The sequence below is a fragment of the Marinomonas sp. FW-1 genome (assembly GCF_005222245.1).
Taxonomy (GTDB): Bacteria; Pseudomonadota; Gammaproteobacteria; order Pseudomonadales; family Marinomonadaceae; genus Marinomonas; species Marinomonas alcarazii.
In genome coordinates this window covers 1,614,805-1,730,147 of record NZ_CP025987.1, presented here as the reverse complement: position 1 = coordinate 1,730,147, position 115,343 = coordinate 1,614,805, and the positions used below count along the sequence as shown (strand labels likewise).

78 protein-coding genes, 16 tRNA genes and 1 pseudogene (2 of these 95 only partly in view) are annotated in these 115,343 nt (G+C 45.3%); 29 read left to right on the top strand and 66 right to left on the bottom strand.

All coding sequences use genetic code 11. The features are described 5' to 3' along the window. The 3 genes from C1X04_RS08050 to C1X04_RS08040 form a co-directional block, all read left to right on the top strand. Nucleotides 1-2,043, top strand: partial view of a GNAT family N-acetyltransferase gene (locus tag C1X04_RS08050; RefSeq protein ID WP_137169613.1) — the 3' portion only. The gene continues 465 nt to the left of window position 1, outside the view; only the last 2,043 of its 2,508 coding nucleotides appear in the window; its start codon lies off the left edge, out of view; it ends in the stop codon at nucleotides 2,041-2,043. 331 nt (nucleotides 2,044-2,374) lie between these two features. Then, nucleotides 2,375-3,346 (top strand): transposase, encoded by a 972-nt coding sequence (locus tag C1X04_RS08045; protein WP_137169612.1) that lies wholly within the window; start codon nucleotides 2,375-2,377, stop codon nucleotides 3,344-3,346. Nucleotides 3,347-3,611: 265 nt separating this feature from the next. Then, entirely contained in the window at nucleotides 3,612-3,890 is a 279-nt protein-coding gene (locus tag C1X04_RS08040) for a hypothetical protein (RefSeq protein WP_137169611.1), read from the top strand. A gap of 476 nt (nucleotides 3,891-4,366) precedes the next feature. On the opposite strand, the gene C1X04_RS08035 is transcribed toward C1X04_RS08040, so the two are convergent. Continuing rightward, nucleotides 4,367-4,960 carry a hypothetical protein gene (locus tag C1X04_RS08035; RefSeq protein WP_137169610.1) on the bottom strand — a complete coding sequence of 198 codons (594 nt, stop codon included), beginning with the start codon at nucleotides 4,958-4,960 and terminating at the stop codon, nucleotides 4,367-4,369. A gap of 675 nt (nucleotides 4,961-5,635) precedes the next feature. On the opposite strand from C1X04_RS08035, the gene C1X04_RS08030 reads away from it, so the two are divergent. Both C1X04_RS08030 and C1X04_RS08025 read left to right on the top strand, forming a co-directional pair. Then, nucleotides 5,636-6,421 (top strand): hypothetical protein, encoded by a 786-nt coding sequence (locus C1X04_RS08030; RefSeq protein WP_137169609.1) that lies wholly within the window; start codon nucleotides 5,636-5,638, stop codon nucleotides 6,419-6,421. A 19-nt stretch (nucleotides 6,422-6,440) separates the two neighbouring features. Beyond that, entirely contained in the window at nucleotides 6,441-6,884 is a 444-nt protein-coding gene (locus tag C1X04_RS08025; RefSeq protein ID WP_137169608.1) for a hypothetical protein, read from the top strand. Between the two features lie 66 nt (nucleotides 6,885-6,950). Here the strand turns inward: C1X04_RS08025 and C1X04_RS08020 are convergent, their stop codons facing one another. Continuing rightward, the gene (locus tag C1X04_RS08020; RefSeq protein WP_137169607.1) at nucleotides 6,951-7,328 is read right to left on the bottom strand and encodes a hypothetical protein; all 378 of its coding nucleotides are present in this window, start codon (nucleotides 7,326-7,328) and stop codon (nucleotides 6,951-6,953) included. A gap of 153 nt (nucleotides 7,329-7,481) precedes the next feature. Between C1X04_RS08020 and dusA the strand changes: the two genes are divergently transcribed. The 4 genes from dusA (at nucleotide 7,482) to C1X04_RS08000 (ending at nucleotide 11,377) form a co-directional block, all read left to right on the top strand. After that, a complete protein-coding gene (dusA, locus tag C1X04_RS08015) occupies nucleotides 7,482-8,507 on the top strand; it encodes a tRNA dihydrouridine(20/20a) synthase DusA (protein WP_110572065.1) in 1,026 nt (341 codons plus the stop codon). A 5-nt stretch (nucleotides 8,508-8,512) separates the two neighbouring features. Then, complete coding sequence (gene tal, locus C1X04_RS08010) at nucleotides 8,513-9,463, top strand: transaldolase (protein WP_137169606.1); 951 nt, start codon at nucleotides 8,513-8,515, stop codon at nucleotides 9,461-9,463. Nucleotides 9,464-9,536: 73 nt separating this feature from the next. Then, complete coding sequence (locus C1X04_RS08005) at nucleotides 9,537-10,058, top strand: sugar O-acetyltransferase (protein ID WP_110572061.1); 522 nt, start codon at nucleotides 9,537-9,539, stop codon at nucleotides 10,056-10,058. A gap of 203 nt (nucleotides 10,059-10,261) precedes the next feature. Continuing rightward, nucleotides 10,262-11,377, top strand: a complete 1,116-nt coding sequence (locus C1X04_RS08000; protein WP_137169605.1) for a PQQ-dependent sugar dehydrogenase — start codon at nucleotides 10,262-10,264, stop codon at nucleotides 11,375-11,377. A gap of 10 nt (nucleotides 11,378-11,387) precedes the next feature. Here C1X04_RS08000 and C1X04_RS07995 read toward each other — a convergent pair whose 3' ends face one another. The 4 genes from C1X04_RS07995 to hrpA form a co-directional block, all read right to left on the bottom strand. Further along, nucleotides 11,388-13,703, bottom strand: coding sequence for an EAL domain-containing protein (locus C1X04_RS07995; RefSeq protein ID WP_137169604.1), 2,316 nt, complete (start codon nucleotides 13,701-13,703; stop codon nucleotides 11,388-11,390). After that, nucleotides 13,690-14,760: a PotD/PotF family extracellular solute-binding protein gene (locus C1X04_RS07990; protein WP_110572055.1), complete on the bottom strand. Its 1,071-nt coding sequence runs from the start codon at nucleotides 14,758-14,760 to the stop codon at nucleotides 13,690-13,692. The genes C1X04_RS07995 and C1X04_RS07990 overlap by 14 nt, the downstream gene beginning before the upstream one ends. Nucleotides 14,761-14,877: 117 nt before the next feature. Then, nucleotides 14,878-15,771: a VacJ family lipoprotein gene (locus tag C1X04_RS07985; RefSeq protein ID WP_110572053.1), complete on the bottom strand. Its 894-nt coding sequence runs from the start codon at nucleotides 15,769-15,771 to the stop codon at nucleotides 14,878-14,880. Nucleotides 15,772-15,827: 56 nt separating this feature from the next. Then, nucleotides 15,828-19,847 carry an ATP-dependent RNA helicase HrpA gene (gene hrpA / locus C1X04_RS07980; protein ID WP_254682360.1) on the bottom strand — a complete coding sequence of 1,340 codons (4,020 nt, stop codon included), beginning with the start codon at nucleotides 19,845-19,847 and terminating at the stop codon, nucleotides 15,828-15,830. Nucleotides 19,848-19,886: 39 nt separating this feature from the next. Here hrpA and cysK point away from each other — a divergent pair, with 39 nt between their 5' ends. Then, complete coding sequence (cysK, locus tag C1X04_RS07975; RefSeq protein WP_110572051.1) at nucleotides 19,887-20,852, top strand: cysteine synthase A; 966 nt, start codon at nucleotides 19,887-19,889, stop codon at nucleotides 20,850-20,852. A gap of 127 nt (nucleotides 20,853-20,979) precedes the next feature. Here the strand turns inward: cysK and C1X04_RS07970 are convergent, their stop codons facing one another. The 13 genes from C1X04_RS07970 to C1X04_RS07910 all read right to left on the bottom strand — a co-directional run bounded on the left by C1X04_RS07970 (nucleotide 20,980) and on the right by C1X04_RS07910 (nucleotide 33,435). After that, entirely contained in the window at nucleotides 20,980-21,228 is a 249-nt protein-coding gene (locus tag C1X04_RS07970) for a hypothetical protein (RefSeq protein ID WP_110572049.1), read from the bottom strand. Between the two features lie 77 nt (nucleotides 21,229-21,305). Then, entirely contained in the window at nucleotides 21,306-22,274 is a 969-nt protein-coding gene (locus C1X04_RS07965; RefSeq protein WP_137169603.1) for a diguanylate cyclase, read from the bottom strand. A 240-nt stretch (nucleotides 22,275-22,514) separates the two neighbouring features. After that, a complete protein-coding gene (locus C1X04_RS07960; protein WP_137169602.1) occupies nucleotides 22,515-23,306 on the bottom strand; it encodes a class II glutamine amidotransferase in 792 nt (263 codons plus the stop codon). Beyond that, nucleotides 23,299-25,167 carry a VWA domain-containing protein gene (locus tag C1X04_RS07955; RefSeq protein WP_137169601.1) on the bottom strand — a complete coding sequence of 623 codons (1,869 nt, stop codon included), beginning with the start codon at nucleotides 25,165-25,167 and terminating at the stop codon, nucleotides 23,299-23,301. The genes C1X04_RS07960 and C1X04_RS07955 overlap by 8 nt, the downstream gene beginning before the upstream one ends. Nucleotides 25,168-25,223: 56 nt before the next feature. Next, nucleotides 25,224-25,703, bottom strand: a complete 480-nt coding sequence (locus C1X04_RS07950) for a YcgN family cysteine cluster protein (RefSeq protein ID WP_110572041.1) — start codon at nucleotides 25,701-25,703, stop codon at nucleotides 25,224-25,226. Nucleotides 25,704-25,720: 17 nt separating this feature from the next. Then, nucleotides 25,721-26,014, bottom strand: a complete 294-nt coding sequence (locus C1X04_RS07945) for a YcgL domain-containing protein (protein ID WP_110572039.1) — start codon at nucleotides 26,012-26,014, stop codon at nucleotides 25,721-25,723. 28 nt (nucleotides 26,015-26,042) lie between these two features. Beyond that, entirely contained in the window at nucleotides 26,043-27,200 is a 1,158-nt protein-coding gene (gene rnd / locus C1X04_RS07940; RefSeq protein WP_110572037.1) for a ribonuclease D, read from the bottom strand. 1 nt (nucleotide 27,201) lies between these two features. Beyond that, nucleotides 27,202-27,795, bottom strand: coding sequence for a recombination mediator RecR (gene recR, locus C1X04_RS07935; protein WP_110572035.1), 594 nt, complete (start codon nucleotides 27,793-27,795; stop codon nucleotides 27,202-27,204). Between the two features lie 9 nt (nucleotides 27,796-27,804). Continuing rightward, the gene (locus tag C1X04_RS07930) at nucleotides 27,805-28,131 is read right to left on the bottom strand and encodes a YbaB/EbfC family nucleoid-associated protein (RefSeq protein ID WP_110572033.1); all 327 of its coding nucleotides are present in this window, start codon (nucleotides 28,129-28,131) and stop codon (nucleotides 27,805-27,807) included. Nucleotides 28,132-28,149: 18 nt separating this feature from the next. Further along, the gene (dnaX, locus tag C1X04_RS07925) at nucleotides 28,150-30,264 is read right to left on the bottom strand and encodes a DNA polymerase III subunit gamma/tau (protein WP_110572031.1); all 2,115 of its coding nucleotides are present in this window, start codon (nucleotides 30,262-30,264) and stop codon (nucleotides 28,150-28,152) included. Between the two features lie 192 nt (nucleotides 30,265-30,456). Next, nucleotides 30,457-31,524: a hypothetical protein gene (locus C1X04_RS07920; protein WP_110572029.1), complete on the bottom strand. Its 1,068-nt coding sequence runs from the start codon at nucleotides 31,522-31,524 to the stop codon at nucleotides 30,457-30,459. Between the two features lie 162 nt (nucleotides 31,525-31,686). After that, complete coding sequence (locus tag C1X04_RS07915) at nucleotides 31,687-32,676, bottom strand: rhodanese-related sulfurtransferase (protein WP_137169600.1); 990 nt, start codon at nucleotides 32,674-32,676, stop codon at nucleotides 31,687-31,689. A gap of 66 nt (nucleotides 32,677-32,742) precedes the next feature. Beyond that, on the bottom strand, nucleotides 32,743-33,435 hold the full coding sequence (locus tag C1X04_RS07910; RefSeq protein WP_110572025.1) for a 2OG-Fe(II) oxygenase: 693 nt from the start codon (nucleotides 33,433-33,435) through the stop codon (nucleotides 32,743-32,745). Nucleotides 33,436-33,539: 104 nt separating this feature from the next. Between C1X04_RS07910 and C1X04_RS07905 the strand changes: the two genes are divergently transcribed. Continuing rightward, entirely contained in the window at nucleotides 33,540-35,297 is a 1,758-nt protein-coding gene (locus C1X04_RS07905; RefSeq protein ID WP_110572023.1) for a DEAD/DEAH box helicase, read from the top strand. Here the strand turns inward: C1X04_RS07905 and C1X04_RS07900 are convergent. Beyond that, nucleotides 35,294-35,890: a TetR/AcrR family transcriptional regulator gene (locus C1X04_RS07900; RefSeq protein ID WP_110572021.1), complete on the bottom strand. Its 597-nt coding sequence runs from the start codon at nucleotides 35,888-35,890 to the stop codon at nucleotides 35,294-35,296. The genes C1X04_RS07905 and C1X04_RS07900 overlap by 4 nt on opposite strands. Before the next feature lie 70 nt (nucleotides 35,891-35,960). Further along, entirely contained in the window at nucleotides 35,961-36,722 is a 762-nt protein-coding gene (locus C1X04_RS07895) for a DUF1499 domain-containing protein (protein WP_137169599.1), read from the bottom strand. A 243-nt stretch (nucleotides 36,723-36,965) separates the two neighbouring features. Here C1X04_RS07895 and C1X04_RS07890 point away from each other — a divergent pair, with 243 nt between their 5' ends. Continuing rightward, nucleotides 36,966-37,676 (top strand): tRNA-uridine aminocarboxypropyltransferase, encoded by a 711-nt coding sequence (locus C1X04_RS07890; protein WP_110572018.1) that lies wholly within the window; start codon nucleotides 36,966-36,968, stop codon nucleotides 37,674-37,676. Between the two features lie 49 nt (nucleotides 37,677-37,725). Here C1X04_RS07890 and C1X04_RS07885 read toward each other — a convergent pair whose 3' ends face one another. After that, nucleotides 37,726-38,208 carry a DUF2947 family protein gene (locus C1X04_RS07885; protein WP_137169598.1) on the bottom strand — a complete coding sequence of 161 codons (483 nt, stop codon included), beginning with the start codon at nucleotides 38,206-38,208 and terminating at the stop codon, nucleotides 37,726-37,728. 143 nt (nucleotides 38,209-38,351) lie between these two features. On the opposite strand from C1X04_RS07885, the gene C1X04_RS07880 reads away from it, so the two are divergent. Further along, the gene (locus C1X04_RS07880) at nucleotides 38,352-38,543 is read left to right on the top strand and encodes a hypothetical protein (RefSeq protein WP_110572014.1); all 192 of its coding nucleotides are present in this window, start codon (nucleotides 38,352-38,354) and stop codon (nucleotides 38,541-38,543) included. Between the two features lie 149 nt (nucleotides 38,544-38,692). Further along, the gene (locus C1X04_RS07875; RefSeq protein ID WP_110572012.1) at nucleotides 38,693-39,337 is read left to right on the top strand and encodes an HAD family phosphatase; all 645 of its coding nucleotides are present in this window, start codon (nucleotides 38,693-38,695) and stop codon (nucleotides 39,335-39,337) included. 35 nt (nucleotides 39,338-39,372) lie between these two features. On the opposite strand, the gene C1X04_RS07870 is transcribed toward C1X04_RS07875, so the two are convergent. Continuing rightward, nucleotides 39,373-40,401, bottom strand: a complete 1,029-nt coding sequence (locus C1X04_RS07870; RefSeq protein ID WP_110572010.1) for a nucleoid-associated protein — start codon at nucleotides 40,399-40,401, stop codon at nucleotides 39,373-39,375. 87 nt (nucleotides 40,402-40,488) lie between these two features. Between C1X04_RS07870 and C1X04_RS07865 the strand changes: the two genes are divergently transcribed. The 5 genes from C1X04_RS07865 (at nucleotide 40,489) to acnA (ending at nucleotide 46,173) form a co-directional block, all read left to right on the top strand. Beyond that, nucleotides 40,489-40,806 (top strand): hypothetical protein, encoded by a 318-nt coding sequence (locus C1X04_RS07865; protein ID WP_110572008.1) that lies wholly within the window; start codon nucleotides 40,489-40,491, stop codon nucleotides 40,804-40,806. Nucleotides 40,807-40,901: 95 nt separating this feature from the next. Then, on the top strand, nucleotides 40,902-41,324 hold the full coding sequence (locus C1X04_RS07860) for a VOC family protein (RefSeq protein ID WP_110572006.1): 423 nt from the start codon (nucleotides 40,902-40,904) through the stop codon (nucleotides 41,322-41,324). 120 nt (nucleotides 41,325-41,444) lie between these two features. Beyond that, nucleotides 41,445-42,071 (top strand): OmpA family protein, encoded by a 627-nt coding sequence (locus C1X04_RS07855; RefSeq protein WP_110572004.1) that lies wholly within the window; start codon nucleotides 41,445-41,447, stop codon nucleotides 42,069-42,071. Between the two features lie 253 nt (nucleotides 42,072-42,324). Beyond that, entirely contained in the window at nucleotides 42,325-43,185 is an 861-nt protein-coding gene (locus C1X04_RS07850; protein ID WP_137169597.1) for an NAD(P)-dependent oxidoreductase, read from the top strand. 240 nt (nucleotides 43,186-43,425) lie between these two features. Then, a complete protein-coding gene (gene acnA, locus C1X04_RS07845) occupies nucleotides 43,426-46,173 on the top strand; it encodes an aconitate hydratase AcnA (protein ID WP_137169596.1) in 2,748 nt (915 codons plus the stop codon). A gap of 104 nt (nucleotides 46,174-46,277) precedes the next feature. On the opposite strand, the gene C1X04_RS07840 is transcribed toward acnA, so the two are convergent. Beyond that, a complete protein-coding gene (locus tag C1X04_RS07840) occupies nucleotides 46,278-47,456 on the bottom strand; it encodes an NAD(P)/FAD-dependent oxidoreductase (RefSeq protein ID WP_137169595.1) in 1,179 nt (392 codons plus the stop codon). 346 nt (nucleotides 47,457-47,802) lie between these two features. On the opposite strand from C1X04_RS07840, the gene C1X04_RS07835 reads away from it, so the two are divergent. The 6 genes from C1X04_RS07835 (at nucleotide 47,803) to C1X04_RS07810 (ending at nucleotide 55,779) form a co-directional block, all read left to right on the top strand. Then, nucleotides 47,803-48,387, top strand: a complete 585-nt coding sequence (locus C1X04_RS07835) for a hypothetical protein (protein ID WP_110571990.1) — start codon at nucleotides 47,803-47,805, stop codon at nucleotides 48,385-48,387. 98 nt (nucleotides 48,388-48,485) lie between these two features. Then, nucleotides 48,486-49,781: an imelysin family protein gene (locus C1X04_RS07830; protein ID WP_110571988.1), complete on the top strand. Its 1,296-nt coding sequence runs from the start codon at nucleotides 48,486-48,488 to the stop codon at nucleotides 49,779-49,781. A 67-nt stretch (nucleotides 49,782-49,848) separates the two neighbouring features. Continuing rightward, nucleotides 49,849-51,228: a di-heme oxidoredictase family protein gene (locus C1X04_RS07825; protein ID WP_137169594.1), complete on the top strand. Its 1,380-nt coding sequence runs from the start codon at nucleotides 49,849-49,851 to the stop codon at nucleotides 51,226-51,228. Further along, nucleotides 51,228-52,292 carry an imelysin family protein gene (locus C1X04_RS07820; RefSeq protein WP_137169593.1) on the top strand — a complete coding sequence of 355 codons (1,065 nt, stop codon included), beginning with the start codon at nucleotides 51,228-51,230 and terminating at the stop codon, nucleotides 52,290-52,292. Before C1X04_RS07825 ends, C1X04_RS07820 begins: the two co-directional genes overlap by 1 nt. Nucleotides 52,293-52,352: 60 nt before the next feature. Continuing rightward, nucleotides 52,353-53,417: a DUF1513 domain-containing protein gene (locus tag C1X04_RS07815; protein WP_254682359.1), complete on the top strand. Its 1,065-nt coding sequence runs from the start codon at nucleotides 52,353-52,355 to the stop codon at nucleotides 53,415-53,417. Nucleotides 53,418-53,928: 511 nt separating this feature from the next. Then, entirely contained in the window at nucleotides 53,929-55,779 is a 1,851-nt protein-coding gene (locus C1X04_RS07810) for a GGDEF domain-containing phosphodiesterase (protein WP_254682358.1), read from the top strand. A 112-nt stretch (nucleotides 55,780-55,891) separates the two neighbouring features. On the opposite strand, the gene C1X04_RS07805 is transcribed toward C1X04_RS07810, so the two are convergent. The 14 genes from C1X04_RS07805 to C1X04_RS07740 all read right to left on the bottom strand — a co-directional run bounded on the left by C1X04_RS07805 (nucleotide 55,892) and on the right by C1X04_RS07740 (nucleotide 97,495). After that, on the bottom strand, nucleotides 55,892-57,223 hold the full coding sequence (locus tag C1X04_RS07805) for an OmpP1/FadL family transporter (protein WP_137169590.1): 1,332 nt from the start codon (nucleotides 57,221-57,223) through the stop codon (nucleotides 55,892-55,894). A 768-nt stretch (nucleotides 57,224-57,991) separates the two neighbouring features. Next, nucleotides 57,992-58,714 (bottom strand): 4'-phosphopantetheinyl transferase, encoded by a 723-nt coding sequence (locus tag C1X04_RS07800; protein ID WP_137169589.1) that lies wholly within the window; start codon nucleotides 58,712-58,714, stop codon nucleotides 57,992-57,994. Beyond that, nucleotides 58,714-59,643 carry an ABC transporter substrate-binding protein gene (locus C1X04_RS07795; RefSeq protein ID WP_254682357.1) on the bottom strand — a complete coding sequence of 310 codons (930 nt, stop codon included), beginning with the start codon at nucleotides 59,641-59,643 and terminating at the stop codon, nucleotides 58,714-58,716. The genes C1X04_RS07800 and C1X04_RS07795 overlap by 1 nt, the downstream gene beginning before the upstream one ends. Before the next feature lie 50 nt (nucleotides 59,644-59,693). After that, on the bottom strand, nucleotides 59,694-60,746 hold the full coding sequence (locus C1X04_RS07790; RefSeq protein ID WP_110571971.1) for an iron ABC transporter permease: 1,053 nt from the start codon (nucleotides 60,744-60,746) through the stop codon (nucleotides 59,694-59,696). Then, nucleotides 60,746-61,768: an iron ABC transporter permease gene (locus tag C1X04_RS07785; protein WP_110571969.1), complete on the bottom strand. Its 1,023-nt coding sequence runs from the start codon at nucleotides 61,766-61,768 to the stop codon at nucleotides 60,746-60,748. The genes C1X04_RS07790 and C1X04_RS07785 overlap by 1 nt, the downstream gene beginning before the upstream one ends. Before the next feature lie 2 nt (nucleotides 61,769-61,770). Beyond that, entirely contained in the window at nucleotides 61,771-62,592 is an 822-nt protein-coding gene (locus C1X04_RS07780; RefSeq protein ID WP_137169587.1) for an ABC transporter ATP-binding protein, read from the bottom strand. Nucleotides 62,593-62,691: 99 nt separating this feature from the next. Beyond that, the gene (locus tag C1X04_RS07775; protein WP_110571965.1) at nucleotides 62,692-65,025 is read right to left on the bottom strand and encodes a TonB-dependent siderophore receptor; all 2,334 of its coding nucleotides are present in this window, start codon (nucleotides 65,023-65,025) and stop codon (nucleotides 62,692-62,694) included. Nucleotides 65,026-65,150: 125 nt separating this feature from the next. Further along, a complete protein-coding gene (locus tag C1X04_RS07770; RefSeq protein WP_137169586.1) occupies nucleotides 65,151-66,830 on the bottom strand; it encodes a cyclic peptide export ABC transporter in 1,680 nt (559 codons plus the stop codon). Nucleotides 66,831-66,839: 9 nt separating this feature from the next. Further along, nucleotides 66,840-70,595, bottom strand: a complete 3,756-nt coding sequence (locus tag C1X04_RS07765; protein WP_137169585.1) for a non-ribosomal peptide synthetase — start codon at nucleotides 70,593-70,595, stop codon at nucleotides 66,840-66,842. After that, nucleotides 70,595-79,849, bottom strand: coding sequence for a non-ribosomal peptide synthetase (locus tag C1X04_RS07760; protein WP_137169584.1), 9,255 nt, complete (start codon nucleotides 79,847-79,849; stop codon nucleotides 70,595-70,597). The genes C1X04_RS07765 and C1X04_RS07760 overlap by 1 nt, the downstream gene beginning before the upstream one ends. Before the next feature lie 9 nt (nucleotides 79,850-79,858). Then, nucleotides 79,859-89,524 (bottom strand): non-ribosomal peptide synthetase, encoded by a 9,666-nt coding sequence (locus C1X04_RS07755; protein WP_137169583.1) that lies wholly within the window; start codon nucleotides 89,522-89,524, stop codon nucleotides 79,859-79,861. 11 nt (nucleotides 89,525-89,535) lie between these two features. Further along, nucleotides 89,536-94,470, bottom strand: coding sequence for a non-ribosomal peptide synthetase (locus tag C1X04_RS07750; protein ID WP_137169582.1), 4,935 nt, complete (start codon nucleotides 94,468-94,470; stop codon nucleotides 89,536-89,538). Continuing rightward, complete coding sequence (locus C1X04_RS07745) at nucleotides 94,470-96,485, bottom strand: AMP-binding protein (RefSeq protein WP_110571953.1); 2,016 nt, start codon at nucleotides 96,483-96,485, stop codon at nucleotides 94,470-94,472. The genes C1X04_RS07750 and C1X04_RS07745 overlap by 1 nt, the downstream gene beginning before the upstream one ends. 11 nt (nucleotides 96,486-96,496) lie before the next feature. Next, entirely contained in the window at nucleotides 96,497-97,495 is a 999-nt protein-coding gene (locus C1X04_RS07740; RefSeq protein ID WP_110571951.1) for a TauD/TfdA family dioxygenase, read from the bottom strand. A 183-nt stretch (nucleotides 97,496-97,678) separates the two neighbouring features. Between C1X04_RS07740 and C1X04_RS07735 the strand changes: the two genes are divergently transcribed. Together C1X04_RS07735 and C1X04_RS07730 are read left to right on the top strand one after the other, a co-directional pair. Next, on the top strand, nucleotides 97,679-97,912 hold the full coding sequence (locus tag C1X04_RS07735) for an MbtH family NRPS accessory protein (RefSeq protein ID WP_110571949.1): 234 nt from the start codon (nucleotides 97,679-97,681) through the stop codon (nucleotides 97,910-97,912). 27 nt (nucleotides 97,913-97,939) lie between these two features. Next, nucleotides 97,940-99,364, top strand: a complete 1,425-nt coding sequence (locus C1X04_RS07730) for a diaminobutyrate--2-oxoglutarate transaminase family protein (RefSeq protein WP_110571947.1) — start codon at nucleotides 97,940-97,942, stop codon at nucleotides 99,362-99,364. A gap of 686 nt (nucleotides 99,365-100,050) precedes the next feature. On the opposite strand, the gene C1X04_RS07725 is transcribed toward C1X04_RS07730, so the two are convergent. From C1X04_RS07725 to thrS, 27 genes and pseudogenes are all read right to left on the bottom strand, one after another. Then, complete coding sequence (locus tag C1X04_RS07725) at nucleotides 100,051-100,848, bottom strand: IucA/IucC family C-terminal-domain containing protein (protein WP_137169581.1); 798 nt, start codon at nucleotides 100,846-100,848, stop codon at nucleotides 100,051-100,053. 807 nt (nucleotides 100,849-101,655) lie between these two features. Then, complete coding sequence (locus C1X04_RS07720) at nucleotides 101,656-102,099, bottom strand: YafY family protein (RefSeq protein WP_137169580.1); 444 nt, start codon at nucleotides 102,097-102,099, stop codon at nucleotides 101,656-101,658. A gap of 19 nt (nucleotides 102,100-102,118) precedes the next feature. Continuing rightward, complete coding sequence (locus C1X04_RS18760) at nucleotides 102,119-102,253, bottom strand: hypothetical protein (RefSeq protein ID WP_302629527.1); 135 nt, start codon at nucleotides 102,251-102,253, stop codon at nucleotides 102,119-102,121. 684 nt (nucleotides 102,254-102,937) lie between these two features. Beyond that, nucleotides 102,938-103,069: pseudogene (locus C1X04_RS18875) on the bottom strand (hypothetical protein); the annotation flags it as partial. Between the two features lie 679 nt (nucleotides 103,070-103,748). Further along, a tRNA-Val gene (locus C1X04_RS07705) sits at nucleotides 103,749-103,824 on the bottom strand. A gap of 59 nt (nucleotides 103,825-103,883) precedes the next feature. Next, nucleotides 103,884-103,960 (bottom strand) — tRNA-Asp (locus C1X04_RS07700). A gap of 55 nt (nucleotides 103,961-104,015) precedes the next feature. Continuing rightward, nucleotides 104,016-104,091, bottom strand: a tRNA-Val gene (locus tag C1X04_RS07695). 54 nt (nucleotides 104,092-104,145) lie between these two features. Continuing rightward, nucleotides 104,146-104,222 (bottom strand) — tRNA-Asp (locus C1X04_RS07690). Between the two features lie 55 nt (nucleotides 104,223-104,277). Next, a tRNA-Val gene (locus C1X04_RS07685) sits at nucleotides 104,278-104,353 on the bottom strand. A gap of 29 nt (nucleotides 104,354-104,382) precedes the next feature. Next, nucleotides 104,383-104,459: transfer RNA gene (locus C1X04_RS07680), tRNA-Asp, on the bottom strand. A gap of 55 nt (nucleotides 104,460-104,514) precedes the next feature. After that, nucleotides 104,515-104,590: transfer RNA gene (locus C1X04_RS07675), tRNA-Val, on the bottom strand. Nucleotides 104,591-104,619: 29 nt separating this feature from the next. Continuing rightward, nucleotides 104,620-104,696, bottom strand: a tRNA-Asp gene (locus C1X04_RS07670). A gap of 55 nt (nucleotides 104,697-104,751) precedes the next feature. Then, nucleotides 104,752-104,827, bottom strand: a tRNA-Val gene (locus C1X04_RS07665). A 29-nt stretch (nucleotides 104,828-104,856) separates the two neighbouring features. Further along, nucleotides 104,857-104,933 (bottom strand) — tRNA-Asp (locus C1X04_RS07660). 55 nt (nucleotides 104,934-104,988) lie between these two features. Further along, nucleotides 104,989-105,064 (bottom strand) — tRNA-Val (locus C1X04_RS07655). Nucleotides 105,065-105,104: 40 nt separating this feature from the next. Next, nucleotides 105,105-105,180, bottom strand: a tRNA-Thr gene (locus C1X04_RS07650). A gap of 47 nt (nucleotides 105,181-105,227) precedes the next feature. Continuing rightward, nucleotides 105,228-105,303, bottom strand: a tRNA-Thr gene (locus tag C1X04_RS07645). A 41-nt stretch (nucleotides 105,304-105,344) separates the two neighbouring features. Further along, nucleotides 105,345-105,420 (bottom strand) — tRNA-Thr (locus C1X04_RS07640). Between the two features lie 69 nt (nucleotides 105,421-105,489). Next, nucleotides 105,490-105,565, bottom strand: a tRNA-Thr gene (locus C1X04_RS07635). Between the two features lie 13 nt (nucleotides 105,566-105,578). Next, a tRNA-Pro gene (locus tag C1X04_RS07630) sits at nucleotides 105,579-105,655 on the bottom strand. A gap of 288 nt (nucleotides 105,656-105,943) precedes the next feature. Then, a complete protein-coding gene (locus C1X04_RS07625; RefSeq protein ID WP_110571937.1) occupies nucleotides 105,944-106,240 on the bottom strand; it encodes an integration host factor subunit alpha in 297 nt (98 codons plus the stop codon). Between the two features lie 4 nt (nucleotides 106,241-106,244). Continuing rightward, complete coding sequence (gene pheT, locus C1X04_RS07620; protein ID WP_137169578.1) at nucleotides 106,245-108,629, bottom strand: phenylalanine--tRNA ligase subunit beta; 2,385 nt, start codon at nucleotides 108,627-108,629, stop codon at nucleotides 106,245-106,247. 22 nt (nucleotides 108,630-108,651) lie between these two features. Next, complete coding sequence (gene pheS / locus C1X04_RS07615) at nucleotides 108,652-109,647, bottom strand: phenylalanine--tRNA ligase subunit alpha (RefSeq protein WP_110571933.1); 996 nt, start codon at nucleotides 109,645-109,647, stop codon at nucleotides 108,652-108,654. A 128-nt stretch (nucleotides 109,648-109,775) separates the two neighbouring features. After that, nucleotides 109,776-110,132, bottom strand: coding sequence for a 50S ribosomal protein L20 (rplT, locus tag C1X04_RS07610; protein ID WP_024023333.1), 357 nt, complete (start codon nucleotides 110,130-110,132; stop codon nucleotides 109,776-109,778). 47 nt (nucleotides 110,133-110,179) lie between these two features. Then, a complete protein-coding gene (rpmI, locus tag C1X04_RS07605) occupies nucleotides 110,180-110,374 on the bottom strand; it encodes a 50S ribosomal protein L35 (protein ID WP_067343164.1) in 195 nt (64 codons plus the stop codon). 96 nt (nucleotides 110,375-110,470) lie between these two features. Beyond that, complete coding sequence (gene infC / locus C1X04_RS07600; RefSeq protein ID WP_110571931.1) at nucleotides 110,471-111,004, bottom strand: translation initiation factor IF-3; 534 nt, start codon at nucleotides 111,002-111,004, stop codon at nucleotides 110,471-110,473. An 8-nt stretch (nucleotides 111,005-111,012) separates the two neighbouring features. Further along, entirely contained in the window at nucleotides 111,013-112,950 is a 1,938-nt protein-coding gene (gene thrS, locus C1X04_RS07595) for a threonine--tRNA ligase (protein ID WP_137169577.1), read from the bottom strand. A 239-nt stretch (nucleotides 112,951-113,189) separates the two neighbouring features. Here thrS and C1X04_RS07590 point away from each other — a divergent pair, with 239 nt between their 5' ends. Next, complete coding sequence (locus tag C1X04_RS07590; protein ID WP_110571927.1) at nucleotides 113,190-113,816, top strand: O-methyltransferase; 627 nt, start codon at nucleotides 113,190-113,192, stop codon at nucleotides 113,814-113,816. A gap of 95 nt (nucleotides 113,817-113,911) precedes the next feature. Continuing rightward, complete coding sequence (locus tag C1X04_RS07585) at nucleotides 113,912-114,613, top strand: GIY-YIG nuclease family protein (protein WP_110571925.1); 702 nt, start codon at nucleotides 113,912-113,914, stop codon at nucleotides 114,611-114,613. Nucleotides 114,614-114,715: 102 nt separating this feature from the next. On the opposite strand, the gene C1X04_RS07580 is transcribed toward C1X04_RS07585, so the two are convergent. Then, nucleotides 114,716-115,343: the final stretch of a class II 3-deoxy-7-phosphoheptulonate synthase gene (locus tag C1X04_RS07580; protein WP_110571923.1), read on the bottom strand. The gene runs 719 nt beyond the window's last position; only the last 628 of its 1,347 coding nucleotides appear in the window; its start codon lies beyond the right edge, outside the window — the gene reads right to left on this strand; its stop codon occupies nucleotides 114,716-114,718.

Below are 115,343 nucleotides of genomic sequence, written 5' to 3'. Positions count from 1 at the left end.
GGATTTACCTACACCAACGCCATCACGTTAAGCAATAAGACCGCCATGCTGGCTTTTTGTTTACCGTTAAATTTTTATGCGTCATTAAACCGCAATCCAGACCAACCAACACCCTATGCCGAGCAAGCTAGGGTGCTTATTCAGCACTGCAAGGAGCAGACTACTATGACTCAACAAAATCACTCTCCGACCACGCCTAACAGCCCTACCGCCGCTATCGATGTGGCAGAACATCTTACCCCCGATGTGTGGCAAAAAGTAAACCGCCACCTTGTCTGTAAAGCGATTGCCGAATTCAGTCATGAACAGCTCTTTTCACCAGAGGCCATCACGGAGCCCGATGCCAGAGGCTGGGCTGACTATCGACTAGCCACCAACAACGACAACAAATACTATCAATTCCGTGCCAAACACATGGCTCTTCGACACTGGCGCCTAGACAAAGCCAGCATCAGCTGCATCGACAACCAGCAACCCATGCCCCTAGACGCACTGGAATTCATCATCGACTTTAAAGATACCTTGGCGATCCCTGATGATAAATTGCCTATTTACCTAGATGAAATCAGCAGCACTCTGTATGGAGCAGCCTATAAAGAAGTGAATGCACTTTTCGACAGCAAAGCATTAGCAGATGCCGATTATCAACAGATTGAAGCGGCTATGACGGAAGGGCATCCTGGCTTTGTAGCGAATAATGGTCGCATAGGTTTCAACGCTTTCGATTTCCGTCAGTACGCACCAGAAACAGGGCAAGCTTTCCAGCTCGTCTGGATTGCCGTCAAAAAAGCCAAAGCGGTCTATGGCTGTGTACCAGAAATGGATTACAACCAACTTATCGAACAAGACTTGGGAGCGGAACAAATCCTTGCCTTCAAACAACGCTTAAGTGATTTGAGATTGGATCCGCAAGACTACATTTTCATGCCAGTTCATCCTTGGCAGTGGTACAACAAAATCAACATTGTCTTCGCTGCCGATATTGCCAACCAACATATCGTGTCATTAGGCACCACAAAAGATCTCTACCGTGCTCAACAATCTATCCGGACCTATTTCAATATTTCGGATAGCAGCAAGCACTATGTGAAAACATCACTCTCCATTTTGAATATGGGCTTCATGCGTGGGCTATCGCCTTATTACATGGAAGGCACGCCAAAAATTAACGCCTACTTAGACGACCTCATTAACCAAGATGCAGAACTCAATCGCTACGGCTTCACCATCTTAAGAGAAGTTGCTGCAGCGGGCTATCGTAACCATTACTTCGAGAAAGCCTGCACAAATGATAGCCCATCGAAGAAAATGCTCTCAGCCCTATGGCGTGAAAGCCCAATGTCACGCTTAAACGAGGGTGAAAGCCTGATGAGCATGACCGCCCTACTGCATGTCGACAGAAACGACCAATCGCTGCTGGTTGAGCTAATGAGACGATCCAACCTCAACCCATCCGTATGGATAGAACAGTACCTCAAAGCCTTTCTACAACCCTTGTTACACTGTTTCTATGCCTACGATCTGGTTTTCATGCCCCATGGCGAGAACCTTATTTTGATCATGGAAAATCATGTACCGTCTCGCGTTATCATGAAAGACATTGCAGAAGAAAGTGCCATCCTAAACAAAGATACGGACATTCCAGATGACATTGCACGCTTGGCGATTGAAATGCCTGAAGACTACAAAATCCTTGGTATCTTTATTGATGTGTTTGATGGCTATTTCCGTCACATGAGCCACATCCTAGAAGAAAACAACGTCATGATTGAAGACGAGTTTTGGCGTCTCGTTGCCAACACTGCCATCGAGTATCAGGAAGAACACCCTCAGTTCAAAGACAAGTTCCAATCGCGTAACATTTTTGCCAAGGACTTCGCTCACTCTTGCCTGAACCGACTGCAGCTGAAAAACAACCTGCAAATGGTCAATATTGCTGACCCTGCTTCCAGCTTTATCATGGTCGACCCACTACCGAACCCACTTGCTCCTTTTGCACCAAGCAGAAAAGCACAATCGGTTGCTACAGAAGCCATCGACTAAATCATTGTAAGACGAAGCCCAATCACGCCCTACTTGGGGTGTGGTTGGTTTTTATAATATTCACAGCTCGGATGTCCCCATATGCACATGCCATTTCCTATCATTTTTTTCGATTTTCAGACCCGATCAGAGTCCCCATCAAACGTTAGCGTACAACCTTTAATAGATGCTTTGGAAAAATCAGGAGCTGACGTTCAAGTAATAATTAAGGGCACAAGCACTTCTTCCTTTTTTAAAAATTTAACAGGACACCCACACAAACTTGACTGCTAAAAACAATACTGTATATTCAACCAGTGTTGTTTATTTCTCATGGAAGAGAGGTTTCGTCATGCCAAGAGCCAGAAGACAGCAAATTAGTTTACAAGATACACCTTACTACCACTGTGTTTCTCGCTGTGTTCGTAGGGCGTTTTTATGTGGTGAAGATCCTGCCTCTGGTGAAAGCTTTGAACACCGTCGTGGCTGGGTTGAAAGGCGTTTGTTATTTTTAGCCAGTATCTTTGCTATCGATGTTTGTGCCTATTCTGTAATGAGTAACCATCTGCATGTGGTGTTGCATATCAATGCAGAAAAAGCCGAGAAGTGGTCTACGTTAGAGGTTCTGCAAAGGTGGCATAAGTTACATAAAGGCACCGTGTTTACTCAGCAATTCGTGCGAGGTGAGTCATTACCTGATTATGCTTTGGATTTGGTTAATTCCTCGGTTGAGACCTTTAGGAATCGTCTTATGGATATTAGCTGGTTTATGAAAGAGTTGAATGAGCCTATTGCTCGCCAAGCGAATTTTGAAGACCAATGTACAGGAAGGTTCTGGGATGGGCGATTTAAGTCTCAGGCTCTGCTAGGTGAATCTGCATTAGCGGCTTGTATGGCATACGTTGATCTTAACCCATTGAGAGCAAAAATAAGTGAAAACCCTGAAACCTCGGAGTTCACTAGCCTTAAAAGGCGTGTAGTTGCAGCTAAACATCAAAAACAACCAACATTGCTCTATCCTTTTGTTGGTAACCCCAGAGAAAATATGCCAGATGGTCTACCTTTTGAGTTATCAGATTACCTTGAGCTGGTAGATATGACTGGGCGAATCATCCGAGAAGATAAACGAGGTGCGATAGACGCTTCATTGTTACCGATTCTTCAACGACTCAACGTATCCTCAGAAAATTGGCTGTGTATCGCGACAGAATTTGGCGCAAGAACCGGTGCTGTTGTTGGCGCGGAACAATCCATTGCTCATTACTGTAATTCAAACAAACTAAATAGAAAACCAAGATCCAGTCATAATCGATTACTCGCCTAACTTCATTCAGCCGTTCATAGCCTTTCTTTATTTACTAATCATAATTAGTAAATTCACTCGCCTAAAAATCCAATTACCAGCCTTTTAGTAGTTAATTAGCTCTTATCAAAACGATAAAAGATGAATTCCATATAAGTACTATCTCTAGATAAGAGCGTTTTGTATGGGTTTTTAACATGGGTGTCTTGTAAAATTATTCGTTGCAGCTAAACATCAAAAACAACCAACATTGCTCTATCCTTTTGTTGGTAACCCCAGAGAAAATATGCCAGATGGTCTACCTTTTGAGTTATCAGATTACCTTGAGCTGGTAGATATGACTGGGCGAATCATCCGAGAAGATAAACGAGGTGCGATAGACGCTTCATTGCTACCGATTCTTCAACGACTCAACATATCCTCAGAAAATTGGCTGTGTATTGCGACAGAATTTGGCGCAAGAACCGGTGCTGTTGTTGGTGCGGAACAATCCATTGCTCATTACTGTAATTCAAACAAACTAAATAGAAAACCAAGATCCAGTCATAATCGATTACTCGCCTAACTTCATTCAGCCGTTCATAGCCTTTCTTTATTTACTAATCATAATTAGTAAATTCACTCGCCTAAAAATCCAATTACCAGCCTTTTAGTAGTTAATTAGCTCTTATCAAAACGATAAAAGATGAATTCCATATAAGTACTATCTCTAGATAAGAGCGTTTTGTATGGGTTTTTAACATGGGTGTCTTGTAAAATTATTCAACATATAATAATAAGTCATAAGTAATAGGCCATTTAGGATTAGATGAAAAAACATCTATTTTTCATCTACCTTCAAACTAAAACTATTACTTTCATTCAAAATTCACTGGTTCTTCTTCAGTTTCTTTAGCACCACCTACATCACTTGGAAGCTAATTGGTGTCAGATGAAAAAAACAATCTTTTTTCATCTGCCCCCAAACTCTCTTAGCTAGCTAGCGTACCAAATAAGCCGCTGCTTGGAGTTCTAGTTCAAACGGTCGACCTAATTCACTTGTTAACTGAAATTGTCGAATTTATACACAATCATCCGTTCAGTCTCATAGTGCAAGCTGTCTAGAATGAATGGCTCACCAACGGTCAATAGTCGAGGATTTGGGCTCAACCGCCCAACTTCTGCCTCTTCTTGATAATAGAAGAGAAGCATCACATATAAAGCTGCTACTGAATTTAATGTGTTCTTTAGATTAGCATCTTTAAAATGCTCATTCCGCTCATGTTTTACTTTGTTGTAGGCTTTCCACCAAGAAGGGTTTTCATCCCCTCCCCAGTTTTCCCAAGGTGTTAAAGTGAGGCCATATCTTGGCAAGTGGACTGTTACTTCATAAAACCTTGGGATTAAGTCAGTAATGATTTGCCTGTAGTGATCGATATTTTTAGCTTTCCTGTCACTAGCAAGCTTATTACAAAGTAATTTTGCGACTACATCTACTTCAGAAGATGCTGAAAACAGAATTCTAGCGAGCTCTAATGAGTGTGTAGACATATTACTTTCTGTAGGCTCTACAAAACGGAATAATGTAAAAAGATCCTCTTCAATTGAAAGCAAATAATTCCAATGTTGGCGCGTTTCTGTTTGCTGAATTCCCATAAAATTTCCCTATTTGATTAAGCCACGCATTGATCATAGCTTGGGTTGTCTGTGGGCGCTAGATGTCTAGTGCATTTGATCCCACAACGCCTTTAATCTCACCAAGCCTTTGCACGATAACAAGGAGGAACGATTCGTTCCTCCTTGAAAATTTACTGCTGCACAAGCGGCTTAAAAAGTGCCGACCTGGCCTACCAAAACGGTAGGTCAGCTTATTGCCGCATAAGCGACTTAGACATTAACTAGTTCGTTTATCCGCCAAACACCTATCAGCTCTTGTGGCCACGTCCATGTTGTCCATCATTCTCTGTGCAAATTCGGACGATTTTCAATGATATTTTTTGAGACAAAGTAGTGACCAACTCCGTTTATCTATGTAAGATAACTTCAAAGTTAAGCAAAAACACACCAAATATAAAGCTAGGATGGCCCATTCAATTATGTCTAAATCTACTTTTCAACATACATTTGCGATTGAGAACAAAGAGTTCATGACTATGATGTGTTCGAACTTCTTCCATCATCTATCAACCTTAGATATGCAAAGAAATGTATCTTTTTGAGTTAAGTTGTCGCAAACGCTAACTATTAGACGCCGTTAAGTTCACTAACATGATCTAAGCTGGTAATATCGGCCAAAATTTGACCACCCTGTTTTTTGTTGGAAATGTATAAATGTCAGAACCAAAACTAGCCTATTCAGAAAAGCTTGATGAAATTGAACATCAGTGCGAGAGCCTAACTCGCGCAAGAGGCTTTTTTGGAAAGCAAGATGAATTTACGATACATCGTTTGACTCACGACATTGAAAATCAGGTTACAAAATTAATCAGCTCTGCGCCATTTTTTGGGTACGCTGCTGAAATGATGTTGGCAACGGCTTGCAATGACAAAACAAGACTAGATAGAGCTTACAGTGACTCTTGCAGCTACGAAGTTAATGAGAGCGTTGATCTTAACTATGCAGTAGGGTTAAGAATGACTGGCCACATCATGGATGCAGTTAAAATACTTGAGCAAATGACATTCTGTAGTCCTCCGTCATTAAAGGCTCTAAGAAATCTAATAGATGCATATCAGTACTTAGGAATGCATGAAGAATACATTGGAAAGCTGGAGCCTCTTATTATGCGCTTAAACCTAACACCACTTGACGAAAACTCCATTTCCTCAAAAGAGGTACTTAGATTTTTTAGCCATAAAAACGTATCTATTGAAAAACTTACTGAGTTTAATTTATTTTTAGACAGCTTCTTCTGCAGAAATCAGGTAGGTAACTTAACAGTTCAATCTGAGACTGTTTCTGATGAATATGAAGAATGGATATCCCATCTTGTCGTATTCGATGAGAAGCACGATCCAATAAAAGTATCTGAATTAAACGATCTTTTCTTAGAAGAGCTAATGGATCAAGAGCATCTTGATGAAATATCTGATCTAGTCGTGACCAGATTTATCTAACCATAAGGAATTTGAGTTTATGACAGCCACGGATGAGTTGATTGAATTTTCTAAATACCTATTCAATGAAACGACTATTGAAGATTATGCACATACAAACCAAGCCTTAAGAACCTGTATACATAAGAGCTATTATGCGGCCTATCATGAATGCAAGCTACTAGGCGATAAACTACCCGAGACTGAAAATATTAATACTGGCTCTCATGATCGCTTAATTCAGCGTTTGAAAAATGTTCCTGTAGCATCAGCCGGTAACAAAAAAAATGCTAAACGAATAAAAACCATTTCACTATGGTTACTTCAAGCAAAGACATTGCGTTGCAAAGCTGACTACTCACTTGATAGTGAAATTGATGTCCGTGAAATAGAGCAACACGATATTAATGTAAGAAAAATATTACGTGATTTACCAACCATTGTTCATGATCTTACCCCACAGCAGAAAACATCTAACGTCTAAGCCTTAGATCAAATTAGATGTATTGATTTACTACTGCCTTTCAAACCGTTGAAAGGCAGTAAGAACCTAACTCCCCCGCTTATCAGTCAAGCTCCCATCCGCCCTAGTAGCCACGTCCATGTTGCCCATCATGCCCTGTGTAAATTCGGCTTTGAGTCTTTCTATCACTTGGTCGCTGAGTTGTTGGTCGTAACTTGGATTGCCTGTTGGTGTTAGGTGGATGGTTGGCGCAAAGGTGATGCTTTTGTTGTTGCTTTGTAGCTGTTGGCTTTGCTTTGCGATGGCGTCTGGTGCGGGTTGGTCGGTTTTGTCGTCTTCAAACCAACTGCCAATCCATTCAGCTAGAGAGCGCCGCCGATCCATTCGCCCAAAGAGCCACCACCCATGCCGCCAGCGATAGAGCCGACGACTCCCCCAATGGCGGTGCCAATAAGCCGTACTCATAGTGAACTTGCCAAAAATCCATCATTGAGCACCAATCTCTCCTCCTTCTCCCTTAGATATCTTGTAATTTTATGACATAATGTTGTGCATCTGTCGCGGGGAATGATTCCCCTGTGTCGCGACGCTTTTTTGAACTTATTCGATAGTAGAAGAATGTCACTAGATAATGGGGCTGCCCCAGTAAATTCAAGCGCTGAGCTTGATCGTCGATTCTCCATCGCTCCAATGATGGACTGGACTACATCCGATTACCGGGTTTTCGCTAGAACACTTAGCAAGAATACGCTGCTTTATACCGAGATGGTGACAACGGGCGCGTTGCTACAGGGCAATAATCCTGAAAGATTCTTACGTTATGATAGTTGCGAGCACCCTATTGCGCTGCAACTTGGTGGGTCTGACGCCGTTGCCTTGGGTAAATGCGCAAAAATAGCGGAGCAAGCGGGCTTTGATGAGGTTAACCTTAACGTAGGTTGCCCAAGCGACAGAGTGCAAAATAGTTTAATCGGTGCGTGTTTGATGGCTTACCCTGATAAGGTAAAAGATGCCATGCGCGCCATGCAAGATAACTGCAACATTCCGGTGACGATCAAACACCGTATTGGTTTAGACGACCAAGAAGATTACAGCGTGGTTCGCGATTTTGTGGGCGATATAGCGACGACTGGCGTGACGACTTTTATTGTTCACGCGCGTAATGCCATTTTGGAAGGCTTAAGCCCAAAAGAAAACCGCGAAGTGCCGCCACTAAAATACCATTATGTACATCAGTTGAAGAAAGACTTCCCTGACCTTGAAATCATTCTGAATGGTGGCATAAAAACACTAGAAGAGTGCCAAGAACATTTGGCACATGTCGATGGTGTGATGGTTGGTCGCGAGGCTTACCACAACCCTTGGATTTTAAGCCAAGTCGACGAAGTATTATTTGGCGGTCAGCCGTTGGTTCATGATCGCTACGAGGCACTAGAAGCTTTCGTTCCTTATGTTGAACGCAAGCTGGAAGAAGGCGAACGCTTGATGCACCTAACCCGACATATTTTGGGTATTTTTCAGGGTGAAGCCGGCGGCAAACAGTTCCGTCGCTACTTATCTGAAAATGGTCACAAAGCTGACGCAAAGGTAAATGTATTATTAGAGGCCATTGAATTGGTCAAAAATCATCAACGCAAAGGATAAGAGCAATGAGCAATAAGTTATCTCAATTAAAAGAGTTCACGACCATTGTGGCCGACACCGGTGATATCACGGCAATCAAAGATTTTTTACCACAAGATGCGACAACTAACCCATCTTTGATGCTTAAGGCTGCGCAGATTCCTGAATATGCCCCTTTCCTTGATCAAGCGGTTGCTTGGGCAAAAACTCAAAGCAATGACAAAGACCAGCAAATCCTAGACGCTGGCGACAAGCTTGCTGTCATCATTGGTACTGAAATTCTAAAATATGTACCAGGCCGTATTTCTACTGAAGTCGACGCGCGTTTGTCTTTCGACAAAGAAGCCACACTGGCGAAGGCTCGTAAACTGATTGCCCTTTATGAAGAAGCTGGCGTGTCTCGTGACCGCGTTCTGATCAAAGCGGCGTCTACTTGGGAAGGCATCAAAGCGGCAGAAGAGCTAGAAAAAGAAGGCATCAACTGCAACCTAACGTTGCTTTTCTCTTTCGCGCAAGCACAAGCCTGTGCTGAAGCAGGTGTTTACCTGATTTCTCCATTCGTTGGTCGTATTCTTGATTGGTACAAAAAATCCACTGGCCAAAAATACACTGCGGAAACCGATCCGGGTGTGGTTTCTGTGACTGAAATCTACAACTACTACAAGCAACACGGTTACAAGACTGTTGTGATGGGCGCGAGCTTCCGTAACATCGGTGAAATCGAGCAACTTGCTGGTTGTGACCGTTTGACGATCAGCCCTAACCTGCTTGAAGAATTGAAAAAAGACGAAGGCAAACTAGAACGTAAATTGACGCCAACAACTGACGTTAAACCAGCGCCAGCTGCGATCACTGAAGCGGCATTCCGTTGGGCAATGAACGAAGACGCAATGGCAACAGAGAAACTGTCTGAAGGCATTCGTAACTTCGCAGCCGATCAGCGTAAGTTAGAAGTGACTCTAGCTTCTATGCTATAAAACAGAAGCAAATAAGTTATGCTAAAAACGCGGCCTAGGTCGCGTTTTTTATTTTACACAAGAAGAACGAAAGATGACCGAACGAACGGAATTTGAAAAAATGATCCAAGGTGAGGCGTTTAACGCTATCGACCTAGACCTTCGCTTACGCAGAGAAGCCGCACGTCTTGCGTGCGCTAAATTCAATGCCCACCCAAGCAAGGGCAACCTTCGCCATGTGACACGGTTATTTGCAGAGTTTGGCAGTGTGGTGATCGAACCGGGCTTTCAATGCGACTATGGTTCGCAAATTCATCTGGGTGAACGTGTTTTTATTAATTTCCAATGCATCTTTTTAGACAGCGCTCAGATCCATATTGGCGACGATGTGTTAATCGGCCCAGGAGTGCACCTTTATACGGTAGATCACCCCAGAGACGCTGAACAACGCGCCTCTGGGGAATGTTATGCTCGCCCTATCAGCATTGGTAATAAAGTTTGGATTGGTGGCGGCGCTAAAATCCTTCCCGGCATTGAAATTGGTCATAACGCCATCATTGCGGCTAACGCGGTTGTGACACGAAATGTGGCCGACAACGAACGCTACTTTGGCTAATCCTTTTTTCACATACGGGCATAATATTGTTTGCATCATTACGGCAAAATACTGCATTCAACGTCTTAATTAGCGGTTATTTCAATACTTCTTTAAACTGGGCAAGCATTCCGCAATTGTTGAGGAAATAGCCACTTGTCACCTCTTCTAGCGACTATTTTGTATATACTGAGATAGTGAAATTTGCGAGAAGAGGTCGCCTTATGAAAACTTGGATTCTATTTTTAGCTAGCCTGATGGCTCTAAATGCCAGCGCCTCGGATGCCATCCTTGATGATTCATTAAACGTTGATCAAGTCACTCAATTCGATGGCATGCCTTGGGGTATTGCCATGCTTAGTGATCAAGAAGCCATCGTCACCATCAAAAAAGGTGAGGCTTACAAAGTCGATTTACTAAGCGGAAAAACACAATCGTTAAGCGGTTTGCCCGATGTAGACAGTCGTGGTCAAGGCGGGTTGTTGGATGTTGCAATTTCACCCGAATTTAAAACGCAAGGGTGGATTTACTTCACCTATGCCAAGCCAACAAAAGATGGCGCTAAAACCACCTTAGCTAGAGCGAAATTAGCCCGTAATGCATTAACCGATTGGCAAGATGTGTTCGTTAGTGAATCGGCCACAAGCACAACAAAACACTATGGTGGCCGCATCGCGTTTGACGACAAAGGGCACGTTTTCTTTTCAGTGGGCGATCGCGGTGTTCGTGATAATTCGCAAGATCTTACCAATCATGCAGGTAGTGTGATTCGTCTCAACTTAGACGGCACAGTGCCAAGGGATAACCCTTTTGTCACCCATGCGAATATTCGCAATGAAATATGGAGCTATGGTCACCGAAACCCTCAAGGTTTGTTTTACGATACTGACACGAATACACTCTGGTCGAATGAACATGGTCCAAGAGGTGGTGACGAGATAAATCTCATTCGCCCTGGTGCAAACTATGGTTGGCCGATTGTCTCCTACGGAAAAGAATATTGGGGCCCAATTGATGTGGGTGAAGGTCAAACAAAAGTTGGCATAGATAATCCTGCCAAAGTCTTTATTCCTTCGATCGCGCCAAGCAGTTTGATTCGTTACAGGGGCATGCTGTTTTCCAATTGGAACGGCGATTTCTTATCAACCGCTTTAGCGTTAAGGCATTTGAACAAAATCAAAATCGATAAGAATGGCGAAACGACTGAAACGCGTTATCTGCAGAGTTTGGATGAACGCCTGCGTTCAATCGCTCAGGACTCAAAGGGCGCACTATACATTGGTACAGACTCGGGGAAATTGTTAAGAGTCACGCTGGATAATAAGCTCGCGCTACAATAGCCCTGCTCTGTTAATCAGGCGTTTTATTGCGATAAACATGATACCAATCTTCTAATTCTTCAAGGGGCATTGGCTTAGACAGCCAAAACCCTTGGAAGAAGTCACACCCCGCCTCTTTTAAACACTGAAGCTGAAAGGTATCTTCTATGCCCTCAGCTGTCACAACAATATCTTGTAAATGACACAGCTGTATTAGAGGCGGCAGCAATTTTGCGTATTGCGAATCGGTTATGCGTTCTGTTAGCACCTTGTCTAGTTTTACCTTATTTACTGGGTAATCAATCATATGCAAAAGTGGCGTATAACCTACGCCAAAATCGTCAATGGCGATACTAAAACCAGAATTTTGCAGCCCGTTCAGCACATCAAACACAGAGCCGGTTTGTACATAACTGAAGGTTTCTGTTAATTCTAATTCAATGCTCTTATCGTCAATCTGGTATTGGCTCTTTAGCTCATCCAAGTGCTGTAATACAGAATGGTGACTCAGTTCGGCTGCCGATATATTAATCGACAGGATACATTCTTCACCAAAAATGCGGCGTACTTTAGGAAGGCTTTTAAACGCTGTTTCAAATACCCAACGATCTATCTTTGCATAAGAGCCTGTCTGCTCAGCAATAGGAATAAATTCATCAGGATGAATAACGCCTAATTCTGGAGAATTCCAGCGAATGAGTACTTCAAACCCTTTTATGTGATCGTCTGCATCCGTGTAGGGCATATAAACGAGAAAAAACTCTTCATCACAATCAATCATCTTTAGGGCGTCTTCGATCATTTTTGTGCGTCGTGCCCCTGCCGCAATATTGACCGAGTAATAACTATAGCAATTTTTCCCAGACCGCTTGGCGTTATACATAGCCATATCAGCATTAGCAATCAGCTCTTTTAAGGTCTTGCCGTCCTTTGGAAAAGAGGCAATACCCATGCTGGCAGAAACAGGAAAGTAATATTGATCCGACTCATACCCTCCCTCAAACAATGCCACCACAGACTTCGCCAGATCATCCACTTCTTTGACAGTGGCATGGGTTAATACAATCGCAAATTCGTCGCCAGATAAGCGCGACGCCATGCAACCGCCTCGCTGTTTCAAAATAGGTTCTATTAACCGCTGTAAGTCTTGAGCCAGAAAGCAAAGCAAATCATCTCCTGCTTCATGACCTAATTTGTCGTTTACAAACTTGAAATTGTCTAAATCAATATACACCAAGGATACGAGTGCGTTCTCTTGATTAGCTTTGGCTAGCACATGCCGAGAATATTCATAAAACCGAAACCGATTGGGCAGTGCTGTTAACGTATCGGTTATCGCCATTTCATGAGTTTTCTTCAAGTTACTTTGCAACTGCTCAAACAAGTTATGAAACTTTTTGCTTAACTGACCAATTTCACTCTTGTTGGTAGAAAGCGAAATATTGTCTTTCTGATAGTTCATTACTTGAGTGAGCTCTTTATCAAGCTCGCCAATTGGAGCGGTAATAAAGCGAGAGATCAAAGTAACAAGTAATCCAAACGTAAAAACGGCAAGAAATAAGGCTATCGCCGTTAGTTGTAGAGACAGCTGTGACAATGGCTTTGCCAACACACTGTCATTAGGTTTAAGCGTCAAGAATTGACTTGGAGAGAGCCTGATCGAATAACCAAGCTCATTTACAAATAACGTTGGCCGGCTTTCCCACTCAATAGTGGCTTGATAAGATTGCTTCAAAGACTCTAAGTAGTCTGAGAACATGTCCATCCGAACCGCAAAAGACAATTGTATACTGTCTTTTACATCACGCCCTTTGAACGGCACTAACGCTAATTTATCCAGTAAGCGCCCTCTAATGACGGTGCTTGGAGAAGTATCGTTAAAAAGCCGCCAATCCGTCGAGACTCGATTTTTTATCATCTGCATCGACATCTGATTCTGCTCATCACTTATGGTCGCAAAAGGGTCTGAGCTGCGCTCGAAATAAAATAGCTCTTCGCCATCACCGTTAAACAACGCAAATGACACACGTGGGTTTCTATTTAGTTGCGCTTGAGTCGTTAATAACGTCAAGCTTTGGCTTAATGCGATGTCTCTATAACTGGAAGAGGTAGATTGTAAGAAGTTGGATAGATACCCTCCTTCCAAAAAAAGGGCCATCAAGCTATCAACAGTAGACGCTTCCTCTTTAAAAATGCCTTGTAGTTGGTACATTCGCTGTTCCAACTTTGCTTGCTCCAATTCAATGACATTACTTTTCTGGTACTGATATACCAAATAAGTAGAAACACCGTACCCCAGCAGAATAACGGGAAGAAGCAGAAGAATAAGCCGCTTATTTAGACTCATGTATAACCTTAACAGCTTCTTGTATGCGAATGCGCTGCTGGATATTGGCGTCAGACAACATTTCTACAGGCAAGAATTTATCAGGGCTTTCCATTCGAGGATAAATCAGTGCATCCTCTGCCATTGTCTTACTTTGTAAACCATGGGCGGCGTGACTTACTGTGGCTACGCCAATTTCTTCTGAGTTTTTCGCAGCCACCTTTGCTTGACTAATGTATTCAATAAAAGACAACGCCAAAGACTGTTTTTCTGAATTAGTTGGAACGACCCAGCAATCCAGCCAAACGATTGATTGTTCCTCTGGCAATACATAACGCCATACTTCTTTGCCTACAGTTTCATTCATCAAGAACTGATCACCACTGTAGACAACGGCGGCGTATAAATCGTCTTTTTTTGTTGAATTGGATAAAAAGGATGGTGCATATTCATACGTCAGCACGCTGTCAGATTGTTTCTTCAGTAGCTCAAACGTTGCCTTAAGATCCACCTCTTTATCTGTGTTGGGAGATAAGTTCAAATGAATTAAAGCGGGTACCATAATGCTGTAATAGTCACCGAGCATACCGATGTGACCTTTTAGATCGTCTCTTTCAGAAAATAAATCCGCCCATGCATTAACGGGCTGGTGAACTTTATCTTCTCGGTAAGCAATGCCCAATGTTCCCCATAAATAAGGTACGCCAGAATCACCACACTTTTGAAGCCACTCAGGTTCGATACCACTGAGGCTTACCGTTTCCTTAAGGTTTATCACATAGCCTAATTTCGCTAATTTTGTAGCCGATTGGGAGTCAACAATAGCAAGATCAATGTGATTTTGAGTGAGATCCGTCAACAGCAAATCTCGAACATCTTCGTTATCGTAAGCGATAACCTGAACCTTCACGCCCTCGAGGCTTTCCCAGCCAGCAATTGCTTCTTCTGAGAGATAATCATCCCAATTTAGAATATTGAGGGTTGGAGCGCTATAAGCATGAATAGAAACAAATGTAGAAAAGAGACAAAAGCCCCAAGCACTGAGGGGCTTACAGCATCTGAAAAGTAAATGATTCATTATCTTTCTCACCAAAGGGGTATTAAAAATATAGCACTAATACCCGGCAAAGGATCAAAAAATAAGCATATCAATAGCGCAGAATCATAGAAATGTCATAAATAGACCATTTCGATATTAATAAGTCGTCGTGTCATCCCAGCTCGAGTCGTCATCAACGGAATCATCGTCCCAGCTGGAATCCTCGTCTCCCCAGCTTGAGCCATCATCAACAGAGTCATCTCCCCAACTGGAATCATCATCTCCCCAGCTTGAGCCGTCATCTGCTGCGTCATCACCCCAACTGCCGTCTTCAGATGGCGCTTCTTGAGCTTCTGTGTTTTTCTTCGGCACGTTGCCATCGTAAACGTCATAAGCGCGAGTTTGCAGATAAACGTCTCGAATAAAGCTATAGCGGTCACCAATAATCATGCCTTCGGCATTCAGATAACGCGCACGAGTATCCACGACGTCCAAAGCTAATACGCCTAACGCTTCATCACTGTTTAAATCTAACAGGCCTTTTTCATCGACATAGGTATATTCGATTGCAAATGCCGATCCATCACGGACAGTGGATGGGCCAAAGAATGGCAGCACCAGATACGGCCCAGACGATACACCCCAATAACCAAGAGTTTGACCAAAATCTTCGTCGTATCTTTTCAGTCCTAACTCACTCGCCACATCAAACAGACCAAACCAGCCTGCAGTACTGTTAATTAGAAAACGAAAGCTAGACGATGCTGTCGCATCCCACTTTCCTTGCAGAAGGTTATTGGCAATGTTGCCGATTTCACCTAAGTTAGAGAAAAAGTTACTGACACCTTTTTGAACCGGTGTCGGAGTAACCGCTTTATAGCCTTGGGCAACGGGTTTTAATACAGCACCATCAACCGCATCATTAAAGATAAACATAGAACGGTTAAACCCTTCCCATGGATCTTCTTTGGTTTCTACTGGAACCTGCGCACAAGATTGCACAAGTAATAACATAGCGCCAAAAAGTAAAGTGCCCAGTGTTTTAAACATTTCTTACTTATCCTTATAAACCTATAACCTAGTCACAGAACAAAGCCAATTAATCACTAAACCAGCTTTTTAACCTCACTCCATTGCTTTGCTAAGCGCTTTTCGGAGATAGGTTCCAACGTACCAACAGATTGCGCAAACAAGGAAATACGATATTCCTCTAACATCCAACGGTATTTAACCAATTCTGGATCATAAAGCGCTTTCTCTTCATGGGCTTTTTTCTGTTGTGTGTATTGCAGCCAAAGTGTTTCTAACTGAGACACCGAGGCGTTTTCTTTGTTCAAATGATTTTGAAAGCGTTCCAAACGCACTTCAATCCCTTTGAAGTAACGCGGCAATTGCCCCAACCAAAACAGCGGCGTGTTACCGATAAAACCTGGGTAAATCAGCTGCGCCAACTGCGTCTTAATGTCACCATACACGCGAGTCCAAGGGAGAGGAATATTGCCCTTCATTTTTTTAGCCACGCCTTGATAAGACGACAACACACGATAAAGCTGTGTTGCCATGTCATTTGCGACACTGATTAAACGTGGTTTATGCTCCACTATACAAGACTCAAATTCCTGACGTGTTCTTGGCAAAGGTCGCCCATCTAAAAAGACTTTATCTAATATCGCATTAAGCAAATCGTCGAGCAGTGTTTCTTTTTGACCCAATGGCGAAAAGATCAGCATGGATTCTCGTAAATGCGGTAAATTTTTCTGTAAGTAACGCATGTCTTTACTTAAGGTCAGTTTGAGCAAGGTAATCACGCCTTTGCGATGTGTTTCGACCGCCGTGTTTTTATCGTCAAACATTTTGAGCGCAACACTTTCCCCTTGAGCAACCAATGCAGGAAACGCGGTTACCTTGATGCCCGCTTGTTTGATCTCTTGGCGCTCCGGAATATCCTGATCAGGCCATGCGGTTAAACCTTCTTGCTCGTGTTGTTTAGTACCAAACTTAGCAAAGCTTTCTTCCACTAGATCGCTAAACTGGGTCTGGAGCTGGGCAAGGTTCTTCCCTACTCCAAGCACCTTGCCACGCTCATCCACCACTTCCAAATTCAGAGTCAAATGCGAATCCAGTTTATCGGCATTCCATTCATTAAGTGGGATATCAATCAAGGTTTCGCGTTTAATCTGCAAGCTAAGTTGCTCTAATAAATCGCCTTTGTCTTTCGACAAATTAGGGTACACACGCTCAACAAATTGCGGAATCGGCACGAAACGACGACGTAATGCTTTTGGCAATGCTCGTAACAAGGCTTCACAGCGTTCTTTGATAAAGCCTGGCACGGCCCAGCCTAGGTCTTCTAGGCTCAACTGACGCAACAAACCTACCGGCACTTTTAACGTCGCGCCGTCCGTTTCCTGACCTGGGTCGAATTTATAATCAATTGGTAACGCCACGCCATTTAGGCCAAAGGAATCTGGGAACGCATGATCGTCGACACTTACGTCTTGATTAATCAAGTCATCACGGGTCATCAGTAAAGCATCAGGGTCATTTTTAACAAAGTGCTCTAAGCTTTTCAGATTACGCACGTGTTCCGGCAAACGGGCATTATAAAAAGCAAATACCGTTTCATCATCCACCAAAATATCACGCTTACGCAGCTTGGCCTCTTGGGTTTCTAACGACTCAATCAAGGCTTTGTTCTTACGGTAAAACGCCAGCTTGGTGCGAAGTTCGCCTTCCACCAGCCCGGAGCGAATAAAAATTTCGCGGGCTTCTTCAGGATGTACATGGCCATAATCAATACGACGCTTCGCGACGATCACCAAACCGTAAAGCGACACCTGCTCATGGGCCATAATACGGCCTTGGTTACGCTCGAAATGTGGATCGAAATATTGACGTTTTACGAATGGTGCTGCGTATTCCTCAATCCAAGCGGGATCAATTCTGGCCGTCACTCGCGCATACAATTTACTGGTCTCAACCAGCTCCGCAGCCATAATCCATTGAGGTGGCTTTTTAAATAACATGGAACCGGGGAAAATCGATAATTTGCGAGAACGACAGCCAAGCATTTCCTTGCTGTCTTCCATTTTATTAGCGACCTGAGTAAACATGCCTGCCAACAATGAACGATGAATCGCCTCATAATGACGCTCTTCATGCTGAACTTCTTTAAAACCCAGCTGTTTGCAAGCAATCATCACTTGGCGATGAATATCACGCCATTCACGCATACGCATAAAGTTTAAAAACTGCTTACGGCAATACTGGCGTAACTGATTCTGTGACAAGGCTTGGCGTTGTTCCTCGAAACGTTCCCACAAATTTAGGAACACAGCAAAGTCAGAATCTTCGTCCTTATCGACGGCATGCGCTTGGTCGGATTGTGTTTTCTTGTCCTGCGGACGTTCACGAGGGTCTGGAACCGATAATGCGCTGACAATAATCGCTACTTCTTTGAGCACGCTATGTTGCTCAGCAGCAATCAGGATACGACCTAATTTCGGGTCAATTGGTAGCTTAGCAAGCTGACGACCAATCGGCGTTAAACGCTCTTTATTTAATGCGCCAAGCTCCGTTAGGGCACGATAACCATCGTTGATCATGCGTCTTTCTGGCATTTCAACAAAAGGGAATTTTTCAACCGCACCCAGTTTTAAGTTCGCCATCTGCAAAATAACCGACGCCAAGTTGGTGCGGAATATTTCTGGATCCGTAAATTCAGCACGATTGTTAAAATCGTCTTCGTCATACAAACGGATACAAATGCCGTCCGCCACACGACCACATCGCCCTGCTCGCTGATTGGCGCTGGCTTGACTGATTTTTTCTATCGGTAATTGCTGCACCTTGGATCGCACGCTGTATCGGCTAATACGCGCCAAGCCCGGATCAATTACATAACGAATCCCAGGTACAGTTAACGAGGTTTCCGCCACGTTTGTCGATAAAACAATGCGACGACCAGAATGAGACTTGAAAATACGTTGTTGCTCACTAGCACTGAGCCTCGCATACAAAGGCAAAACCTCTGTTCCGCGTAATTCCGCACGGCGAAGAATCTCGGCGGTCTCACGAATTTCACGCTCCCCAGGCAAGAACACCAGAATATCACCTGCTCCACGGTAGCCAGATTGACGTTCTTCCGCGATCAAAAGCTCTACTGCATCTAAAATGCCCTGTTCCATACTTTGGTCTTCGTCTAACTCTTCTGAATCAGACTTGCTCAATAAAGGCTGATAACGCACCTCGACGGGATAAGTACGCCCCGACACTTCAATGATTGGCGCATTGTTGAAGTGCTTAGAAAAACGCTCTACGTCGATCGTTGCCGATGTCACTATGACCTTAAGGTCTGGACGCACCGCCAACACTTGCTTTAAATAACCCAATAAAAAGTCGATGTTTAAGCTACGTTCATGGGCTTCATCTATGATGATGGTGTCGTATTTATAAAGACGTTTATCTTGCTGAATTTCAGCCAACAAAATACCGTCGGTCATCAGTTTAATGAGGGTTTCTTCGTTGCTTTCATCACTGAAACGCACCTGAAAACCAACTTGTTCACCCAAGTTTACCTGCATCTCGTCACTGATACGCTCAGCAACGCTGCGTGCAGCAATACGGCGTGGCTGCGTATGACCAATCTGCCCCGCTATTCCGCGGCCAGCTTGCAAACACATTTTTGGTAATTGCGTGGTTTTACCGGAACCGGTTTCCCCTGCAATAATCACCACTTGGTTTTCTTGTATGGCTTTGATGATTTCATCAGCGCGAGCGGCAACAGGCAAACTCTCGTCATAAGTAATCTTTGGCAAGCGAGACAAACGAGCTTGGTAAAGGGTCTCTGACTGCTCAATGAGAGTATTTAATTCCGTTTGCATACGATCAAAAGGTAAACCTTCCTTTTGACGCTTGCTCAACTGGCTTTGTTTTTGACTTATCAGATGACGATCGCGCGTCATTACGGCATGTGTCGGCATAATAGCTAAACTAGTATCCTTATTGCTTGGCGCAGAGAAAATATTGGCAAGCACAATAACTGTGCAAAGGTCTCTATCTATATAGTTGTAAATTCTAACACCAATCCCAATGAAGGGGTTATAGTGAAAACAATTTGCTGCCATGATCAGCAGCCTCTTCCACACTGCAAAAAAGGAAATGGTATGTCACATCAAGTATTTGAAGATAACTCTCTTACCATTGGCAATACGCCTCTTGTACGTTTGAACCGCATTGGCAATGGCAACATTTGGGCTAAGATCGAAGCTCGTAACCCTGCTTTCTCAGTGAAATGCCGCATCGGTGCCAACATGGTGTGGGATGCAGAAAAGAAAGGCATTTTGACGAAAGGCAAATCCATTGTAGAACCATCAAGCGGTAATACAGGGATTGCGTTGTGTTTTGTTGCGGCTTCTCGTGGTTACCCTATTACCATCACCATGCCTGCCAGCATGAGTATTGAACGTCGCCAAGTAATGAAGGCTTTGGGCGCAAACATCGTTCTGACTGAACCCGCAAAAGGAATGAAAGGGGCGATTGCCAAAGCAGAAGAAATCGCCCAAGACGACAATTTTGTTTTGTTACAACAATTCGAAAACCCAGCAAACCCTGAAATTCATGAACAAACCACCGGGCCAGAAATTTGGCAAGACACCAATGGCGAGATAGATGTTTTCGTTGCTGGGGTTGGTACTGGCGGTACGATCACAGGTGTTAGCCGTTATATTAAAAACACCCAAGGGAAAGCCATTGTTAGTGTAGCGGTAGAGCCGACTAGCTCCCCTGTTATCACGCAAACAATGAAGGGTGAAGAACCCACTCCGTCACCACACAAAATTCAAGGCATTGGCGCGGGTTTCGTACCGAAGAATCTCGACCTTTCTGTCATCGACCGAGTGGAACAAGTGTCTAACGAAGACGCCATTGCTATGGCAAAACGCTTAATGCGTGAAGAAGGTATCTTGTGCGGTATTTCTTGTGGCGCTGCAGTGGTAGCGGCAGAACGCTTGAGCCAACTTGCTGAATTTAAAGATAAGAAAATCGTTGTAGTATTACCGGATTCTGGTGAGCGTTACTTATCTACCGCTTTGTTTGAAGGCGAATTCACCGACAACGAGTTGGTTCAGTAATCAATAATCTTAGTAACCCCCTCCCAGCCTCCCCCTTATTAAGGGGGAGGAGCGAACAACTTCTCTCTCCTTATGTCTTTCAAGGGCAGAGTTAGGGAGGGAGTAATCTATTAAGAAAAAATCTTAATTAATGGGGCTTTTTAGTACCGTAACGAACCATGTCTTTGCCATTCTCAAACACTTCAGTGGTCACATAACGCCCTAACACCAGCTGCTGATTATCATCCAGCACTGCTACAAATGGACGGCCATTGGAATTATTCGTCGCCAATGCTACGCCCGATACATTGTTCAAACCCAACCCACCAGCTTCGACCAAACGTAAAAACGTCTCAAGCTCGTCTAAGGTTTCGATTACATCGTTATCATTAATCATTCTTACTACTCTGTTACGCCAATAATCGCGCTAGGATAACAGTTATCGCTGCGTGAGAAAAATAGGAAGCGCTTAGCCTACGCAATTGGGGTTATTTTTGTTGTTTTTACTGGTTTGTGGATTTCACTCAAGACGCAGTGTACAACCTTATTACGTCCCTCTTGTTTCGCCTGATAGAGCAACGCATCAGCCTGTCTAAATGCGTCTTCAATGGTGATGTCTTTACTTGGTGTTAACTCAACTAAACCAATACTCGCTGTCAGATAAGAAGCATTAGCAGGATAGGACTGAGGTATCTGTAGGCCATACAAACCTTGTAAAAAGGCCTCGCACTCTGCAAGTGTTGAACTAATCGGTTTCCCTACCCAAATCATAGCGAACTCTTCACCGCCATAACGAGCACAAAAAAAGCCATGCTTATCAGCCAAAGTCTTCAACAAGCCAGCCACCTGAACTAGGCAGTCATCGCCTGCCTGATGACCATAAAAGTCATTAAGACGCTTAAAATAATCTAAGTCCATCATTGCTAGGTTTAGACTAAGCTGCCCCTCAATCGCCTCAGACCATGATGCTTCTAAATGCTCATCAAAAGCACGTCGATTATGAATATCGGTCAGACTGTCAAATCGTGCTAGCCGTTCTACGGCTTCCTCGGCAAGTTTACGCTGCGATACATCCTGATGAACAATCACAATAAAGCGCTCATCATCTAAATCAAATGGCGTACAACGCATTATAAACCAGCGTTTTTCAGTCGGAGTATGGCAAGGGTATTCAATTTGAAATTCGTTAGTCTCACCTTTTATCAGATCACGAATGCCTTGAGCGACATCAGCACCAAAGCCATCGTCTCCAGATGAGCCATCACAAACCGTTAGATAATTGATTGAATCCCATTCTATCGAACTTTTTTTCTGCCCGCTTCCTGTGCCAAAGTTACACCAACTTTTATTAACGTAAACAATATTGCCTTGGGAGTCGATAACCGCTAGCTGACTTGCTATTGAGTCTATGACTGCTTTTAAAAACTCGATAGAGCCATGCACTGGCTTTACTCCTTGCAAGATAAATTCAAAGCCCTAGAGACTACTAATTTAACATGACTAAATTCGTTATGAGGGGGGCGTTATTGAATCAAAATATAGACTTTAAACACAAGCAAGTAAAACGACAATTATGCCTATATTGGTTTCCACTTTACATTGCCATCGCAGGCGAATACCAAAGAGAGCCCCATAAATGAGATCAAACGATAGTGACTTCGCCTATTGTGTCTTATAAGGGTTCTAAACAAGGTTGTTGACTTTGATCTGACACACCACTTCGCCACCTTCAAACACACACAACTCGCCTTCTTCCATTTGTTGCCATATTTCGTCGTGGGTTAGAGGTTGTGTCGTGATGACAGTGACAACGTCTTTATCTGTGGTGACTTCTTTAAAATCCACTATGACATCTTCGTCAGAAAGAGTCGCTTTTTTAAACGGTGCTCGGCGGGTAATCCAATGTAATTTAGTGGTACAAAAACAGTATAAACGCACACCATCAGAGAGCATCATGTTAAACACGCCCATGGTTTTAAGGTGCAAAGCCAATTCTGAAAGCGCTTCAGATACCTCAGATAACGTGGGTTCTAGATCACCAAAACGTGTTTGCAGTTGCTCTACAATCCAGCAAAATGCTCGCTCTGAGTCAGTGCTGCCTAATGGATGGTAATGCTCTATTGGCAAGGATTCAGACGATTCTAATTGACCATTATGAGCGTAAGTCCAAGTCTTTCCCCACAGAAGACGGTTAAATGGGTGAGTGTTTAATAGACTCACTGCACCGACATTTGCTTGGCGAATATGGCTAATCACGATGTCGCACTTTAATGAGGTATTGCTGATGACTTCCGCCATGTCTGAATCGGCACTTGGTCTTGGGTCATGGATCGCCCAAACATAGCCATCTCGGTACATAGCCATTCCCCAGCCATCTTTATGAGGACCCGTCCGTCCACCGCGAGCACGTAAACCAGAAAAACTAAAACAAATATCCGTTGGCACATTTGCACTCATGCCCAATAACTCACACATCGTTTACATCATCTCTTTGATAGGATTTAGATTTCTTTAAGCGTCGATACAATAAAATACCGCCCACTATTATGATTATGCCGCCAATGTTTAAGGCCGCGTATAACATCCATTCTTTGGAAGAAAAGCTATCATTTTTATTGGCAGCATCACTGACGCTCGCGTCTTTAGTTGGCGCACTGGATTCAGAAGCAAGTGACGCAGATTCTTCCGTTTCATCCACGACAGAGATAGCGGGAGGAAGGAAAACCGGCATAACGTTTTTATCCACCGTCGCCGCCGAGATAAGTGCTGTCCCTTCGTTACTCGCACCTGCCAAACTGACAACAGGGGCATCATTACCTTGTCGGCTCAGCTGCCACTCTGGCGTCCAGTATTCAAAGCTTTCGCCGTTTTGATCCACACCAAGCAATTCAGCACGTACTTTAATATTATCATCTGGCGCAACTGGAATGATCATCTCCCAATAGCCTTGGCCCACTAATGGCATTTCTTCTATCTTGCTGGTGCCATTATTGTAAGTCAGCTCTAGCCTGATGTTGGATTGTAAAACATCCAATCTCAAATTAACGGGTAATGCAGTAAAGGATACAAGGTTACCACCAGACTTTTTCCCTTTGAATTCAATGGCTGGATGAACAGTAAAATATTGACTCACCTGCCGAGAGAAGGTTTTACCATCAACTACGCTCACCAGTTCATAGCGACCAGGCTCTATCGTGCCCTGCAGCGTTTGCTTAAAGCTTTCTTCTCGTAAGGCCAATTGACGAGAAAAAACCGATTCTTTTTGCTCCCCGCTTAATCGCATTAAGCGTTGCTCTACGTTCAGTAAATTAAGCACTTTCGCGTCTTTGATACGCGTATTTTGTTGCAACAAACCAACTGTCGAGCTGATCGATGCACCTTGAAACACAACAGGTGGAATATCGGAAGTATATAAACCAATATCAGTAATGACCCTGACACTGCTACGCTCTAGATCGACATTATTGATTGTCCACTCCCCAGCGAGAGGCGCACGAATCGTTAACAAGGTGTAATGGTCTGATTTCGCCACCGAAGTGCCACTGTCATTGTTCAATGACTGCAATACACCATCTGGCCTTATGATACGAGGCTGAATCTCACCATCGTGGAACACAACAAGGGTAAGTTCTTGAATATCCTCATCGACTAAAAAGCGATTACCATCTAAAGGTAATTCATCCGAAGGAGAAGCTTGTGCAAAAATACGATCGAAAGTGTCTAGCAAATCTTCAGGAATAGCGACTTCTGTATGGGAGGCGTTGGTTCTTAGAGAAAGCGACTCAAGCAGCGCTTTATCCGTATAACCCGTCATTGATATGGTATGAAGATGAATACCGCGATCTTCTAACTGAGGGGTTAGCTCATTAAGGATTCGATCTCGAGAGGCTTTGTTTACTGCTTCGTCTAAACTGATATCGACCATGCCATCGGTAACCAAAATCCAGTGGCGATTAAACCCCGGCTCCAGAGCACCACCATCTGGTGTCTCTAGCAATAACTTAATAATGGATTCTAAGTCGGTTTTAACATCTTGGGTAACGTAGCTGTTCACGTAACTTGAAAGCTTCGCTTTCGTGGCTTGATTCACGGTGGATTCGGGCAATAACACCCGTGCTTCTTCCCCAAACAACCAGACGCCTAATGTCGCTTCCTCTTCTGGGGCTAGGTTGGAAATAAGACGCAGCGCTTCCGACGTTAGCTTATCAGGGTCACTGATCAGCATACTACCAGAAGCATCTACAATAACGCGGAATTGGGTATCCGCCTGACTAAACGGCGTAACGAAAGAGAAAACAGCCGCTAACAACACAGTATTTATTTTCAACCACTTCACGCTTGCGAACTCCTTGAACTACTTTACTTTGCTGAATTTAGCGACCATTCGCCTCATTAGGTTATGTCATAAGGCTCCGGCATGCCATGCACCCACTTAATAATGTGGGTTTCCCAATCTTCTTCGTCTACAGATTCTTCGTTCACCGCATAATGACTCACCGTCAGACCTTGGCGAATCATTTCTTTATGACTGCCTACGACCAAAGGGTGCCAGTTTGGCAAGTCTTTGGTTTCATGCAATACACGGTAACTGCAGGTGTCTGGTAACCAATGAAACTCATCGAGTTGATCAGGTGTTAACGTAATGCAAGTAGACACTTTTTCTTGTCGAGTCTCATACACCTTACACTGGCATGAGCCAATATTCAGTTGGTGACACGATAAATTGGTATAAAAAACCTCTTCTGTCTCATCGTCTTGTAATTTTTGTAGGCAACATTTCCCACAGCCATCACAAATCGACTCCCACTGTGCAGGAGACATTTTCTCCAGCGCAGTGGTTTTCCAAAAAGGCTCGTAACGCTTTGCAATCATTCTTTTGACCCAAATAGTTAGTAAACGGCTTCCGTTGGTGTTTTATACAAATCCAACAAATAGTCATCTTTCGCTGGGGGTAACTGCAGATAAAAACCTTTTTCTCGAATGCCTTCAATCACTTTTTCTGGCTTTGCGCGAGCCAATTTACTTTCTTTGGTTAACAACATAGTCATGGCACTGATGCCTTTACCAAAGCGTGTCATTAGCTCTTCTGGGATGTCTTTCAGTCCTTTGCTTTTTTCGACATACAAGTACATTCCATCATGTTTGCTGGAACGAAATACTTCTACGATTAAATGCTGTTTCATAGTTTTCTCTTGGCGATTTCACGCCATATTAGGACTTTTTAAATTTCTCAAGCACTGGGTTAACAATAACATCGCGACGCCAGCCGTTAAGTGCAGGGTTCTGCCAATCGACCTCCGTACCGTCAAACAAGTGACGCACTAAAGGGTCCAACAGTTTACGCTTCATCATGGCTTCTGGTGCAATATTTAATGCTTCTGCTTTCTGACGAACAAACGCTTTAATCGCCTTGGTTAGCTCTCCCGCCTGTGAAGGCAAAGGAATTTCCAGTGGCAATTGGTATTCGTCTTCTGACAGCTCATTGACTAGAGCCACATTCTGCAAGATCACATCACCATACAAACGGTGCTGACGACCCGTAATTTCTTCCGCTTCAGACACCGCTTTATTGTGTGTCGGCATGGTTTTCCCCAAAGACCATAGTGTACGATCTTTCAGAATCTGTCCCTTGGGCACATTTTCCTTGCGAGCTTGCTCATCGCGCCAAATAAACAGCAGACGCAATAAAGTTAAACCTGCTGGAGACAAGCGCCATGCCGTTTTCACTCCACTCCAGTTTTGCTCTGGATCAGAGTTCATCTGATACTGCCACTTCAATGATTCACAATCTTCCATGACCCATTCAAGCATATTTTTCTCTTCTAAACGGGCAATCTGCATCGGATACACTTTGGCCAAATACACCACATCTAATGCTGCGTAACGTTTTTGCGCATCGGTCAGAGGTCGCTGAACCCAATCAGAACGCGTTTCATCTTTCGCCACTTCAATTTTCAGGTACTCGTGAATTAGCTTCACATAGCTTAATGACCATTGAGCACTGGCGTAGGCTTCACCAATTTGAGTATCGTAAAACGGCGCGGGCAATACTCCCAACAAACGATCAAAAACATCCAAGTCTTCCGAACAAGCGTGGAAAACTTTCATTACCGAAGGGTTCACCATCAAGTCACGAAGAGGTTCCCATTCGTCAATGCTCAGAGGGTCAATCAGTACAGCTTTCTCGCCTTCGCTGATCTGAATTAGCCCCGTAATTGGAAAATAGGTTGTGCGACGAATAAATTCTGTATCGACAGCGATAACCGGCAACTCTGCCCAGTACTTACACCAACTGGCCAGCGATTCATTGTCTGCAACCCATACAATATTTAGGGCATCATCATTCAGAGCATCATCTTGATCATTCATACTAGAGTTTTTTCCGTCCCTCTAGCGCTAAAGCCAGAGTATTTCCATCAACGTATTCCAGCTCGCCACCCATAGGGACACCATGAGCAATTCGGCTGACGTTGATGTTTAATGTTTTTAATTTCTCAGCGATATAATGGCAAGTGGCCTCACCTTCTACCGTCGAATTCGTCGCTATAATCGCCTCTTCAACCTGATTATGTTGAACCAAGGTTTCTAAACGATCTAAGCCTAATTCTTCTGGACCAATACCATCAATCGGTGATAAATGCCCCAGCAAAACAAAATAGCGCCCAGAGAAGCTACCTGCAGATTCGATAGCAACAACGTCTGCAGGCGTTTCAACAATACACAAATGCTTTGCATCACGTTCTGGGTCTGTACAAATCTGGCACTCTGTCTCTTCCGTCAGAGTACGGCAGCTTGAACAGCGCCCGACTTTGTCGAGCGCCTCACGCAATGCATTGGCAAGCCTATCCGCCCCTTGATGATCACGTTCTAATAAATACAACGCCATCTTTTGAGCCGATCTAGGCCCAACGCCAGGCAAACAACGTAATGATTCCATCAACTCTTTAATTAAGGGACTAAACAAAGCTTACTCCTAGAAAGGCATCTTAAAACCAGGTGGTAAAGACATACCTGCTGTCGCTGCCGCCATTTTTTCTTTTTGAGACACTTCGATATTGCGCACAGCATCGTTTACCGCCGCAGCAATTAGGTCTTCTAACATTTCTTTGTCATCACCAAACAAAGAGTCGTCAATTGAAACGCGTTTAACATCGTGACGGCCTGTCATCAATATTTTAACAAGGCCAGCACCTGCTTGACCTTCTACTTCCATGTTAGCGACTTCTTCTTGCGCCTTCTGCATGTTTTCTTGCATCTGCTGCGCTTGGCGCATCATGTTACCCATTCCACCTTTAAACATAACGTTTGCTCTCCAATTTTAAGCTTTAACTTTAACCGTATCGTAAACCAACTGTGCGCCCATCGTTTCAGACAAGGCTTGTACAATCGGATGTGAATTTAAATGTTCTATTGCTACCTGCAAAGCTTCTGCCCGCTTGCTGGCCGCAAATTCTTCTGCAGTGACCCCAGAGGTGTCTTCCACAGTATCGATAATCAAGGGCACTGTCATGCCAAAAAAGTCACTCAGCGCGCCTTGTATTTGTTCATACCTAACTTGATTCAGCATGTGCCCGTATTCTAACGGCACTTCTAAGCGAATCCCTTGGTCATTTGCATCAACCAAGCTGGAGTTCATTAAAATATTTTGCACCAAACCTGTCAAAGGCAGACGCGGCGCAACCAACCACCAGAGCTTCATTGTTAATTCGTTATAATGATTCAAGCTTGGCATCGGCATTCCCAGCGCAGGCTGAGCAATAACATCCGGCACCTTAGCTAAACGAGTATCTGGCTCTTTGCTTTCTTCCGTCGCTGGCTCTTCAACAGGTTCCGCACCCAACGCATCAACCAAGTCTGCCGCCGGATTAAAAGGATCAGCGACATCGGCGATTGCTCGCTCTTCCGCTTCCTCTTCGTCCTCATCATCGTCAATGTCATCCTCTGCTACTTGCGCAAACTTTTCTTCACTGATGACAAAAGGCTTAGGGTCAATTTGAGGCTGATCACGGCTTTCTGGTTGCGCTTCTGCTTCTTGCTCTGCATCCACAGACGTGACTGAACCAGTCGATTCTGCGTCAACCGTTTCAACAGAAGCTTCTGTGTTCTCTTCAACAGGAGTGTCTAATTCGGGAGCGTCTTCCCAAGGTGGGCGCTCTTCTGGCGTTATTGGCGGCACAGGCTCTTGCTCAACAACCTGTTCTACCGGCTCAGTTACCACATTTTCTGGCTCAACCGATGGTGTTTTTTTTTCCATGGTCGGCTGTGGCGAATACTCTGGCGCAGCATCGTTATCCATCGTTTCTGCAGCCACCACTGGCGGTGCATTATGACTGACGACCATAGGCGGTGCAGGACGAAACGCGATCAACCTCAGCATAAGCATTTCGAAGCCAGCGCGAGCTGAGTGAGCTAAATGTAAATCACGTCGGCCAATCAACAGGCTCTGATACATCATCTGTATTTCTTCAGAAGTTACGCTGGTCGCAATATGTTGAATACGAGCCAAATCACCTAGTTGATCCGTTAAAGCGCCAGGCACTTGTTGCTCTATTGCCACACGGTGTAAAACATCAAGCAAGCTGCCACAAATCGCACTAAAATCTGGCTGATAATCGGCAAGCTGCTCTATTCGCGTCAATACTTGCGCCGCGTTTTTAGACGCAACACTTTCTAGCAAATCCAATACTTGTGCTTGATTCACCAAGCCCAGCATAGCCGTCACACCAGATTCCGAAATCGTGCCATTGCCAAAAGCAATCGCCTGATCCGTCAAACTTAAAGCATCACGCATACTGCCGTTTGCCGCTTGGCCGATTTGCCATAGTGCTGGCTGGTCAAAATTCACTTGCTCGGTATTAAGTACAGTTTGCAAATAATCCACGACACGTTGCGGGGACATATTTTTGAGGTTGAACTGCAAACAACGAGACAGAATAGTCACTGGAAGCTTCTGTGGATCAGTCGTTGCAAGCAAAAATTTGACGTGCGCTGGCGGCTCTTCAAGGGTTTTTAATAATGCATTGAAGGAGTGAGTCGACAGCATGTGCACTTCGTCTATTAGGTAGACTTTAAAGCGGCCACGAGTTGGCGCGTATTGCACGTTTTCTAGTAATTCGCGGGTATCTTCTACTTTAGTACGCGATGCCGCATCCACTTCAATGAGATCAACAAAGCGACCCTCAGCGATCTCTCGGCAACTATCACAAGTCCCACAAGGCTCAGGAGAAATACCGTTGGTTTCACAGTTCAGACACTTAGCAAAAATGCGCGCAATGGTGGTTTTACCAACACCGCGAGTTCCAGTAAACAAATAGGCGTGATGCAAACGCTGTTGGCGTAAGGCGTTCACCAACGCTTGAAGTACATGGTCTTGCCCAGCCATTTCAAGAAAAGTCTGCGGGCGCCATTTTCGTGCGAGTACTTGGTAGCTCATGCAATCCAATCTAATGATTATTAAGGCTGTGTAGCACAGCGTTTGATTGTTTAACCATACTGCATTTAATGCAGACGGTTATATAATTTGCTGAATTTTAAGCTTTTTCAGGATAAAAAGAAATGAGCTGGCGGGAATACTATAGGGAACAAAACGCCCCACAGACTAAATCAACCTAGTGGGGCGTCGTTTTTATTGACGATCGATTAGTTTGAAGTCTTTTGGCACCTCAAAACGACTCGTATGTTCACCTGACATGTTAGCGGCTGTCACTTCTCGAATATAAGTAACGAGCGGCTTCCCATCTTCCATACCCATCCATTTTTTGGCACCTTTTTCTGCTTGTTCAGAAAAGAAGCTACCCGCCATGTCTTTCAACGAGTTAACAGGATCTTTGGCATCAAACTCAGGATCATCCTTTTTGGTTTCTGCCTCTTGGCAAGCGTTAATATCGGCATACCACTCTAGCTTCACAGAGATTGGCTCACCATTAACGGATGTCAATTTTTTCATCTCATTTTCTTTACCAGCGCTGAAAAACGCCAAAACTTTTTCCATATTTTGATCAAGCAAACGAGCCAAAGGTGTTTCAGCAATCACTTTATCGTAATATTTTTGATCAAAGTCATGCGACTCTTTTAACGCCTGATTAGCTGACACATCAGCCATCCAGTAATCCATCGTAACTGTGTGCTTGTCACGATTACCTTGATCATCTTCTGACACCAAATCCCATTGCGCGACATACTGGTCAGCGATAAATCCATTTATCTCTCTACCCTTTGCTTTAGGTGTCACCGTGAAATCGAATTTTTTCACCTCAACTTTACAACTATCGCTTCCAGCTGGATTATAGTCTTCTGTATCTTCGTCATCTGAACCTTCATTTTTGAGCTGTTCTAGAGGGCTCAAAGAGCTACAACCTGCTAAAGGACACTCCGCATAGTTTTCAGCACTGTAATTTACCTGCCAAAGTAAGTTTTTATCTAAGCGAGTAATTTCAGCTGTGTGATTATCGCCAGCAATCTTACTTGTGATCCAAGAGTCGTACTCTGTTTTTGTTTCTAATGTGCTTTTATTACCAGCGGTATAACGAACCGTTGTTTGGGTGGCATCAGGCAATAAAGGCCCACTGGTACGAATGCTGGCTTTTATAACGCTCACATCAACAACAGGGGTTTTATCAACGACTTGACCAGCACAACCAGCTAAGAGTAAAGCAACGCCAGGAACGGCAAATGAGAGTTTTAAATTCTTCACGAAAGAGTCCTTCTAATTTTAATCCAAGATATAACAAGCCAAGAAAACTACATTCGACCTGAATTGAGACCAGATACTAGCGTCATCAACTTACAACATCAATACAATAAAAAAGGCCAGCATTGATGCTGGCCTTTTAAAAATACTATCAAAACAACAGAGTTAGGATTGCTCGCGCACTTTGCGCTGACGCTCTTTTTCAAGCGCTTTTTCCAGACGATGCTTTTCAACCGCGCTTAATACTTCTGCACCAATGTGCTCTTCCCCACGAGAGCGAGCAAGCTGAACTTGGCGCTCACGTTCAATAAAACGCTGACGTTGTTCATCGGTAAATTTGTCAACACAATGCACACAGCTAACACCTTGAATGTAATGTTCGCTTTGTTTCTCTTCTTCTGTAATAGGCATACGACATGCGTGACACTGGTCGTATTCCCCTTTTTGTAAGTCGTGGTTCACAGACACACGATTATCAAACACAAAACACTCACCTTCCCATAAAGTTTCTTCTTTTGGCACTTCTTCCAAGTACTTCAAAATACCGCCTTCTAGGTGATAAACCTCTTCAAACCCCTGCTCCAACATATAAGCAGTCGATTTTTCACAGCGAATTCCACCTGTACAGAACATGGCAACTTTTTTGTGTTTCGCAGGGTCCATATTTTCCTTCACGTAGGAAGGAAACTCACGAAAGGTTTCTGTTTTTGGGTTAACCGCATTTTTGAACGTACCGATTTTAACTTCGTAATCGTTACGCGTATCAACAAGAACCACGTCAGGATCAGAGATCAAAGCGTTCCAATCACTAGGCTTAACATAAGTACCAACCACACGCTTAGGGTCGATACCTTCTACACCCATGGTGACGATTTCTTTTTTAAGCTTCACTTTTGTGCGGTAGAACGGCATGTCATCGTCGTAAGACTCTTTGGTCACTATGTTGTCTAGTCCAGGTTGCTGATCCAACCAAGCTAACAAGGCATCAATACCGTCGCGAGTTCCAGCAACCGTGCCATTAATACCTTCACTGGCTAGCAACAAGGTGCCACGAATACCGTTGTCTTCCAGTGTTTTCTGAAGCGGTTCACGGATGGACTCAAAATGAGGCAGTTCAACGAATTTATAAAGGGCACATACTACGACTTTAGACATATCTTTCTCCTATGCGATCTGGAACGTAAAACCAGAGCAATTAAACAAGGCGCGTATTATAGAGAATTATTGATCTGGATCAAGCGTCGACCCTGTGGTGGTATTTACTCGGAACCAGCCAGCGATGCTGTGTCGCGTGCGCTTTGCCACTACAACTTCGTGATAAAAACATTCGCTAAGAAACACCGCCAGCCGACCTTTTTTTGGGAAAAAGCGCCCTACTTCAACAGACGGATCATTTTCATCATAAATAACCAACTCTCCTCCGTCTCCGTCTTGCCAATTTTCGTTAAGGTACAAAACCGTCGATAAGATACGGTTACTTTCGCCTTTAAAGGCATCGATGTGCTTCTCGTAAAACGCCCCTTTTTCATATCTGGCAAAATGCGCTTCGTAGTCGAACAAACCAAGAAACAAACGGCGATTCAAGGCAACGCGCAGTTCGGCCATCATTTTCAAGAAATCTCTACGAATCGGCTTGTCTGGATCGATCCACTGAATGTAATCACGGCGCGCATCGAGCACAATTTGGTGATCTTGCTTACGCCCAACACCGGCCTGCAACATAAATGCATTTTGTATGTTTTCTGCTTCGTCCATTAAAGCCTGAGTGAAATCCGTTGAAAAAAAGTCATCCTGAACACTCCAACCTTTTGTCTGTAGGTCCATTAGCAGATTAGAGAATGGTTCCTCTCGACTAAAAGCAGGAATAGAATTTTCAACATACAGAGCTTTCGCAGGCAGAACGGCATTCGACATAGATAGATTATTCACTTCTAAAAAGGCAAAATTACTAAAGTTGCTATGATACTGTAGCCTGACAAACAAGACACTAAGATTTAGCGACGTAGATTTAAAACAAGATGAGCCAACGATTTCAATTACGAGACTATCAAATTCAAGCCGTTGAAGCGTCTTTGTCACACTTTCGCATTAGCAACGACCCTGCCGTCATCGTTCTACCCACAGGCGCAGGGAAAAGCTTGGTCATTGCCGAATTAAGTCGACTCGCCAAAGGCCGGGTTATTTGCTTGGCTCATGTAAAGGAATTGGTTGAACAAAACCACACTAAATTCTTGGCAACCGGTGCATCAGCGGGGATTTTCTCTGCTGGGCTAAGTCAGAAAACCAGCACAGAAAAAACCACCTTCGCCAGCATTCAATCACTGTCTGCAAACCTTGATGATTTTAACGAACCAGCAAGTTTAATTATCATCGATGAATGCCATCGCGTCGGCATGGAAGAAAGTGGTCAATACAATAAAGCCATCGAGCATTTTCGAGCGCTCAATCCAAAGGTAAAAATCCTCGGATTGACCGCCACTCCTTATCGTTTAGGCAGTGGCTGGATATACCAAAACCACTACCATGGCTACACACGAACATGCACAAACTCATTGTTTAAAAAGTGTATTTTTGAGCTACCGCTACAACACATGGTGAAAAAAGGCTATTTAACACCGCCAATTCATTACGATGCCGCCATTGCTCACTATGATTTCAGCTTGCTCACAGAAAGCTTAGACGGTGAGCACAGCACTGACGACATTGCTCTGAACGAGCTTATTCATAAACACCCACGAGTCACCCAAGCGGTGACAGAGCAAATACGACAACTTAGTGAAAACCGCCAAGGGGTGATGATTTTTGCCGCCACTATTGACCACGCAAAAGAAATCGTCAGCTACCTTCCAGCAGACAAAACCGCACTGGTCACAGGGAAAACCAAACAAAAACAACGAGATTCGTTAATCACTGCTTTCAAAAACAAAGAGATTAAATATCTTGTTAATGTTTCGGTATTAACAACGGGCTTTGATGCGCCTCATGTCGATGTGATCGCCATATTACGCCCAACCCAATCGATCAGTTTATTTCAGCAAATCGTTGGCCGTGGACTGAGACTAAGCCCTGGCAAAAAAGACTGCCTAGTCTTGGATTACACCAACAACGGCTACAATATTTTTCAGCCAGAGATCGGGGAAAAACGTCCAACTCAAGATTCTGTAGCAGTGCAAATTCACTGCCCTGCTTGCGACTTTGCCAATACATTTTGGGGAAGAAAAGACGCTGAAGGCAACATCCTTGAACACTTTGGTCGCCGTTGTCACGGCCTAGTCGAAAACGAACAAGGTGAAGAACAATGTACCTACCGCTTTCGTTTTAAGCGTTGCCCTCACTGCAACGAAGAAAATGACATCGCTGCAAGGCAATGCCAACACTGCACGGAAAAGCTCATTGATCCGGACGATTTATTAAGAAGCGCACTTAACCTAAAAAACAACAAAGTATTACGCTGCTCTGCAATTACGCCGGAAATAAACATCAAAGAGAAGAGCATCAAGATCACCTATCACGATGAAGATGGGCTAACACTTTCAGAAACATTCCGCTTTAACTTCAAAAAATCACGACAAGCTTTTAACGACTTATTTGCACGAAGAATTGCTAACGGCAGTCAGTCTATAGAGTTTGACAAACTCGAAGAAGTGAAGCCTTTTTTGCCTTATTTGCCTACACCAGACTTCGTCATTGCAAAGAAACAAAAGCAACATTGGCAAGTAACAGAACGGTTATTTGATTACCAAGGGCCATATCGCAAAGCCAACGAACTTAGTTAAGATAATTTGCCACTGTTTTTTAATGCATTGCGATAAGACACTTCAAACGGCAAATTCATTCTTTTTAAGTGCTCTATCGCATCTTGACCCAGAACCCCTTTCGGCACTCCGGTTAGCAACACAAACCAATAGTTAGAAATCATATTTTCGGCAAAAATACTGGCTGTTTTATCGTCTACGCCGACTTGCTTAAAACGCTTAATGATACCTTCTGAAACCACAGCCATTTGATTAGTGTGGAAACCACCTTTTGCCAAGCTATCTAATAGAACCTGTCGAGTAAATTCTGCATACTTGTCATAGAAATCAAACAACACTTGCGCCATTTGCAGAAGGTAATCTATTGGGGAAGAACTGGCTTTTTGAGAAGCAACTGCGGCACGAAGCGCCACATCCATTTCATCAAAGAAGATGTCTTTTACGAGGGAAAGTTTATCGGGAAAATGAACAAATAAGGTACCAACAGCGATGCCTGCTTTATCACTTAAATACCGAGTACTGGTTGCCTCAATACCCTGAGTTAAAAAAGCTTGCTTAGCGATGGCTTTGATTTTAGATCGAGTATTGGCTTTTTGCTGCTGACGAAGACTCACCTTTTCATTTCCTCTAAGAAAGACAGTTAGGGAGTCTAGCTGTTCTCACTATCGATGACGAGCAGAAATTTTAACGACCAAAATAGACATTAGGAACAGGAGAATGATTTAACGAAACAGATAGATCATTCATAAAAGAAACAATACGCTCAGCGTTCACACCAAAATCCCCATCTCCCACTCTAGAGCAGGACCGCATATCAACACGTACTTTGTTTTCTTCCTGAGTGATTCGAATCACCACATCATCACGAAAACCAAAAATAGGCGTACGCGCTGTCGCTTCAATAATTCCAGCACCGGAATAGGTAGCAACAACTTCCCATTCACGTTCTTCTACCAAGTTTGATACGGCAGCAAAGACAGTTGCAGGGTCTTTTTTAGAAAAGAGCGGCTTAACATCTGGATAATACTCATTCTGAATCGAGGCCCAATCCGTATTGTAGCTTAAATCATTTTCTTTCGAGTTTCGGATGAAATTTACATTGAGATAAGTGGGAGGGTTTTGGGTGTCAGTGGTGATATCGTTAATATTTGGTAACTCGGCACGCTGGAAATAAAACACAATCCACATCGCGCTGTATAAGAAAGAGACAATAAGCACTAAGAAAAAGAAGCGCTGAACCCCTACATTTTTTTCTTTTCTGCACGCCCCCATTGAGATCGCTGCGAGAATAGAAAGCACCAGAGAAGCAAAAACACTTTTTCGCAACATAGAAAAGCCTGTTAATGGCTCAAAAATCCCTACTCTCACACCAGCGATAGATATAAACGCAACGCATCCAACAAGCATTAGCAGAATATATAAAACCGGAGAGATATAACGACTCATAGACAACTCATAGCGAAAAAATAATATCTCGAACAATATCGCGACTTTGTTACAACGAACAGGTGCAAAAAGGCTCTTCGAGCTCATTCCTTTGTATTTGCATATTTTCTGTAAGGTTTTTGACAAAAAAAACAAATAACCACATCTAACCATTCAAAAATAAAGGATCCAGCCACTGACTCAAACTGGACATCACAAACAAATCATCGATAATGGCGCAGCCGAAATAAGAGCTCAATTACCATGAACAACACACCAGCTAAACATTCTGTCGACCTACTTCGTGAAGAATGTAAAACAGAATCCATGAGACCTTTTATCGCTAGAGGCTCTAACGCTGTCCGATGTAATCACTGCCTAATGGCAGAATTTGCCTGTTTTTGCCATCTCAGAAAAAGCATGTCATCTCCAATTGAGTTCATTCTACTGTTTCATCGTGATGAAATTCACAAACCAACAAATAGCGGCAGACTTATTGCCGATTTATTTCCACTGGACACACAAGCTTACTTATGGAGCCGTACAGAGCCATCTGAGCCACTATTACATCTCCTAGAAAGCCAGCGTGGAAACTGTACCGTATTGTTTCCAAACACAGAAACGGCACAAGCCCAGAACAGACCATTCAGAAGCGTTGCCCCACCCAGCCAACAAAACAACAAAAAACACACGTTTATCATCTTGGATGGAACCTGGAAACAAGCAAGTAAAATGTTTCATCAAAGCGAATGGCTAAAAGACATCCCTCACTTTGAAATTAACAGTGAAGCCCAGCGCTCGTTCTTGGTTAGGCATTCCAGCCATCAAATGCAATTTGCAACCGCAGAAGTCACGGCTATGTTACTCGATACATTAGGTCACGAAAAACACAGCCAGCACCTATTACGTTATTACCAAGCCTTCAATGAGCACTGTATGAGCAGCAGAAAACGAGGCAACAACCTATCATTATGAAACTTAATTACAAAATATACGTTTCAGACAACCCTAGCCTAAGATTCAACTACGCACTTCGAAACAATAAGTTAAGCCAGCCGTTAGTATGAAATTGCGCCGCTTGTTTTTTCTTTTTGCCGACCAAAATAGGCCCATTGTCTAAAAAGAGAAACGCCTTCCAAGTGCGTTTAAAAACGCCCCAAGGCAATTCAAAAACCAACTCATTATGGCAGCAAAAAAACACCGTCGTGTCATCGCCCCAAGCGGCAAAATGCGCCAGCACTTCTTCCGGTAATGGTGCCTGATCACTGTCCCATGCTTTTTCCCACTGAAGCTTGCCATCAGGAGCTTTTGCGCTATCTTTCTTTGGCCAGTCATTGTCAGAGAAATGATCAGGATGCACTTGCTCATCACTAATATAATCTCGCCAAATTTGAGCTGCCCGTTGTTCACTTAACAAGCGAATTTGCTGCAAATCCTCCGACTCAATTTTGGGGTCATTACGCTTAAAAATCCAACTCTTGGAAAACTGTTCTAACGATTGGTACAAGGAAATTTCCTTAACAAATTAAATGATGAAAAAATCTAACCTAACGAGTGAAAAAGGATCGTTTGTTCAATCCGTCAAGCTTCACTAGTATTATCATTGTTGTAATAAAACAACATATTTCATTAACAAATCAGGAGAATACTATGGACTCTCAAGAACAATACGAAGCATTACTTGCAAAATGGGGCTATGCAGACACTAGCGTTGAAGATCACGCTCGCCGCCAAAGACGTGCTCGTCGTATCAAAGCGGTTGTTACTTTTTTCAAAAACAGCCTTAAAACCATCAAAAAAGTAAGCTCTCGTCCACAGCAACTTGGTCAAGCAAGCAACTAATATTGGAAGAATAAGCCCATAATAATTGGCTGTTAGTGTATCGTAAATAGATCTTTTTAAGGGGAGAAAAATAATAAAACCCCTCCCTTCCTTAACCTCCTCCAAATTCGTTATCATCAATACTCATTCACAACAAAACATCTTCTTTTATGACTTACTCTTACAAAGCGATAATCTTTGATTGCGATGGCGTTATTGTCGATACAGAAAATATCTCCAATACCATTTTGAAAACAATGCTAAGCGAATGCGGTCTTGAGTTAGACGACGAGACACTGCACGCCAAGTTCACAGGGTTTACCAATCAAGAAAACCTTATTAATGCCGAGAAATTACTAGGCAAACCTCTACCAGCAAACTTTGATGAAGATTATCGACAACGCTTTCACGCTGTCATCGAAGCTGACTTAGAGCCGATAAAAGGCGTCCGAAACTTACTCAACAAAATCACGGTGCCAATCGCCATGGCCACTAATGCACGCCGCAAAGAAATGGATTTCAAGCTAAACAAAATCCAACTAGCAGAACGTTTTGCTACACGTTTTTGTGTCGAGGATGTAGACAATGGCAAACCTGCACCAGATCTCTACTTAAAAGCAGCAAAAGCACTCAATGTCACACCAGAAGATTGTTTGGTTATAGAAGATTCTATCGCAGGGATTACAGCAGGACGAGCAGCAGGAATGCGAGTACTTGCCTATAGTGAGACGCTTGATGCACAAATGCAAACGGCGGCTGGCGCAACTCAATGCTTCAAAACAATGAAAGAACTAGAAGGCTTGCTAGGCATTTAACAAACCTTCTAACTACTCTAATTCGTCTAAACCAATTAGTTAGACATAGATTGCAATTGTTTTAGCAGACTCTTTGGCAACTCTTTAATTGTTAGAGTTCCGGAGTCTGCATCAAACACCACAGACTCATTCAACAAGTCGCTATCAAAGCTAATCGTCAAAGCACGTGAACTACCAGACAAACGCGTCAATTTTTTCAGCGCGGCTTTTTCAACGAAGATTTCTTTCTCCATTTTGAAGCTATCAGAGTCAGCAATTTCCAAGAACTTATTCGCCTGCTCGACAGAGAATCTTGACTCAACTTGAGACGCAATTTCTTTGATTGCCAATGGCTCGCGATCTTGCGCTTTTGCTTGGCAGTGCTCAGAAACCACTTTTTTAAACTCATTTGCCTGTTTTGATGGAAGGCCTTCTGATTGACAAAACGCGGAGGTCAAATCCACCAGCTTACGCGTTTCCTTGGCGGCAACTTTTGGCTCATCACATCCAATAAACTGTGTGAAATATTCACTCTCGAACTTAGGCGCACGACCAAAACGAAAAGAAATATAACGCCCTTCATCACCCGCCTGCCATGCAGTCAAATTAATACGCAGCGACATGTGAAGCTTTTCCGTCTCTATCTGTTCAATTTGAGACAAACTCAAATCAGTACCAAGACCAATGCCTTTTTTGCGCTTTAACATAACAATATATAAGAAATGCGTATCGTGCAGTTCGTAATGGTTAAACCACAACAAACCACCCTCAGCTTCTTCTACAGGCTCCAAATACTTCAGATATTCCGCAGCACATTCTTTAGTAAACCCAGCAAAGTCGACAAAAGTATCGTTTTTAAAATGCTTAAACAATAAAGCTGGTAATTGCGCACCCTCCTCACTGCCTTGAGGATTTACGAAGCGCCCTGTATTCATTCCAGAACGATTGAATAGATTCGTTACCTGAGCAGACAACGCCTCGGCTTGTCCATCTACTGGGTTTTCATTGGGACGCGCAATCAGAATAGCCTTGCGCTCACCTTCATGTTTTTGAATCTCGTGCACAATTAAGTTGCTAATAGACACCAGCTACCTCTTACGTTTAATATGGATGATTGCGATCATTTTTTAACCCATAGCTTTACTTACAGGATCTTCCCTAAACAAAACACTATGATAAAACCAAAAACCACCAAAAGAGACACACGAGAAGAACTTGAGTCTCTGGTAGATCAATTTATCAAGCAAAACGGAACGATCCAACAAGTAAATATGGGTGAATCCGGTTTAGTTGATGGCAAGTATAACACGAGCCACCTAGGCTTTAACGAGCCTAAACAAGATCGGACGCCATTAAATCACGTTGTCGCTGCAATTCAACAAAGAAAGCAAACCAAAGCACCTGCTACACCAGCCATAAAAAAGCGCCCCAAGAAAAAAATAATCTATGACGATTTTGGCGAGCCTATCCGTTGGGTTTGGGAAGAATAAGTATATAAAGAGGCTCTTCTCTTTAGAACTTTGAATTACCCTTTTAATCCTGTGATAATATTTCTCATATTATTAATATCTATAGGGATTTCACTATGTCTATCAAATATCTGCACGCAATGATAAGAACAGACAAGCCAGAAGAAAGTCACACATTTTATACCGAAGGTTTGGGGTTAATTCAGACTCGACGCATGGACAGTGAAAAAGGTCAATTTTCACTTATCTACTATGCAACAGAAGAAGGCGCGCCAGAAGTGGAGCTAACACATAACTGGAGCGACCGTGAATACACTGGCGGCGATCAGTTCGGCCATCTAGCGTTTGAAGTCGATAATATTTATCAAGTATGTGAAAAACTACAATCCTTAGGTGTCACTATCCTGCGTCCGCCTCGCGACGGTCACATGGCTTTTGTCAAAGACCCAAATAACATCTCAATCGAGCTTCTGCAAAAAAATGGCTCCCTTGAAATACAGGAACCTTGGGCGTCAATGGAAAATATTGGCAGTTGGTAATTACATAAAATTACAAAACTACAACTTCTTTAAACTACGCTACAAAAAAGCCATGGTGATACAAAAGGTTTTTCCATAAGCTAAAACAATCGAAAAAGTCGAAAAGGAAGTTGAGGCACAATGAAGTCTTTATTCAAATCCATCAGTCTGATCACAGCATTATTTGCTTTTGATCAGCTTTCCGCTGCAGAAAGCTTGTACGCTTCCAACGTACAAGCTCGTCTAGCGGATTCAGACAAAGATGGTGTTATTGATGCAAGAGACCTATGCCCAGACACACCTCTAGGAGTAGCCGTAGACAACGACGGCTGCCCTTTCGAAAGCACCAAACTTTTGTCTATCGAGCTAAAAGTTCTTTTTGATTCCGGTAAAGCCGACATTAAACCGCGCTTTTATTCAGAACTAAAAGAGCTGGCCAAATTTCTGCAGGATAACCCAACCAGCAACGTCGTCATCGAAGGTCATACGGATAGCCAAGGTTCAGCTGAGCTGAACTTAGCCTTATCCCAACGACGCGCCACAGCAATCGCTGACGTATTGGTAGACAGTTTCAGAATCAAAGCAGATCGAGTGAAAGGCATAGGCTATGGCGCAACTCGCCCAATAGCAGACAACGACACAGCAGCCGGACGCCAAATGAACCGTCGAGTTGTTGCGGAAGTCTTCGCGAAACAGAAATTTGCTAACGAACGCTGGACAATCTATAGCGTGGACCAAAATGCCAGCACCGCTCTCAATAAAAACTAATCCCCTTTAGCTTTTTAATAGAGTTGAAAAAGAGGCGCTACATAAGCGCCTCTTTTATATTCGCTGCCTTCCTTTTCCTATACGCCGTTCCCATTTCAAATTCACACACAAATCACCAATGGTATCCGTGCTGTAATCGGCTGCTGTCACATAAAAAATAAAGGCAATAAAGACTAAGATTGCAGATGTCAAAGACGATGGCTTTTTCTATTTGTTACACTGTTATAAATAACACCAAATAAGAGAGAGTTTTATGGCTAGTGTTGGTTTTTTAGGATTAGGCATCATGGGCAAAGCCATGGCCACGAATTTAGTAAAAGCTGGATTTGATGTAACAGTATGGAATCGTAATTCAGCAAAATGCGATGAGCTAGTAGCATTGGGGGCTCACCAAGGAATAACACCAAGAGACGTCGCCGCTCACTGTGATATCACCTTTGCGATGGTGTCTGATCCTGACGCCGCATTGGCGCTTTGCCAAGGCCCAAATGGTGTTGCAGCAGGCATTGGCGCTGGTCGTGGTTATGTAGATATGTCTACGGTGGACGATACCACCTCAAAAGAAATCGCGGATTTAATTACTCAAGCAGGAGGACGTTTTTTAGAAGCACCTGTTTCGGGTACAAAAAAGCCTGCTGAAGACGGCACTTTGATTATTCTCGCCGCTGGCGATCAATCTCTATATGACGATGTTAAACCTGCGTTTGAAGTCATGGGTAAAATGTCCCCTTATCTTGGCGACGTCGGCCAAGGTGCCAATATGAAGCTCGTGGTCAATATGATGATGGGCGGCATGCTAAGCATTTTCAGCGAAGGTATGTCTTTGGGGCAAAAAGCAGGGTTAGATGGCCAACAAATTTTAGACATTGTCGAGGCTGGCGCTATGGCCAACCCAATGTTTAAAGGCAAAGGCGCCATGTTACTGAAGGGCGATTACACTACCAGCTTCCCGCTCAAGCACATGCAAAAAGACATGCGCCTTGCGGTAGCCTTGGGCGATCAACTAGACCAGCCCTTGCCAACAGCCGCTATTGCCAACGAAGCGTTTAAGCAAGCATTAAAAGCAGGCTTTGCGGAGGAAGACATTGCTGCGGTTTATAAAATAGTGAAGTAATCTAAAAGGAGCATAAGGTGATATGACGCTAATTATTCTCTTATGCTCCTAGCCTTAATTAAAGTGAACACACGGCAAAAACCACTCGTATTGAAATAAGGAAATAACATCCAGCCAATTTGATTTGTTCATTGCACTCCCCCTCCGTGCCCGCAGATTCCGTTAGCATGATATATACTTTTTTTACATATAAGAGAAAAAAACGGCTGTAAATCCTTATCGATAATGAAGGGGACGATGATGAACGATAGTTTCAACACCCAGCAACAACTCACAGTTAACGGCGAAGCATTTCAAATTAATTCTTTAAAAGAGCTGGGCTCTGCCGCTAAACGACTACCTTTTTCTTTAAAAATATTACTTGAAAATTTACTCCGCAATGAAGATGGCGTAAGTGTCAAAACCCAAGATATACAAGCCCTGCTAGACTGGGATCCTCACGCAAAACCCTCTACTGAAGTCGCTTTCACCCCTGCCCGCGTTGTCATGCAAGATTTTACAGGGGTACCGGCTATTGTAGATTTAGCTGCCATGCGCGATGCCATGGAAAAATTAGGTGGCGACCCTGCAAAAATAAACCCTTTATCGCCAGTTGAACTGGTGATTGACCACTCGGTACAGGTCGATGGCTATGGTAATGATGGGGCATTTGATTTAAACGCTAAGCTGGAATATGACCGAAACAAAGAACGTTATGAATTTCTACGTTGGGGACAAACTGTATTCGACAACTTAAAAGTTGTACCACCAGCAACCGGCATTGTTCACCAAGTCAATTTAGAATATTTAGCCCGTGTCGTCTTCAATGAAGATAGAAACGGTCAAAAGTTCGCCTATCCAGATACCCTGGTCGGTACAGACTCTCACACGACCATGATTAATGGTTTGGGGGTTCTTGGTTGGGGTGTCGGCGGTATTGAAGCCGAAGCCGTCATGCTGGGGCAACCTATTAGCTTACTTATTCCGCAAGTTGTAGGGGTAAAATTAAGCGGTCGATTACCCGAAGGTACCACTGCAACCGATTTGGTACTTACTGTTACAGAGATGCTGCGTAATCATGGCGTGGTAGGGAAATTTGTCGAATTTTATGGCGATGGCCTCGCCGACCTTCCATTGGCTGACAGAGCAACCATTGCCAATATGGCGCCAGAGTACGGTGCCACCTGCGGGATTTTTCCTATAGATGACGAAACCATCAACTATCTGCGTTTAACTAATCGTGACGAACAGCAGCTTAAGCTCGTTGAAGACTACGCCAAACACCAAGGCCTATGGCGCAATAATGGTGATGAAGCAGACTACACTGATTCCCTAGAGTTAAAACTCGATGACGTGGTACCGAGCTTAGCGGGCCCTAAGCGCCCACAAGATAGAATTGCCCTCGACCAAGCTGGCGATGTACTTAAAAAGCACCTACAAGAGTTTCAGGATGAACGCATAGAACGTCGTGAAAAAAATGACGAGAACCAAAAGATTATCGAAAGCGAAGGCCCTGCTTCCAATACCGAGGAACCGGTGAGCGAAGCACAATTCATGGGAGCCGCAAACGTTAAATTTAAAGGCCAAGAGTTTGAACTAAACGATGGTGCCTGTGTTATTGCGGCTATTACAAGCTGTACTAACACCTCCAACCCAAGCGTTATTTTGGCAGCAGGCTTAGTCGCCCAAAAAGCAAAACAACGAGGTATTAATGTAAAACCTTGGGTAAAGACCTCACTCGCACCGGGCTCCAAAGTGGTCACTGATTATTTAGAAAAAGCTGGCCTAATGAGTGATTTAGAGCATCTTGGCTTTAACCTAGTGGGCTACGGCTGTACGACTTGTATTGGCAATTCAGGTCCATTGGCAAGCGAGATATCAGATGCGATTCAAAAGCACCAACTTATCGTAAGCTCTATTTTATCGGGTAACCGTAACTTCGAAGGCCGCATTCATCAGGACATAAAAATGAACCTGTTGGCCTCACCACCGCTTGTCGTTGCCTATGCCATTGCAGGGCGAACAGACATTGATGTGTATAAGGAACCATTGACCCACGACGAACAAGGTAACGCTATTTACCTCAAAGATATTTGGCCAAGCGTCAAAGAAGTAAGTGACTTAGTAAAAGCCACTGTTACCAAAAGTATGTTTGAAAAAAACTATGCCAGCGTCTATGAAGGCGACCATCGCTGGCAACAAATTCAGGTTCCAGACGGTAAATTATACGATTGGGATGATGCTTCGACCTATATTAAAAAAGCCCCTTTCTTTGATGGTATGACAGTCGAGCCACCAGGTATTCCGACGATAGAGGGTGCACGCTGCTTGGCGAAACTTGGCGACTCTGTCACCACAGACCATATCTCACCAGCAGGCACCATTAAAGCAGACTCACCGACAGGCACCTACTTGCAGAAAAACGGTGTTGAAAAAAGCCAGTTTAATTCTTATGGCTCACGTCGCGGTAATCACGAAGTTATGATGCGCGGCACCTTTGCCAATATAAGACTGAGAAACCTTCTTGCCCCCGGCACCGAAGGCGGCGTAACTCGCACCCAACCTGATAACAACCTAGCCAGTATCTACGATGCGGCAATGGATTATCAGAAACAGAATACACCGCTCATTATTTTGGCAGGTAAAGAATATGGCACAGGCTCATCTCGTGACTGGGCAGCGAAAGGATCACTGCTATTAGGTGTAAAAGCGGTCGTTGCGCAAAGCTATGAACGAATACACCGCTCCAATTTAATCGGTATGGGCGTGCTCCCCTTGCAGTTTAAAGACGGAGAAAGCCATGAGTCATTAGGAATAACAGGACAAGAAGTGTTCTCTATCGAAGGATTACAGGACAAAGTCGATGAAGTAACCTTGGTAGTAGATAAAGACAATGGAGAAAAATTAAACGTCAAAGTCGACCTACGCATAGACACCCCAAAAGAATGGGACTACTACAAACATGGAGGCATATTACAGTACGTATTACGCAATATGCTTAATGGATAAATAATATCCGCTGTAATCCCTAAGCAAAAAAGCCAAGGGCATCATTGCACAAAAATGCACCTTGGCTTTATTACCATCAGTTGTCTTGGCTAAAACATTGCCAATCAAACATACTGTCCGGCACAATAACCGCTGGCCCACGCCCATTGGAAATTGTATCCGCCAAGCCAACCGGTCACGTCAAGAACTTCACCTATAAAGTAGAGACCTTTTTGTTTTTGCGACTCAAAGGTTTTTGACGAGACCTCATTTGTGTTTACACCACCCAAGGTCACTTCTGCGGTGCGATAGCCTTCTGTACCATTTGGAGCGATGTCAAAGTTGGAAAGATACTGAAATAAACTGTCAATTTGGTCGTTCGATATTTGCGCGCTACGTTCGGTTAACCATGGGAATTCTATTTTGATCAATTCAACTAATCGCTTAGGCAGAATATTGGATAAGAACCCTTCGTAACTTTTCTTCGGTGAGCTTTGGCGCAGTTCAAGTAAATTATCTATTGATAACGTCGGTGCAATATTGATATTAAGCTCTTCGCCTGGCTGCCAAAAATTGGTGATTTGCAAAATAGACGGGCCACTTACACCGCGATGAGTAAAAAGCATTGGTTCTTGGAATGTCACGCCATCTGCTGTGGCAGAAATATCACAAGCAATACCAGACAGTTCTGCAAGTTGTGCCTTACGGTCTGGTTGTATCGTAATGGGGACCAAGCTAGCGCGGGTCGCTAAAATATCATGACCAACCTGCTTGGCTATTTCGTAGCCAAACCCTGTTGCCCCCATGGTGGGAATGGATAATCCTCCTGTGGCAACCACAAGGGACTCGCAAACAAAGTGACCTTGGCTGGTTTTGACCAGTGTCTGACCATCTTGAAAGTCGATATTATGAATTTTCGTATTTAACTTAAGTTCTGCTCCCGACCATTCAAGCTCTGTCAGCAGAATATCAAGCAAGTCTTTTGCAGAGTGCTCACAAAACAATTGCCCTGGTGCCTTTTCAACATAATCCAAACCATGACGATCGACTAGATCTACAAAGTCTTGCGATGAGAATCGACGTAATGCAGAGATACAAAAATGCGGATTATCAGACAAGAAGTGTTTCGGGGCTGCATCCATGTTCGTGAAGTTACAACGACCTCCACCAGACATGAGAATTTTTTTACCTGCTTTATTTGCGTGATCCAATACCACTACTTTTTTACCACGGTAAGCCGCCGTAGCCGCACACATTAAACCAGATGCACCTGCACCAATTACGATCACATCAACGTTATCCACAACCAACCTCTTCGCTTATTTGTGGCTGCATTATAGTGTCTAGCTCATTTATTGCCATCGAATCGGGTTACTTTTGTACCAAATAACAGCAAAAAGCAAACACCCAGATCTTGTCCACAGAATCCGTTAAGAAGGCTGTGGGAATCATTAAAATTCCCTTTAAATTCAATTAAGTAAATAAAATCAAACATTATTTTTTAAATATTTAAAAAATATCATTTAGATCAAAAACAAGAATTTTTTTTGAGAATTGCAAACTTTTTTTGAAAAAGACGCTATACAAATTTACTGTTTGAATATACAGTACTGTATAAATAAACAGTAAAGATATTTTAAGGATGTGGATATGATCAAGCTATTAAGCCCTACTCATACTATTCATAAAGTGGCACTTCTAAGTGTTATTGCCTTGGCTTTGTACGCACCAGCTAAGGACCTTATTCAATTTGCAGAAGCACACTTTGCAAAAGAAACAATCCAGATTGTTGATGCTTCCTTTGGTACGAATATGCCTTGGCAGAAAGCCAACTCTTCTTATGTGAAAGTAAGCCAGAATGCACAGACAAGCCTTTCTCGCTCACAAATTATTTATACGAAATTACGCTTCAATAATCCGACATCAGAGCCTCAAACATACCGTAAAATTTGGCTTAATTTTTCTCATGAAAATGGCGACCAGGAATACACGACTGATTACACCTTGTATAACGCAGAGACTCGCCAACGATTGATTGGCCAATCCATTCAGCTAGGCCCAGATAGTAGTATTGATGTGGTTGCTGCCTATCGCTTTATTCCAAGCTATAAACATAAATCACCTGTTAGTATGAGTGTGTCTTGGGAAGGTCAAGATTTACTACGGGACAAAGCGTGTGAATACGATCTTCACAATACAGCCGGAAATACATTTCAATATCAGTGCGGACGATAACGCCCGCACCAAAAACGCAAACAATATGCAAGAAAGTTATTGATAATCGTTTTTATCTCCAATATTATGCAAGAACAAATAAATTTGGAGCCTCAAACATGAAACGATTGTTAACCCCCATCGCAATATGCGTTACAGGTGCGATGCTTACAGCATGTGGTCCAGCCACAGTGAAACAAGAGTCTAGCGCTATTACTGCAGATTCCGTTGTTGTTCATTATGCCGACATTGCAGAAGCTGTATATGCAGACTCATTAACGACAGCAAAAGCGCTACGCTCCTCTATTGATACTTTCTTAGCAAAGCCAACTGAAGCCAATTTAAAAGCGGCTCGAAACGCTTGGATTGCTTCCCGCGTTCCTTACCAGCAAAGTGAAGTCTACCGTTTTGGTAATGCCATCGTTGACGATTGGGAAGGCAAAGTGAATGCTTGGCCATTAGATGAAGGTCTTATCGATTATGTTGCAGCCGATAGTTACGGCACAGAATCCGATTTAAACCCACTTTACACAGCTAATGTTATCGCATCGAAAAGCCTGAATATCGGTGGCAAGAAAGTCGATACGACTCACATTACACCTGAACTTATTGCCAATAGCCTTCAAGAAGCGGATGGCATCGAGGCAAACGTTGCCAGTGGTTACCACGCCATTGAGTTTCTTTTATGGGGCCAAGATCTAAATGGCACTAATCCTGGAGCTGGTGAACGCCCTGCAACCGATTATGATTTGAAAAACTGCAGCAATGGTAATTGTGATCGCCGCCGTGACTATTTAGTTGCTGTGACTGACTTGCTAATTTCTGACCTAGAAGAAATGGCCAACAACTGGAAACAAGGTGGCGCTGCACGTGCTGCTTTATTAGAAAAAACGCCTGAACAAGGCCTGTCCACTATCCTAACAGGCATGGGAAGCTTGGCGTATGGCGAATTAGGTGGTGAACGTACCAAACTTGGCTTAATGCTTCACGATCCAGAAGAAGAGCATGACTGCTTTTCTGACAATACACATTGGTCACATTATTACGATGCCAAAGGTATTAAGAATGCCTATTTGGGTGAGTACAAACGTGTCGATGGTAGTTGGGTAAAAGGCGCATCCCTTTCTAATCTAGTCTCTAAGCAAAATCCTCAGCTCGATGCAGAGATGAAGCAAAAGCTAAATGACACAGAAGCGGCTGCGCAAGCAATGGTCGATGCGGCTAAAACAGGCCAGACCTTTGATGTTCTGATCGCAATGAATAACACAAAAGGAAATCAGCTAGTGCAAGATTTCGTTGATTCATTGGTTGATGAAACACGCACCACTGAAGCGGTTATTCACCAGTTAGACCTACAAGGCATTGCGCTTGAAGGTTCCGATAGCCTAGATAACCCTAGCGCTGTGTTTGAATAAATATTTGTTTACAATAAAAGCCAAGGAAGGCTTTGTCATCTAGTCAGTTAATGGTATTTGTCTATTTATGACAGCGTATTTTAGAAAAGTGTTTTTTCTTATAGCTGGCGTTTACGCCAGCTTTTTTTGTTTCCAGAACCCTGCCATTGCCGACAGTTATTCCAAACCTTTTGTCGGCATTGAAGTTGAAGACAAGCTAAACTTCTCTATAGGTAAGAACGTCTTTCAAAAACTCTGGGTGCCCTCACCTTCATCAACAACGGCCAGTGATGGTTTAGGCCCATTATTTAATACTCGCTCTTGTAACAATTGCCATATCAATAATGGCCGAGGTCATGCCCCTGAAGAAAATGTTAGTGGCGTGTCTGTGCCATCTTTTTTAATACGCCTAGGTAAATCTTACCAAACTTCCTATAAACCACCCCAAAATATTTATCCTCATATTGGGGACAAACGTTACGGGCATCAATTTCAAGGGCATAGCTCGCCAGGTATTCAGCCAGAAGGTGATTACTACCTGACTTATGACACACACATTGAAATATTGGACGATGGTACAGAAGTCGAACTAAGAGCCCCAAATCTTCACTGGCGCACTCTTAATTATGGCGATTTTGAAGACAGCACTCGCTTCACCATGCTGACTTCACCAGCTTTAATAGGAATGGGCTTACTAGAGAATATTCCAGCGAAAGACATTATTGCCCTGGCAGATCCAGACGATAGCAACAATGACGGGATAAGTGGTCGCGTCAGTTGGATAAAAAATGGCGACAACATTCTTTTAGGGCGTTTTGGCTATAAAGCATCGGTACACTCGGTTAGCGCACAAAATCAATCTGCCTTTAACAATGACTTGGGGTTATCCACGCCATTAAATCCGTCCCCACACGGAGACTGCACTGCATTTCAAACAGAGTGCCTAGCCAGCCCAACAGGAAACAGTCCCCACTTAGACAATTTAGAGGTCGACAAACAACAAGCTAGATTAGTCGATTTGTTTATCTCTCTGTCTGCTCCTCCCACTATGCGCAATTTAACGAAAAAATCGTTTTTAGAAGGAAAGCGTTATTTTGATGATGGTGGTTGCGCTAGCTGCCATACGCCGAAAATGAAAACCGGCGACTACTCAGAATTTTCTGTCTTAAATAATCGCACATTCTATCCTTTTACCGATATGTTGCTGCACGATATGGGGCCAGCACTGGCGAGTGGCTTCCCAAGCTTTTCTGCCAGTACCACTGAATGGCGAACAGCACCTTTATGGGGAATGGGGTTATCTGATAAGGTTTCTGGTCGCGTGAGTTTTTTACACGATGGCAGAGCAAGAAACATTGAAGAAGCCATTCTCTGGCATGGCGGAGAAGCAAAACAGAGCCAAGAATATTATAAGAGCCTAAACCAAGAACATCGAAAAAAACTCATCTACTTTTTGGAGTCGCTTTAATGAAACACTTTCCAAAACTAATTGCGCTGGTGATTAGTGCCACATCCCCTTTGCTAGCTTCAGCAGGCCAATGGGAAGGCCCTCTAAATGGCATTGTTGATAAGATCGTAAAACAAGGTTACAGCGCATATTCCGATTCCTCCAAAATACTACAACAAAGCACCACGACGCTTTGTGGCTCACCATCACAAGAGACTCTACAAAGCGCACAAGACGCTTTTCAGCAGAACGCCTTAGATTGGCAGCAAGTTCAGTGGCTAAACTTTGGTCCCGTTACTTACTTCATGCGCTATTACGCCTTTGAATACTGGCCTGATAAAAAAGGGGTCACTCAACGCCAACTTAGAACACTTGCTCAAGGTAATCCAGACGTTATGGACGCCCATAAGTTTTGGACAAAAGCCAGTATTGCAGTACGCGGTCTGACCGCCATTGAAAGCCTACTTTATCATCCAGACTTCGAACCTATTCATTCTGCTAAGCATTGCCAATTGCTTAAAAAGGTCACAATGCATCATTTGGAAAGTGCCGACGCCGTTGCCACTCAGTGGCAAAATGGCAAAGCTCAGGATTGGGTGTTTGATGAAGAAGGCATGGGATTTGATCCTGAAAAAATCGCTTTAGAACAATTTTTGCAGCAGTGGGTCGAGCATATGTCGGCCGTAAAAGACGCGAAACTTGAAACCCCCATTGGCTATAATGGCCGTGAAAATTTGAAATTGGCCGAGTTCTACAGAAGCGACCTGCCTTTGAAAGCAATTCAGCAAAACCTTAAATCGTATCGTGAAATTTATCACGCAGGTTCTCCATCGCTGTTTGACATGGCCAAACAAAAAGACCCAGCACTAGCTGAAAAGTTTGAAGTACAGCTTACGCAAAACCTTAAGCTAGCACTTCAGCTACCTAGTGATTTCTTTCACTCTGATGCCAACTACTCACAAGAAAAACGCATTGCGCTCGCAAAACCTTTAGTCCAATCAATCTCTAACAGCCAGTCATACCTAACGAGCATAGTCACTCAACTTGGTTTCCAAATTGGCTTTAATAGCAGAGACGGAGACTAATTTAAGATGCTTTCAAGACGATCTTTCCTTGCAATGGGTAGCGCTTTGAGCGGTGTTGTCATGACTACCCCCTCATGGGCCGCATTAACCCAGCAGAACCCAGGGAAAAAGCTGTATGCCTCTGCATATTCTCTGGGTAAGCAAGAGCACTTCTTTGGTTTGTTTGACGAACAAGGGAGCCTTATATGGAATACGCCACTCACAGATAGAGCACACGCTCCTGTTGTTCACCCTAATCAAAGTATTGTTGGAATTGTTGCCCGCAGGCCAGGATTCTTTATAGAGTTCTTTGATGTTTCAACCGGCCAAAGAATTACTCGTATCGAGCCTAGCAAAGAGCATCATTTTTATGGGCATGCCCTTTTCAGCAAAGATGGCAAACGTCTTATCACTCAAGAGAACCATTACCCATCAGGACAAGGCAAGATATTCATTCGCCAGTGGCCAAGCGGTGACATTATTCAATCATTTAACAGTGAGGGTATTGGCCCCCATGAATCCGTTCTTTGGGGCGATAATGTTTTGGTCATTGCCAACGGCGGCCTCATGACTCATCCAGATGAAGACAGAAAAATATTGAATCTGGATACTATGAAACCCAATGTCACTTATTTAAATTTAGATAATGGAAAAGTATTAAATCAATCCGAAAATAGCGCTGACTTGCATCAGTTAAGCATCCGCCATCTGGATGTGAATCAGCAAGGTACGGTGGCACTGGGCTTTCAATATCAAGGTGACATCTGGGATCAAGTCCCTCTTGTCGCCCTATCCCGGCTTGAGCAATCAAATCTTGACTACTTGCCTATTCCAGAAGAAGTAAGAATACGCTTTAAGCAATATTGCGGAAGTGTTTGTTTCGATTCATCGGGGGAGGTATTGGCGGTAAGCACCCCAAGGGGCGGCTTAGTGGCCTACTGGCATGTCCATTCAAAAACGTTTTTAGGTATTGATAATTGCCGTGATGTTTGTGGTGTTTCAGCCACCAACAACCCGCATGAATTTATGTTATCCAGTGGAGCCGGATCGATACTGAAAAGCAACCCTGTACAAAGCACAACCACATCGATCGAAAATCATACAGATTTACATTGGGACAATCATTTACACCCAATTACCGCGTAAATTTTCATTTAAATGCAAAACTAACATAGTCAAATTAGCACTTTTTAGGTACTGTCTTACGTAAGCCATAAATAACTGTGGCTTATATTCTTTTGCATTATGAAGTTGATTAATGTTTATTGATTTTCTTAAAACTTATTTTTTAGCCGACTCTGACGCTTCTTTTGGAAGAGGCAAAAAGACCTTCCAGCAAAGCGCACTCAGAATTTTATTAGCGCTTACCATCTGCATCTTTGCCATCTCAGACTTACACTTTTTATTCACACATAGTGATATTGCGTTAATCGGATTAAATACACTCTATCTTGGCCTGCTGGTTGGGTTGCTTCTACTAAGTAACAAGTACACAAAAGTCACTGCGGTTTTATTTCTTTTGGTTCTGCTCACCACGAGCATTTTACTCTTAAACTTTAGTAATGAGTCCTATGCTGAAAAATACGCACTGGTCTCTTTATACTCGTTACCGCTTATTACCAGGCTTCTATTCAGCTTTAAAGCGTCGCTAGCAGCTATGGCTTTTAACCTCTTGCCTTTTTGCTTAGTAGCAATAAAAAGCAATGACATTGAGCAAGTTGATGCTACGTCTTTTTACTTCCAGCTGCTTACTTTTGTGACACTCAATATTGGCCTACCACTTGCTGTTTCAAGAATCATCCAGATGCTTGAAAACAATGTTTCCCACATGAGACTACTGAACAAAAAACTCAACGATAATTACGCTATGTATGAAGAGTTTTTTGAAAATACAGGGACACCGACTCTACTATGTGATCAGAAAGGAAAAATATTAAAAGCCAATCAACTAGCTCGTGAATTACTAACAGGGCCAAAGCAACATGACTTTGTAGACTCTAGCATAATAGATTGGCTAACACCGGTATCCGATAGTAAGAACGCATTTTGGAAATCTAATCTTGTAGAGTGCACATTAAAACAAGACAGTGCCGTGCATATAGAAATGCGTCGCGTCACATTGACGCAACATGGACATTACGCACTTCACCTACAGAACAATACGCAGCTGTATGCTATCCAGCAAGAACTCGAAAACACTCAACAGACCAATAGTCGATTAGCGCATTTTGACTTGCTGACCTTGCTGCCAAACCATAGACATTTTTGCCGTCAGATAAACCAACGAATTGCAGAGCAAGATAAGCACCTAACCGGTGCTATGTTTATCATTAGAATCAGCCAGTTCAAGCTACTTAATAAACAATATGGCAAAGACAACGCAAACAAAGTTATTCTAAACTTCGCTAAGACACTTCAAAATAAGCTTTCAGACCAAGCAATTATAGGTCGATTACGTGGCGTCAAATTCGCTTGCTTTGTACCGCTTGGACAAGCCTACCTAATTCAAAAAAACCTATCGACACTTATCCGTTCTGTTTTGCCTAATCAAATCATGATCAATGGCAGCCGCCTGAACATGGACTATCAAGTCGGTATCGCTTATTACCACACAGATGGAAAAAACGCAGAAGAGCTATTAGAACACTGTGAGATGGCACTAGAATATTCAAGCAGCACAGAGCGACTTTCCTACTACAATCACAGCCTTGAAAACAAACTCATTGAAGAACATAAGCTAGGTCTGAAACTCAGCGCTGCCATCAAAAATAAAGACATCAAGATTTGGCTTCAGCCACAAGTTTCTCCAAATGGGCAAATATGTTCATTTGAAGCCTTAGCCCGTTGGCAAAATAATGGGAAATTCATTCCTCCTACCACCTTTATCAAAATTGCCGAGAAACTTGGTCTATTGCCTTTATTGGCCGAAAACCTCGTTCGTGAGCTTGTCGCTACTTTATCGGAATGGCACAAGGAGCACATTTATACACCCATTGCTTTCAATCTAGCTGGCCAAGAATTAATGAATGATACTTTCTTCGCCCTACTTATGACTTTGGTGTCAGACAATCCATGGTTGGCGGATATGATGGAACTAGAGATAACCGAAACCAGCTCGGTAATGACTCACCCCCTAATCCATAAACGCTTAAGAAGCTTATCTCAATATGGCTACTCCATCGCCATTGATGACTTTGGAACAGGACAAGCCTCTCTAGGCCAACTTGTAGATATCCCAGCTAACATACTCAAGATTGACCGCCGCTTTGTCACACCTTTACCTGGTGATCAACGCCATGTAGACATTGTTAAATCAACGATAAAGCTTGCCGAGTCTCTTGGCATGAAAGTCATTGCGGAAGGCATAGAAACAAAAGAACAAGCCACATTATTGGCTGCTCTAGGTTGTAACACACTACAAGGCTACTATTTTGCTAAGCCTTCGCCTCTGTCTGATTGGACGGCACAAGACAACGCCAAAGCCAAAGAACTACGTATGGTTTATTAAGTTCCTGCCAATAAAAAGCAGCACCCCAAATACCAGATCCCAGACACTAAAAAGCCAGAGTTCAAAATTGAACTCTGGCTTTTTTAAGCGCTAAACCTCTAAAAGGGGTAGGTTAGAACGCCATATTCATCGCGACAGAGATAACATTCGCAGACGATTTGTAATCTGCATCTAAAGTACCACGACCAGCATCTTCTTCGCCTGACGCAGTGAAATCACGATCTACAGATACATCGTCTATCATTACATGAGTAAAGGCAAAAGTCGCAGACGTCATGTCATTAAAGTCATAGGTAGCACCAAATGAAATCCACTTACGATCACCATCTGGCGTACGTGCAGAGCGGTACTCATCCGTCACAGGGGAGTTATCCATGGCAATACCAGTACGTAACGTCAGCTTGTCCGAATGTGCGTAGGTTAAACCTGCAGAGTACATCCATTGATCTTCAAAACCAAAGGTAAGTACAGAATTAGGCTGATTACTATCAAAATTGATATTGATACCATCCATTGAGCCCCAACCTGTACGTATAGCAGTAAGCCCTAACATTAATTTTGGCGTCAAATCTTGCTCGATACCCAAGGTAATAACAGAAGGGAAGGTAATAGAATCACTAACATTAGCATTAACTAAATTACGTGATTGTAAAAAAGCTAAGGTAGCTGAATTACCTGTATATTTAACATCACCTTCAAAATCAAAATCCACTTCACTGCGGTAACCCAAACCGAGACGAGTGCCTTTTTGAGGCTCTAACATTACGCCTAAAGCAAAACCGTAACCAATATCGTCGGCCTCAATGCGACCAATCCCTTCACGATCTGACCCTGCACTTATACCAACACCCGACTCCAAAACCACTTCAGCTTTATGAATTTGAACACTGGCGCCAACTGATGCCCAGTCATTAACACGATGCGCTAGAGAAAAACTCAGAGCAATATCCTGAATCGCTGTTTCTGTCGCATGAAAACGTCCAGCCCAATCTTGCCCATAATCCCCTGACAAACCAAAAGGCACATTTAATGAAATACCTGCTACCGTTTTATCAGAAAGCGGCTTAGCAAAGTAAACAGAAGGTACCAAGGTATTATCAACGGAATCTTGCGTAGCGCCATCAGCAGTTAAATCTTGAGGCCCAGGCAAACCACCTCCATTTGGTGTAACATCAGTTGCCGAGTTTACCGTCACATCCATACTGGGCATAACATAAGCGCCCGATACATAGACGGTCGTTTCTTTGGCATTCACAAATAACGCAGGGTTCCAGAAGCTGGCAGAGATATCTTCATTAGACGCTGCCACCCCACCTAAGGCTTTACCTGAGGCTGTAGCACTGTGATCATTTAAAGCAAAACCTGCCGAATAAGCTGATGACGCTGCAGCAACAGAAGCAGCAACCAAACTTGCACGAAACAAGAATTTTGAAGGGATAGTCATAATTAAGCTCCATTGTTATTTTTATTGGAATTTCATTGTTCATCATGAACCAATTATACGCCTCAAGTATAGAAGCACATAAGCTGATATTACCAGCAAGTATGTCTTACGCAATACAATATTTGTAAATTATCTCATCAAATAAAAAATAGCAGTCACAAAGATCTACGTGGAGTAGTTAGGGTCAGGTCAGGTCAGGTCAGGTCAGGTCAGGTCAGGTCAGGTCAGGTCAGTAATAATATGTGATGATTTATTCAATTAGTGGGCATTCACTTTGCCTAAGCTAACTATGGTTAAGATTGTATTTGGGAATGGGGTAAGGAAAGACGCAGAGCCCTGTGTGCCAGTGGTCAGGCCCCAACATAAATCCTCATTTATTCGATAGATAAGTGTGCCTTTTAACCAGTCAATATCTAATACATCTACTGCAGAAAAGTCGGAGAACCGGTTAACGAGCAGATAAGCGGCTTCGTTGAGGCTTTCTTTGAAGGAGAAGATGGCTGTGAACAGCTCGCACGTCAACCTACGATTAAATCGCTTCATATGAGAAATGTTTCTTACATCAGCTGATAAAAACTGGTGGTTATGTAAACTGCATCAAAGAATTTGGATGAGGCGTTTCGCCCGGTTAAGAAAACTATTTCATCCAATGGCATTTTATTATTTATCAACACATACACTTTCATAGTGTAATTTGAAACTCTAAAGCTTTAGCTTTAAATTGAAAAACCGCCTAGTAAAACTATCAAATTTTCTTTGTTAAATTTACTAGACGGTTTTTAACGCCAAAAAAGTCATGATATGTTCTGGGAATGGGCGGGAGAAGTACGCTTGCCCAGTCACGTCTCTGGTGAGGTCGTCGGTTAGGCGTTGGTTAATTCGGTAGGTCAATTGCTGTTGTTCTGACTGAATATCAATGACATCTATTGCAGAAAAGTCGAAGAAGCGTTGTACATAGGGAAAGGCGGCTTTGTAGAAGCTTTCTTTTACGGAAAAAATTAAGGTATAGAGTTCAGGGGTAAGAAGCCCTTGAAAGCGATTGCGCTCAGTTAAGGTAAGAATTAGGTGGCTGGTGTCTTGCACTGTTTTTTCTGACACGATGCATTCGATATCAAGGCCAATGCTTAGGTCTGGGGACACCACAGCTAAGGCAATGCCGTCGCTGTGGCTAATGCTGCCCCAAAGCTCGTTAGGCCAAATCGGTTGACGTTGATCGCCGATGCTGGGCAATGCTCTTGCGCCATATTCATAGAGCGCTTGTCTGGCACAGTTACGCCCTGCAACAAACTCAGCAAGGCGTTTAGGTGCAGCACGATTTAGGGAGCTGGGGACTGCAATATCGAGCATAGCCGCTTGGTCTGCTTCATAGCGAGAGACATCAAACCGACACCAATAGATACTTGAACAAGATGCTTTTAAGGGCGCCGTAAGACATCCTTGCTGTGAAATAAATCCGTTTTCCATGTCTATAGCTGAGTCAAAGCGGCTCATTATTCTTCCATTAATGTACGATCACGCTCGGCAATATGTGAGTTCAGCAAGTACGCATTACCAATCAGCCCCCCCATAGATTCACCGTAGCGGCTGCGGTTGAAATAGAGAAACTGGTGGTGTTTCACGGCAAATAGATCTTGCCATTGCTTGGAGTCACGTATTGACTGGGTCGCTTCTCGGCTATTATATAACGGCTCATAAGTGTCTATAATATAGTCGGCGTCGAAATCACTCATACGCTCTAAGCTATATTCCAAACCTTCTTTGGCCTCATTATAGACAGTAGGACGGCTCAAACCAAAGTCTTTGATGACTTCGCCAAGTCCGCCACGAGCGATTAGATAAATACTGTCTTCATACATTTCCAGCGTGGTCACCGTGATCTTTTCCGGATGTGGGATAATCCGCTTAAACTCACTAACAACCCAATTGTATTCTTTAAGCTGGTCTTGGTAACGGCCTTTTTGATTCACCAAATCAGCAAGCTGGGCAGCCCATTCTTTGATGCTTAATTCATCGGTTGGCAAAATGACCACCGGCGCAATATGTGAAAGCTTTTCTTGTAAGCCAATTTGACTTTGCATGCCGATGATCAAATCTGGGCGCAACGCTGCAATGGCCTCTTCATCCGGTGCTTTATGACTACCGATATATTGTACATTACTCATATCAAAGCGATTCTCGGCACCGCGAAAGTAAGGGTCTTGCCAGAGTTTCTTACGCGCCGAAGAACCGCATGGCTTAACACCAAGCTCCATAAGTTGAATGGTGAGACTAAAGTCATGCAAAGACACCACGCATTGAGGATGTACAGGCACTTCCACCTTGCCATAGCGGTTTTCAAAGACACGCATCTCGGCAGCGTTTGCCACTGTGCTTACTAAACACACCAAGATTACACTGGTGAGATATTTGATTAACTTCACTTTTACCTCTCTTAGCATTTATTTATCGCCCAATGTCACTGGGCCTAAACTCAATGGCGCATTTTGCGCATTAAAAAGACAAAATAAGGGGCGCCAATCATAACGATCACCAGCCCACTCGGTAACTGCAATGGCGCAAACAGAATGCGCCCGATGGTATCACCCAGTAACACCATCAAGCCCCCAACCATAGCCGCCATCGGGATCAACACGCCATGGCGGTCACCACAAAAACGCCGCGCAATATGCGGCGCCATCAAGCCGACAAAGGATAAAGTACCCACCGTCGCCACTGCGGCCGAAGTCAACGCCACCGCCAACAGCAATAAAACAGGAATCATCACTTTAGGATTAACCCCTCGGCTCAACGCCACCGAGTCCCCTAGGCGTAATAAATTCAAAGTACGGAAGGTTGACCAAACCAATAGCCCGGCTATCGACCACCATGCCATGACTTGGATATCGGGCCATGTTACTTGGTGCAAAGAGCCGCTTAACCAGATCAAAGCGGATTCAACCCGCTCAATATCACCATAGGTAATTAATAAATCCGATACCGACGACAATAGCGCCGTGATGCCCACGCCGACAAGAATCAAACGCAACGGTGAAAAGCCCCGTAAAGAAGCCAATATGTAAACAAAAGCCGCGACAGCACCGCCACCTATTAAAGCTGCTAAAGGCAATAAATAATGTGGCAAGGCATTGGGCAACAGAATCAACAACACCAACAAGGTCACGCTGGCGCCCGATTCGACCCCTGTTAACCCCGGCGACGCCAGTGGATTACGAGTAATCGCTTGCATAATCACGCCCGCAACAGACAACGCCGCACCGCACAAAACCGCCGCCATGATACGAGGTAAACGCAGCTCCCATACCAGATTCACTTGTCGCTCAGGCACCGCTTCAGGGGTTAGCAAAGCCTGCACTACCTTGTTGATGTCTAAACCATAACTGCCCGTACTGACCGCCCAGACCACACATGCCACTAACAGTGCAGCAAACACCAGCAACCAAAGGATATCCATCAGACGAGTGCTGAGTATCATGCCGGGCAATGGTTGCCAAATAATCGGGCGATTAAACGTTAACTGACGCATCAACGTACCCTCCAAATAACCAGAGCAATAAAGAATGGCGCACCGATCAGGGCGGTAACGATCCCCGTATTAATCTCATATGGCCGCACTAATAAGCGCCCCATGAGATCCGCACTAACCATCACAATCGCCCCTAACAACAAGGCATAGGGAATGAGCCAACGAAAGTCATTGCGAATCACAAAACGCGCCATATGTGGCACCACTAGACCAACAAAGCCAATTGGCCCAACCAAGGCGACCGCCGAACCAGATAGCACGACGATGACGAACAAAGACAGTAACTTTAACCGCCCTACTTTTACACCAAGGCCAGACGCTGCCATATCGCCCAAATGATGTGCATTAAGTGACTTTGCCAATAGCAACGAACCCACCATAGCGGGTACTAGATACGGCCACACCCAGTCTAGCTTGCGAATATCGGAGGCACTGATGCTGCCTGTCAGCCAGTTACGTAGCTTTTCTAAGCCTTGTTGGTCCACCAGTAACAATACCGCAGTCATGGCAGAAAAGAGCGCCGCCACGGCTGCGCCAGCCAAAATCATGCGACCCGAACTTTGCTGGCGCCCCGTGAGCATAACCACCAACAGCGCGGCAAATAAGGCACCAGAAAACGCCAATAACGGAACCGAGACAGAACGGCTGCCGGACACAAATAACAACCCAGCTACCACAAAAAACGCCGCACCGCTGTTGATTCCTAAGATGCCGGGGTCGGCTAGAGGGTTACGGCTGACAGCTTGAATCAGTACCCCCGCCAGCGCCAGCGCAGCGCCCACAACGAGCGAAACAAGCAAACGACTCATACGCATTTCACGTACTAATATTTGCTCACTATCGGAAGCATCGTAGTTAAACAAAGCCTGCCAAACCAAGGCCCAATCGATAGACTTGGCCCCTAACGCAAGATGCAGCCAGCAAACCACTAGTAGTAGCAGACCTACGGCCAACATCCCCATCAATTTGAGGCTGACACCCCCAGACTTTGGCAAGGCTGAAACGCTTGTACTGTCATTCATGCTTAGCCTACCTTAGCCACGGGCATAGGACTGTCCGCAACACTGCCATCATGATCCGTATGTGGTACGCATAATAACTGCTGCCGTCTTGGCTCGCGGATAATGTCTGCATCCAGATTGAAGACGACTTTCAGGTTATCTTGAGTGAAGACATTTTCCACATCACCTTGGGCGTAAATACTACCCTCTTTCATCATAATCATATGGTCAGCATACGCAGCAGCTTGGTTAAGATCATGCAAGACGGTTATCACGCTTTTGCCTTGGGCACACAGCTGCGCGATGAGGTTCATTAACTCTACTTGGTGGGCAATATCTAAATAAGTCGTGGGTTCATCCAGTAGCAATAATGGCGTATCTTGCGCTAAAGTCATGGCCACCCAGCAACGTTGGCGCTGACCGCCCGAAAGCTGCTCTAATGGCCGCTCGACTAGGTCTTCAATACCTGTAGCTTGGATCGCGCTGTCAACGGCTTGTTGATCCGCCTTAGACCACTGTCGCCACCATGTTTGCCACGGGAAACGCCCTTGCATTACCAATTCACGCACTGTCACTCCAGCGGGAGCCGAGGTCATTTGTGGCAGCAATGCCAACTTACGCGCAATGGCTTTGCGCCCTAATGAAGAGAATGGCGCTTGTTCTAACAGAACGCGGCCTTCTTTAGGGGTAAGCAACCCCGCCAAGGTATGCAGCAAAGTCGTTTTACCACAGCCATTACCGCCAAGTAATACAGTTAACCCCGCATCTGGAAAGGTTAAATCTATGTTCTTCAATACCGACTGATTGCGGTAACCAAAACTTAGATTCTCAACACTTAACCTCATCCCATTTTCCTTATACCCAAAATGAAGAGTATCTATAAACAAAAAATGCGGCTCCCTTAAGGAAGCCGCTAATCTAAAAGAAAACTAGCTTTCTAAACCCTAGAAATCCATACGAGCCGACATGTAGAAAGTTCGCGGATCACCTACGTTAATGCGGAAGGCATTGCCAAGGTTTGCTGGGTAGTAAGTTTCATCCGTTAGATTCTTAATACCTGCCTGAACCCGCAATTGCTTGTCATCCCCTACTGGGATGTAGTACCAACTTGACACATCATAGACTGTGTAGCTTGGCAGCTTAAAGCTGTTATCATCGTTGCCATAACGAGCGCCAACGTACTCAGCACCTAAACCAAAACCTAGGCTTTTCAGAGCGCCATCTTGAACTTCGTATGACCCCCAAATACGCGCTTTTTGATCAGGAATGCCATAAGGCGTGTTGCCTTCGCGGTCTACACTGTCGTCGTTATCATCTACGATTTCAGCATCCATATGGGTATAAGACGCTAATACGTTCAGGCCGGGCATGAACTGCATGGTTGCTGTCAACTCAACACCTTTGGTTTCTTCTTCACCGTTTAGTTTGGCTAACAAGTTTTCAAAGGTCATTACGTTTTTACGCTCTAGTTGATAAACCGAAGCCGTCAAACGCAGTTTGTCATCCATAAAGCTAGACTTAACGCCAAGCTCATATTGGGTCGCTTCTTCTGGCGCCATATTATCGCTGCCAGTCACCTGACCAGCTGTAACATCAGGATAGTTTGGTGTAAAGGATTCAGACCAAGAACCATAAACCGACACTTCATCATTCAAACGGTACATAGCACCCAATTGACCACTAATGTTATCGTTATCTCCTTTGATTTTGACTCGACTTGCTTCCGCCTGCTGGGTAAATGTGCCGCCCGACCCCTGTTGATAATAGATAGTATCATCACGGTCAATTTCATAGCGGTCGTAACGTAGACCCGCTAACACATTAAAGTTGTCGTTTACATAAGACAAGTTCTGAATCGAAAAACCCATTTCAGTGTACTGAGCATCGTTGGTGCTCACTTTAGTTTGGGAAACTTTCGAGTAGGCTGGGTTGTTGTCGCTGTAGATGTCTACCACATCCAACGCTGGCGCATAAACACCTGCACCGAATACATTGGATACATCGACTAAACCAAAGCCATCAGAGTGTTTCACATTACGCTGGTGAACGTTTGCGCCAACATATAAGGTGTTGTTGATACCAGCGGCGTAATAATCCCCTGTTAGGCTGTCCGAAATGAACAAACTGTCTTCGGTTACATCTAGGTTAGAGTCCGCCGTGCGAAGTAGCAAGCCATTGGTTGCAACAGCCGAACCTTGTTGAGCGCCCCTCAACTCAAGCAGATTAGCTGGGTTTGAAAAATCGACTGCACCAGTTCCTTGAGTCCAGCTGTCATTTAGACCACGGTATGGGCGCGCTTGATAATCATCAAACTCTTTTTCGTAATAACCAAGTTTCAATTGGTTCTTCCAACCACCTTTGAAGTAATGGTCAAAATCAAACTGAACTTTTTGCTCTGTGCTATCACGCTCATCGTAACGGCTACCTAAGCGACGCTCCACTGGGATATCCGCGATGTCCAAACCACCTGTACCGTTTTCAACGGCTACAGCGCCACGGTCAATTGGCAAATTCTGCTTGGCATGCAAGAAGCTAATCGTGTAAGTGTTGTCTGCATCGGGTGTGTAGCTCAAAGACGGAGCAATGGTTAGCGCTTCTTTATTAGCCGCGTGATCGCCACCTTCGGTGCGTACTTCGCGGTAACTGTCCGAATCTTCTTGGGCAATGATGACACGGTACTGAATCTTATCTGACAAAGACCCAGTGCTATCCAAAGTAACTTTCTGTTCGCCGTACTCATCTAGATCAAGCTGCACACTGTGCGCTGACTTTTTCTCTGGCTTTTTGGTAATGATGTTGATCAAACCACCAGGGCTAACTTGACCATGAAGCACTGATGCAGGGCCTAAAATCACTTCAACACGGTCAATCGTCGCCACATCCACATTGAACCGGTTACTCACTGGGTTACCATCAACAAACAGGTGACTATTCTCAAAACCACGAATGTTTACCTGACTTTCGGTACCACCGAAGCCGTGGGCACGGGTAATACCTGCAACGTTTTGCAGCACATCTTCTAGCGTGTCTGAATTTTGGTCAAGAATAAGCTGCTCTGGAAGCACTTGTACTGAACGAGGCAATTCATTCACATCAGCCTTAAAACCTGTTGCCGAATTAGCTTCATCAAATTCATAGCGATTTAAGTCTGTGCCATACACCGATAGCATATCTAACTGAAAACTGTTTACATCCTCTGCAGTTGCTAGCATTGGGGTAACCATTAAAGTCATAGTACAGGCACTGCGTATAGCTTGGGCTAAAGGGGTAATCTTCATCTATGAATAGCTCCTAGAAGGCATGTCATTTTTTAATATAGCTGTATAATAATATTAATAAGAACCATTATCAATATCATTTGATTTATTTTTAACTACTTAACTTACGAAAAAAATGATAATCCCTATACATCTTGAGCTATTCGTACTGACGGCTCACTCATCTCTTCAAACAAGCTGTCACGCCCTACAACATAAGGTCGTATTTGCCCCTGATCCAGCTTATATAAACGGTCAGCTGCGTCGAAATATTTATCATCGTGACTAATAGCAATGACTGTTTTATCTGCTTGTTTTAGCTCCGGCAGAATTTCACGATAAAAGACTTCACGAAACAGAGGGTCTTGGTCTGCGGCCCATTCATCAAGCAACAACACTTGGCGGTCTTCCATATACAGTAGTAACAGCGCCAAACGTTTACGCTGTCCCTGAGACAAGGCTTTAGTTGATAAACTTCCACCGTCAACCGACACCTTGTGATCAATCGCCAAACGCTTGAGATAATGCTGAACCCTAGGGTTATCGAGATTGCCCTGCTCGTCTAACACATCGTCAAACAGGAAAAAGTTTGGAAATATCGCCCCAAAATAGGAGCGATGCTGTTCGGCATTTTCTGGCGTTAATAAATGACCATTCAACGCTACCTCACCGACTGTCGGTAGATACAATCCGGTTAGTAATTTCGCTAAGGTGGATTTGCCGCTGCCGTTACCGCCAATTAAGAAAATCAACTCACCCGCTTGAGCCTTGAAGTCAATGGGCCCCAACTGGAACCCGGACTCGCCACCTTGGGTTGGGTAATGATACTCTGCATGACGCAGTTCTAACGATTGAAAGGTGACAGGCTTAGTCACTGGCACGGCGTTGTCAGATAGGCTTTGTGAGCTTTGACTAAGCTCCAAGTGTTCAATAGCAGACAAGGCCACATTGCCACGAATCACCGCTGGAATCGCTTCTAAGATCATGGCAATAGGAGTACGCAAAAACATAATCGCTAGCACATAACCAACCAGCGCTTCTTGAGAAACGCTTTCTAGTAGTGTTCCCGCAACAAACACTAAACCAATCAGCACGAAGACCAATAACGTCGTCCAGTTAAGGTTAATCGCCCACAGCACTTCGGCTTTAATCGCCGTATCTCGTGCTTGCTGGGCGGTCGGTTCAAAGCGCTGTTGAAACTGAAACTGGCGACGCGGATGGCTTAGCCCCAGTTCATTGCGGCCTTCTACCACCGCCTCATACTGACGGAATAAATCATCATCCAGACGACGGACTTCCTGCATCATGCTTTTTATCCGGCCAGCCAGCAGAATATCGCCCCATACAGCAAGACCAACTAACATTACTAAAAAACCAAATAACAATGGTGATAGCCACGCCAAGTAAACCAAGCCAACGGCTAACAATAAGCTGTTGTACAATGAAATTGGCAGTTGTTTGATAGCGTTAGCTACCATGGTGACATCCCGTGTCAGCACATTGTATAAAGCAGGGGCGCCAAGTGCTTCTTGTTTCACCAGCGGTGTATTAAGAATACGCTGAACAAGATCCGCTCTAAGGCGATACACTAGCTTGTGTCCGAGACCAACAAGTAGAACCTGCGACCCTATACCACAACAAAATAGCAGCCCTACTAAGCCTAAGTAATAGACCAGTGTTTGCCCGATATCCGTCACGCCGGAGTCTAGTGCCTGATTGACACCACCGACAATCGTAATACCTGCCGCTGCACTGCATAAACTCAAGACAAGCGCGAGACAAACGGTGCGTCCCGACTGGGACAATAACTGTTTCATCATGTTCATTATGTATTCTCAGTATTGGCTACACTGCTGTAATAGCTGCTCAGCCAGTTCCGTTGTTGCTAAGATTCCAAAGTGGTCTGCATCAATGCTCCAGCCTTGTACTGGCTGTGAAGAGTAACGCTGCCAAGCATGTACAGGGGCTGCATTTTCACTGCTGCGCCACACCCACAGTGGCTGCTTCACCACAGGGATTGGGGCATCATAAAACATGCGTTTCAATGACCAGCGCATCATGATGCGATCATGAAACTCTGCCTGCGTCGTGCTTTCGTCCAACTTAGATGCAAATGCTTCATTGGCAAGAATGTGTTCTAAGCCTTGATCATAATCGTTCGGTAAAGCAGTAGACCATGTCTGCCATTGCTCCTCACTAATCGTCCAGCCTTGCTGTGCACAATAGTGTTGTAAGTCCTCTAGCAATTGTTGCTTTTCATTATCAACGTTGCTCAGCACCTGAGTCGGATCAAAATCAATGATGGCTACATTCTGCACCGTAAAACCACGCTCACTCAGCGCTTGCGCAAGCCACATCATCATACGCCCCGCTAGACTCCAGCCCACTAATACGATTGGCTGCTCACGTAACGCTTCTAATTGATCCGCATAATGATCAATGACCTTGTCCAAATCCGCAGACGTACTATGTGCCAGCAGCGCTACATCTGGTAGTAAGCCATAAAGGTTTACTTGTCCTTTTAGTGCATCAATCAAGGGTTGATAATACTGATAGTGCCCTCCTAGAGAGTGCATCATAACCAGCGTCGGTTTGCTTTCCACTTGACTAAATGTCACCAGATAATCCGCTTGATTGGCGTCGCCCTTAGCCATCACCTCTGCTAGCGCGGTAATGGTTTGTTTGTGGAACATAATATCCGCCGCCAGCTCAATGTCGAATGCCTGACGCAAACGCGCAATCACCTTAATCGCCGCTAATGAATGACCACCCAGATCAAAGAAGTTATCTTCGGTACTAATGTTCTCACGCCCTAGTACGTCTTGCCAAATAGAAAGTATTTTTATTTCTATTTCGTTTTTAGGGGCAACAAACTGGCGCTTTTGCTCCGCTTCAAGCCAATTCATTAAGGTATGGCGGTCTACTTTACCATTGGCATTCAAAGGCATTCGCTCGACTCTGAGAATACGCGCGGGCACCATATAATCAGGTAGGTATTGCACCAGCCATGCTTTAAGTTCGTTTTCGTGTTGCTCACTGTTAGCCACCACGAAAGCAACAAGGCGTTTTTGTTCACCTTCACCCTGTGCCAATACGTGCGCCTGCTGAATACTGGCATAATTCGAAAGCGCTGACTCAACCTCGCCTAGCTCCATTCTGAAACCACGAATCTTGATCTGCTGATCCGCACGCCCAACAATCTCAAGACTGCCATCAGCACGCTTAAATGCCAGATCTCCTGAACGGTACATGGTCTGTGCTGGTGCAAATGGATCTGCCACAAAAGCCTGAGTCGTTTGCTCTGCTTGGTTGAGGTATCCGGCACTTAAATTAGGGCCAGCGATGTAAAGCTCCCCTACCGTACCGTTTATGACAGACGCTTGATGATCATCAAGAAGATACACACGGTTATTACCCAATACGTGCTGTAAGCGGGCACTCTCGCGTTCAAGGTCAACTTTCCCCCACATAACACCTACAGTTGTTTCCGTCGGGCCATAGTGGTTATACACCGTACACAGAGGTGTAGCAGACGCTAATGCGCGCAGCAATCCTGCTGAGATGTTCTCTCCCCCGAGGATTAAAGACTGACGTGGACTAATGGCGCTTAAGTCTTGGCCTTCACTGAGCGCCATAAAATGAGAAGGCACAATTTTTAGGCAGTCTATCGGATAACGCTCAACGTACTGACGGAAAAGCTCACTGTCGGTAGATGTGGCTTTGTCTAACAAATGCAAACACCCGCCCTGTATCCAGCTCGGGAATAGCATGGTATTGCCAAGGTCCGCCATCGGCGAAGATACGAGTGCATAATCAGCATTTTTCGGTAATTGCAGTGCATGAATCGCCGCTTGGCAATAGTGGCTCAATGCTGAATGTGGCACTTGTACGCCTTTTGGTGTACCTGACGTGCCTGAGGTGTATAACACATACGCCAGCGTTGCTTGATTTAATGCAACGGGCGTAAAATCCGCTGGTGTATTTTTTAGCTCTGCAACCGTGATTTGTTGCGCTTGATTGACTGTCTCTACGATGGTCAGTAAAGGCTGAGCATCCGCTAAAATAAGATTCTGACGGCTTTCGGGTTGCTCTGGGTCGAGTGGCAAATACGCCGCCCCTGTTTTCATAATACCGAGCAATGTGACTAAAAAGTCCATACTCCGTGGTAAACACAGGGCAACGATCTTACCGGCACTCGCGCCACGTTGTTGCAGGCCTGCCGCCACTTGATCACTGAGCGCATCCATTTGCGCATACGTTAACACTTCATCAACGAAACGAGCCGCTTGATGCTGGGGATATTGGTCAACACTCATACGCCAGTTATCAAGAAATGTCTGATCTGTATGAACAAACGTCGCATCGTTATTCACCAGCCCTGACAGCTCGCCCAGTAAGAAAACATCCAGCGTATCCATCGTGTCATTGGGCTGTGCCAACGCACGCGCTAACAGCAGCTCATAACGTTGTAGCAGTTGTGCTACCGCCGCTTGGCTATAGCGACCACTATCGTAGTGTAAAGACAGCTCAATCGTTTGCGGCGTTTCGCTCACCTGTAGCAATAATTCAGAAGCCCCTATCGGCTGCGCGGCGGATATTTCATTAGGCTCCAGTAAGCTTTGGTAAGCAAAGCCTACTTGCCTAGCGTGAGCACTCAAGTCGAGGCTCATGCCTAGGTATTCTTGCTGCTCTAGCATCTGTTGCCAAAGGCTGTGTTGCCCCGCAAACCATTTACTAAAGGTATTTTTAGACGGTTGGTAACAAGGTACTGGACACGGCACTACAAAGCGTCCCAAAGCATCTTCTAACTCTTCATAATCCGTACGACAGTCGTAGAAGTAACTAAGTTGAAACTCTTCCTTGCCGTTGACCAAGCCTAGCAGTGCGGCCCATACCGCTAACGCTACTTCAGAAGTGGCCACATCCATGGTTTGCCCATAGCTACGCAGCGCATGAGCAGCACTTTCTCCTAATGAAACATTCAGGCACTCTAGTGCCCCATTCGACTGCCCCACCTGTTCGATCAATGCTGCATCGGGCAATGTATCCAATGCTAGACCACGCCAAAATGCACTGCCTGCGCTCGCATCTTCCCCCATTTGCAAATCCGCAACCCAATCAGCGTAATCCAAATACTGAGTCGGCTCATCTAACAAAAGGTCGCTCTGCCCAGACAAACAACGACGAATCGCCAAGGCCGAGCCTTGGTCTAACGACTGAGCAGGCGCGACAAGCAATAAGCGGTTTTCATCTGGTCTGGGCCAAAACCACGCTAATAACGGGGCTGACTGTTGCGTAAAGACAGCCAGCGCCTCATGCAGCAAGCACTCTGCGCTTTCGCCTTCCACGCAGCGCCAGTCCAATGCGCTCTCTTGCAGCGCTTGTTGACGCGTTTCGGTATATCCTACTTGCTGACCATACACGGTGCGCAAAATGTCATGCTCATCAACCAAAGCCTGCAAACGCCCACGTACACTGGCTTCTTCTTGCTTTGGCAAAGTGAGCCAGTAGGCTACTGGCGCTTGTGATGCACATTTCTGCTGTAAGGTGAGAGCTTCCCCTTGAGTCAATGACTGATTAAATTGTGACATCAGATCACCTCCTTTTGCACAGCTTCAAGCAGATCGCTTTGACGGTAGATATCGCCCATAGCAACGGCGATCTTGCGCTCGCCTTTAAACGGATCTCGGGCATGGGCAGCGAGCATATTATCCAGCATGACCACGTCACCTTTTTGCCAATCAAAACGCACCGCGCACGCTTCATAAAGGGTGCTAATCAGGTCAACCAAGTCTTGTTCGAGTGGTTCGCCATCACCGTAATAAACGTTACGTGGCAATTTATCTTCACCACCAGCATTCAGTAGATAGGCTTTTACTTCTTCTTCCAAAAAACTGTAATGATGCAGCTGTATTTGGTTAAAGAAGCTCATTTCACCCGTCACAGGATGACGAATAATCGCTGGACAATTTTGGCTAATGCACAGCTTATCTTCGTCATACCATTCAAATTGAATGTCACCCTTGCGGCAGATCGCTTCTACTTCAGCTTTGTCTTCTGTTTTAAAGAAATGCTGCCAACTTACATCTAAACCACTGAAATGACGTACGTATTTCAGCCCTTTATTAAGTAGTTTTTCACGCGCCCATTGCGGTAAGCGATGATACATTTCACGGCAATCTACGATAGGCGTTGCACCGCCTTCTACAGACGGTATCTCACAGTAGAACCATTGGCGGCGCGGCCAACTAAACTGGTGAGAGCTTTCATTGTGATACATGATCATTTGATCATCAGGGTACGGCGTTGAGCGGTAGATTTTTTTGCCGCCCTCTTTTTTCGGAAGGTCACCATATTGCCCGTAAAGCTCTGGGTACATGCTTTGGCAGAAGCTTTCGAACACCACGGGATCTGGTAAGTTAAAACCACGGAACACAATACCACCGTGGTGCTCAAGCCACGTTAAAATCTGCGCTTGATTATTTTGCGCCCAAATATTGGCATCTAGCCCAGGTTCCATGCTTTCAACCAATAACGGAAATGGGCGCTCTGAGGACAGTGGACGAACATTGATTCTTGGGCCGCTCGCAGCGTTAGACTCACGCTGGCGATTTTTCTTCAGTTTGCCGAGTTTGCCCATTTTACTAGGTGTTTTTTTCGTATCGGAATCAGACATAAGGGTATCAGACATAGAGGTTGTCCCTTTAATAAACGTAGTTAATGCTGTAAGCGATGTCTCTTGGCGCTCAGGGCTGGCTGTCGTTAGCCACTGTGCTAGCTGTTGCAGTGCCTGCGCCATGCGCTCAATAGTGGCTTGTTCAAATAGGCGTTTGCTGTAAACCCAACGCAGTGCTAAGGCCCCCTGTTCGGCCTCAGATACAAACAACGCCATATCAAATTTGGAGTGGGTTTGTGCAGCAGGTATAGGCGTTAAGCGAATATTGCCTAGCGCACTGTTTGATAACAGTTCATCTGGTGCCGACGGCTGGTTTTGCAACACCAGCAGCGCCTGAATCAATGGATGCTGCCCTGCGATTCGGTCCGGTTTCACCGCTTCAACGACTTGATCAAATGGCACTTCTTGATGTTCAAAACCTACCAAGCAGACCTGTTTTACGTGCGCTAAATAATCACTGAAACTCATGGTGACACGAGGTTTAAAACGCAGTGCTAAAAGGTTGACGAAGAAGCCAATAAGCGGCTCCGTTTCCGGCAATGTTCGGTTGGCAGAGTCCGTACCGATTACTAAATCCTGCTCCCGACTTTCACTGTGAATCACACAGGTGTACAACGCCATAAGTACCATAAATACAGAGCAGTCGTGTTGCTTCGCGACCTGCTGTAATGCTTGTGCAACACCCGCTTCTAGTGTGAACGAGTAGGCATCACCGCCCGCTTGACCTTGCTCCGAGCCACGCTGGTAATCGAATGGCAAAGCTAACTGACTCGGTGCACCTTGTAGGTGTGTCTGCCAGTAACCAATACCGCGTTCTTGGCGTTGGCGCTCACCTTCAGACTGTTGGTATACGGCATAATCTAAATACTGCACCGTCAGCTCAGGCAACTGAACTTGAGCCGACGCATCAGTATTGATCGCCATGCGATAAGCATGGGCCAGATCCTGAATAAGACGCTCACCAGACCAACCATCGGATGCAATATGATGCTGCACCATTTGGCACACAAAGCTGTGTTCGGCAATTTGGTAGAGATACACTTTTAGCGGTGCTTCTTTCGTTAAATCAAATGCCTGCCCAGCCGCCACAGCTTGTTGCTCAGTTACATGAGCGGCCTCAGCCCCACGTAAATCGTAGTACTGCACTGGCACATTTAACTCAGCATTGACACGCTGCATCGGCGTACCTTGGTGGTCATGGTAGGTAACACGCAATATTTCATGACGCGCTACTACCGCATCCAGCGCGTGTTGCAAGGCGTTGTGTGATAGATCACCATCAATCTGAACCGCAAAGTTCATATTAAACCCTGCATCTTGGGGATCCATTTGTTGCATAAACCAAATGCGTCGCTGAGCTGGGGACAAAGGCATCCATGTCTGGCGGGCCACAGGCGTTATCGTACGCTGCTCGTCATTGACCATCTGCTCGGCCATAGCAGCGAGCTGTGGCCCATCGAACACGGCTTTCAATGGCAACGACCAGCCTTTACTACGTAAACGAGCACGCACTTGGGCCGCACTCAGAGAGTGACCACCTAAGTGGAAGAAGTGGCTGTCTTTACCCAGTTGTGTAACGCCTAACACTTCTTGCCAAGCGTCTGCTAAGACACGCTCTTGCACGGTAGTCAGTTCGCTGACTTCTGCAACGTCACTCTGTTTCGGCTCTGGCAATGCTTTGCGATCCACTTTGCCACTGGCATTGAGCGGTAGAGCTGCGAGTTCTTGCAAGCTACTTGGCACCATGTATTCGGGTAGTTGAGCACTGAGATAAGTGCGCAAATCCGCACTGTCGAAGACATGACCCGCACGCATCACACAGTATCCGTGCAAGACATCACCATGATGCTGACGCCATACTCCCACCGCCGCGTGCTGTACGCTGGGGTGGGACATTAGCAAGCTTTCAATTTCCCCCAGTTCAACTCGGAAGCCACGAATCTTAACTTGATGATCCGCCCGTTCAACAAAGTACAAACCGCCTTCTGCAAGCTGTTTCACTCGGTCTCCCGTACGATACAAACGCGAGCCATCGGCCATAAATGGGTTAGGAATGTAGCGCTCCGCTGTTAATGCTGGCTGTTTTAAATAACCACGGGTAACCGCGTCACCGCCGATATACAACTCACCGATAACGCCTTTTGGCACAGGTTGTAAACGCTCATCTAACACAAAGCATTGGTTATTACGCAACGGTTCACCAATCGCTACCAGTGCATGGGATAAGTTGCCTCGCAGCGTTTGGTAGGTTGACCAAACAGTCGTTTCCGTAGGGCCATATACATTGATCACCTGTTTACAACGGGACTGTAACTGTCGAGCCAGCTCAACCTCTAGCGCTTCGCCCCCCACCAGCGCGGTAATATTGGCAAGGCTTGCTGGGGCCAATTCAGCCAGTAAACGCCAACCTGATGGTGTCGCTTGAATTAAATCCACGCCATGTTGTTTAACCAGAGCCGAGAGACGTTCGCTATCGCGTCGATCGTCTTCATTACCCAGCACTACAGTAGCGCCCTTCACCAGTGGCAAGCACAGTTCTAATCCAGCAATATCAAAGGTAACAGTCGTCAGTGCGAGCAATGATTGGAACGCTGGCAACTGACGCTCCATTGCCGTTAAGAAGTTTGCAAATTGACGCCGCTCGACCGCCACACCTTTAGGTTTTCCAGTTGAGCCAGAGGTATACAGACAGTACTGCAAGCTGGCTGGGTGGCGCACTACCATCGGATTATCACAGTGTTGCACAGCACTTAAGCTTTGTACGTTATGCCATGTCATAGTGGGAACCAAATCAGACGCCAATGCCGTTTGCATTGCTTCATCGGCTACCCATACGCATTTGGGCTGCGCATGATCCAATACGTAGCGACTACGCTCTAGCGGATGACTGGGGTCCAACGGTAAATACGCGGCACCCGCTTTTTGAATCGCCAGCAACGCAATCACCATTGCTTGAGTGCGCGGCAAGCAAAAAGCAATGCATTGCTCATCGGCAGCCCCCTGCTCGACCAAACCACTTGCTAACAGCCAATGAGCGGTGCGATTGGCCGCATCATTTAAGGCCTGATAACTCATCTTCTGATCAGCAACAATCAACGCTGTCGCATCAGGTGTTTGCTGAACTTGCTGTTCAAAACGCGTGAGAAAATCCTCTTGCGCTGTAATCGCCTCCGAGTGCGGGATCAGAGGAGCCACCATAGACGGTAGTCTATACTGTTCAATGCTCTGCTTGGCATCGCCGCAAACCGCTTCGATCAAGGCGACATAATCTGTTAGCCATTGTTCAGCACGAACCTGATCAAACACGCTCGCGTTGTATTCCAATTGCAGTGACAAACCTTCTGGCTGACGGAACAGATTGATACTGATCTCAAACTTAGCGGCACGCTCTACATCTCCCAAATCAAGCGTTTGCCACTCAAGATCTGCTGTATTGAGAGTTCGAGAGCCATGTAAGTCTGACTGATAGTTGAATAAGACTTGGAACAAGGGTGAGCGAGCCAGATTGCGCTCTGGCTGCAAGTTAGCAATGAGCTGCTCTAATGGCATCTCTTGATGCTCAAGGTCTTTTTGCAAGCTGTCGACCATGCTTTCTAACCATGTGGCAAATGGCGCCTCTGGCTGCACTGGGTGTCGGCTCACTAGAGTATTAACAAACAAGCCCACCATGCTTTGACTTTCAGGATGCTGACGGCCCGCTACAGGTAAGCCTACGGCAAAATCTGTTTGCCCGCTGTGACGCCATAACAGCAAACGAAAAGCTGCTAACATAAGCTGAAACGGGGTCACCCCTAGAGTACGGGCACTGTGTTCTATATGGGTAAGCACGGCAGAGGTGAATTGGTAATCAAGCACCTTGCCTACTGGAGCGCCTTGGGCATGATAAGGGTGATCAGTGCTGAGTGCGATTGCTGGCGGCATACCTTCTAATTTGTTGCGCCAGTAATCATCGCACTTAGTTTGATGCGATGAATGGTGCTGTAGCTGTTGATAGGCTACCCAATCCAAATAATCCGGGCGAGACGTCACCACAAGCGTTTCGTTCGATGCCCCACTCTCTTGGTAGAAAGCAAGGAAGTCTTGTACCAAAAGCCCCATTGACCAACCGTCGGTGACAATGTGATGCAAGTTAACCAGTAAATAATGGCGCTCTGGAGCGAGACGGATTAAGGTCACCGCAAAGGTTTCCCCATGAGCCAAATCAAATACCTGTTGCAGCGCGTGACGCACAATATTTTTTGCACTGAGCGATAGATTCGCTTCTGTCTGAGCCGCCACATCATGGTAGCTCATGTTAGAGCGCTCAGTTTGATAAAGCTGCTGCCATACTTGCCCATCTTGCTCGTAAAAACGACAACGTAAAATTCCGTGGCGTTGTTTAAGTTGCTCAACAGCTTTAGATAATGCTTCACGATCAAGCACTCCCTGTAGCTCAAAGCACTGACTCACATGATAAGACGTGCTATCCGGTTCGAGCTGCTGTAAGAACCATAAACGCTGTTGCGCAGCAGATACAGGCACCGCTTGGTCTGGGTGCAGACGAACTGGAATCGAGTGATAGGCTTGCGGCGCATGGTTTGAGCTATCCGACACGTTTTGTTGCTTCTCTTGCGCCCGAGCTTCGCTCTCCGACTTAGCTTCGCTCTCCGCCTTAGTTTCGCTCTCTAACACTGGATGCAGAGCTTGGTTCAAGGCTTTAGGTGTTGCCGCTTGCGTCAATAGCTTAGGCGTCAGTTGAATACCTTGGGCACGTGCTTTGGCAATCAATTGCAAGCTTAATATGGAGTCACCACCCACTTGATAGAAGTCCGATTCTGCATTCAAGTCAGTGCGCTGTAACACCTCGTTGTATAGATGAATGAGTGCTTGCGTCGTCTCTGGCAGCTCAACTTCGGATGGCTCTGGCAAACATTTTGCCATCTCCGCTAAGGTTGGATGCTGCGCTATTTCAGCAGGCGTAATGCGCAGCGCCTGCTGCGCTGCTAAGCCAATCAACTGTAGACTTAGAATCGAATCGCCACCGAGGTCATAAAAATTATCTTGGGCGGTGGCACGGTCTATCTTGAGCACTTGCTGCCAAAGCAGCGCTAAGCGCTGTTCGTTGGCCGTCAGTGATGCCTCCTCTTGACGTTGCACTCCATCTTGCTCATCAAGCAAAGGCCAGGGCAGTTGTTTAGCATCCACTTTGCCATTGGCATTAAGGGGTAAGTTATCCATGACTTGCCATAAATCCGGCACCATATAACTCGGCAATTCATGAGCCATGCGTGTTTGTAATGCCGCCAGTGATGGGGCGGATGGTTCCAATCCATCATTGGCGCTATGCAAAACCACATACGCAACTAACAGTGCGCGCTCACCTTGGTATTGTTGACGTAAACGTGCCTGACTCAGCTCATTTTGCTGCATCAGCCAGTGCTCGACTTCACCCGGCTCTAAGCGATAGCCCCGGTGCTTAATCTGATCATCGCAGCGACCTAAAAACTCTAGCAGTCCCGTTGCGGTTAATCGCACTCTATCACCTGTACGATACCAGCGACCATGTGCATCCTGCGGGAAAGCTTGAGCCGTTTGCTCAGGCTGTTGCCAATAGCTTAGCGCCAGTTGTGGCCCACTGATATACAGCTCGCCTTGACAACCTACAGGCACCCTTTGCCCTTGTTCATCACGTACCTCTAGTGTCATGCCCGGTAGCGCTTTACCCAGCGGTAGACGTGAACTCGCGGCGTCACTCTGCTCTGAATCCAACACATGGCAAGCCACCCCAACACATGCCTCAGATGGGCCGTAATGGTTAACAATAGTAAGCTCTGGAGCGAGTTCTCTTAGCTGTGCTAACAGCGCCTCGTCCATTCCTTCACCACCGAGAATCAATTGCTGACGTGGGAGTACACTATGTGGCTCAGACACACTGAGCAGTCCGCGTAAATGGGACGGTACTATCTTGAGACAATCCACCGGTTCTTGTGCCATAAACTCCGCTAACCCTGGCGGGTCAAAGGCAAGCTCTGCATCCGGTAGCACCAGCGTCTGACCGCGATATAATGCTGACAAAACCGATGTCATACCTAAATCTGCCGCGGTGGTCGCTAGCGTCGCCCAAGTTTGCACTGTTGTAGCAGGCAACACGTCCCATAGCGCTTGCGCGTAATGAGCCATTGCGCCATGACTCACCAACACCCCTTTGGGCGTACCAGTCGAGCCGGAGGTAAATAAGAGATACGCCGCTTGATCGGGCGTCAATGACACCTTAGCAGCAGAACCTTCAGACAAAGAGCTCAGATCAGGCATTACCAAAGTGGTTGCCTCAAACTCAGGCACCTCAAACTCAGACGAGTGTGCGTGCGGGGTAACCAGCGTTAGGCGAGCTTGCGCACTGGCAATGACTTGCTGCAAACGTGCGGCAGGCTGTTTAGGATCCAGCATCACGGCAATGGCTCCCAGATGCCAACACGCCAGCATGAGAGTCACTTGTTCAATACTACGGGGTAAGCACAACGCGACTCTATCGCCCTCAACAACACCTTGTGCAGCTAACCAAGCACTTAGGTTCTGTACTTGACGCCCTAGCTCGTCGTACGTCAATGTTTCTGTCGCGGTGCGTAATGCAGCGGCATGTGGGCGTTCATTAGCCCAGTGAGCAATCTGCTCAGGCAAATGCGTGGGCACACTTTGCAGTGCTGGCCCAGTAGACAAACTGTGGTCGTAAGGAAAACGCCAATCATTTACAGTGATATTTTTAGTTGCGTCTAAGGAGCTAGTCGTCCGGTCAATCAAGCTCGCCATTTGTGCAAGAAAACACTCTGCCGTGGCTTGAGCAAATAGCTCTGTACTGTATTCCAGATCTAAACGAATCTCTTCTCCAGCTAGCTCTACCACTCGTAGGGTTAAATCAAAGCGAGCCTGATGTTGTTGAGGTGTAAGCACTTTGGCGTGTGCCTGACCAAACCGAATGCTCTGGGTCGCAGGCAAGGCAACGTGTACAAACATCACCTGAAAAATAGGCGAATAGCTCGGATCACGCTGCCATTGCAGTAGTTCAGGCAATGCCTCAAATGGCACATCCTGATGATCATACGCTTGCGCCATCATGGTCTGTGCGTTTTGCAGCGCTTGGGCAAACGTTGGGTTAGCGTCTAAACGATGACGCATCACTAACGTATTAAGTAATGGGCCAACCATGTCGTTTAGCTCATTACGACCACGATTGGCGACTGATGACCCCATGCATAGATCTGTTTGCCCTGCGTTACGCGCAAGCATCCAAGCATATACGGTCTGCAAATAGATAAATAAGGTCGAGCCTTCGTTACTGATTTGCGCTCTTAAATCCCGCACGACATCAGCAGGTAAAGTTAGGCTGGTTAATGCCCCACTATAATGACGCTGACGTAACGTCGGACGCGCATAATCTGTCGTCAATGACAAATGGCTCGGCAACTGTGCAAGTTGCTGTTGCCAATAGGTTTGCTGACGTGTGCAGTCGTCACTATCGTGCCAACTGCGTTGCCACACAGCATAGTCCGAATACTGAATCGCAGGCGCGGCTAACTGTACCGTTTGGCCATTTTGTAACGCCGCATAAATATGCGTTAGCTCTCCTACAAGGATTTGTGTCGACCACGCATCAAATGCCACATGATGTACCGTGAAGAACAACCAAGCCCCCTGCTCTGACTGAAGCAAACGCACACGAAATGGGTGTTCATTTGCTAAGTCAAATGAGCGTGATAGCTCTTCTTCGTAGCAGGATTGCAGTACCTCCGGCGTAACGTTGGAAACTGCTTCTTGTTCCATCGCAGACCAAGCGTCTTCGATCAGGCTGGCATACCAGTCGCCGTTGTCCTGTTGCTGGTAGCATGTGCGCAAGATTTCATGTCGCGCCACAAGCTGCTGAAAAGCTTGTGTCAAAAGTGCTACATCAGGCATGGCACTTAGTTCTAGCATGGAGCATAAATTATATAGTGCTTGTTCACTGAGCGATTCGGCCATGACAAAGCGCTGTTGTGCAAACGATAGCGGCTTAGTTACCGCTGCCTTAGCAGGCACGATGGGCAATTGCCAACTGTCGATCCCCTGCTCTGCCAGTTTTTGACGAAATAAAGTTTGTTGTGCTTCAGGCAAAGCCGCCAAACGCTTGGCAATCTCTGCATATCTAGATGATTTCATAGCGGTAATTTAGCCTTCAATTTCATTAAGCAACTGATCCATAAAGTCCAAGTCATCAAATTGCTGATCTTGCTCACTTTGGTGCGCATCAAGCCAAGCGGCTAACGCTGCGATAGTTGGCGTTTCAAACAAGGATTGCAGATCAGGGCGTACACCAAATTGGCTTTCCACCTGATTCATTAACTGCATCGCTAACAATGAATGCCCTCCAAGTGCGAAAAAGCTGTCTTCCGCCCCGACCTCAAGATTGAGCAATTGTTGCCATATCTGAGCCAAAGTACGTTCAGTTTGTGTTTCTGGAGCACGGGATGAGCGGGTTAATGCCAGCGTCTCAACACTTGCTAGCAAAGCTTTGCGATCAACCTTGCCATTAGTATTAAGAGTCAACTGGGCAATACTCAACACAGCTGCAGGCACCATATAGTTAGGAAGTAGCTGGGCGATTTGAGCCATAATAGCCGTGCTGTCAAATGACTCAGTTGCGCTAACCTCACTCGGCACCACCCAAGCTAATAGTCGCTGTTGGGAATCCGCAGCAACCACCGCATCTTGTACCTCTTTGCATTGACGTAATGCACTTTCGACTTCCCCAAGTTCAATACGGTAACCACGCACTTTGACTTGGAAATCACGACGGCTTAAATACTGTAGCTGGCCATTCTCCAAACGGCGCACCAAGTCCCCTGTGCGATACATACGCTGCCCTGCGCCATAGAATGGGTCCGGCATAAAGGCTTGTGCCGTCAGGTCTGCACCATCATGATAACCAAGCGCTACCCCAGCCCCTGCGATGTATAGCTCACCCACTGCACCTAATGGCACCGGACGTAATGCACCATCAAGTACATAGCAACGGGTATTTGGAATAGCAGAACCGATTGGCGCAATACCAGTATGAACAGAGCTCTCAGCGGTTTCATCAAGCACCGCACTGGTTGACCAAATAGTGGTTTCAGTTGGGCCATAGACGTTGGTAAGCGCTACACCTTTTTGCGATAGCGCTTCGACCAGTTCGCTGTTAACGGCTTCACCACCAATCAAGCCTTTCACGGTCGGCCAGTTGTCTTGCCCATGAGCCAGCAAAATTTGCCAACCCGCAGGGGTGGCCTGCATCACAGTTGATTGCTCCAGCAATAGCATCAGCTCAGCCCCATCAAGCACTTGGTAACGGTCTGCCATCAGTACGCAAGCGCCGTGCAATAGCGGCAGGTATAGCTCAAGCGCACTGATATCGAACGCAGCGGTCGTCACGGCTAGCCAAGTGTCAGACTCATCCAGTGTAATCACTTCATCCATGCCTGCTAAGAAGGCATCTAAGTTGGCGCGGGATACCAGCACCCCTTTAGGTGTACCGGTTGAGCCAGAGGTATAAATCACATAAGCCGCCTGTTGTGCATGAGTCCACTGTTCAGGGTTACTACGCCAATTCGATGTACATGGAGTGTTGAGAGTGTCTGCCAGATGCCATACCTGTACTTGTTCATTATGGAATATGCTGGCTGATTCACCGTCACTCAGCACCAATTGTGGCGCCCCATGTTGGCAAATACTCTGTAAACGCTCCGCCGGATGATCAGGGTCCAACGGAATATAGGTGACACCCGCTTTTTGCGCAGCCAATAACGCAATCACTAAGCTTGGCCCGCGCTCTAGACAGATCGCGATGCGCTCTAAAGGCGTCGCTTGCGCAACCCAATAGGCTAACAAATGATGCGCCAATAGATTGGCCTGTTCATTTAGCTCAGAGTATGTGAGTTGGCTGTCATGATGACGTAACGCTACGGCGTCGGGCGTTCGCACTACTTGCTGTTCAAAACGAGTCACTAGATTGTGCTCTGGATTCAGATCAATTCGTGTCTGGTTCCAACGCTGCAACTGAGCAACGTCTTGTGCATCGAGCGCACTCAAGTTAGCCAACATTTGCTGCGGTTGCGTTAGCATGGTTTCGAGTACATGCAGATACTGGCGTACATAGCGCTGTGCTGTGGTACTGAAGAATAAATCAGTGTTGTATTCCAATACTGCGCACCAGCGCTCCCCTTGTTGTTCGATATGCAAACCAATATCTGCCATCGCCGTTTGATCTTCATTATCCAAACGGGTCAATTCCGCTCCAGCAAAAGACGCAGGCTGTTGCGTTACTTGAATCAGGTTAAACAAGGCTTGATACAGAGGTGAACGACTTGAGTCACGCTCGACTTGCAAGCTTTCAACCAACTGCTCAAATGGCAGATCCTGATGCTGTTGAGCTTCTATTAAAGTTTGCTTGGTGTGTTGCCACAACTCAGCGACATTGGTGCATGCTTGTAGCGGCACACGAATAACCTGTGTTGATGCAAAGAAGCCAATGATGTCGCTGGTGTGAGGCAGATGACGATTCGCCACTGGCACACCGAGCCACACTTCTTCTTGGCCGCTATAGCGTGATAACAGCCATTGCCATGCGCTCATTAATGGCACCATAGCTGTCACATTGTGCGCCTGACATACACTCGCAAGCTGTTCAGCTAGCGCGTCACTTAACTCGAAACGCAAACGACGGCCATGATGGCTCTGCTGCTTCGGACGCGGTAAATCAAGCGGCAAATCCAGCGTTGGAATCGGCCCAGAAAGCTTCTCAAGCCAGTAGTCACGTTGCGGCGCTAAATGTTGCTCAGCTGCTGCGCTAGACCACCATTGGCTGTAATCAGTAAATTGCAGCGCTAGCGCCTCATGCTCCGTACCGATAAGCGTCTCAGCATCAGCATTAAGCGCCTGTTGATACAGCGCTTCTAACTCACGGAAGAACACCTCCAATGACCATGCATCGGCAATTAAGTGGTGCATGGTTAACTGCAACACTGTATCCCCATTGGTCAGCGAAAATAGCTTTAACTGCCAACAATGAGCCTGCTCTGGCTGCAATGGTTGCTGCATGGCTTGCTGCCGCTGCTGCTCCAATGCCTCTTCCGTTAATAACTCAGGATGCACAACTAAAGGTACTTCTATGGCCGCTTGCACTTGTTGCCACAGGTTGCCTTGGGCTTCGAAAAAGCGTGTCCGTAAGCTATGCTGGCGTACCATAAGCTGACTTAATGCCTGCGTTAATGCTGACTCATCAAGCTGTGTTGGTAACCGCACCGCCAAGGTGATCTGGTAAGCTTTCGCGGCCCCACTGAACTGCTCTAAGAACCATAAACGCTGTTGTGTACTGTGCATGAGCACAGGCTCAAGGGTCGCTTGCGCAGGCATGACGATGGCTTGCTGAGCTTGTTCTAACTGGGCCGCCATATCCGCCAGTACTGAATATTCGAATACCGCTGCTAACGGTAAATTCACCTGATACTGTTCTCCCAAACGCGCCACCAAACGCGCAGCCAAGAGAGAATGGCCACCTACGGCAAAGAAATCATCGTTAATGCTGATCGTCTCGCGAGAGAGCAACCCACCCCATAGTTCGACTAAACGTGTTTGCCATTCGGTCGTTGGCGCAATGACCTCACCTTGATGGATAAGACTATCTGGGGCAGGCAATTGCTTACGGTCGATTTTGCCATTGCTGTTTTGCGGCATCTGCGTCATATAGATGTATTGTGCAGGTACCATATAGTCAGGCAGATGCGCTTTAAGATGTGCTCGCAAGACATCTGTATCAATGTCTGTGCCACTCCAGTAGGCAACCAACTGTGCTTGTTCGCCACTACCAGTCAAACACACCGCGGCATTATCTACTCCCGCTACACGGGTAAGTTGCGCTTCAATTTCACCTAATTCGATCCTAAAACCACGCAATTTCACCTGAAAATCCAAGCGACCGAGGTATTCCAACTCACCTTGTTGGTTTAGGCATACCAAATCCCCAGTACGATACATACGCGCGCCAGGCTGGTCGCTGTATGGATCAGGTAGAAATGCTTGAGCGGTCAACTCTGGAGCACGATAGTAGCCCACACCCACTTGTCCACCACTTAAATACAACTCGCCGGGTACACCTACCGGAACTGGACGTAGCGCGCCATCAAGAATATACAAGCGCACACTGTCACCACTGCGACCTATTGGCACAATAGGATGAGCTTGCTGCGCGAGACTACTATGGGTAACAGGCTGATACGCTGCAAATACAGTAACTTCAGTCGGACCGTAGCCATTTAACAAATGCGCACCACGTGCGAGTAAGCGCTCTGCTTGCTCGGCAAACAGAGCCTCACCACAGGCAATCACCTCCATGCCATCAAAGCGGCAATCAGTATGGCTAAGCAAAAGGCTCCAAGTAGCAGGGGTCGCTTGGATAAAGTCCACTTGATGTGCTGCTAACAAATGCTCTAAGGCTTTCGGATCGCGCGCTTGTTGCTTGTCTGCCATCAATACACACGCCCCTTGAGTCAACGGGAACAGCAACTCAACAAACGAAATATCAAAGCAGTAAGTAGTCAGCGCCAGTGCGGTTTTTCCAACACTCAAACTCAGTTTGTGCTCTAAGTCTTGTGTTAAATAATTCATATTAGCGCGACTGATCATCACGCCTTTTGGTAGGCCAGTGGAGCCCGACGTATAGAGAATATACGCCGCTAACTCGGGGACCACCGACCTTACAGGTACAGCAGTATTCGCCTCGCTTAATTGCTCTAGAGCCGTGGGCACATTGAGACATTGAAGCTCGCCATCCCACTGCTGTACACAGTTTTGCAATGCTGGCTCGGTTAGGCAATAGTGGACACCTGCATGTTCTAGTACATAGCTAGCACGTTCTTGGGGCCAATCCGGCTCAACGGGTACATATACGACGCCCGCTTTCAGGCACGCTAACATGCTAATCGGCATTGCTACGGTGCGATTGACGCACAGAGCCACGCGCTCTCCCTGAACAACCCCTTGCTCCATCAGAGTATTTGCCAAAGCATTACTCAGTTGATCCAATTGCTGATAACTAAGCGCTTGCTCTGCCGCCTGCACAGCGATGGCATGAGGATGCTCAGCCACTTGACGGGCGAAACGCTCTAATACATCAGATTCAGGCGCTAATGGCTGGGTAGCCGCGGCTGGTTGTAGTGCGGTCAATAACGGCTGATTAGCTGGCTCTACTAGCTGCATTTGTGCAAATGGGCGATCTGGATTGGTCAGCATCCATTCGAAAATAGCGAGGTATTCCTGCGCCATAGCACGCACAGTAGCTTCATCAAAAAGATCACAACTGTACTCAAAATTCAGCAAATAGGCGCTTTGTTGCCCTGCTTCTGCCCCTTCGTTGGCAGGCTGCGCCAGTACATCCAATTTAAAGTCACACATTGCCGTATCTGGACGATTATCCAACCAAGATGCACTGACATCGGCTAATTCGAAGCCAGCCAAAGTTGCTTCGGGCAAGTAGTTAAATAGGGTTTGAAAGACTGGGTTGTAACCAAGCTGACGTGGTACACCTAGCTGCTCAATCAAATAATCAAACGGCAAGACTTGATTCGCTTGCGCATCCAGGGATTGGCGCTGAACGCTTGCCATCCATTGTTCAGGTGTCGCCACTGGATTTAACTCGGCACGATGCACCAGTGTATTAACAAAACAACCCAACATAGATTGAGTATCAAGGTTGTCACGGTTAGCAGATGGCACACCGATCAACACCTCCTGCTGCCCGCTACGATGAGCTAGCAGCCATTGGAACGCCCCCATAAACACGGCAAAGGCTTGATTTGAATACGGCTGTAAACGCTGCCCGAGCGCCTCGGGCAACATGATACCAAAGCGTTTACCAGCCCCTGTTGGCTTAGCAGGTCTTGGACGATCCGCACACAAGTCCAGTACCGGAAGCTCTCCTGCAAGCTGTTGTTGCCAGTAGTTCAGCTGAGGCTCAAGCGCTCCTGAATGAATCCAGCCCTGCTCCGCAGCAGCATAATCCGCGTATTGCAAAGCAGCCACAGGTGCGGGTGTTTGACCTTGATATAAGGTGCAGAATTCGTCAATCACTAAGCGCAGTGACCAAGCATCTGCAATGATGTGATGACAGCAAAATGCCATAACGCTTTCTTGCTCTGACAAGTGCAGCAACGTCACCCGTAGGAGCGGAGCTTGATCCAAGGCAAATGGTGTGTTCGCTGCGGCTTTTAAATGGCTTTGTAACGCTTCTTCACGTTGTTCTGGGGCTAAATGACTCAAATCCACACGGCTCAGAGGCAATGACCATTCGCTAGCAATATGCTGCACGGGAAGCTCTCCTTGCAACACAAAGCGTGTACGCAGGATTTCGTGGCGTGCCACCAAGGTATTAAGCGCTTGCTCTGCTTGCTGCGAATCGAATTGCCCTTGTAAACGCAATGCCGCAGATAAGTTATAGGCTGAACTATGAGGCTCTAGCTGTTGTAAGAACCACATACGTTGTTGCGCATACGACACGGGTAAAGTCTGACTACGATCCACCGCTGTAATATCTGGTAAGCGCGGTGTTGCGGCAACGCTCTGCTGGTCTAACCACTGAGCAAGCTGGGCAACGGTAGGCCGTTCAAAAATGGTACGCAATGGAATATCGCGATCAAACTCGCGGCTTAATTGCCCGATCACTCGGGTCGCTAACAAAGAATGCCCACCTAGCTCAAAGAAACTGGTTTGCACACCAACTTGAGCTAAGCCAAGCACTTGCTGCCAGATATTAGCGATATGCTGCTCGACATCATTCGATGGCGCGACGTAATCCGCTTGACGCAGGCTATCATAATCTACGCTAGGCAGCTGAGCACGGTCTACTTTGCCATTACGGTTACGTGGTAAGCGCTCTAAACCAATAAAGACAGACGGCACCATATAATCTGGCAAGCCTTCACCGACAAAGGTTTTTAAGGTTGTCCAACTGCCCTGTTCTGACAAATCCAAGCTAGGGTCTTTGGCACACACATACGCCACAAGAACTTTGCCACGCTTGGCATCGTCGCTGGCGATCACCACCACTTCATGCACACTTGAATGCTGTGCCAGACGTGCCTCAATTTCCCCTAATTCAATACGGTAACCGCGAACTTTAACTTGGTAATCTACTCGTCCGACATATTCAAGTTGACCTTCGGCAGTCCAGCGCGCTAGATCCCCTGAGCGATATAAGCGCTCACCTTGAGTCGAAAAGGGATTCGGTATAAATGCCGCCGCGGTGCGTTCAGGCTCGTTTAAGTAGCCACGCCCAACGCCCGTCCCAGCCACATAGACTTCACCTATCGCACCAATGGGCATCTGCTCTAGCTCAGGGCTTAACACATACAAGCGATTGTTAAGCGTCGCACGCCCAATCGGCACATGGTGCACACTGTCGTCTAAGCGATAGTTGATCGGATAAAACGCCACATCATCAGAACATTCCGCTGGGCCGTAGGCATTCATCATAGGGATGTCTGGGTAAGCATCGAACCATTGTTGCGCTAAGGCGGGAGGCAAGGCCTCACCAGTAGGAAGCACCCAACGTAAGTCGGCCAAGGTATGTTGTTGTAACAGTAGCCCTTGCATAAGAGCAGGCACAGGCTCCAGTATCGTCACACGGCGCTCTGTTAACTCTGTGGCGAGACGTACTGGGTCTTGGCTGATACAGTCTGGCAAGATTTCGACTCTGGCCCCCAGTATTCCAGCGATTAAAAATTGCCACACGGAGATGTCAAAGCACTGGCTGGCCGTTTGCGCAATCACATCATTTGAACTCAGTGCTAACGGGGCAAACTTACCTAGCATGTTATTGAGCATGCCTTGGCGCGTTACCATCGCCCCTTTAGGCTGCCCGGTCGAACCAGAAGTAAAGATGACATACGCTAACTGATCTGGGTGCACACTTAGGTTTAGATTAGCGTTATGTGGATGTTCTAGATCTTTGATTAAGGCTTGCTCTGCCATGGCAAATGGCAAAACGGTCACGCCTTCCAACTCTGCTTTGGCATCTATGGCTAATTCTGTAAAGGCCGTTTGACACAATACCAACGCGGCGCGACTTTGTGCCAATACCTGCCCCAGGCGTAACGGTGGGTGGTGTGGATCAAGAGGCAAATATGCACCTCCTGCTTTCAACACAGCCAGAATCATAACCAGTAATTCGCAATCCCGCTCCCCCAGCAAGGCCACTACTTGATCAGCGACGACACCCTGAGCTCGTAACGTGTGCGCTAACTGGTTTGCACGCTGATTAAGCTCTGCGTATGTCAAACTCAAGGTCGTGTCCGCGACCGCCACTTTATCTGGCTGCACTAGAGCTATACGCTCAAAGCGCATGATATAATCTTCACCAAGTGGTTGCTCTGGGCCTTGTGCTTGCTCAGCCAATTGCTGCTGCTCATCAGTGGACAACATCGGCAAAGCACGGTAGTGCTGTACGTCTGTCTGACTCGCTAATACCTGATCCGCCAGTGCCAGTAGCAAGGTGCGGTAATGGCTTAACATGCTTTCAATGTGTGCTGAGTCAAAATCCGCAGTCTGGTAGGTAAGCTGTAGATGCAAAGCCTGACCCGGAATAATCACCACTGTAATGGGGTAATTGGTATGCGTCCGGTTGGTCGCATCTTGAATGATAAATTCAAGATTTTCTTGTTTGAGGCCTGCATCCATTGGTGCGTTTTCAAACACAAACAAGCTTTGGAACAGGTCTTGGTTTTCAACTTCGCTCCAGCTTTGAATATCTGCAAGGGAGCTGGTCTCATGTTCACGTAACGCCAAGTTCTCTGCTTGTAATGCGGGCAACCATTGTTCGGGCGGAACCGTCTCGTCTACTTGCCAACGTAGGGGCAAAGTATTAATAAATAAGCCAACAACGGATTCCATCCCTGTTAAGTGAGGCGGACGCCCCGCCACGGTCACACCAAATAGTAGATCCTGCTCGCCACTGTAGCGCGATAACAGCAACGCCCAAGCGCCTTGCGCGAGAGTATTCAGGGTGACTTTTACCGATGCTGCGGCTTGTTGTAAACGGGCCGTTTCTGCAATAGTCAGATGCTGCACTTGGTCCTTAACTGAGCCTGTTTCAGGGTCAAGAGGATAGCGCCCTGCTTGGCGCACGCCTAATGGTGTAGGAGTCGTAAAGCCTTGTAAGCGCTGTTGCCAAAAATCTTTATGAGCATCCGGTGCTTGTTGACCTAACCATTGAATAAATTCGCGGTAACGACGTGGTGTAGGCAGTGTCAATTCACGCCCTTCACATAGCGCACGGTAGTAATTTAAGAAATCCATCATAATAATGGAGAAACACCACGCATCCATCAGGATATGGTGATAGCTGCGCACAAACTGCCATGTATTCTCAGCCAACTTAATCATGCGCACCTGCATAATAGGAGCTTGGCTAAACGACAGACCTTGAGCTCGCTCTTGCGCCAACAAGTCATCTAAACGTTGTTGCTGTTCAGACTCTGGCAGATTGCTCCAATCCAGCCATTCAACGGGTAAATTGACTTCTTTAAAGACCACTTGCAACGGTTGCTCTTGCTGCTTCCAGACAAACCCTGTACGCAGTAGTTCGTGGCGTTCAACTACTTTTTGCCACGCCTGCTGGAACGCTTCAGGGTTAAGGTCTTCCATTACCATCACGTGACGATATTGCAGCAAGTACATGCCACTGTCTGGATTCATTAATGTGTGAAACAGCAGGCCTTGTTGCATCGGCGCTAGTGGGTAGACTGCTTCGATGTTGTTAGAGAGCGCTCTCATTGTTGAGGGCGATACAGTGACTTGGTTAGACATGAGTTTTCCTATTAAGAATCCGAAACGAGATCAAGTTGTGCTGCTTGCAGTTCTTTAAGTAGAGCTAAGAATGCTGCATCATCAATACCTGCCTCTGGGAAATCTGATGCCGTCGCACGGCCAGCCGATGGCGAGCAGCAATGCTCTACTAGGTTTCTAAGATTGTCGGCAAACTGTTCGACGAGGTCTGGCGCCTCCACAAACTCTGGATGTTCAGTGGGATAATGGAAATCCACTACCAGGCATCCATTCAGTACCAATGCATTCACATCAAGTAAATGGGTACGATGGTTGTCGTCAGCACGCATTGCAGGACACAAAGGCTGCGCTAATTGCCACAAAGCCCCCTCATTATTTGACCCCATAGCAATGGTTTGCTGACCTAAATAATTGAAGGTCACCAGTGATGTATCTGGCCATGGCTGCTGCCCTTTAGCATCTGCCAAATAACGTGCCAAGCCATAACTCAAACCATTGTTTGGTATGTTGCGGTATGCTTCTTTCACCGCTGGGATCGCTTGCTCTGGTTGACTCAAAACAGGCAAACGCAATGGGAAACGACTCGTAAACCAGCCAATACTGCGGGACAGATCGAGATCACTTTGCTCCGTTTCACGCCCATGCCCTTCCAGCTCCACGGCAATATGCTGCAATCCTTTGGCATGCCCCAGAGTCTGTACCAGCGCGGTTAACAGAATCTCGTGAATACGCGTGCGGTAGGCTTGATGAGATTCGGTCAGTAAACGCTGAGTCGTATCTTGATCTAACTCTAATTGGCAATGGGCGCTATGACGATAAAGGTTTTCTGCATCGGCCTTGGGCTGCTGCGCTTCGTGTTGCTCACGCCAAAAGTCGATCTCTTGCTGCGGCAGTGCATTCGCCCATTCGCCTAGGTATTTTTGCCAAGCATCCAAGCCAGACGTTGTCGCAGGCAAGCGTACGGATATCTGATTTAACGCGGTCTGATAGAGATTTTGCAAATCTTGCAGCACTATTTGCCATGACACCGCATCCACAATCAAATGGTGCGCACAACATAGCAACTGCTGAGACGGTGTAAACCATACGAAACGTAGCAATGGGGCTTCACTTAAAGAGAACTGCCCTTGGTAATCAGCCAATTGCGTATCGGATACTTCGTGCGCAGATACCTGAACCAGCTCATCCAGCCATTCATCTTGCCAAGTTTGATACGTCTGTTGCCAAGTATCGCCCTCTTTGACAAACGCTAAGCGCAGGCTGTCATGATGCTGCACTAACTGTGCGACAGCATGGCGTAACGCTGTCATATCAAGCGTTTGCGCACATTGCATAAGCAGCGATTGATTCCAATGTTGAGGCTGGCTTTGTTGCTGCTGCATAAACCAATGCTGGATAGGCGTTAGAGGGAAATACTCTAAGCGTGATTCAGGCTTGGTTGATTGATTTGCCGTCTCGGTGGTGGAACCCGCTTCTAACACTTGAGCAACATTAGCTAATTCAGCCATGGTTTGATGCTCAAACACTTGCTTAGGCGTCACCACAACACCTTGCGCTTTTGCCTTAGCAATAATTTGCAAACTAAGTATTGAGTCACCGCCTACTTGGAAAAAGTTATCACGGGCACTGAGGCTTGGTTTGCCTAATACTTCCCGCGCAATCGCTAACAAACACTTTTCAACCTCACTGCCTTCGACTTCAGCAACGAGTGCTAGCTCAGCAATGGTTTGCTGCTCAAAAATGTCTTTAGGTGTCAGCTTAATCCCCGATTCTTTCGCTTTGGCAATGATCTGTAAGCCAAGAATCGAGTCTCCGCCATGAGCAAAAAAGTTGTCATGAATGCCAAGCTCAGGCCTATTTAGAAGTATCCGCCAAACATCCAACAAAGCACTTTCGACAGGCGACATGGGTTCTGGCTGGCCCTCACCCGAGCCAAGGTCAGAAGTTTGTAAGATGCAATCTTCTACATTTAACTGAGCCAAAGCAGTACGGTCGACTTTGCCATTACCCAAACGAGGCAATTGCTCAAGCACTAACCAGCGAGCTGGAATCATGTAATCTGGAAGCTGGCTCTGCATCGCTTCACGCAAAGCGAGCGCTTCATCTTTAGTCGTAACTAAATAGGCAACTAGACGATTATTGTTACGTTCATCAGGGACATTCAAAACGACCGCTTGGGCGCCTTGCTGATTCAACCAAGCTTCAACTTCCCCGAGCTCGACACGGAAGCCACGCACTTTAACTTGGAAATCAGTGCGGCCAATAAAAAATAGCTGCCCGTTTTGCCAAGTAACTTTGTCACCCGTGCGATACCAAACTTTTTCCTCTTGTAGGAAGCGCTCTTTAGTAAGAGATTGCTGTTGCCAGTACCCTTGCGCCACGGTTGGCCCAGATACTTGCAGCTCTCCAGGAAACCCTTGCACGACAACATGCCCGCAATAGTCCACCACTCGCACACTAACTCCCGCTAGAGGGCGCCCTAAGGCAATATGAGGCTGCTCAGCATTGACCTCATCAGCAACAATACCAACCGTGGTTTCGGTCGGGCCATAGTGGTTCACCACACGTACGTTGGGTTGACGCTGTTTGACTTGCTGCACCAGCTCCGTGGTTAAGGCTTCACCGCCACAGAGCAAGGTATGCTGTGGTAATACGTGATGGCTCTGGGTCGCCTTAAGCAAGCCATGCATATGGGACGGTACAATTTTCAAGCAATCGACGGGATAAATCTGCAAATGTTCGGCTAAAGCGTCCGCGTCAAGAGCTAGCTCTTCAGGGATGATTTGTAACACTCGACCAGATAGCAAAGCACCAAACGTCGCAGTATAACCAAGGTCTGCACCACTGCCCGCTAGCGCAGCAAGACTGGCTTGCTCAGGCAAGTCTAAACGCTGCATCGCCGCTGCAACGTAATGGGCCAAATTAGCTTGGCTAACCACGACGCCTTTAGGCTGCCCGGTAGACCCCGAAGTATAAATCAGATACGCAGGTGTAGCGGGTGTTACCATCTGTTCAACCACAGGCAAAGCGGATGAACTTAAGTCAGATTCGACACTGGTGCGTAAATCAAACCAATCCGCTTGTTGCTCTAGCCATGCAGGCGCTTCGCCTACTCCAACCGTGACACGTAATTGCGCGTCCCGTTTAATAAAATCTAAACGCTGTGTCGGCCAACCTAGGTCCATCGCCACATACGCCGCACCTAAGCGCCAGCATGCCAACATAACCACTACTTGCTCGACGCTGCGCTCGATGTACAGGCCCACACGATCATTGGCAACCACACCACGTTGTTGTAGCTGAGCAGCGCACACTTCTACACGGTCCAGTAATTGGCGGTAATTTAAGCGCTCATCCGCTAATTGCAGCGCTAATGCATCCGGTTTGACTTCGCAATAATTCTGAAAGGCTTGCCAAGCAGTCGCTTGTGGCACAACTTGTTCAAGCTCACCGGATAACGACAGCCCCGTCTTCGCTAGTGCTATTTGCTCCAGTGACAGGTTCTGATCTTCTACCAGTTGCTCGATAAAGTATTCGAACATCGCCACAACGGTTTGCACTTTTTCACGTTTAAACAGCGCATCGTTGTAGCGCCACTTACCCATAAAGTCCTGCTGATTATCCACCACTACAAGGTTTAGCTCATGCGCTGCCCCCCGTTGTTCTGCTAATAATTCAGCTTCAACAAGATTATCTTTCAGGGCGTCTGGCCGCTCATGGTTCAAAGTAAACATGTGCTGAAATACTGGTGAACGCCCAGCTTGACGAGGCAGATTAAGCTGCTCAACCAAGGAAGCAAAAGGATATGCCTGATGCTGCATAGCTTGGTTTATCTGTGCTTTCACCTGTTGCAGCCATTGAGCGAATGGCACACCTGTTTGCAGCTGACAACGTAACGCTAAGGGGTTTACCAAGTACCCAACAAGTTCCGTATGATCTTTCTTCAAACGCCCTGAGCTTGGAGTACCAATCACAAACTCTTCTTGCCCAGACAGCCGCCCCATAAACCATTGGAAAGCGCTCATCCACCAAACATAGGGAGTAATACTTGCATCACGACATAACGCACGAATGCTCGCCGATGTTTCCGAGTTGAGATAGAAAGACAGCTCTTCTCCCGACTGACCTGTGTCGGCTGTTGGCTGATAGTCCAAAGGCAATTGCAATTGCGGGACATCCCCCAAAGCATTCAGCCAATAAGATAGTGACGCATCGCTGTTCTGAGTTCTTATTGCTTGCTCAGCAGCCCAATCACGATACTGATACGCGAGAGTATCAAGCGTGTCGTCCTCACCATTAAGCAAAGCCAGCAGGTCATGACGAATCTTCTCAAAGGAGATAAAGTCCGCTGCGATATGATGCGCAGTGAGTAAAAGGTATTGTTCTGTTTGCCCACCGTTTTGATTAACTAATAAATAACCACGACAAACATCACCTTCCTCTAACTTGAACGGTTGATCGGCCCTTTGAGCCAACCAACTCTGAATGGCATCGTTATCAAGCTGTTCGCTGTGTTCAACAAACAATGTAGGTACAGCTTGATGAGATGTAGGTGCAACGTGATGGGATGCACTTTGACCAACCCACTGAACAGGTTCACCCTCAATTTCACCATAAGCACTGCGCAGAATTGGGTAAGCTTGCAACAAGGTTTGAAACGCTTGTTCAACAGATTCTACCGCCAGCCCTTGCTTGAGCTTCACCGCATAAGCCATATTGTAAGCAATGCTGGTAGGATTCATGCGATACGTAAACCACAAAGCACGTTCGTTTACGCTTAGCGCACGTGCATTAAATAGCTCTGGCTGCGCTTGCAAACACTCAATCAAAGCAGGCTTCTGGTCTCGCAACTGAGCTTTTAGTTCTGCGGTCATAGCACCTTCTGGCGCTTTAAAGCCAAGCTTATCGCCATTTAGACTTAGAACAATATTACGACGGCGAAGAGTCTTGATGAGAGAATTGGGCATTAAATTTCTCCCTCTAGCATGGACTCATCTTCATATTTAGCTGAGTTCATTAGTGTTTGTTGTTGAGCGGTGATCGCCTGAGCAAACGCCTCTAAACTTGGTGATGACCACATAAGCTCTTGTGCAATACTAGTCTGCATTGCTTGTTCAAGGTCATGCATCAAGGTCATCGCATCTATAGAATCCAGTCCTAATGCTGCCAGCTCCGCATCCGCCGGAACCTGATCAATGGCAGTACTTAAACGTTGTGCCACCCACCACTGCAACCACAGAACAACATCTTCAGCACTAGGCTCAAGAGGCATATCGACCTCAGGAAGAACGCTTTCTTGTGACACGGCCTTGTGCCATTGATGAACAATCGTGAGCGCACTGTCTTGATATAAATCGCGACATTTCAAACGCTGAATTTTCCCTGATGTGGTCTTGGGTAGACTCGCGGGTGAAATCAAAATAACGGCCGACAAAGACAATTCATGGACTTGAGCCACCACTTGGCGTATCGCTGTTGTCAATTCAGCCAAATCCGCGCGCCGCAGACCATGGCGTGACAACTCTTGCACAAGAACCACTCGCTCCGGCTGCCCCGCTACAGCAGGCAATGAAAACGCTGCGCCACCATGGGCAGTTAGGTCTTCATCAATACCTTGTACTGTCGCTTCAATATCCTGTGGAAAATGATTCACGCCATTGACGATCAGCATTTCTTTTAAGCGCCCATTGATACACAAATGACCATCCGCAACGAACCCCAAGTCCCCCGAACGGAAGTAGCCGGATTCACCAGCAACGGTCAGGTTAAATACTTGTCGGTTTAACTCTGGCTTGCCCCAATACCCAGCACTGACACTGTTTCCTTTGAACAGAATTTCACCTTGCTCACCCGGCTCGACTTCTTGTAATGAGGCCGGATCAACAATCTTAATCGGCATTTCTGGATGCAGCTCACCGGAACAAACACACTCACCCGAGGTATTGGAGGATAGTGTCTTCCAGCTTTGTTCCGTAGTCATAGCCGCTACAAATAAGCAAGCTTCTGCCATACCGTAACTAGGTTTCATTGCCTCTGCTGACAGCCCTACTGATGCAAATGCAGAATCAAAGCGCTTCAGTGTTTGCTCTAAAATCGGCTCGGCGCCGTTCGGAATTGTTCTCCAGCCTGAAAGATCGAGAGACTGTTTTTGCTCATCATTGATACGATCAACACAATGATCAAAAATAAAGTTTGGGCCACCACTAATCACTTCCTGATAGCGGCTAATAGTTTGCAACCAAGCGAAAGGACTTTGAATCACCAATGGCGGCGGCAGCAAGCAGACAAACGAGCCCTTTAAAATCGGAGTTAGCACATATCCGACCATCCCCATATCATGGTACATAGGTAGCCAAGAGACACATTGACAGTCAGCGTTAAAATCAAACCGTTCACTGATCAAACGAGTATTTTCTAGCAGATTACGATGGGATAGCATCACGCCTTTTGGCGCACCGGTTGAACCCGAGCTATATTGCAGAAACATCACATCATGGCTATCTACATCTGGACTTTGCCACGCATCAGCCTGATCACCTTTATCCGAATCAACCTGCACAATGGCACAAGTTAGTGCTTGTGCATCGCGCCATTGATTCACTTTTTCTTCATGACCACTACTACACAACACCAAAGAGGCTTGGCAGTCCTGAGTAATAGAAGCCAAGCGTCCCCAGTCTCTACGGCGATGCTGCGGCGGATACGCTGGCACAGCAATTACTCCCGCATAAACACAGGCAAAAAAACCTACAACATAGTCAATACCATTCGGCATCAACAGCAGTGCTCGCTCCCCCTGTTCAACATGCTGGCGCAATACAACAGCCAGAGATTTCGCTCGCGCCGCCAACTCTGAGAAGGTGATTTGATGATCAAGCTCAGCACCTTTTGCACTGTACCCAAAAGCCACTTTATCCGAATAATCTTTGGCCTGTTGCTCCAGTACACCAATCCAATTCTTTGGTTCGACCGTTTGCTTCATAAATCCCCCTCTTAAACCAATTGTCCACCAACCATTGGCTCAGCCATGGCAACAACAATTTTTCGGTTACCAGAAAAGGCGCTACGACCGTGTGCAGCAAGCATGTTATCCAACATCAACACATCCCCTTCCTGCCAAGGAAACACCACTTGGCATTGATCAAGCACTGAACGAACATGGTCTAAGTCCTGCTCATCAATAGGCGTTCCGTCACCGTAATAGACGTTACGAGGTAGATTTTCTTCACCCACAATGGAAATCAGCGTATCGCGAGTTTGCTGTGGAAGATTTGAGATGTGAAATAGATGTGCTTGGTTAAACCACACCATTTCACCTGTACGCGGATGCTGTGCAACGGCTTGGCAACGCTGGCGTGTACGCAACTCACCGTCGCCTTTCCATTCAAATTCAATACTGTTTGCTCGACAGAAAGACTCAACTTGCTGAGCATCCTCTGTACCAAACGCTTTTTGCCAAGGTAGATCCAAGCCGTTGCCATAGTTACGTACATACAACAGCTCTCTTTCAGCAAACTTCTCTCGCATATTTTCATCCAGCATCTGAAAGATCTTGCGGCTATCAGCAATAGGCGTTTCACCGCCTTCTGGGGAAGCTGTTACACAGTGAAACCAAATACGCATCGGCCAGCTCAGCGTATAAGCTTGTTCGTTATGCAACGGGATTATTTGATGGGCTGGATACTCGGTGGAAGTGTAAACCCCTGAATCAACCTTAGTACGAGGGGTGGATGCGTAATCATAGCTCAATAAATCATGACCAAACGTCTGAGCAAATTCGCGAAAGTCTTCTTCACCATTAAAATCAAAACCACGTAGTAAAACGCCACCACATTGCTCCAAATGGTCTTTAATTGCAGCCTGAATATCATCAATCACTGCACGCCAGTTACGAGTGTCTAAAGGCTCAACCAATAATGGCAAAGCCGTATCTGCAACACTTAATTGACCCAATTGCACCGTCGCACGAACACTTGTAGCACTATCCACCATTGCGTAAACCTTTTCTCAAAATCTTAAAAACCAAACGCTTAGCTATTTCACCAAGCCTAATTACCAGAATTTGCTAGCGATCATACACAAAGAGAAAATAATTTAAAAGCTAGTGATAATTATTTTTATTTAAATTATCATCACTCACATTAACAACACTTAATATATGTAAAGGCAGACACTATGAGCATTGACAACCCAGATACTCAATTCCGAGTCGTCATCAACCAAGAAGAGCAATACGCTATTTGGCCAACGTTTAAAGAAGTCCCTAACGGCTGGACACAAGTAGGCCAAGAAGGCACCAAAGACTCTTGCCTTGCGTACATATCAGAACATTGGCAAGACATGCGCCCTAAAAGCCTAAGAGATGCTCTCGAACAAGACACTGGCCACCAGACTACGGCACAGGTTTAACACCTTATACTCGTCAATGGAGCTTATATGAGTTCAATATTTTGCGAATCGGTTGTACAAGAAGAGGCGCGCACTTCCAGTAATTTGCTAGGGGGGCTAGCCCGCTTTATTCACCAAAAAGAGCGTATTCTAGAACCAGACCATTTGCTCACACAGCAGGCAAAGCGAGAATCTAACGCCCGCAGCTATCCTAGACGCCTTCCCCTTTCTCTCAGCAAAAGCCATGGTATTTTTGTTGAAGATAGCCGCCAACAGATCTATATAGACGCATTGGCGGCAGCGGGAACACTGGCTTTAGGGCACCACCATCCAGAGATACAGCAAACGATCCGAGAGACCCTTGATAGCGCCATCCCGATGCAAACGCTAGACCTCACCACACCAATAAAAGAAGCCTTTATTGACAAACTGTTTGCTTTGCTTCCCGAAGCTATGCGCCGCACCAGTCGCATTCAATTTTGCAGTCCGTCCGGTGCAGATGCTGTTGAAGCGGCGATCAAACTCGCCAAAACCGCAACTGGACGGCGTACCGTGCTGTCTTTTTCCGGCGCTTACCATGGTATGACGCAAGGTACACTCAGCTTAATGGGCAACCTAGGGCCAAAATCCCTCATTGGCCCCACCGTGCCGGATGTTCAATTCCTGCCCTTCCCTCATGCGCACCGCTGCCCTTATGGTGCCGGAGAAAATGGCGTACAAATCAGCCTTCGACAATTAGAGTCCATGCTCAGTGACCCAGAGTCTGGTGTACTGAAACCGGCCGCAATCATTGTAGAAGCCGTACAGGGTGAAGCAGGAGCAATACCCGCTAACCAGGAGTGGTTAAGAGGCTTACGTGATATCACTCGTCGCCATTGCATCGCTTTGATTCTCGATGAAGTTCAAGCAGGCATGGGTAGGACAGGAGAAATCTTTGCCTTTCAGCATTCCGGTATAGAGCCAGATATTATGGTGCTATCCAAAGCCGTTGGTGGCGGTTTACCGCTGGCGGTCGTGGTGTATCACGAAGACTTCGACCAATGGAAACCCGGCGCCCATGCTGGTACTTTCCGTGGCAACCAACTCGCTCTTGCCACTGGTCAAGTGGTCATGAAACAGCTTCAAGAACACTCATTACATCATCACGTGAAAGAAATGGGGAATGTTCTCCAAAATGGTCTTAAAGGGATAAACAGCCCGATCATTGGAGAAATTCGAGGCATTGGACTGATGCAAGGTGTTGAGATCGTCAACCCCATGTCAGAAAAAGACCATATGGGGAACTACGCTCTAGATGGAGCGAGAGCTTTACTAGTGCAAAAAGAAGCTCTCAAACTAGGACTCATTACTGAAGTAGGAGGAAGATATGGATCGACTGTTCGCTTCCTTCCACCGCTTATTATCAGTAGAGCTGAAGTCCATACCGTAATCGCTATTTTTGCAGAGGCCATCAATCGCAGCACACCGAATTAAGCCATTTATACTAGCTCAAGTAGCCAAAGGATCAGATCTTGATGCAACTCTACAAAATTTCAATATAGATTAAAATATTAGTGTTATGTGGGGTGAGTCCTTGTCGCCTCCCCCCATATAACAAGACCGTACATACAGGCCTCGTATACATCTCTCATGTAAACTTATATTCAGGATACGCACTTAACAACACATCCCATTTTTTCTCTTCATCAAAATTCACCACTTGCATTATCAATCATGGTGCATTGATTCAATACTCTAATTATGAAGTCAGCTACTTGATCATTTGGTTTAACGGTTTGACGCCATTTCGTGAAGTCATCGGCTTGAGCTTTTGATTGAACATATACAGCTTCTTGACTCGGATTCAGGTATATCAACTTCCGATTTCCACCCCAAGAAACTTAACACCTTCAATGCTGTGCGCGATATGTGTCTTGAACTCGTTCACTTTAAGCTTGAGCTCTCATTACAAGGTAATCGCTACCCGTACTCGCATTTTTCCTACACAAACTCTGCAACTACATAAGATCAGGATATCATCGCACAGAGTGCGATTGGGTGTTCTAGTTGAGCGCGTTTGTATCCTAATGAGCTTTTTAATAGCTCCTTAAGTTAAAGCTAACTTCATAACAAGATAACTCTACTATCATGCCTCACTATACATTTATGCTGAATACGCTTTAGGGCAAGCCTTGAGTTTTTTTACGTCGCAGTAATCTCAATGGTAATGGGCATGCACCGCAATAATCTGCTGGATCAGTGGTTTGATAGTAATAACAGCAAGTTTGTCGTATTCGAACAGGCTCCTCTATGTATGGGACTTGAGACATTTCGAAGTAAAAATCTGCGATGGGATTTTTAGGTAAGCCAAATAATTCAGTCGTGTTCGGATCCAGTAACAACGAAAAATCTTCCTGAGCAACAGTTTTTCGCTCCTCTGGAACCCCTAGTAAAATACGGCTTTCATAGATACTAAAAACTCGAATTGCAATGTTTTCCCAGAGAATATTCTTTGGCGTGCGAGTCAGGCGATGAAATTGCTCAACAAGAAGTGTCAGGTGCCCAGCAAAAGCGTTATGCAGCAACTTTTCCCGCCATGCAACTCGATTACCATCAGGCTGGCTCACTGATAGCTTCTTTAAAGCCACGCTTGACCGCCAATGACCATCTTCTTGAGCAAAGTGAAACACACTATTCCCTTCCTTCACATTCAATCCTTTATCATAACGAGACATGGCGAACAACACTGGGGCAAGCGTTAAAAATGCTACTCGTTTAAGAATCAAAGACACTGTAACTTTGATATTAGGCGCCTTAATAACTGGCATAATTTTTTCCAAAATCATAAGGCACTGCTGATCATCAAGAAACATTGACGATGGTATGGCAAGTACTTCACTTTGCATGAATGGTGTTAGTCCAAAGCTCGACAAAGATTGCCACTGTTCTTCTGTAAAGCTACTTAGATAGGCATCCATTGGTTACTCCCTGTGTTGTCAAATTACGCACTTTTCCAAATGGAGTGCACTTAGTAGTGTCAAATAATGGGTCTTGAGAAATATGGAAATGCATGCCAAATAAAGCTTTCATCATGTCAAAATCAGGAATGTTTTCCGGCTTTTTTTAGAGAAATATACTCCCGCCCTTCATTGTAAACATCTGATGTGCATAACGGTACGCTAAGTTAAGATCATATAATACTATTAAGTGGTTGCTCCTAGCTTTTGATTAAGTTCAATCAGAAAATCTAGAGTTTCAATTCGATGGGGTTGATCAAGGTAGATTGCCTGCTAAGTCCATGAGTCCACAGCACCAATAAGTATCATTCCCATAGGCACCATAAGAATCTGTTGCTCCTTGAAAGAGAGTCACTACTCGTACAGGTGGAGAAGAAACCTGAGCTCAGTTAAGGCAGTCTTTCTTGCATCAAGCTTGAAGCCAACTTTCTTCTTACGCTCTTCTATAGGTGAGCCTTTACTGTTAGCAACTTTCGCAAGTAAAGTTACGAGATTACCTATTAGGTCTACTGATTTGTTCCCACTCCTGCTGATAATACTAAATACAATCGCGTTGAGCTTTTTATCAAACGTGACATCTTTCAGTTTTACGTTAATCCTGCATACAGTCTCTACCATTCACCCTCCAAACATTATCAAAACCGACGCCCGCGGCAACTAATTGATATTGATTAGAATTTACACAGCTTTAGTAGATAAGCAAAACTTAATTACCATAAAATGCCGCCTATTTACATATTGTAACAATTTTTACAAAAACCAATATTCTTATTTGTTTTTGATAAATAGTCCATCCAAACTGACAGACAATGTCTGAATCGCAGCTACCTCTTCAAGCAGCTCATCTCTAAGAGATACAGGTTCACGCACAATTAAGCTGGCTCCTTGTCTAAGCAACCAAGCGCGCGTATCTCTATCATCAAGAATTACAGCTCGAAGCAGGAACCACTCCTCAGAATCAGTTTCCAGTATAGTCTGGGTATCACTCAATTTTGTTTCCTCAAGTCTTTTCGCTAGTCCTTTGTCAATCAAGGCCACAAGATGGAGTGATTCGTCAGAATACTTAAACCCAGGCTCGCCATCGTCTATGTAACACTGAAGCGAAAAACTTGGATTAGGGCGGAAGTCAGACGAAGATAACTTCGCACTTCTGAAACGATGCAGAGCATAATGCCTTACATTATCATAATCGTTACAAGACCCAGAACGTATGTGTCACTTTTTCAAATCATTATCCATGAGAGTGAAGAGCGCCTGAATGAACTTTGTCTTTAGAACGACTGTAGTACGTCATATCTAATGCCTTATTTGACATGATCGTTTCGCACACTGTTGCCCAAATATCTAGCTCAATCTGTGCGGGCATTAGCACCTTACCATCTGAAACTATTTTGACTTTTTCCAATCAATTTACATAAGGTCTGTCAGAATGAGATTTAAGAAAGCTCTTTGCACGATTCAATTGCGGGGATAACTGAAATAAAAGCGGAGTCGGCATTATGCCTAGCAAATATTCGTTTACGAGAATTGTACTCACTGCAGAATGCAGCAAAACTTCCCTGATAGTCTTCAGAAAAGCACCACCTATGCGGACGAACTTTGTCATTGCAGATGATTGGATAGTTTTTAGCTAATGCAACAAGATCGCGTTGCAAGCTACGAAAAGTTACTGAAAAGCCTTTACGCTCTAACTTTTCGAGTATGTCTTTGTTGAGATACTTGGCTTAGGCGCAATCGGTAGAAGCTCCAGTATACTGATATATCGAATGACAGAATCCATCTCTACACCCATTACTTTATTTGTAGTGAATTCTACCCTAGGGAGTACTTTGATTGTTCGCTATATATCGCTTTAAGCGCCCCCTCATTAATACACCACAAAGAATCGCGAACAAGATTTCCCCCCTCCCCACTCCTATAGGCTCAAGTCATTGAATACCTCGCTCGGTGTACTTAGCTATTTTTGAGTTTTTCCTTATTGTCAAACGCGCTTTCAGCCAAGGCTGATATTTCTTAAAGACAAGCAGGATATTTCTTGCTATCAAAACCTTTAAACATACTCTCCAAACTCCATTGTGCGTAACACCTGCAAAACATCTTTACGGCTACTCTGATTATTCATCAATGTGACTGGCACAAACTTACCTAAAACAGGAATTTCCGAGTGCATCCACTCCTGAGCTCGTTCAAGTGATTCTTAGACTTGGACAGCTTGAACAACATAAACCTTCAACACCTCAACCTGACCATTTACAGTAGAGTCATGCTGATCAGGATATGTTTCATACGACCCTATAACATCTAGTAGCTCTTGATACTCGTAATTGATAGAAGATGGGCAATTAAGCAGTTCTGCCACCATATTCTGAAGATCAATAGTGGTCTTCAATCTACCTTGGCTACTCTCCAATGACTTGTTGGAGATACTCGCCCCCTTTTGATCACACGTTAATAAAATACTAACACGCTTATAGCGTTTCGTTCAGTTAGCTCTTACTCATGACCTACCTTCACGCGCAGACCGACCTTAGCGTCACTAAGAGCATTGATCGAAATAAACTCAGGTCACAACGTTTTTTTATAGAAATCTACTCATACAAGATCTGGCGAGAGCATAAAGCAATTCAAGCTTTAAATTAACTGAAAGGAAGAGAAAGCCAATAAAGTCAAACAAGGTATTAAAAAAGAGAAACTAGGGAATGTGTGACTTATTGGTACCAACTGCAAAATAAGACACGAGTCGGTCACACTTTAGTGACATCAAAAATCAAGAAAAATTTTGATCACAAATATTATATGACTTGAGGAAAGTAGAAGCTTTTTAAGATCAGATAATTATGAGGAAATTTATTATTAACAAATGGTGGGTGTGGAGAGGTTCGAACTCCCGACATTCGCCTTGTAAGGGCGACGCTCTCCCAACTGAGCTACACACCCGTTCATACATAGCGATAAAACTATAAGAAACATTTTGCATTACTTGACTGAGCAAGTAATGGCGGAATGGACGGGACTCGAACCCGCGACCCCCTGCGTGACAGGCAGGTATTCTAACCAACTGAACTACCACTCCAACACGATCTAGTACTTTTGCTTTCACCTGAGTAAAAAGCCCACTGTCTAGTTAGTGGTGGGTGTGGAGAGGTTCGAACTCCCGACATTCGCCTTGTAAGGGCGACGCTCTCCCAACTGAGCTACACACCCTCTTTGAGATAATTTTTACATTATCAAACTCTTTGCCAAACTTAATATAAGTAATGGCGGAATGGACGGGACTCGAACCCGCGACCCCCTGCGTGACAGGCAGGTATTCTAACCAACTGAACTACCACTCCAACACGGTCTAGTACTTTTGCTTCTACCTAAGTAAAAAGCCCACTGTCTAGTTAGTGGTGGGTGTGGAGAGGTTCGAACTCCCGACATTCGCCTTGTAAGGGCGACGCTCTCCCAACTGAGCTACACACCCGACTCGTAGTTTTACATCTTGTCGAAAGATGGCGGAATGGACGGGACTCGAACCCGCGACCCCCTGCGTGACAGGCAGGTATTCTAACCAACTGAACTACCACTCCAACACGATCTAGTACTTTTGCTTCTACCTAAGTAAAAAGCCCACTGTCTAGTTAGTGGTGGGTGTGGAGAGGTTCGAACTCCCGACATTCGCCTTGTAAGGGCGACGCTCTCCCAACTGAGCTACACACCCGACTCGTAGTTTTACATCTTGTCGAAAGATGGCGGAATGGACGGGACTCGAACCCGCGACCCCCTGCGTGACAGGCAGGTATTCTAACCAACTGAACTACCACTCCAACACGATCTAGTACTTTTGCTTCTACCTAAGTAAAAAACCCACTGTCTAGTTAGTGGTGGGTGTGGAGAGGTTCGAACTCCCGACATTCGCCTTGTAAGGGCGACGCTCTCCCAACTGAGCTACACACCCGACTCGTAGTTTTACATCTTGTCGAAAGATGGCGGAATGGACGGGACTCGAACCCGCGACCCCCTGCGTGACAGGCAGGTATTCTAACCAACTGAACTACCACTCCAACATGGTCTAGTACTTTTGCTTCTACCTAAGTAAAAAGCCCACTGTCTAGTTAGTGGTGGGTGTGGAGAGGTTCGAACTCCCGACATTCGCCTTGTAAGGGCGACGCTCTCCCAACTGAGCTACACACCCAATCTTATTTAACATTTTTTCAACTTACTTATTAAGTAAGTGGTGCCGCCACCAAGAGTCGAACTCGGGACCCTCTGATTACAAGTCAGATGCTCTACCAACTGAGCTATAGCGGCTTAATGCTAAATCAAATTGTAATTTTTACTCATCTACAATGAGTAAATGGTGCCGCCACCAAGAGTCGAACTCGGGACCCTCTGATTACAAGTCAGATGCTCTACCAACTGAGCTATAGCGGCATTACATGACGCAGTTCACTTTTACCTAACTTCCTAAGAAGTGGTGCCGCCACCAAGAGTCGAACTCGGGACCCTCTGATTACAAGTCAGATGCTCTACCAACTGAGCTATAGCGGCTTTAATAAAAGCAAAATCTTTTTTTATCTCTTCTCTTCATTTCTAAAGAAAAGAAACTTTGACCAAAAATGGTGCCGCCACCAAGAGTCGAACTCGGGACCCTCTGATTACAAGTCAGATGCTCTACCAACTGAGCTATAGCGGCATTTCTCAATTTTTGGTCGGGACGGCAGGATTTGAACCTGCGACCACTAGCACCCCATGCTAGTGCGCTACCAGGCTGCGCTACGCCCCGAAACCGACAGTTGAAGAGTTAAACTCTGTCCCTGCCAGCGGGTGCGTATATTACTATAACAAATTGAAAAGGGAAGACTTTTATTAACTTTTTTTCAATTTAATCATGACAATAGAATATTCAGAAATGATCGCTTAAACATTGATCTAAATATCTTTCTACTTTATCGAGTCAACACCTGAAGCTACAAGCTCTTCTAGAAAAGGCAGACCCCTACTATATAAGCTATTGAATCGTGAGATATAAAAAAGGCCACCCTATGGGGTGGCCTTTTAGAGGCTGCAAGAATTACTCTTGCATATAGTCTTCTACTTTTGACTTAAGCTTTTGCCCAGGCCGGAAAGTAACAACAGTTCGAGCGGTTATCGGGATCTCTTCGCCCGTTTTAGGGTTTCGACCAGGTCGCTGACTCTTTTCTCGCACTTCAAAATTACCAAAGCCCGACAGCTTAACTTGCTGTCGTTCTATTAATGAACTACGAACAACCTCAAAAAACCCCTCAACAAGGTCTTTCGCATCTTTTTTACTTAGACCAATTGAATCTACTAAGTTTTCAGCAAGGTCCGCTTTCGTCAACGATCCCATAAATCTACCCCCTTACAACGGCTCCCAATTGCTCAGATAATGCCGCAACTGTTTTTTCGACAGAATTGTTCACTTCTTCATCACTAAGAGTGTGTGAAGGATGCTGCCACGTCAAGCCCAAAGCGACACTTTTTTTCGTCTCATCAATACCTTGGCCCTGATAAACATCAAAAACCAAGACATTCTTAAGCGCCTCTCCTGCTGTTGCAGAAATGACCCTCTCCAACTCACTCACAGGCACAGAGCGATCAACAAGCAACGCTAGGTCACGACGCACCTCAGGAAAACGAGAAACCGCTTCATATTCCGGCAACTTAGCATTCAACACAGCCGCAAGTGCAATATCAAACACATAAATAGGCTGATTAGCACCCAATTCCTTAGCCAACTGAGGATGCAACTCCCCCATCAAGCCAACGAACTGTCCGTCTAAAAAGATATCGGCAGAACGCCCAGGGTGCAAAAATTCACACTTAGAACGCTCATACGTTGGCTTACCACCATCGTTTAGAGCAAACATCGCTTCAACATGTGCTTTAAGGTCATAAAAATCAACCTTTTCGCTGCCGTGATACCAAGCCTCAGCATGACGAGCACCCGCAATTAAGCCTGCAACCTGCTGCTGCTGATCCAAATCAGCTAGCGCATCAACAGTACCAATAAAGCGACGACCCGTTTCAAATAAACGCACGCGAGATTGCTGACGATTTTGGTTATAAAGGTAAGCTTTCACCAAACCGGGCACCAAGCTTGGACGCATAACACCCATGTCTGCTGAAATAGGGTTCGCCAGCGGCACAGGTTCGATATTAGGTAAAAATTGCTTACTTAATACAGGGTCAATAAAGCTATAAGTCACCGCTTCTTGATAACCCTGCGACACCAAAATAGAACGCAACACTTGAATTTGTGTTTTCGTCTCTGATAAAGGGGTGAAATTCACCGCGGCTTGAGGCATTGATGAAGGTAAATTGTCATACCCATAGATACGAGCAACCTCTTCGATCAAATCCGCTTCAATAGCAATATCAAAACGATGTGATGGCGCTTTTGTAGACCAAGCCTCATCAGTCACTTCAATCATCTCTAGACCAAGGCGAGTTAAAATATCCGTCACCAAATCTTTATCGATGGACATCGCCAAATACTGATCAAGTTTCTTGCGGCGTAAAGTAACAACGGCCGCTTCAGGCAAAGTAGCTTCATTCACAGAATGAGTAATTGGCCCTACTTGGCCGCCAGCAATTTCAAGTACCAATGCCGTCGCACGCTCTATTGCTTGTTCTTGAAGCGTAGCATCAACACCACGCTCAAAGCGGTGTGAAGAATCCGTGTGCAACCCATAAGAGCGCGCCTTACCTGCTAAAGCCAATGGAGCAAAAAAAGCACTTTCAAGGAAAATATCTTTCGTTGCTTCGTTCACTCCTGACCCTTCGCCACCCATTACCCCAGCAATAGCTAGCGGTGCGGTTTCATCAGCAATGACCAAAGTATCATCACGTAGAGCGACTTCCTGGCCATCAAGTAAGACAATTTTTTCATCTTTCTTCGCCATTCGAACAACAATCGAACCAGATAGGTTCGCAAGATCGAATGCATGCATTGGCTGCCCCAACTCCAACATCACATAGTTAGTGATATCAACAATTGGGTCGATTGAACGAATGCCGCTGCGACGAAGCTTCTCAACCATCCATAAAGGCGTCTGAGCCGCAACATTAACACCGCGCACAACACGACCTAAATAACGCGGGCAAGCATCAGCTGCTTCCACTCGAACAGGGAAGGCATCATCGATCGTAACGTCAGCAGGAGCGACCTTAACAGGTGTCACATCCGCTTTATTCAAAACGCCGACTTCGCGAGCCAAGCCAGCAATGCTTAAACAGTCGCTTCGGTTAGGTGTTAGATCTACATCGATGATCTGATCATCAAGATTTAAGAAAGCACGGAAATCTTCGCCAGTTTTTGCAGTAGCTGGTAATTCCATAATGCCATCATGATCGTCGCTCAAGCCCAATTCAGAGGCTGAACACAACATACCAAAAGATTCTACTTGGCGAAGCTTCGCTTTTTTAATTTTAAAATCCGCACCTAATACCGCGCCAATTTTAGCAAATGGAATCTTAATACCTGGACGCGCATTCGGCGCACCGCAAACCACCTGAAATGTCTCTGCACCGTCTGACACCTGACAAACTTGCAGTTTGTCTGCATTCGGATGAGGCTCAGCTGCGATAATTTCACCCACCACCACACCAGAAAATGCAGAGGCAACAGGCAAAACTTCGTCTACTTCAAGGCCAGCTAACGTTATCTGAGCAACCAAATCATCGCTACTGATGTCTGGATTGACCCACTCTCTTAGCCAATTCTCACTAATTTTCATAAAAACATCCTAGGTCGACTGATTACTTGAACTGCTTAAGGAAGCGCAAATCGTTCTCGAAGAACATACGCAAGTCATCTACTTTGTAACGCAGCATGGCAAAACGCTCAACGCCCATACCAAAAGCAAAACCTGTGTATTTCTCAGAATCAATTCCGGACATTTCAAGCACTTTCGGATGAACCATGCCGCAACCTAACACTTCTAGCCAAGACTCTTCGCCCTTGCTGTTGGTACGCATGATGTCCACTTCTATTGAAGGCTCAGTAAATGGAAAGTAACTAGGACGGAAACGAACTTTTAAATCATCTTCAAAGAAGACATTCAAAAACTGCTGCAAAATACCCTTCAGATCCGCAAACGAAATATTTTCGTCAATCAACAAACCTTCAACCTGATGAAACATTGGCGTGTGCGTTTGGTCTGAATCACAACGATAAACACGGCCAGGACAAATAATTCGAATCGGCGGCTGAGTCGTTTCCATTGTGCGTACTTGAACAGGAGATGTATGCGTTCTTAGTACGGTTGTCGGATTGAAGTAAAAAGTGTCTTGCATTGCTCGCGCAGGATGGTGCGCAGGAATGTTTAGAGCTTCAAAGTTGTGGTAATCGTCTTCGATTTCAGGGCCCGCAGCCACATCAAAGCCAATCCCACGAAAAAAGGTTTCAATACGCTCCATAGTACGAGTCACTGGATGTAAACCACCCACTTCCTGACCCTTACCAGATAAGGAGATATCAATTGTTTCTGTTGCAAGCTTCGCATCAAGCGCCGCTTTAGCAAGAGAAGCCTTGCGCTCAGTAATTTTTTCCTGAACTTGGTCTTTTGCTTCGTTAACCATTTGACCAAATTTTGGTCGCTCTTCTGCCGAAACGTTACCAAGCTGCTTCAACAAAGCAGTCAGTGCGCCCTTCTTGCCTAAATAATGCACTCGTACATCATCCAACGCGGACTCACTCTCAGATGCAGCTACTGCGCTTAGCGCATCAGCAAGAATCTGCTTTAGGTTCTCCATTTATACACTCCAAAAAATAAAATAGGGGAAGAACCATTGGCTCTTCCCCTATCAAAGACTGCATTGAGTGACCCTTCTATTAAGATTGAATCTATCAAGATCGGATCACCCTAAGGCTACGTCAGAAATTAAGCCAAGCTTGCTTTCGCTTTTTCAACGATAGCAGCAAAAACTTCTTTCTCGTACACAGCTAGGTCAGCCAAAACCTTACGGTCGATTTCAATTGCAGCTTTTTTCAAGCCAGCAATGAAACGGCTGTAAGATAGACCATTGATACGTGCAGCAGCGTTAATACGAGCAATCCACAATGCGCGGAATTGACGCTTACGCTGACGACGGTCACGGTATTGGTATTGACCAGCTTTGATAACAGCTTGTTTCGCTACACGAAATACACGACTACGTGCACCGTAGTAACCTTTAGCTTGCTTTAAAATCTTCTTGTGACGGCGACGAGCCTGAACACCACGTTTTACGCGAGGCATAATATAAACCTTATACTAATAAATTAATGAACTAAAAAAATCTAGACTTAGATGTATGGCAACATGCGTACAATTAACGCTTTGTCGCTTTGCGCAATCTGGTTCATAGAACGAAGATGACGCTTACGTTTAGTCGATTTCTTAGTCAAAATGTGACTAGTATGAGACTGCTTATGCTTAAAACCATTCGCGGTACGTTTGAAGCGCTTAGATGCGCCACTGTGTGACTTAATTTTGGACATGATAAAACCACTCTCGCATTCGTTAATGTTAGTGTAATTTTTCAATACACATCACGTAATAAAAGCTAGGCAATTATTACGTGCGTCTATTTAAAACTACTTCTTCTTTTTGGGGCCTAGCACCATAGTCAATTGACGACCTTCCATTTTCGCAGCTTGCTCTACTGCACCATATTCCTCTAAGTCTTGAGCGACTCGATTCATAAGTTGCATACCAAGCTCCTGATGGGCCATTTCACGACCGCGGTATCGTAGTGATACCTTGGCCTTATCCCCGCCTTCAAGGAAACGTATCAGGTTGCGGAGTTTTACCTGATAATCCCCTTCCTCCGTCCCTGGACGGAATTTCATTTCTTTTACTTGGATTTGCTTAGCATTTTTCTTTTGAGCAGCTTTCGCTTTCTTTGCTTCAAAAATATGCTTACCGTAGTCCATTATTTTGCAAACAATCGGATCTGAATCAGCAATTTGCACTAAGTCTAAAGCAGCCTCTTGTGCCGCTTTTAGCGCCTCATCTAAAGAGACAACGCCAACTTGTTCACCATCAGCAGCGATCAAACGCACTTCGGTAGCTCGAATGTTTTCGTTGATTAGAGGACGCTGCTTACTAGCGGCACGCCCACGATTCATATTACCTTTTATAGTACTATCTCCATTTCTTGTTTACGGCTACGGCGAGCAACTTCTTTTTGAAGCAATTCTTCAAAATCAGAAATACTCATCACTCCAAGGTCATCACCGGTACGAGTTCGAACAGCAACCTGCTGTTGCTCAACTTCTTTATCACCGACAACGATCATGTACGGCACTCGTTGAAGAGTATGCTCGCGGATTTTAAACCCGATCTTCTCGTTTCTCAAGTCAAGTTTTGCTCTAAAGCCATTTGAATTCAATCTTTTTTCCAAATCAGAGCAATAGTCTGCTTGGCGATCTGTAATGTTCATGATAACAACTTGTTCAGGCGCAAGCCAGACCGGAAAGGCACCTTCTGTATCTTCGATCAAAATACCGATGAAACGTTCAAGTGACCCAACGATCGCACGATGCAACATAACCGGTGTTTGGCGCGAGCCATCTTCCGATACATATTGCGCACCCAATCGAGTTGGCATCGAGAAATCTACCTGAATTGTACCACACTGCCAAACTCGACCGATGGCATCTTTCAAAGAAAACTCAATTTTAGGACCATAAAAAGCCCCTTCTCCTGGTAACTCTTCCCAATCAAGCCCAGCAGAATCTAACGCATCAGATAAAGCTTTTTCAGCTTTATCCCACACTTCATCAGATCCCACTCGCTGCTCAGGGCGAGTAGACAAACGATAAACAATGTTATCGAAGCCAAAATCTGCATACACTTCGTGAAGCAGATCGATAAATTCAGACACTTCCGACTGAATTTGCCCTTCGGTCACAAAGATATGACCGTCATCCTGAACAAAGTTACGTACACGCATAATGCCATGCAATGCACCAGATGGCTCATTACGGTGACAAGAACCAAACTCAGCCATACGGAACGGCAAATCACGGTAGCTTTTAAGGCCCTGATTATAAACCTGTATGTGACATGGGCAGTTCATCGGTTTAACGGCGTAATCACGATTTTCAGAATGTGTAGTAAACATATTCTCATGATATTTGCCCCAGTGCCCTGATTTTTCCCAAAGCACACGGTCAACGATCTGGGGTGTTTTGACCTCTTGATAATTGTTATCAATCTGCTTCTGACGCATATATTGCTCAACAGCTTGATACAATCTCCAGCCTTTAGGGTGCCAGAACACCATGCCAGGCGCTTCTTCCTGCACATGGAAAAGATCCAACTTCTTACCTAACTTACGATGATCGCGTTTTTCAGCTTCTTCGATTCGCGTTAAATAAGCTTTCAATTCTTTTTTGTCGTTCCAAGCCGTACCATAAATACGCTGCAACATTTCGTTATTAGAATCACCACGCCAGTACGCACCAGCCAACTTCATCAATTTGAAATGACGCAAGACTCGAGTATTCGGTACATGAGGACCACGACACATATCCATATACTCTTCATGATGATACAAACCAACTTCTTTCGTTGACTCATCCATATCATCAATCAATGCCACTTTATAGCTTTCACCACGGTCAACAAATTGCTGACGAGCCTCTGCTATCGGTGTCATTTTTTTAACAACATCGTAGTCCGTCTTAACCAACTCTGCGATGCGCTTTTCAATAGCGGCAAGATCATCAGGCGTAAAAGGACGCTCATAGGCGATGTCGTAATAAAAGCCTTCATCTATAACAGGTCCGATCGCCATTTGCGCTGTCGGATACAACTGCTTAACAGCATGACCAACAAGGTGGGCAAAAGAGTGACGAATAATTTCCACACCTTCAGGGTCTTTCCCTGTAATGATGCTTAATTTAGCGTCGTCAGAAATAAGCTCGCATGCATCAACAAGTTGACCATCTATGCGACCAGCCACCGTGGCTTTAGCCAAACCAGGACCAATATCCTCGGCGACTTGCATAACAGTTACTGGGTTTGAAAAAGAGCGTTGGCTGCCATCAGGCAAAGTAATTACAGGCATTTTATTCCCCTATCGGAGTCAGTGGTGCTCCATACCAAAGAGCACATGTAAATTTCAGCGCATAAATTACCATTTTTCGATTATTCATGCGAATCTAATTTAAATCGGCTTTTTTATCGGCATGTACAGGACATCCGCAAAAATCAAGCTTTTTTTCTACATTTAAGCCATAGACATTATCTTCACGCAGAGTAAAATTGGCATCCGTTTCACACATACTTCGCGTTTTAAAAGGCACTATGGATCTTAATACTCTTGACGACTACTGCATTGAGACGACTCAATCAGAACCTGAGCTTTTAATTGAGTTAGTAGAAAAAACTTACTCTGATATGGGCTACCCAAATAAGTTGTCTGGAAAAACCATTGGCCGCACCCTGAAGCTGTTGACCAAAATAGCTCAACCTAAGCGCGCCCTTGAAATAGGCATGTTTACTGGCTATTCAGCTTTATCAATCGCAGAGGGCATGCCTTCTGATGGCGAACTAATTTGCTGTGAAACCAACCCTAGAGCAATTGAATTTGCTCAATCCTTTTTTGATCGTAGCGAGCACGGCAAGAAAATCAAAGCCATTTTCGGCCCAGCTCTGGACACAATCAAATCCCTTGATGGGCAATTTGACCTTGTCTTTATCGATGCAGATAAACGCAACTACCTTAATTATTATGAAGCGGTAGTACCGCTTGTAAAATCAGGTGGACTTATCATTATCGATAACTCCCTATGGCAAGGACGAGTACTAGACCCAAAAGAAAACAGCGACATAGCTGTCAACCAAGTCAACCGCTTAATTGCGCAAGACAAACGAGTTGAGAATGTTCATCTGAATGTTCGCGACGGTCTAAATATCGTCGTAAAACACTAACCCTATTTCTTTATAAACCCCATTCACCTCTGGGTTCCCTCAGGTGAATGGGGTTTATGTGCTATTAAAAAGATATTACGTAAGAGGCAGCGATTTTGGTCGTTTTTAAAATCACAAATAACATCACTGGCAAGCATTATATTGGAACTTCTTTCAATAGTGGCTTCCAACGTTTCGAACAATACGTTGAAGCAACAAATGAAGGCCTAGACTTTCCCTTATACAATGACATTAGGGAGAATGGCGTTGAAGCATTTATTGTCGAAGAGCTATTTGAAACCAGCGACAAACAAGAGCTTTATGAGCTAGAAAGCGACTATATCTCAATCTATAACGGTGAAAGTTTGCGCGGTTACAAAATTGCCCAAACAGCCGAGAAATCAACCAACTTAAACTTTGGTAAAAAAGCACTTTTTGATGCTAACGGCGTATCAACCGCAGAGCAGCCAAAAAAAACAAGAAAAGCAGCCGCGACAAAAACCGTTGAATTGCCAAAAAAAACAATTGAGCCGGCACCAACAGCCAAATCCTTCTTTGGAGAACTTATTGGCGAAGAAAGATTAAGCGGTGCAGCGATACCAAAAGAGCCTGAAAAGAAAAAAGCTCCGGCTCGCACAAAAAGCAAAGCCAGCATCCAGAAAATGCTGAATGAAGCTGAAAGAGCATCCAAAAAAGAACGTGAAGAAAAACTAAAAGCACAACAGCAAGCAGAAGCTGAAGAGATGGCGCTTATCATGGCAAAAATCGATGTGACTTCAAAAGCAACCACATCCGCTTTTCGCCGCCGAAAAGGCTAATCGCTTTACCCTTTTCAGCCAAAGCGAATAACAAAAAAGCTCAGTTAGAAACCTAACTGAGCTTTTTTATTGACAATCAATCGACCAACTAAGGTGGGTAAATTAGGATCTCGATTTCTTAAGAGTGTCCGAAATCATAAATGCCAACTCTAACGACTGATCAGCATTCAACCTCGGATCACAATGAGTGTGATAACGATCAGCCAAATCCGCCTCAGTCACTTCAAAAGCACCGCCCACACATTCAGTAACATTCTGACCCGTCATTTCAAAGTGAACACCACCGGCGTAGCTACCTTCAGCATTATGAACCTGGAAGAACTGCTGAACTTCTTTTAACACATCATCTACCCGACGTGTTTTGTAACCAGTGGAAGCCTTAACAGTGTTGCCATGCATTGGATCACTACTCCAAACGACATTCTTACCCTCACGTTGAATAGCCTGAATCAGTTTAGGCATACCCTCTTCAACTTTATCCGCACCCATTCGAACAATAATATTCAAACGACCCGCTTCATTATTTGGGTTTAAAACATCACACAGCTTCAACAGATCTTCAGGATCCATAGAAGGACCAGCCTTCACCCCAATTGGGTTTTGAACACCACGCAAAAACTCAACATGCGCACCGTCCAGTTGACGCGTCCTATCACCAATCCACAACATGTGAGCAGAACAGTCATACCACTCACCTGTCAGGCTGTCTTTACGAGTTAATGCTTGTTCA

What these genes read in the sequence shown, in the direction of transcription:
- C1X04_RS07770 (WP_137169586.1), bottom strand. Translation starts at nt 66,830, where the DNA reads ATGAACATGATGAAACAGTTATTGTCCCAGTCGGGACGCACCGTTTGT.
- tal (WP_137169606.1), top strand. Translation starts at nt 8,513, where the DNA reads ATGAGCAATAAGTTATCTCAATTAAAAGAGTTCACGACCATTGTGGCC.
- infC (WP_110571931.1), bottom strand. Translation starts at nt 111,004, where the DNA reads ATGAATCGTGGGCGTGCCGCTAGTAAGCAGCGTCCTCTAATCAACGAA.
- C1X04_RS07825 (WP_137169594.1), top strand. Translation starts at nt 49,849, where the DNA reads ATGACAGCGTATTTTAGAAAAGTGTTTTTTCTTATAGCTGGCGTTTAC.
- C1X04_RS07855 (WP_110572004.1), top strand. Translation starts at nt 41,445, where the DNA reads ATGAAGTCTTTATTCAAATCCATCAGTCTGATCACAGCATTATTTGCT.
- C1X04_RS08020 (WP_137169607.1), bottom strand. Translation starts at nt 7,328, where the DNA reads ATGAGTACGGCTTATTGGCACCGCCATTGGGGGAGTCGTCGGCTCTAT.
- C1X04_RS07590 (WP_110571927.1), top strand. Translation starts at nt 113,190, where the DNA reads ATGGATCTTAATACTCTTGACGACTACTGCATTGAGACGACTCAATCA.
- C1X04_RS07970 (WP_110572049.1), bottom strand. Translation starts at nt 21,228, where the DNA reads ATGATTAATGATAACGATGTAATCGAAACCTTAGACGAGCTTGAGACG.
- rnd (WP_110572037.1), bottom strand. Translation starts at nt 27,200, where the DNA reads ATGAATGATCAAGATGATGCTCTGAATGATGATGCCCTAAATATTGTA.
- C1X04_RS07880 (WP_110572014.1), top strand. Translation starts at nt 38,352, where the DNA reads ATGGACTCTCAAGAACAATACGAAGCATTACTTGCAAAATGGGGCTAT.
- rplT (WP_024023333.1), bottom strand. Translation starts at nt 110,132, where the DNA reads ATGCCTCGCGTAAAACGTGGTGTTCAGGCTCGTCGCCGTCACAAGAAG.
- C1X04_RS07890 (WP_110572018.1), top strand. Translation starts at nt 36,966, where the DNA reads ATGAACAACACACCAGCTAAACATTCTGTCGACCTACTTCGTGAAGAA.
- C1X04_RS07740 (WP_110571951.1), bottom strand. Translation starts at nt 97,495, where the DNA reads ATGGTGGATAGTGCTACAAGTGTTCGTGCGACGGTGCAATTGGGTCAA.
- hrpA (WP_254682360.1), bottom strand. Translation starts at nt 19,847, where the DNA reads ATGGCAGCAAATTGTTTTCACTATAACCCCTTCATTGGGATTGGTGTT.
- C1X04_RS07930 (WP_110572033.1), bottom strand. Translation starts at nt 28,131, where the DNA reads ATGTTTAAAGGTGGAATGGGTAACATGATGCGCCAAGCGCAGCAGATG.
- C1X04_RS07775 (WP_110571965.1), bottom strand. Translation starts at nt 65,025, where the DNA reads ATGAAGATTACCCCTTTAGCCCAAGCTATACGCAGTGCCTGTACTATG.
- C1X04_RS07725 (WP_137169581.1), bottom strand. Translation starts at nt 100,848, where the DNA reads ATGGATGCCTATCTAAGTAGCTTTACAGAAGAACAGTGGCAATCTTTG.
- C1X04_RS07865 (WP_110572008.1), top strand. Translation starts at nt 40,489, where the DNA reads ATGATAAAACCAAAAACCACCAAAAGAGACACACGAGAAGAACTTGAG.
- C1X04_RS07850 (WP_137169597.1), top strand. Translation starts at nt 42,325, where the DNA reads ATGGCTAGTGTTGGTTTTTTAGGATTAGGCATCATGGGCAAAGCCATG.
- C1X04_RS07830 (WP_110571988.1), top strand. Translation starts at nt 48,486, where the DNA reads ATGAAACGATTGTTAACCCCCATCGCAATATGCGTTACAGGTGCGATG.
- C1X04_RS07780 (WP_137169587.1), bottom strand. Translation starts at nt 62,592, where the DNA reads ATGAGGTTAAGTGTTGAGAATCTAAGTTTTGGTTACCGCAATCAGTCG.
- C1X04_RS07735 (WP_110571949.1), top strand. Translation starts at nt 97,679, where the DNA reads ATGAGCATTGACAACCCAGATACTCAATTCCGAGTCGTCATCAACCAA.
- C1X04_RS07625 (WP_110571937.1), bottom strand. Translation starts at nt 106,240, where the DNA reads ATGGGATCGTTGACGAAAGCGGACCTTGCTGAAAACTTAGTAGATTCA.
- thrS (WP_137169577.1), bottom strand. Translation starts at nt 112,950, where the DNA reads ATGCCTGTAATTACTTTGCCTGATGGCAGCCAACGCTCTTTTTCAAAC.
- C1X04_RS07815 (WP_254682359.1), top strand. Translation starts at nt 52,353, where the DNA reads ATGACTACCCCCTCATGGGCCGCATTAACCCAGCAGAACCCAGGGAAA.
- C1X04_RS08030 (WP_137169609.1), top strand. Translation starts at nt 5,636, where the DNA reads ATGTCAGAACCAAAACTAGCCTATTCAGAAAAGCTTGATGAAATTGAA.
- pheS (WP_110571933.1), bottom strand. Translation starts at nt 109,647, where the DNA reads ATGGAGAACCTAAAGCAGATTCTTGCTGATGCGCTAAGCGCAGTAGCT.
- C1X04_RS07810 (WP_254682358.1), top strand. Translation starts at nt 53,929, where the DNA reads ATGGCTTTTAACCTCTTGCCTTTTTGCTTAGTAGCAATAAAAAGCAAT.
- pheT (WP_137169578.1), bottom strand. Translation starts at nt 108,629, where the DNA reads ATGAAAATTAGTGAGAATTGGCTAAGAGAGTGGGTCAATCCAGACATC.
- C1X04_RS18760 (WP_302629527.1), bottom strand. Translation starts at nt 102,253, where the DNA reads ATGCCCGCACAGATTGAGCTAGATATTTGGGCAACAGTGTGCGAAACG.
- C1X04_RS07860 (WP_110572006.1), top strand. Translation starts at nt 40,902, where the DNA reads ATGTCTATCAAATATCTGCACGCAATGATAAGAACAGACAAGCCAGAA.
- C1X04_RS08045 (WP_137169612.1), top strand. Translation starts at nt 2,375, where the DNA reads ATGCCAAGAGCCAGAAGACAGCAAATTAGTTTACAAGATACACCTTAC.
- C1X04_RS08040 (WP_137169611.1), top strand. Translation starts at nt 3,612, where the DNA reads ATGCCAGATGGTCTACCTTTTGAGTTATCAGATTACCTTGAGCTGGTA.
- C1X04_RS07785 (WP_110571969.1), bottom strand. Translation starts at nt 61,768, where the DNA reads ATGAATGACAGTACAAGCGTTTCAGCCTTGCCAAAGTCTGGGGGTGTC.
- C1X04_RS07765 (WP_137169585.1), bottom strand. Translation starts at nt 70,595, where the DNA reads ATGTCACAATTTAATCAGTCATTGACTCAAGGGGAAGCTCTCACCTTA.
- C1X04_RS07910 (WP_110572025.1), bottom strand. Translation starts at nt 33,435, where the DNA reads ATGTCGAATGCCGTTCTGCCTGCGAAAGCTCTGTATGTTGAAAATTCT.
- C1X04_RS07990 (WP_110572055.1), bottom strand. Translation starts at nt 14,760, where the DNA reads ATGAATCATTTACTTTTCAGATGCTGTAAGCCCCTCAGTGCTTGGGGC.
- C1X04_RS08000 (WP_137169605.1), top strand. Translation starts at nt 10,262, where the DNA reads ATGAAAACTTGGATTCTATTTTTAGCTAGCCTGATGGCTCTAAATGCC.
- C1X04_RS07730 (WP_110571947.1), top strand. Translation starts at nt 97,940, where the DNA reads ATGAGTTCAATATTTTGCGAATCGGTTGTACAAGAAGAGGCGCGCACT.
- C1X04_RS07800 (WP_137169589.1), bottom strand. Translation starts at nt 58,714, where the DNA reads ATGAGCCGCTTTGACTCAGCTATAGACATGGAAAACGGATTTATTTCA.
- C1X04_RS07750 (WP_137169582.1), bottom strand. Translation starts at nt 94,470, where the DNA reads ATGCCCAATTCTCTCATCAAGACTCTTCGCCGTCGTAATATTGTTCTA.
- C1X04_RS08035 (WP_137169610.1), bottom strand. Translation starts at nt 4,960, where the DNA reads ATGGGAATTCAGCAAACAGAAACGCGCCAACATTGGAATTATTTGCTT.
- dnaX (WP_110572031.1), bottom strand. Translation starts at nt 30,264, where the DNA reads ATGAGCTACCAAGTACTCGCACGAAAATGGCGCCCGCAGACTTTTCTT.
- C1X04_RS08005 (WP_110572061.1), top strand. Translation starts at nt 9,537, where the DNA reads ATGACCGAACGAACGGAATTTGAAAAAATGATCCAAGGTGAGGCGTTT.
- C1X04_RS07915 (WP_137169600.1), bottom strand. Translation starts at nt 32,676, where the DNA reads ATGTCTAAAGTCGTAGTATGTGCCCTTTATAAATTCGTTGAACTGCCT.
- C1X04_RS07790 (WP_110571971.1), bottom strand. Translation starts at nt 60,746, where the DNA reads ATGCGTCAGTTAACGTTTAATCGCCCGATTATTTGGCAACCATTGCCC.
- C1X04_RS07805 (WP_137169590.1), bottom strand. Translation starts at nt 57,223, where the DNA reads ATGACTATCCCTTCAAAATTCTTGTTTCGTGCAAGTTTGGTTGCTGCT.
- C1X04_RS07945 (WP_110572039.1), bottom strand. Translation starts at nt 26,014, where the DNA reads ATGAAACAGCATTTAATCGTAGAAGTATTTCGTTCCAGCAAACATGAT.
- C1X04_RS07820 (WP_137169593.1), top strand. Translation starts at nt 51,228, where the DNA reads ATGAAACACTTTCCAAAACTAATTGCGCTGGTGATTAGTGCCACATCC.
- C1X04_RS07950 (WP_110572041.1), bottom strand. Translation starts at nt 25,703, where the DNA reads ATGATTGCAAAGCGTTACGAGCCTTTTTGGAAAACCACTGCGCTGGAG.
- C1X04_RS07835 (WP_110571990.1), top strand. Translation starts at nt 47,803, where the DNA reads ATGATCAAGCTATTAAGCCCTACTCATACTATTCATAAAGTGGCACTT.
- C1X04_RS07755 (WP_137169583.1), bottom strand. Translation starts at nt 89,524, where the DNA reads ATGTCTAACCAAGTCACTGTATCGCCCTCAACAATGAGAGCGCTCTCT.
- cysK (WP_110572051.1), top strand. Translation starts at nt 19,887, where the DNA reads ATGTCACATCAAGTATTTGAAGATAACTCTCTTACCATTGGCAATACG.
- C1X04_RS07995 (WP_137169604.1), bottom strand. Translation starts at nt 13,703, where the DNA reads ATGAGTCTAAATAAGCGGCTTATTCTTCTGCTTCTTCCCGTTATTCTG.
- C1X04_RS07895 (WP_137169599.1), bottom strand. Translation starts at nt 36,722, where the DNA reads ATGAGTCGTTATATCTCTCCGGTTTTATATATTCTGCTAATGCTTGTT.
- dusA (WP_110572065.1), top strand. Translation starts at nt 7,482, where the DNA reads ATGTCACTAGATAATGGGGCTGCCCCAGTAAATTCAAGCGCTGAGCTT.
- acnA (WP_137169596.1), top strand. Translation starts at nt 43,426, where the DNA reads ATGAACGATAGTTTCAACACCCAGCAACAACTCACAGTTAACGGCGAA.
- C1X04_RS07745 (WP_110571953.1), bottom strand. Translation starts at nt 96,485, where the DNA reads ATGAAGCAAACGGTCGAACCAAAGAATTGGATTGGTGTACTGGAGCAA.
- rpmI (WP_067343164.1), bottom strand. Translation starts at nt 110,374, where the DNA reads ATGTCCAAAATTAAGTCACACAGTGGCGCATCTAAGCGCTTCAAACGT.
- C1X04_RS07760 (WP_137169584.1), bottom strand. Translation starts at nt 79,849, where the DNA reads ATGAAATCATCTAGATATGCAGAGATTGCCAAGCGTTTGGCGGCTTTG.
- C1X04_RS07875 (WP_110572012.1), top strand. Translation starts at nt 38,693, where the DNA reads ATGACTTACTCTTACAAAGCGATAATCTTTGATTGCGATGGCGTTATT.
- C1X04_RS07905 (WP_110572023.1), top strand. Translation starts at nt 33,540, where the DNA reads ATGAGCCAACGATTTCAATTACGAGACTATCAAATTCAAGCCGTTGAA.
- C1X04_RS07960 (WP_137169602.1), bottom strand. Translation starts at nt 23,306, where the DNA reads ATGTGTGAGTTATTGGGCATGAGTGCAAATGTGCCAACGGATATTTGT.
- C1X04_RS08025 (WP_137169608.1), top strand. Translation starts at nt 6,441, where the DNA reads ATGACAGCCACGGATGAGTTGATTGAATTTTCTAAATACCTATTCAAT.
- C1X04_RS07985 (WP_110572053.1), bottom strand. Translation starts at nt 15,771, where the DNA reads ATGTTTAAAACACTGGGCACTTTACTTTTTGGCGCTATGTTATTACTT.